Source organism: Enterococcus sp. DIV2371, from assembly GCF_050498525.1.
In the GTDB taxonomy this organism is placed as follows: Bacteria; Bacillota; Bacilli; order Lactobacillales; family Enterococcaceae; genus Enterococcus_B; species Enterococcus_B mangumiae.
In genome coordinates, this window is sequence record NZ_JBIPAJ010000001.1 from 1629043 (window position 1) to 1744385 (window position 115343).

Genomic DNA, 115343 nt, shown 5'->3' on the forward strand with positions numbered 1-115343 from the left:
AATCATGTAATCGAAGAAACGGAGGAATCGCTTGTGAATTACCCATCTGGAAGTTTATTAACCGCTGTTGAAGGAAATGATCGAAAGAAAGTGGAAGAGATTTTACAAACCGAATATTCAATCGATGAACAAAATGAAAAAGGAGAAACTCCGTTGTTGATTGCTACACATCATAATTTTGTCGACATTGCAAAGCTATTGATCGCTCATGGTGCTTCGATCGATATTCAAGACGAGATCCAAGATAGCCCTTACCTCTATGCTGGTGCACAAGGCAAAACAGAGATTCTCGCCTACATGTTGGAACACCGTGAACCAAATCAAGAGATCGTCAATCGTTTTGGTGGCAATGCTTTGATTCCAGCAGCCGAAAAAGGTCATTTGGAGAATGTAAAACTTCTCTTGACCGATGCTCGCGTGGATATCGATCATCAAAACAATTATGGCTATACTGCGTTGATCGAAGCAGTCGCTTTACGCGATGGTTCTGAGATCTACCAACAAATCGTTCAAGAATTGTTGAATCATGGTGCAGATAAAACATTACGTGACAATCAAGGGAAAACCGCCGAAGATTACGCACGCGAATTGGGCTACACTCAACTACTCTCACAGTTAACGAAGTAGGTTTAAATATGTAGGTTAAGAGAACATCTTTCTAAGTGTAATAGACACTTCAGCAAGATGTTCCCTTTCATTTATTACATCTAGTTATCGATCAGAATAAACCAGGATGTAGTTGGTACAAACGCCAAGTTTACATAATTAATTTATAAACTACTTATATTTAAGATGATGATTTTAAACTGATAATATTAAAAAGTATCCTCAAGCCTATGTATAAAATAAATCAACCTCAAAGAGTTAGTTGATAAACTACTCTTTGAGGTTGATTTACGGTATTTGTTTATTTCTCACTTAAAGATGTTACTCTGAACGCACTTAGCTTACAGCTTACGAGCAAAGAATGAAACGATCAATACTAAAATGATTGCTCCGATAAGTGATGGTACGATCGCCATACCACCGATCACTGGACCCCATGTACCTAATAGTGCTTGACCAATAGCTGATCCAACTAGACCTGCAATCACGTTTGCAATGATTCCCATTGAAGAACCTTTATTAGTAATTGCTCCTGCAATTGCTCCGATAATACCACCAACGATTAATGACCAAATAAATCCCATATTAATTACCTCCTAAAAATTCTAAAAAATTAAGTTTATTGTACGCGTGGTTCATTGTTTTCTTTTACTTTTTGCGCACCTTTACCAACAGCTGATTTTGCTTTATCTGTTTGTTTTGAAGCAAATTGACCAGTTGATTTTGCAGCATCTGTTACTTTATCTTGAACTGTTTCTTGATCTTTTTCGTATTCTGCTTGTGTTTTGATATCAACAACATTTACGTTTACTTCAATCACATCAAGATGAGTCATTTCGTTCACTTCTGTGCTGATCAATTCTTTGATTTGGTCATAGATATTTTCGATATCTTTACCGTATTCAACAACAACATCTAAATCAACTGCGACTTGTTTTTTACCTACTTCAGCGTTGATTCCTGCTGTTACGTTATCTGTATTCACAAGTTTTTCAGCGATATTTGAGAAGAATCCACCATCAAGAGTCAATAAACCATCGACATCTTTCAATGCATAACCAATGATTTTTTGAATCACTTTGTCTTCATAAGTCAATTCACCTTTAGCTGAAGTATCAGCAACCGGGTTTGTACCTGTAGTAGTGTTTACGTTTTTGAAATCTTTGTTTTCCATGATAAATTCCTCCTATGATTTAAAATATTCATCTAACAATCTTGTTTCTTTTAAGTAAAAACCAATCCCTACCCCAATGGCAGTCATGATCAGTATTAAAAGAGTTTTGAAAAATCCAACTGTCAACCATAAAACGGCTAACAGTAACCCAAGACCCCCAAAGATAATAGGGAGCTTATAGAGTGAAAAGAATTCTTTCATTTGTTTGCCCTCCTATTCTACACGTGAGTGCTGGTTGTCCTCTTGATCTTTTTCTTCTTGATAACTACTGTAATTGACAGCTACTTTGATCTCTTGTTCTGAACCAAGGACATTGGCAACTTGATCTCTGACTTCTTGCATCAACATTTCTGTTTTACCAATCAGAGAAGAAGTACGTTTTAAATCGCCTTTAACATGAATATTGATTTTCTGTTTTGTTGATCGTACTTTGACTTTAGGAGATTGAATGAACTCTTCTTCGTGTAAATACGAGCGAGTGAGTCCTTCAATTGCTTTTTTATCTAAGGTCAATTTCCCATCTTTGTGCTTTAATACGAAAGTTCCTTTCGATTTTGGATAGAAAAGAACGAATAATAAGATGAGAACGACAACAATTGCAAATACGACAGCAGCCCAGAAAATATATTGTTGCATATAATAATTCGTTATCGTAAAAAAGCGAAAACGTTCCAATTGTTCAGGTAAGACATATGGTGCATTAACTAGAGCGATGATCAAAAGTACTGAAAGTAACACTATGCTTACAATTACACCGATGATCTTTACCCCCTTATTCATTTTCCACCTCCTAATTATCTTATTTTTCTGTTTTAAACACCTGACCAACAAGAAATTCCCTTGAGGAAACTAGAAAGACAACCGAAATAAGAAAGCGCTACCAAAACGAACAGCCTCAAAATAACATCGATTCCTAATTCCCTACTAAATTCTTAAATAACAGAAACAATTATTATATAACTTCCATTGTTTCTTGCTGGCTATACTACAAGAATAGTATTCAAGATTAAAAATTGCAAAGATAATGCTCATTTATTATTACAAAACAAAAAGGATAAATGACAAAACAGATCTGACAGTTAAAAAGATTGTCTATTCTACTGATTCTATTAATCTTTTGATAGAAAGGATGATACCCTTTTCAAAAAGCATGGAAATATTTTATAATAAGAGAAGGAAATGTTAGAGTAAAAGTGATCCAAACCAAAGAAACTTTTACTCTTAGAAAGAGGTGTCAGCATGTTAAAGAAATCCCTTTATGCATTTATAATAACGATTATATATCTGATTGTTTCCAATGCTGGAAATCTATTTTTTGGAGTGTCGAAAGAATTTAGTTGGACGACTACGTTATGGGAATCCCTATTTTTCTTTTTATTTATACTTCTGCTACAAAATTATCGAAAAAAATAAATGGACAATTGCTTCTTTCGTAAAAATAAAAAAGCGATTTAGAAAAAATCTAAATCGCTTTTTTGTTTTTATTTATTCATTTCATTTTTTAAAGCTTCAGGCATTTTTGGCTCATAGATAACGAATGTACAATCTGCTCCGATCGTTCCCATTGCGTATGTTGCGATAGCAATCGCCATAGTTGAGATGACGTGCATCATTTGTAATTTTTTTGTTTTTAGATTTGTTAACATATTTAATCTACCCCTTTATTTTTTATAAACATCAACAATGTAGCAATCGCTAAACCTAATAAGAGATATGTACGGATACTGTCACTAGGCAAAAGCAAACCGATCGTTGTGATGAACATAATAATAAGAACTGTTTTTTTCAATTGGAATGGTCCGTTTGTTTTGTTGATCGTTCGCTCTTTCACGAATACTCCCAGACCAACTAATAGAATACCGAGACTAAACAAAGGACGGGTCAGTTCAAACCCAATGGAAGCGGTGATCCATGGCAACACAACCAAGAAAAGCACACTAAGTATCGTACAAACTGCACTATTACTTGCATGAACCCCTTTTGTTGTAAAGCGAACTGAGATGAAAACAAGGTGTGTGATGAATACTGCGCCCACGATGTGTAGTAGAAATGCAATCGCATACATCACCATCATTTTGAATAGATCCACAAATAGAATCGATAACCCATACTCCACCTTTGCTTGTTCAATCGGTGAAAGACCTAATTGTGCAGCAAAATGTCCGCTTATTTTCTTCGATAATTTTTCCTCTATAGAAATATACTCTTCAGTCATTTCTCACGCTCCTTCGCAGTTTATTATACCTATTTTATAATTTGATGGATTATTTTTTCAAAAGTGTAAAGAATCTTAGCAAAAGTGCAAAAAACCATGCGCTTATGCACTCGTAGAAAGATCATTTTCGAATCGTGTGACTAGTTTTTTTAAATATCTGGTGGAAACTAAGCATTCTTCCCCATTGGTCATGATCACTTTGCGTTCTTTTTTATTGATTTCTGATATATTAGCTAAATTGACGACAAAAGATTGATGACACCGACATAAAGAATCACTTAGTTTTTCGATTTCTTTGATTTTCCCAGCATATTCGATCATCCGATTGTCTAAATGAACGATCAATTTATGCGGAGTCGGGCTTGAGCTAAAGAATAGGATCTCATCTACGTAAAGTTTGACATCGACTGCGCCACTTTTCAGCCAAATTTGTTCTCTTGTAGACAATGCAGTATTCATATATCGTTCAATCGCAATATCAATACAGCTGATGATTTTCTGTTGCAATTGTTCTTCGTTATCTTTGATTATATAATCTAATGCCTCTACCTTATAAAGAAAAGTAAGATAAACAAAATCCGTATATGTTGTGACAAAAATGATTTTAGCTGTTGGATCATATTGACGTATTTGTTTACCAAGTTCCACACCATTGATATCTGAATTTAGATCGATATCTAAAAAATAGATACCTTCTGTTTTATTCTTCGATAGATAGGACAAAATATCATATGGATTTTCTGTCGCTAATTGAAATTCAACATCATAATCCATCATCATGACGTAATTTTTAACAATGCTGGCGATTCGATTACGATGGATCTCTTGATCATCACAAATAAAAATTTTTAACATAATTATCCCTCTACTCCACATATAGTTATGATTTGTATAAATTTATCCGATTGGATTTTCGTATCTAAAAAGACATTGGTATTCAATTTGACTAAATCATCTAAATTGGCTAACCCGATACCAGAATTCCCTGGTTTTGTCGTAAAATTTGGTTTTTTTAAATCATGTAGTTTAGGTAAGTTACTTTTACATTTATTGATCAACATGAAAGTACAATCTTTGTGATCAGCTACGATCGCTATTTCGATCTCCGGCTGTTCGATCTCTCTCGAAGCTTCAATGGCATTATCCAAAATGATTCCCAACATTCTTACTAGGACCATCGTGGGCATTTCGATCTTCTCCACCACTTTTGGTACAGATATGTTTACGTGGATTCCTTCTTGGTGAGCCATGTACAACTTACTCAAAATGACACTTTTGATTTCTCTTATTTTTATATTTGAAATCGAAGACATCTTGAAAATTTCTTGATCAAAAATCGTTCCAGTAGCTTTGATACTATTTCGAAAATAATCTTTTAGACCTGACAAATCTTCTGATTCAATATATTCTTCCAAAGAAATCAGAATATTTTTGTAGTCATGTTTGAATTTCAGGATCTCTAGATAATTTTTTTCTGCTTGCTCACTATATTCGATCAAATAATTCATTTGTCGTTTTTGTTCTTTATTTTCATATTCCGTCCTTTTTATGAAAATGAAAGAAAAACAAAGGACCGTTGATAACAGGCCATAGAGGATCACAAATAGCTCATGCGCATCCATCAAGTAGGCTCGTAAATTAGAAAACCTTTCCATGACTAACAGGCTAAAATAGACCAAGATCGTTGCTGTAGCAATGACCCCACTGATTTTTATCGTTAATAAATCCTTGTAGCATTTTTCTAATAACCAAGTTTTGAATATATAGGCAAAGAGGAAAAAAAGACTAGTTCCTAAAATGACGGTTAATCTTATACTTAGATCTAAGTGTAGAATAGAATAGCTGAAATTGATGAGATAATCAGAAAAAATATATAAGCAGAAAGTGACAGAAGGGATAAATAAGGCTGTATAAATATTTCTCCTAAAATAAAAAGTGATCATACAAAGCCCTATCCATAGAACAATCGTAGCAAAAACATTGATCACAAAATAAAGTGCCATATAGCAAACTATTCCAATGATCGACATAATGACATAATACCAACTTTTCAAATACGTATCCAAAAAGCTAGTAACAAAAAAGATACAAGCCGTTTGAACGATGACAATCAACAAGCTTTCCAGCGTGTTCAAATTCACAAAATGTCCCCCTATTTTGAGTAAATCCTCTTGTGTACAATGACAAATAAACAGTAAAGTATTGCTTTACGTGAAAAACTTTTTATTGGATGAAGCGTAACGAAATTATTTTATGTATTTTTAACCAAAAATTTTCCACCTTATCACCAAAAAAGATTGTAGCATATTTCACTAGTTATTTGGATTATATGTTGATTAATATACTGAGTAGAACTTATCATTTTTTCGGTATAGCCAATGTTTTTTTATGAAAGTTACCATTTCGTTTACATTTGTAACTATGTATGTTATAATTATTTTTATTACGAATCATATGTTATGCGACATCTTAATTTGTTTTTATGAAATTTAATCCCACTGGCGTAACTAAAGGGTTACAAGGATGTATTAGTGGTTAGGGAATACATTGTTTAAATGAGAAAGAGTTAATATAGAGTAATCGCCTCTCAAGTAAGAGGTTTTAAGTAACACCAATGCTTCGTTAGATTGCCTTTTCTTCGGAAAAGGCAATCGTTCAGTTCCATATTTATCGATAAACGATAAAAAATATTTGTTTTTCAATATATCCACATAGGAGGAAATCATATGAAAAGTCATTCACTATTTTTAAAAACAACTACTATTGGCGTATGTGCTGTATTCGTTCTATTCGGCCTTTTGTTTGCTACACAACTGTTAACAAGTGAAACAACTAAACCATTCGATTGGCAAACCGCTCTCTTCATCGCAGTCATCTACATTACGCTATTTTCCGGTATCCTAATCGGTGGCATTATTTTCAAATTATTGACCAACATCTCTACTGACCAAACATTTTCTGATGGTTCTCACCACTTAGTTAGTTATATCCGGAAAGTGATGATTTTCTTATCTATCAGTTCTTTTGGCATTTTACCAAAATTTTATCTATTAGCTGATGCAGATGATGCACCCGGATTGATGCTTTTAGGCTTAGCACTTGTCTTCTTACCATTTGCTGGTCTTGTCTTGATGAATGTCTTGCTCAAAATATTAGAAGAAGCGATTCGTCTTAAGAAAAATGACGAATTGACTGTGTGAGGTGCGAGATGGCGATCATTGTAAATCTAGATGTGATGTTAGCAAAACGAAAAATGTCAGTGACTGAACTAAGTGATAAAGTTGGGATAACTATGGCGAATCTTTCCATTTTAAAAACCGGAAAAGCAAAAGCGATCCGCTTTACCACATTAGATAAAATCTGCGAAGTATTAAATTGTCAGCCCGGTGATCTTCTTAGTTTTGAGAAAGATATAGAAAACTGAATGTTTTTACATGATAAAGACGACAAGGCATAGAATGTTGAACATTTTATGCCTTGTCGTCTTTATCAGTTTTCTTATTTATGCGAGCAACTCTTGATAAAAGTGGATCAGATTATTGATTTCTCTAGCTTTTGGGAAAACGGATATACCAAATACAGGGATATTATAGTTTTTATCTATTGAAATGTTTGAAATAATGCAATCATAATTCTCATAGTTGATCAGCGCTTGAGAGATTGTCTTGTTTTTTCTGAGAATAAATTCAAAGCGATTACCTAGTTGATGCTCTAAATTACTAAGTAAATAGTCATCATATTTTAGCGTAGCATTAGTTACCACTAATGCGCGAACCTGTTTATTTTCTTCGAACATTTTTAACAAAACTGGCCAGTATAATAATATTTCCGTGAATACCATTGTAGTAAATCCTTCGAAATCATGTAGTAAAATCGAATGATTATGCATGACATGTTTCATCTTATTCCAAAACCTAAGCTGGATTTCTTTCATTTCTGAGTGATTATTTTTAAAAAAAAGCGAATTTTTTTTATAATAAACAGTAAATGGAACTGTATTTTGTTGTAATAAAATGCTCACTTTCCGGAAAATTCTTTGCTTATCTTCACAAATGATTCCGTACTTTTCTTCTACCTCTTTTATAAAATTGTTCAATGCAAGAATAATTGGATTTTTCATACTTGCAGACTCAATATCGAATAACTGATGGACAAATGGCTTGTCAAATATGTAAGTTGCTAACTGTTCATTGATCAAGTCGTTCGTTTTCGGCAGGCGCAAACGCTTCACAGATAGTTGTTCATACCTAAATTTCTTTTGTTTTTTACTTATCGAACTTATGCTTTCCTCATTTTGAAGTAACAAAATACGGCTAGCGACCCAAAAATAAAATAGTTTTTCCTCTTGCGGTTCTAAATGAGTGAATTGTGGTTCCAGCCCATTTTCTTCAATAAATGCTTGAATGAGTTGAAGAATAAGTGAACGAAAATTTTCAGGAAATGCGTCCTCGAAATAATGATATTTCTCCATTAAAAACTGGACCGTCATTTCAGTGATGATTTGGTCGTTTCCAGTAAGCTTGATCAACGCTTGTACTTTCATCCCATATCTATGCAACATCGGGTTGATTTTATCGACAATTCGTCGCAAAGTACTTTCAGAAATAAATAAATAGTCGGCTAACTCCAGATAATTTTTGAACTTATGTAATAAAATCGCTTCTAAATAGCGATACTCCATGGATTCTTGCTTGATCACATGATAAATATAATCTTCTGTTACATGAGGTAAGATCGTTGCCTTTACTCCCTCTCCTCGGGTCATTTTGATCTTGATATCACTAGCGTAAGAATGAATATCAAGTAAGTCGTTGCGCAAAGTTTTTGCTGAACAGCCAAGTAAATTTTCTAAATCATTAAAACGATAGCAATCGCCTTCAAATAAGTATTCCAGTAATCTTAATTGTCTTTTTAACTTTTTCGACAAAATCTTCAACATTTTTTATTCACCTCACAAACAAATGCAAAAAACACTCAAATTCGGGTCTCCCCTCCTTTGAGTGTTTCCCTTATTCTATTTTAGTGGTCTTTGTTCTTCTCTAAAAACTATTTTTTCTGTTACTTATAAAAAGTGGATAAGAACTCACTTTATTTTTTCGATTCTTCCTCTACTTCTTCAATCGATCGTTTCTTCCAGAAGAAGATACCGCCGACTAGAGCAAGTAGCATGGTTCCTAATACAGAAAGGAGTGTGTTTCTAGTCGCATTGGTTTGTGGCAAGTTGCCCATATCTTCTCCAAGAGCGCCCTCTTCATTCAGTTCATTTTCACCACTATTTTCTCCAGGGTTTTCACCGGAATTTTCGTCACCAGTACCAGGTGTATCTTCTTGGCCTTGTTCGACAACTGAGTATCTTCCTTCCGTACTGGTTGTAAATCCACCATGCGCTTGATCCACTTGAACATCTAAAGCGACTACATTATTACTTCCAAGTTGAGAAGTATCGATCTGTGAATCTTCTTGTAATTGAACGGTGAAAGAATTATTGGAGATCTCACGGCCATTCACTCGGACTGTATCGATCAATGATTTCGGATCAACTCTTTCTGTGCCAATTGCAATCGCTGCTTCTCGTGTTCGGACATCTAATTCACCTGTCGGTTCAAAGCCATACTCAGTCACATTATAAACGGCAAATTGTCCGCCATAAGTAAAGTTTCTTTCCTGTTCTTCGTGCATCAAGATATTGTTGTTTGCATCTTGATGATACACTTTCACCACATCGCCCTCTACTACTGGGAAGGCATTGCCACTATTAAAACGTGAGATTGCCTGTTGGATCGTTTGTGTTCCTCGAACATCGTATTGGTATTTCGCACGACCATCTTGACCAATGATCTCGATGCCATAGTAGACATTATTATCATCTACTTGTGTCACACGATTATTTAAAATCGTACGATCTGAACCTTGGATCGACTGGATTTCGATTTGACGGCCACTTTTCACTAAGCCGAATGAACCAACTGTTTCATTTTGGCGATTCTTCAGATGGATTGTGCTTCCCCATTTCACTTCATAAGGCACTTCGATATCAGTTGCTGTGACACCATCTGCGGTCGATACTCGAACTGTCACCGATTTATGCCCAGCAGTTTGTGTATCAAATTCATCGATTTGTTCTACATTGTATAACGAACTAGACAACTGGTGTCCGTTGAAACGAACTTCATTGATCAGTTTTGTCGCATCCAATTCACTAGCATCCTCACCTAAAACAAGACTTTGATTTTGTTTTTCCGCATGGATCATCGTGATTGGCTCAAATTCACCATTTTGGATACGGTAATGTGCATAATTAGACCCGGCCGTAAAGTTTCTGACTAAGTTATCTCGCATCAGTAAGTTACGATTTTCCGTTTCTGCATGATACACTTTGAAGATATCTCCTTCGTTCACTTCTAATGGTTGCCCATTGTTGAAGCCTTGGATTGCTTGCCTAATTGTCATATGTCCTGTTACTTCATAGCTGTATTTGACATTATTAGGGAACAAGTGGCTTTCAGGTTGTTCAGGATCAGCTAAAATCTCGATTCGATAATACGTATCTCGTCCAAAAACATTATTGACCGCATTATTCAAAATCGTGCCTTGTTCCCCTTGAGTCGCATGGATTTTTGATACGCCATCTTGTTCTACGATACTAAAAGCACCAACTGTCGCATTTTCAAGACCTTTCAACAAGAATGTACTTCCCCATTTCACTTCGTAAGGAATCTCTAATTCCACAGAAGCTAATCCATCTTTCATTTCCATTCTCAAACGAACTTCTCTTTCACCGACCGTCGAAGTATCGAAATCAGATAAACGTTCGATCGTATACGTATCTTCAGCGACAGATTCACCGTTGATCGTGACTCTATCTAGTAACTCTTCCAACTCAAAGTTAGTGGTATCTTGTGCTAAAACTAGCTCTTTATTAGCTGTATAAGCATCCATCACTGCCATTGGCTCAAAACCGTATGCAGTCACTTCATAGTAAGCATAAGATGAATTATGTGTGAAGTCTTGTTCTTCTTCATTAACCATCAGCACTGAACTTCCTTCTGAACGTTGCGGATGATAGATTTTGATCACGTCACCAAATTGAACGGTTACCGCACGATTCGTTCCAAAATTATCCAAGACTTGTTGTAGCGTTGCTCGGCCTGGCATTTCTTGTGAATAGACTGTTCGATCGCCACGAATGATTTCCATTGAATAGTACAAGGAAGAGTTAGGACTTAGTTGCTCATTTAATGGCGAATCGATCCCAGGGAACATGGTTAACTGACGTACCGAATTATTACTACCTGGTCTTAAAGAAAATGCGCCTGCTGCTCCGCCATTCGCCGAACGCATAACGATTGTATTCCCCCATTTGACTTCATAAGGAACGGTGATTTCCTTAGAAACTAAACCATCTGTCGTTTCAAACTGAATGCGCAAGTCTTTCTTGCCCGCAGTTGACGTATCAAATTCTTCTAATTGTGTCACTCTATATAGATTTGGTGCTAATTCGATACCATTGACCGTGATATGATCGATCAGATTTGCTCCATTGATTCCTGCCGTGCTATCCCCTAAAGTAAACTCTTGCGGTGATGAATCTGCAGCTACGGAAATAATCGGTTCTAACCCATTATCTGTGATTTCGTAATAGGCGTAGTTTGAACCGATCGTGTAATCACGAACCAATTCATCTTGCATTAGAAGGTTACGTCCTTGTGAGGGACCACGTGGATCTGCATGATATACTTTGATCACGTTACCTTTTTCAACTGGAAGAGGCTGTCCATTATTAAAACCGTTGATGGCATCCCTGATCGTAGAATTACCCGCTACTTCGTATGTATAATTCGTACTAGATCCGCCCATAACTTCGATCGAATAATACGTATCTCGACCGAAATGGTTGTTGACTGGGTTGGCGAGATTCGTGCCGCTTACTCCTTGTGAAGCATGGAGTGCAAATTGACCGTTTTCTTTATGCAAACTAAATGCCCCGACTGTGGCTTCATTTAATCCTCTTAAGACAAAGGTATCTCCCCACTTCACATCATACTCTACTTCGATTTCATTTGAGGCAAGTCCATCTTTCATGTTGATTCTTAAACGCATCTTACGTGTACCGATCGTACTTGTGTCAAAGTCGATCAATGATTCTACTGTATATTGACTACTATCGATTCTACGTCCATTAATCGTCACATTATCAAGTAATGAGCCTGGATCAATGGTTGAAGTATTCTCTCCCAAAACAAAGCTTTTTTGTGAAGCTTCTGCCTCCATGACTGGTACTGGTTTGAATCCAGAAGAAGTGACTTCGTAATACGCATATTCTGTACCATAGGTAAAATCATGCTCTTGCTCAGCCATCATCAATACTGAACTATTTGCTGTTCGACCAGGATGATGGATTCTAATCACATCACCAAATTGTACATTAAAAATATTCTCAGTATTTCCAAACTGATTGATTACTTGTTGCAAGGTTGACCTGTTCAAGACATCTTGACTATAGATCACATTATTATTTCGTGAAATTTCAATTGAGTAATATCTTGAAAAAGGAGAAGTCTGTACTCCTACTGGTGCATCCATATCCGTTGCCAAACCACTACTGATCCTTAAGGGGATATTATTGGAATTTGAGTTGCTCAATAATAATGAAAATGCACCAGCTGATTGTCCTGTTGCTGACTTCATCAATATAGTATCTTCCCAACGCACATTAACTGTTCCTTCAACCGTACCTCTTGTAGTTGCATTAACATCGGGACGTCTTCCTTCAATCGTCAATCTGAATTCTTGTTCACCTGCTATACTGAAATTCGGTAAGACTGAATCTCCCATTATTAGTTGTAAACTATTTCTTTCCACAGGCATATCTCTAAAAGTAATATCCTTAATCAGATCTCTAAATGAATTGGCTGTAAATTGGATGTTAGTAGTGCCGAGTCTTTGCTCTTCAATTGGATGTAATTCTATTTGTAATCCTTCATCTTGCTGAATCGAAACATTTACACTCTCAGTAGTTTCTCTACCATCTGGCATTCTTACTCTAGCATTCCAAACAAAATTACCAATATTTTCTGTACTTATATTATTCACCCAGGTTAAAGTTCCTCCAAATGGAGTATCAAATAATTCTTGTACCGTTGGATTGCGATCATTCTGCCTAAAAGTCACATTTTTATTTTTAGCTACAATTATTGGTTGGACATCAACCTCAAATGATACATTTACGGGTGGTCGTCCTGTCTCATCAGACATTCGAAGTTCAACATTTTGCTTACCCAGCTGTTGTGTATTAATTCGCCTTACCCATTCATATGAGATATTTCCACGAGTATTATTCGTAGTAACAAACATCTCTGGATTTACATTTTGCAGATGTTGCAACACAAAATGTGAGTCTTTGGCCCTCATTGTCATAGGACCAATCATTGACTCAGCGCTTTCTCTAGCAAAGAAATTAAAAGTGAATGTTGGGGCGATTGCTTCCGTATTTTGAGTATGGCCTCCCCATCTTAATTCATTATATGAAAATGGAAATCTCTCTACATCAAAAATCTCTGTTTGAAGCGGAGCAACTTTTAGACGTGTGAATATAACATCGAGTTCCCCATTGTTACCAGATTGCGCTGCCAAAGGAGTTGGAGCCATTCTCATCTGCCAATTACCACTTCTCGAATTAGAAAGTATAAAAAATATTCTTTGGGGCACAGCATCAGAATTAAACCTTAGGGGACTACCATTAGTAAAAACACTTGGATTAGTATGGAATTCAGGGATGAGGTGATTAATGGAGGGATAAAACATACGAGAAATATTTCTTACAACAATTGTATCTCCAACATTCATATTTTCGAGGTTAACCACCTTATCATGTATTCCATTTGTTATTTCCCTAATCAGAAAATCTGCAAACCAACCAGCTTCTTGCGTCCTTAGAAAAGGTATATTATCTGGAACTGCTATTGCGTTTCTTGGATTTAACATTCTTTGAATCATTTGTTCATACTCTTTTTTTTCGGAGTCTGTCATAACTTTTCTTTCCGAACTGTCATTTTTCTTTTTTTCTTCTTCCTCTTTTTTATCTCCTGCTTTTTCATTTTCTTTCTTTTCTTCTGAATCACTAGTTTTTGTCTCTCTAGTTGTCCTTGCCTGCCTACTTTGAATCGGGCCTAGTGCATTGAAGGCGGTCACTGCCTGTACAACTGTGCCATTGAGATTTCCTAAGGTCAAACCCAGGATCAAGGCGCTGTTCAACAGTTTTCTTCTTGTTCTCAAATCATTTCCTCCTCTTTATCAATCAACAAGAGAAAAAACGTTTATTCTTGAATCATTTTTTTGTCATTTTTTCTCTCCATATGATAATCGTTACTCTTTTACTTAAAGGATGTTCGCAGTATCATGAATGATCCTTGTATAAAACGTTATGTATTTTCCGTTTCTTAATCGTCTTTTTACTATTCACTCCTTTTTTAAATCATTTAGAAAAGCAATGAAAAGCTTTACTGATTCAAGTTTATCGGTCATAGAAAAGACTTAAAACGTCAATTTTTCCCAATCAACTTGGAGAAATTGACAGAAAAAAATCTGTAAGAAAATGAATTATATTCATCAAACTTAACAAAAGGCGAGATAACAGCAAAAACAAAGGATCTTCTCAACATTGAACGTGTCAATTTGAGAAGATCCCTTGTTTAAATTACTTAAGTTTAGACGTCACCGATTATTTCAAAGTAGAAGAATTTTTGTATTTATTACAAATTTTCCTTCCTATTATTACAATTTACGAGCAAAGAACGACACGATCAATACTAAAATGATCGCTCCGATCAATGAAGGTACGATTGCCATACCACCAATAACTGGTCCCCAAGTTCCTAATAACGCTTGTCCGATTGCTGAACCAACAAGTCCTGCAATGACGTTTGCGATGATGCCCATTGAAGAGCCTTTATTTGTGATTGCTCCTGCAATTGCTCCGATAACTCCACCAACGATTAATGACCAAATAAATCCCATCTGTATTTCCTCCTATAGTGTCTAGCCGATTTTCTAATGCGACAAGTAGTTTTATTTTAAAAGTTTAGACTCACCAAGTTTTCTTATTGTACTCTTGGCTCGTTGTCTTCTTTTACTTTTTTTGTTTCTTTGTTTACTGCATGTTTTGCTTTATCTGTTTGTTCTGAAGCAAACTCTCCAGTTGCTTTTGCAGCATCAGTCACTTTGTCTTGCACAGTCACTTGATCTTGTTCAAATTCTTCTTTTGATTTGATGTCTGTGACATTGACGTTTACTTCAATGACATCTAAATGTGTCATATTTGCTACTTCTTCACTGATGATCTCTTTCATTTGTTTAAAAATATCTTCAATGTCTTTGCCATATTCAACGACGATCGACATATCAACAGCCACTTGTTTTTTCCCTACTTCTGTTTCGATTCCTGCTGTTTCATTGTCCGTATTGACTAACTTGCCAGCTACATTAGAGAAAAATCCTCCGTCAACTGTTAATAGTCCGTCAATACGCTCTAATGCGATCGCAATAATTTTTTGAATGACTTTATCATCATAAGTTACTTCACCGTTCATTGTTTCTTCACTGCCCTTCACTTCATTTGCCTGTTTATTTCCTTCGTTCGGTGTTACGTGTCCATCATGAGGTTTTGGGTCATGATGTGGATGATCATGATGTTCTTTTTGATCATGAGCAACCTTTTCTTCTGCATGTGGTACGACTGGATCTGGATGTGCAGATACTGGCGCTGTTTTATTTTTTTCGTCTTTGATTCCTTGCGCTTGGTTTGGTGTTGTTGGATCTGGATGCGCAGATTTTGGTGTATTTCCGTTAGTATTTGTATGATTGTTTTCCATGGTAATGCCTCCTAGGATTTAAAGTAATGTTCTAAAATTCCGGTTCTTTGCAAATACATACCGATGGCTACGCCAATCGCAGCCATGATCACGATCAGCAATGTTTTGAAAAAACCGACAGCTATCAGTAAAATAGCTAGTATCAATCCAAGCACGCCACAAATAATTGGGAGCTTGTATGTCGAAAAGATCTCGTTCATTTTCTCTCCCCCTTACTGTACTCGTGATTGTTCGACTCTTTTTGATTGTGGTGAGTCAAAGCCTGTATAATTGACCAATACGTTCACTGGTTCGTCTGTACCGATGATTTGTTTTACTTCACGCTCAATGTCTGACATTAATGTTCCTGTTTTACCGATTAATGATGACGTGCGTTTTAATTCACCTTTTACTTTTACATCGATTTTATTTTTAGTCGCTTTGATCGTTACTTTCGGGGAAGAAACAAAATCTTCTTTCGTCAAACGTGAACGAACCATTCCTTCAATCGCCTTTTTGTCTAAAGTCAATTCACCGTCACCTTTTTTAAGTAAAAATGAACGGTATGTTTTGGGATAGAACAGTAAGACTAGAATGAGTATCAGTGTCAATACAGCAAAAGCCGCAGTGACCCAAAATACATATTGCTGAACATAAAAATTAGTTAATGACAAAAAGCGGAATTCTTCCAAATTAAACGGCAATGGATATACTGCAGTCAGCAACATAGCAAATACTAATACCGATAGTAAAATGATCAATAAGATTGCCCCTAGCGTTTTCGCTCCTTTGTTCATTGTTTCGCCCTCCTCACATGTTGTCACAGATTATAGATTGATGGCTTCTCCACCTGTAATACCGTAAATTTGTGCAGTGACGTAGCTTGCTTTGTTTGATGCAAGAAAGACATAGACAGGTGCTAATTCAGCTGGTTGACCCGCACGTTCCAACAATGCTTGTTGACCGAATTCAGGTAGATCTTCTTTTGGTTGACCTGCATCTAATTGTAATGGTGTCCAGATTGGTCCTGGCGCTACACCGTTTACGCGAATTCCTTTTGGTGCTAATTGTTTCGCTAAACCGATTGTAAAGTTGGCAATCGATGCTTTTGTTGCTGCATAGTCCAATAAATGTTCACTTGGGTTGAATGCTTGGACAGAAGTTGTTGTAACGATTGCTCCTCCAGCAGGAATATGCGGGATTGCTTCTTTTACTAAAGCAAACATCGCAAGAATATTTACAGTAAACGTATCTTTCACTTGTTCCAATGGAATTTCAGCAATGGATGGAGAAGAGATTTGTTGTGCAGCGTTAAGAACTAAAGTATCTAATCCGCCAAATGCTGCTACAGTTTTTTCAATGATTTCTTTTGGTGCTGCTTCATCACGCAAGTCATAAGGTAATAGTAAAGCTTTACGACCAGCTTCTTCGATATAATGAGCCACTTGCTCAGCATCTTCTTCTTCACCTGGGAAAAATTGAATAGCAACGTCTGCCCCTTCTCTTGCAAAAGCAATGGCAGCTGCCCGCCCAATCCCAGAGTCTGCTCCTGTAATCAAGACACGACGGTTTTCTAATTGCTCTGTCCCTTTGTAGCTTTCTTCGCCACAATCAGGTACTGGTTTCATGTCCTTTTGTAAAGCAGGTGTTTCTTGGTCTTGTTTTGGAAATTCTTCCGTATGATAAAGTTTTCTTGGGTCGATTAAATTTGGTTCTGTCATGATGATCCTCCTATTTTTTAGTCATAACTATCGTTATAAATCTGGGTAAAAAAACCCATACTATTTACTTTGTATAATCTTTTCTAAATAAATGATAACCTAAAGCCGCAGCCGCTAAGATCGATCCGCCTAATACTAAAAGAAAGCCAGTCGCTGAGTCTTCTCCTGGGAGACCACCGGTATTCATCCCCCAGATACCAGCAATCATTGCAGGAACAGAGATGATCAAGGCCGTAGAATCCAGATATTTCATGAGATGGTTCAGATTATTGTCCATCATCCCATTGAAAAGATCGCCAATACTTTCTAAGAGATCACGATAGATCAATATCATCTTCTCCGTTTGACGTTGCCTCAGATGGACATCATAAAGTAACTGTTCGTCATTCACGCGTTCTCTAAATTCAGTTGTTTCCCATAATAGATCCATCGTCTCTTTCTGATCTCGCAAAGTATGATCAATATAGACAATATCTCTTTCTAAATCGGCTTGCTTATAGAGTTCTTCATTTTCTGTCGTTTTCCGAGCTTCTTGATCCAACGAATCGATACGCGTTTTCATTTCTCGAAGCTCTTTGACAAAATGTGTATAAATGTCTAATGCCGCATAAACAATCACCTTTTCGAAAGAATCGATTTTATCTCCATGATGGTCAATCAAATGATCGATAAAATTGGTTTTCTTATCCCGACAAGTAATCAATAAGTCATTTGATAAGACGAAAGACAATGGCGTCAGACGATGTTCGATTTTTTCTTTTTTACTTGAAAGGTTGAGCAGTACTAAGGAAATCGGGTTGTTCAAACTCGTTCCTGAAAGATGTTCTAAACGAGAGACCTCTTCTGGATAAGTCATCCCGACAAATATATCCTCCGGAAGCTGATACGTTCGAGTAACCTTTTCGATTTCCTCAGTATCGCTCGTATCAATCACAAGCCAATTAAAATGTTTTTCATCTGCGGCTATTACTTTCTTGTTTTTATCAATCAAGTAATATTCCAGCATGGTGAATCGTCCTTTCTAGTATGCTCTCAACTAAAGAAGCAATTGTTCAATTTGATGTTATGATCCAACACAGCAATTTCGTTTTCTAGTGAGAAACTATTCAATCGCTGGTCATAATCCATAATCAAAGACTTTCCTAAATAGCATTGCTCGTTTTGAGACGTATAGATATCAAGCGAAGGATGTTCGATCCTTGTTACGTATTGGCCAAATTCTGTAAGAAAAGGAATGATTTGAAAAAAGCTTCCTTTCGCACAGGCGCCCTTATCTCTAAGAAAAGGATCTTTACTATCGATCAATGCAAGAGCTAATTTTGAATGCGTCCCTGCTTTTTCTTTCAAGATATCCATCGCATTTCTAGTCAATGTAATTTCCATATCGCTCATCTCCTCTATATAATAGTAAGTTTTTTCTATTATCGATCAACGACTCAATTCTGTGTTACGTTGAACACGGGCATATAATGGATATTTCGGAAAGTTTTTCACACATCGAAAAGCTGTCATATTTGCATACTTTTCATAGTATTTTTTGCTTTCTCCCTTAAACTCCTCGCTCCATGGTTTGACATGGCCAGAGTAATGGATGATATAAGGATCGCGACGTGCTTCCTCGTACTCTTTTTCTCCTTGAGCAGTTGGATGTTGTTTTGCTTTCGCCATGATGTAGCCTTGTGCATTCCATTTAGGATGTAACGCGATCCATTGATCATGTAAGATCGCATTTAAAGCATCTTGGTCATGGAAGCGAAGTTTTTCTGGATTGTCTTCGATGAATTTAAGCACTTTTTTAGTAATGTTATGCTCTAACCATTTTTCAACATTGATCAGCATCAACCCTGAGTTAAAGTAACGCATAGAGTCTGCTTCAATTTCCATTTTTTCAAGACGTTGGTGGAAACCAGCATCTTCAACTGCCGCCATGATTGCACCGTTAAACTCAAGATCCCATAATTTGCTGATATCGTTCAACGTGATCATGTCACAATCCATGTAAAGGATACGTTCCACATTTTTCCCTCTAAATAATTCTGGGATCGCAATACGATAGTATGCTGTTTCAGGGATACGATCACTTGTTACTAAGTTTTTGAAGAATTTTTTATTGATTTTCAAAAATTCGACATCTGTATTCATTCGTGAATTCTTTACTGAAAAACGTAAAAGATTTTTGCTTTCCGTATCAATGTCATCATCAATTACGTAAAAACGTACAAACACTTTCGGGTCACTATTTTCTAAAATCGACACAAATAGTGCTGCTAGATGAGGCACAAATTTTGTATTGCAACTTGAAACGACTGCTACTTCTTTTCTTCTATTCATTTACCTCGCCTACTTTCATTAACACGCTATGCGCTAGATTTTTTAGATAGATCTGTGTATAAGGATGATCCTTCAATGTATTCCAAGGCTTATCATGCCCTGTGAAATGAACGATTGAAGGAGCTTTATTCCCACTTTTGTATAGCTCTTCATATTTTTCATCTGGAGCTGGGTGGCGTTCAAAAATCAATGAACATTGCATATTCCATTTTGGATGAAGCTGTTCCCAATCTCCGTACAATACGCCGTTCAATGCGTCTTGGTCATGGTAGATGATCTGATCGCCATTTTCTTTTAAGAATTGGATCGTTTTATCTGTAATATTTTTTTCATTCCATTGATCGATATCGATCACCATGACTCCTGAGTTAAAATAATATTCATCTGAATCGATTCCTAAGCGTCTCAATGCTTTTGTTTGTCCTGGATCGATTACTGCCCCAATTGTTTTACCATTTAATGATTCGTCATATAATGCAACGATGTCATCCAACACTAAAACGTCCGCGTCTAGATACAACACTTTTTTATAATTGTATTTTGCTAAGATTTTAGGTAGAGAAATTCTTAAATACGCAGTTGTTGTAATATGGTCACTGACTAAGAAATCTTCATAGACATCTTTCTCAACAGTCAAGAATTGAATACTTGCATGCTCCGAATGCTGTGCAACTGTCTGGCGCAATCCTTCTTTGCTATATTCTGATATTCCATCGTCGATTACGTAGAAATATATATGTCTCATCTTATTCGCATTTTCCAGTGCCGTTGCAATCATTACGCTTAGATAAGGAGCATAATTTTCATCTGAAGCAGTCACAACCGGTACAGTTCCATACTTAATCTCCATCAAAATCACTCCTTTTTTTAATCTTTTTCTAACCTGTTCTACATCTACAATATGCCTACTTTTTCCTGAAAGCAAAAGATATGCTTTGTTTTTTATGAATATTACCCAAAAATTGACCTTTTTTATGAAAATGAAAACGAAAACATTTGAATTGTTATGCTTTTTTATTCAGCGGTCTTGACCATTTTCTTACCTATATACTTTGCTCATTTCATGAAAAATCTTTTTTGAAAAAATTCAAAGCGCCAAAGCATTTTATTTTTATTTTAGAAGTTTCTCATTTAATCTAAGGATGAAAGAAAAAAGACTAAGGGAGCGTAAAAAGATGAAATTAGCAGCAATCGATCTAGACGGGACCTTGCTTGATTCACAAGGATTAGTCCCACAAGAAAATATCAGAGCATTGAAATCATTCGCATCTAATGGAGGAATCGTTACGATCGCCACAGGAAGAAATAGTATCTCCGCAAAGGATGTCTTTGCACAGCTAGGTATTAGCGGATATTTGATTTCTTCAAACGGTGCATTGATCTCTGAAATGAAAGATGGAAAAATCGATCATGTATTAAGACGATCAAAAATAGAAGTTCCTATACTGAAAAAGGCCTTTTATTTAGCAAAAGAAGCAAAAATATCGATTATTGCAAGTCGAGAAACGCAAGATGATCAAATCACTTTTGACGAATCCGCTTTAGTAAAAGATGATCCTTATTATCAACATTTTAATTTACAAAACCATTCCTTCGAAGAGATTACAGCTCAGCTGGACGATCCTTCATTGAGCTATTTGAAATTAGCGTTAACGGATAAAAATGAGGAAAAACTGCAACTTATCCAAGCTGAATTGAAGAAAGAATCCATTGATTCCGTCTTTTCAGATCCACATTTCTTGGAAATCACGCCTAAAGATATTACTAAAGCTCATTCTTTATTATTTTTAACGGAATACTTAGGTTTGACTGCAGAAGATGTGATGGCATTTGGGGATCAAGAAAATGATCTAGCCATGTTGGAATTCAGTGGATTGAGTATTGCTATGGGAAATGCCCAAGAATATGTCAAATCGTTAGCCGATGAAGTGACTACCACCAATGACGAAGCTGGTGTAGCCGACTTTTTGAACAAACATTCTATCTAAGGAGAAATGTCTGATGTTAGTCATAATCGATATGCAAAACCATATTTTAGATCCGAACAGTGAATTTTATATAGAGGATGCAGAAACTTTAGTTGAACGAATCAGTACGCGTTTGAAGCAAGCTCGCTCAGCAAATGAATATGTCCTATTTACCCGTGATATTCCTGTCGATCGAAAAGACGAATCAGAGAGCAAAGATCTCAAAATCATTTCTGAACTCTCCCCTCTGCCGAATGAGCGAGAGATAAAAAAATATTACTTCACCTTGCCGCCAGAAACACTGACAGAAATCAAAGATTCCTTATTCGAAAGTAAAGATGAGCAAAAAACAATCGAAGTCGTGGGGATCGAAACCAATCTATGCGTCTTATCAAACACTATTGCTTTGCAAAGCGCCTTTCCAGAAGCTGACTTTATTATTGATTCATCGATGGTAAGTAGCCGAGATCACGAGCCTCTCGCTTTGCAGCTTTTGAAAGATTTCAATGTTTATGTAAAAGAATAAGCTTTTCAAGCTATACTCAAAAAAAAGGTGGAATGAAAATTCCATCTTTTTTTGAGTATTTATTTCCGTTGATAAAAGGTCAAATTTTTAATAACGTTTTTTATCAAAATATTTGTTCAGAATCGCATAACATGCTATCTTTTATTTAGTGAATATAAATCCAGTATATTCTCAAATTTAATAACTCAAAACATCATCAATGCACCAATAAAATATAGCTATGGGAGTTTATTTATTATGTTAGAATTGAGTCGACTTGCCTTTATTTTTCCTGTGTTTATATTTGCACCGATTGTTTTTTCGTTTATCAAATGGACAAAGGAACGTAAAAAAATTGCTTTGGCTAGTTTGCCTGCAATCTATTTTATGTACAAAATATTAAATTACCAGTTTTTTGAACCAACACAGCATTTTTATTTTAATTTAGTCGGATTTATTCTCTCCATAATTTTTATCATCGCATATTTATTTTATTTAAATCGAATAAATAAACACTAAGATTTTAGACGATTATTCAGAGAAAGGTGATGGAAAATGACGATTGAAGAAGCAATTTTATTAGACACGTTGCATTGCCGTTTAAACTTTCTAAAAGAAAAACAACAATTGACTACTCCGCAAGTTGCCGAAAAAGTAAACTTACCGATTGAACGATATAAAAAATACGAAGAAGGAAGTCACATTCCCAGCGTCATCGAGTTAGTATTTATAGCAGACTTTTATGACACGACTGTCGACTACCTGATTGGTCGAACAGAAGCCTCATAACAGTTCAAACATGTCTAGAAGGAAGGAACAATTTTATGCGATTATGGCACCAAAGCTTACTAAGCTCTCTGCCACGCCAACAATTACTAGGACAACATCGCGAGTGTTGTGCATTACGAGGTAATGGTTGGGGCCGAAAACACGCTACTGTAGATTATGTTTTCACCCATTCTCCTTATAAATTATTTCAATACCATTTGTTAGTCATGGAAGAAATGAAGAAGCAAAATTATAAACCGGGTGAAGAATGGTTCGATCCTTTGTATCGCGGGAAAATTTGTGAACCTTATACATCTTTATCACCTGTAGAATGGACCTCTCCACTCTACCCCGAGCATGATCAAATCTATTTAGCAGAATGCGTGGCGAATCTTGAACAAAAAGGAATCATCTTGTAAAAAAGCGTTATCGATCAAACTATAGCAAAAAGCTCTCGATCCTTAGATCGAGAGCTTTTTTAATCAATTCTCTATTACGTACTCCATCATTGTCCCATCATCAGATTTTACAAATCCGGTTTTTTTATAAAATTCAGCTGCTTGTTTTCCTCCAGTAATCAGAAATAGATTATTTATTCCTTCTTCTTCCAAAATATTCGCAGTGAATTTCATTAATTTTTTACCAACACCTTGCTTTTGGAGCTGTGGGGCAACATTGAATTCATCAATACAAAATTGTTTCCAATTATCGTAATAATAATCAATTCTACCTAAACACATTGCGATGATCTGTTCATCTTTTTCGACTATGTACCCTCTCGCATTGATGCCACTCATCGTCGCCCGGATCCTAAGCAAGGCTTCTTCCTTTGTCCATTGATTGAACCAAGGGGCTCCGCCATACGCAGCAACTAAAATTTCGGAACAAGTAGAATAATCTTCTGAATCGATACTTCTAAAATTCAAATTCAAGCTCATCACTCCTTTAAAAATGATTATAAAAAAACTGTTCTTTCAATGAAAGAACAGTTAAACATCAATGTTTGATTATGCTTTAACGATGTTGATTGCTTGAGGGCCACGTTGTCCATCTTCAACATCAAAAGTCACAGCTTGACCTTCGTCTAATGTTTTGAAACCTTCACCTTGGATAGCTGAAAAATGAGCGAATACGTCATTTCCATCTTCACCAGTGATAAATCCAAAACCTTTGTCTGCGTTAAACCATTTTACTGTACCGTTATTCATATATATTTCCTCCTGATACGTATCAACGTACGTTTATAGTGCAATAAATATTTGATAGGCAAAAGGAGTCTTATAATGATTAAGTTATAGCTCAAATTACGTTTCAAAATAGATTACTTACTTACTATAGCATGGTGATTCAGAAAACACAACTATAAACCCTCGCAACATTTACATCTACCAATCTAATGTAACTTTTTGATTTTTTCATTGAACAAAGGAATGTCTTTTTTCTGATAGATGATTCCCTGATTTTTCATTAGGAATCGCTCACTGATATTCATTAACATTTGTTTGATTCCATCAATGGCTTCTTCTGGAGCAGCCCCTTGTACAAACCAAAAAATAGGTTTCTGATATAACGGTGCTTCTGCGGTATCCAAGCCAGTTTGAAACAAATCCGTCCAACGATCGATAAATGTTTTTAATAAACCCGTCACATCCCACCAATAAATTGGTGTCCCAATGATCAAGACATCCGCTTTCGCTACTACATCCATCACTAATTGAAATTCGTCTATTCCTGTTACTTGTCCTAATTGGTTGATTCGGTAATCAGCTAAATGCAAGACCGAATAATTGATATCAGCTAAGATTTTTTCTCCCCATTTAGCAGTCATGCCGTTTTTATTAGGACTTGCATTGATAAATAAAATATTCATTTTCATTTCTCCCATCTTCTTTCTCTCACCGCAACAACCCTTGTTAACTTAAAAATGAGATATTTTCTATATTAGAACGATTATGATATCAAAACAATACTTTTCTTATTTAAATATAACATTTTTTACATTAATAAAACAAATATTAAAATGGATGATACCAGAAAATCTGTCTATTATTTTTGTTTTTGTAATGATAAAATAATTATTGTTTGTTATCTTTAGTTTATATAATTATAACATTACGCACACTACTTCTTTTCGTCTTTCTTCTATTGAAATGTCACTCTCTAACTGGGTTTGTCGGTTCGAATCCGACATAGAGAATACGGTCAGTTACCGTAAATCGACCATTCACTTTTATTTGGGGGAGCTTTGTATGAAAGTGATCGGTTTAGAAATAGGAGGAAAAAATGGATTTATTGATGTTATTGTTAGGGTTTATGAGTTTGATGATTGGTGTACTATTACCTAGTCTATCAAACAAAAAGAGCAAAAAGAATTGGCAGCGTCATTTGATTTTACTGAGTGCCTTATTCGGTTTTGTATTGATCAGCAGTGCTTGTGGATCTGGAACCGAACAGACTTCCAAAGCGGACACTGCTACAACTGAAACAACTTCGCAATCGAGCGATGAAAAAGAAGAAGCTGCTGAACAGAAAAAAGCAGAGGAAAAAAAGAAAGAAGAAGAAAAACTAGCCGCCGAGAAAAAAGCGCAAGAAGAAAAAGCAAAACAAGAAGCTGAAAAGAAAGCACAAGAAGAACAGGCAAGACAAGAAGCTGAAAAGAAAGCGCAAGAAGAACAGGCAAAACAAGAAGCTGAACGAAAAGCACAAGAAGAACAAGCACGATTAGAAGCAGAAAGAATTGCACAAGAAGCTGAGCAAGCACGGATTGCTGAAGAAGCACGTGTAGTTGCTGAACAAGCCGAAGTACAACGGGTGGCGCAAGAACAAGCTGCTGCCGCTGAAGCACAACGAGTGGCACAAGAACAAGCAGCAGCTGCTGAGGCACAACAAGCCCAAGCGAATGAAGCACAAGTATTGGTCACAAGGACTGGCGCAAAATACCACACCCATAAATGTGGTAACGGCACTTATTATCCAGCAACAATGAGTGAAGCGTTGGCACGTGGATTGACTCCTTGCGAAAAATGTTTTTAAAAAACTTAGTTTATACCGTATAAAAAATGGGGTTCTCCCTATTTTTTATACGGCTTTTTATATACTTTTTTTAGAATAGAAAACAGCATGCAAGTCTATCCCCCACCCCATATAATAATAATTATTATTTAATAAAGATACAGTTGCTTCTTTCCGTCCATCTGTGCTATAATAACTATGGAATTTCGTTATCAACGTATCGTTGCCTTTCATAAGAACAACAGAAAGGAGAATGACTATGACATTCTATAACAAAGAACTACAATATCGTGTCACTCTTAACACCGATTTAAATCTTTTCGTCGTTTTTGACAAAGAGGATAGCAATCGCGTAGCTACTGGTGTAACGATCGAACAAGCAGTGCAAGAACTTAAAAAATCCGCATAGGAGTGAAACCCCGAATGGACGATTGCAACTCTAGTTCACAATAAAGACACCTACTTGAAGATCAAAGTAGGTGTCTTTAATTATATGTATCCCCTCTTCGACTCTTATCTTATAAGTCCTCACACGGCGCTCAACATACATGATCCTTTCAATGATGATCTAAGACTAGCAGTATTGAAGCAAGTTATGCTAAAATTTATTTTTATAGAAACATTGTTACTAAGTATGAAATTTAGCGCAAGGAGGTTTAGTGTAGAAAGCAAAATGGATCATCAATGATTTTCTTACTTGTTTTCTCCCTTTTATGGAAAAAAATTTAACCGTTTGGACGCTATTATTATGTTTGATCGTCGGATTAGTCTTGTTAGTTTTCAATTTGATCAGCTGGACAACTTATTTTGTTGTTCTGATCATCGTTGGTGGATTGACTATACTCGAAAAAAAACGTCGATCAAATCAAGAAAAATAAAAGCTTCGATCATTAAAAAAGAGCCGGATCTACTGGCTCTTTTTTCAATATTCATTATGTTTTTCTACCCACCTTTACTTATTTTCTTCATTGACTTTAAATTCTATATGAGTCAGTCCTCAGTCAATAAAAACTCTGGCTTCATAGATGATTTCTTCTAATGTTCCCGTTGCCGCTTCTGCTTCGATCGCAAGAACCTTTCCTTTTTTACTAAATATTTCGGGAAACAATTCTGGAAGATTTTCACCATAGTTTTTAGGTGTAAAACGGCAGGCATACTGCCCACTTGGTAAAACTTTGATATTTTCACAGATATTTGTTGTAGGCATGATCTCTAAAAACATATATTGTTGAATATTTTCGTCTGTAAACTCATAGAGAAAACCAAAATCATATAAAGGTTCATAGCCACCTTCAAGCGAACGCTCAAATAATTTTGCCGCTTCTGTATAAAGCGTCTTTTTATTATCAGTGGGCTGATAAGGAAAAACATACAGATATTTCTCATTCATCTTCCGGATATGTTGATTTTTTGAATGTCGATATTTTTTAAGGAGTTCGACCTCCTCTTTCAACGCTTGCATGCCTTTTAAGTTTTGCTGAAGCGCATCGATTTTTTGCTTCATTAGTTCTTCACTATAGGTCAAAAAAGAAAGATAGTCGATTGAACTTTTGGAATCGCCAAATCGGTGCAGCTCTTTTAACGGTATACCGATCTCTACACATGCTTGAATCAGTTCAACTGCACTCACTTGAGCTAATGAATAGTAGCGGTAACCCGAGCTTGGATTGACATACACGGGCAACAGGACCCCAATCTGCTCATAATATCTTAATGACTTAATGTTGACACCGGTGATTTTCGCCAATTCTCCGATAGACAACAGTTCACTTTTTATGTCAGTTTCTCTCATTTCCATTCTCCTACATGTCAGATACGGCTTAGTATCAAGTATTTAGATATTGATTATACCATAAAAAAACGAAACACTTTACATATTTTTGTTATTTTTTAACAAACAAATAAAACAAGAATTGCAATTATTCACATCTGCCCTTCTCCTTTCCTCTTTGTTATAAATGGTGTTTCGAACTATTTCCAATCGGTTCTTTCGTTCTATCTTAAAAAAACAAATATATTCGAACATAGTCTTGTATTATTCATTATACAAAGATATAATATTAATGTGTTTTCGATGATAAACCAAAGAAGATATAATAAAAAATATTTCCAGAAATGAATAGGCTTTCACATCATATTAGTGATTCATCCTTTAGTAACTACTACATACTTACATAGTAGTAAAAATAAATTTTTGGGGGAAGAAAATGAAAAAAATCGTTAGTCGTTCCATTATGTTATTCGTTCTGCTGTTTCTAACTGCCTGTGGAAGGCAAATCAGTGTTGATGATTTAAAAGAAAATGATTGGTTGATCGAGGATATGGAGGAAGTAAACGTGATTGCTTCTTTTTCAAATCATGTTATCTCGTTTCGTATCGATCCTTCTTCCTATCAATCGACAGCTACGAATGAATGGGAAGCATTTGGCGAAGAATTAGCAAAATCCATGATCGAAGAATTTGAATTTAAGATCGAATACAGTTTAGAAGGCAATACCATGACTTGGGAAAATGACGAAGGTACTGCCAAATATACAGTATCTAAAGAAGATAAAAATATTATTCTAACACCCGTCGAAGGTAGTGAAACAGATGAAAAACTCGTTTTGAAACCATACGATAAAAGCAAAACAGCAACCTCTTCTACTCGCTCAGACAGCACAGAAACACAAACATCCGAAACAGATGATTCATCACTTGTTGATATCACAGATAACTCGACCGAATTAAGCGACTCGGATAATCTATCAGGCGACTCCGCTTTTGGAAAACGTTCAAATCCTGTGCCACTAGACACGCCGATTACTTTCGACACAGTTTATTATGATGATGATTATGAAGACATTGAAGCTAATCTAACAATAACGGTTAGTAACGTGATTCGTGGCGAAGAGGCGTTTAATCATATGGTCAGCCTCAACGAATTCAATGAACCAGCCCCAGAAGGAAAAGAATGGGTGATGTTCGATGTGGAAATGACCGTCAATAAAGGGAGTCAAGATTATCCATACCGTGGGCTTTCCTTATTTGTACCAATTAGTTCTTCCGGTGAAGAGGTCAATCAAGACGAGTATAGTTACTTAGGTAACGAAGAATTTGGCAGTAAAGATCTATACGAAGGTGGATCAGATAAAGGAAAAGTTGCATTACTCGTTCCAATCGGAGATGACACACTGATCGAATTCAATGATTTTACCAATCGACTCTTTTTCAAATTACAATAATCTTTGAAATCAAGCATCGATTGATAGATCTATAAATTAATTACACTCATGCTTATGTGGCTACTTCAATATAGTCGCCTCGCTCTAAGGAATAAACCGTTCCAGCTGAAATCGTCTACTCTATTTTCAGTTGGTATGGTTTATTTTAATGTCCCCTCTTTTCACTCCAATAAAAAAGAACCAACCTAAGCTTTTACACTTCGATTGATTCTACATCATACATCTTCTTTTGATCACAAAAAAACTTTTAACAGTTATAGATATAATGGATGAAATCAGACAACTGATGATCGTTTTGAAAAAAATTCAAAATAACTTTTTAAAGTCTCTCAGAATGAGATTCCAGCTTTTTCATAAGGAGGTTGATTATTTGCTGTCTTAATTCGCAATCAGTTGATTTGTCTCACGTACGATCATTCGCTCTTCATTCGTTGGTACGACCATGACAGCAACCTGTCCGTCTTCTTGACTGATCATTGATTGTCTTGAATTGTTTCTTTGTTCATCAACTGTTACGCCAAAGAATGACAAGCCTTCGCAAGCTAGTTGGCGAATAATCGGTGAGTTTTCTCCGATACCTGCAGTGAAGATCAACACATCAAGTCCACCCAACTCAGCAGCATACGAACCGATCGTTTGTTTTACTCGACCACAAAACATGTTCATCGCTAAAATCGCTTTTGGATTTCCTTGTTCAAATGCTTCCTCAATATCACGAGCATCACTGCTGATACCAGAAACCCCTTTGAAACCAGAGTCTTGGTTCATTATTTGCTCGATTTCTGCAAAACTCATCTGTTTTTCTCTACCTAGATACGTCACGATCGAAGGGTCGATATCGCCACAGCGAGTGCCCATCATGATCCCTGCTAAAGGAGTAAATCCCATACTCGTGATGACGGATCGTCCATTTTTGATTGCACAAATGCTCCCACCATTTCCTAAGTGACAAGAAATGATTTTTAAGTCCTCCACATTTTTCCCTAAAGCCTTGGCAGCTTCGGCCGCCACATATTGATGACTTGTGCCATGGAAACCAAAACGGCGAATCCCTTCTTCTTCATACAAATGATAAGGAATTGGATACAGAAAGTTTTCTTCTGACATCGTCTGGTGGAATGACGTATCAAACACCGCCACTTGCGGACAAGCTGGCAGATTATTTTTGAAAGCTTCGATTCCCATGATGTTGATTGGATTATGCAACGGAGCTAAATGAGCGAGCGATTTGATTTTTTCTAACGCTTCGTCATCCACTAAGCATGACCCTTTGAAGAATTCTCCACCATGAGCGACACGATGGCCAACACCAGTGATTTCTGATAGATCAGCAACGATTTTTTGTTCCAATAGAAAATCTAATAAGAACTTGACCGCATCTTCATGCGTTTCACCTTCAACAGAGCGTCTATTTTTAGCTTCGTCTAACGAATATGTCAAATCCATTGATGTTGCCAGTCCGATTCGTTCAAACAATCCTTTGGCGATCATTTTTTCTTCAGGAAATTCATACACCTGGAATTTCAAGGAAGAACTTCCTGAATTGATCGCAATAATTAATTCTTTCAATGCTTTACCCCTCAATCTAATCTTTTACAGAATGTTTACTAAAAGCACAGCAATCGTTGCGCCAACGATTGGACCTACTAATGGCACCCATGCGTACTTCCAGTTGTAGTCAGTGTTTTTATTTGGCAAAGGCATCAATGTATACATCAAGCGCGGACCAAGGTCACGAGCTGGGTTGATAGCATACCCTGTTGTTGATCCAAATGAGAATGAGATACCGACTAACAAGAATAATGCGACAACCGGTTGGAATCCTCCTGGGAAGTCTCCTGCTGGAAGTAACAATAAGGTGAAGATAAATGCAAATGTTGCAATGATCTCACTGATCACATTCGCAATTGGTGCATCGATGGCTGGACCTGTGGCAAAGATACCTACCGAGTTCCCTTCATCAGCACCAGTTTCTTTGAAATGCGCCATAAACGAAATAGCGGCAATCAACGCACCTAAGAATGCGCCTGCAAACTGTGCTAAGACAAATGGCACGACCATATTCCACTCAAAAAGCCCGCCAATTGCAAAAGCAATCGAAACCGCAGGATTCAAATGCCCTGGCGAACCAAAATAACCAGCCGAATAGATCCCTAACATTACGGCAACGCCCCAACCAAATGCAACTAATACCCAGTTAGCTCCAACTGCTTTTGCTAAGGTTTTCTTTAGGTTGATACTACAACCAACACCACAACCGAAAAGTGTTAAGACTAACGTTCCAATAAATTCACCCAATACTGTATTATCCATTTTATGCTCCCCTTTTAAACGATTTTTTGATAGATTTCTTTTAATTGTGTATGATTGAAAGCAATCGGATTCGATTGGAAAGTAAAATCATTGGCAGCATTGGCAGCGACTTGATCGGCTACTCGATGAGCACTTGACTCTTCAACTTTCCATTCAGCTAAAGTTGTTGGGACTCCAGATTCTTTACTCAATCGTTTGATTGCATCCACTAATTTGATCACGGCCACTTCGTCTGAGAGACCGTTCGTACACAATTTAAGTTTTCGTGACACGTCTGCGTATAAAGCTTTTGCTGTCCAATCTTTGGCATTCGCTAAAATGACATGCGGCAACAACATCGCATTTGCCAAACCATGCGGAACTTTGAAAAGCGCGCCAACTTGATGAGCTAAAGCATGGCAAACACCTAAGCCAGCATTGTCAAAAGCGACACCAGCTAGAGTAGCTGCTTCATGCATTTGCACGCGAGCTTCTTCGTTTTGTCCATTTTTTACACACTCGACTAGATTCGAAAAGACAAGACCGATTGCTTTTTCTGCAAGCGCAGAAGAATAATTGGTTCGCCCTTTCGCTACCAAAGCTTCTAATGCATGTGTCAGAACGTCCAATCCACTATAAGCAGTGATCGAAGGCGGACTTGTCAGCACAAAGTCAATTGACAAGATGGCTTCATCAGGAACCAGCTGCTCATCAAATATCGGATATTTGATTTTATTTGCTGTATCGGTGATCACAGCTGCACTAGTCACCTCAGAGCCAGTCCCACTAGTTGTTGGGATCGCCACAAAATAACTGATTGCTTGCTTTGCTACCTTCTGATAGAAATAAATGATTCCTTTAGCAGTATCTAATGCAGACCCACCACCGATCGCAATCACGACAGTCGGTTCAGCCTGCATAGCAATTTGCATCCCTTTCACTACTTTTTCAATTGGTGGATCAGGTACGATCTCGGTAAATGTGATCACCCGATTTTTTTGTTCTAAATAAGCAATCATTTCAAGGACTTTTTGATTACTTTTCAAAAAAGGATCAAAAACGAATAGAACGGTTTCATTTGCAAAATGTTCGAACCTTTCTACGATGTTCGTTGTTACAGCAACTTTTGTTTTCATTGACCAATTATTCAAACTGTTTCCTCCTAACGAATCGAAAATCCGTCCGTTAACACACAACGACGTTTTCTAGCAAAATTTCTAGCAGTCGTCGTACATTCGCCGGTTGGTGTTGCAATCGTGAATGTGGTTGGACCTTCTCCACCAAAACCTAATCCTGCAAAAGAAGAACCATTTTTTACAAAGATCGATGTTTGGAATTTCTTCGCTGCAAGGTTCAATCGTTGAATATTTTGCGAATGCATCGTTGCAGTGTGATGACACTTGTTTTCGATTCCTAAAGCCGTCGGTAATGCTTCATCAAAATCTTTCACTGTCACAATCGGCAAGATCGGCATCAACATTTCTTTGACAACAAACGGATGATTTTTATCTGTTTTCATAATGATCACGCGAATGTCCGCTGATACATCGACACCGACAGCCGCTAAAAGCTCACTCGCATTTTTCCCAACAAACTGTCGATTAGGCGCGCCATTTTCTGCAATCATCTTATCGATCAATCGTTGGATGATTTGTTCATCCCCTACGTAATAAGCCCCTTGTTTTTCCATTTGTAAAATCAAGTAATCAACCACTTGTTCGACAGCAACAACACTTTTCTCTGCTGTACACAAGATGTTGTTATCAAAAGATGCGCCCAAAACAATATCCGCCGCTGCTTTATCAAGGTCTGCGGTTTCATCGACAAGTGAAGGCGGATTGCCTTCCCCCGCTGCAATCGTCTTCTTACCACTCTTCATTGCTTGGCGCACAACACCAGGTCCACCAGTGATCACTAACAATGAGATGTCTGGATGACTCATCATCTCTTGCGCTGCTTCGATCGAAGGTTTTTCAATCGTTACCACCAAGTTATGGATGCCACAACTTTGATAGATCAATTCATTCAACTTTGAAACGACCCAACCAGAAATCCGCTTCGCCCCTGGATGGACGCTGAAATAAATCGCATTTCCTGCTGCAATCATCCCGATTGCATTACAGATCAATGTTTCAGCTGGATTGGTACTTGGCGTCACCGCACCAATCACCCCATATGGAGATAACTCATAAAGTGTCATTCCGTTATCACCAGTGACCGCTTCAGTTACAAGATCTTCCACGCCAGGTGTCTTATTGATCGCAAGCGTTAATTTTTGGATCTTATCTTCATATCTTCCCATTTTGGTTTCTTCAACCGTTTCACGAGCAATTGTTTCGATATGAGGCGTCATCCCTGTACGAATCGCAGCAATAATTGATTTTCGTTGTTCCAATGACAAGTCATCCAAACGTTCTTGTGCTGTTTTTGCAGCTGCAACCGCTGTGTCAACTGTTGGAAAGATCCCTACAGAAGAAGTCGAAGCAGTTGCGGTAATTGGTTCTTCTAAAAGGATTCCTTGAATCACTTTCATGATTTGTTCTTTTAATTGTTCTTCGCCCATCATGCTCGCTCCTTAAACTTTTTGATTCCTTTTGATGCAATCGCCATATCTTGATCTGGACGACCACCGCTCACGCCGATACCCCCAATGATGTTCCCTTGTCCATCTTTAAGAAGGAAGCCTCCTCCGAATGTCACAAGTTTTCCATCACTTAAGGTTTCTAGTTGAAAAAGCGGCTGGCTTGGTTGTACCAACTCTGTTAGTTCATGCGTATCAGCTTTCATCGAAACAGCTGTATAGGCTTTTTTGATCGCCATGCTTTCACTAACGATCAGTGCATCGTCCATTCGATAGAATTGTTTCAAAGCCCCGTTTTTATCAACGATTGCAATAGAAACAGGTACGCTCAAACAATTCGCATGATCGATACAAGCGTGAACGATCTCTTCAAAGTCAGGTTTGACTTTTGGCTGTTGCACACGTTCTTGATAGCGATGAATGATTTTAGTGATCAGCACTTCTTGTTCCTGTTCATGATCTGCCTCACGGGCAAAAGAATACAAGCAATCCGACAAACGATTAGCAAACTTGCTAAGCTCTGCACGGACTTCTTCGTTTTCCATGAAACGATCAAGTACACGTTCGCCTCGACGGCAAACGGTTCGAGCCACATGAAGTTGCGCCCCAGCTAAACTCTTCCCCGGTAAGATAAATTCATGGATCGGTGGTAACTTCGCCGTTTTTTCATCGATCCAAATTTCCAATTGTCGGATATCCTCCATAGAGATCAGATCGCTTTTGTTGGATAATTTATCTGTTTTTGTTGCTGTTGCTAATTCTGCATTCATCTGAAAAAGTTTATTTTGGATCCAGTCTAGCGCTAGTTGGCTTTCCTGGTTTTTCAACATTTTTTGTGCCAAACTGATCTGTGCACAGCATTCATCAAAAGTTCCATAAACTTCTACTCTTAAACTCGCTTTTTTGACTCGTGTCCCATCAAAAAGACTGGTCATTCCTTTATCACCAGTTTTTGTATAGATCGGCATTCTTTTCACTCCCTTACATGTCAAATGTATCGATGATCCCAACAATCGCACAATCGACCGCTTCTGATGGTTCCGAGAATAAATGTCTCGCTGAACTGCCGCTATTCAACAGAACATAATCACCAATGCCAGCACCTACAGTATCAGCTGCTACTTGTTGAAAACGTACTGCCTCTTTTTGCGCATTGATCGGTTGAACGATCATTAGTTTTTTGCCTACAAGAGAGGAATCTTTTTGAGTAGACACAACGCTACCGATTATTTTTCCCATTAACATTGAGATCCGCTCCTTTTACAAACAGTTATCTGTTTTTCCTGAATGATTTCTTGTGCCAATAATGTAAAGTTTTGTTTCATTGAAAGAATCAACACTGCATGATTCGGCAGAACAGCCACTTGCTTATAAGTGATATACCGATTCGAAAAGGCATAACATGGTTTTTCAGTAGCTGTATAAACTTCGACATTATAGTGGAAGATTTCTTCAGGTATCAAAGTCAGATCCGAAAAAGAGCATTGAAATCTAAGCTCGCAACCGTAGTCCAAGCTACGAAATAGCCATCGTACAAATGGATCACTCTCATTTTTTCTTGCGAAATTCGTTAAAAAGAAACAGTCGCAATTTTTGACATAGACAAATTTATTCGACAGAAAAGGTTTGATCGAATCGGTATCGACCGCATCAGCTGATACGATCACTGTACTTTTTTCTCTTTTGATGAGCCAATCAACCACTTTTTGAATAATTTCTTCCATACGAAACTCCTATTCCACGATGACTTCAGAAGCCATCGCTATGCCGATCGGTGTAACGAATTGCGGATGAATGGGTTTCAATACTTCCTTGCCAATGACACTACTCATTTCTTCTTCGAACTGTGTAAAATAAGCAGCCCCGCCGACAACAAAAATCGGTTCGATTGGATGTGCATCCAACATATTTTTTGCGATCGTCGCCATTTTTTGAATCACTGGACGACAAATCGTAAAATTCTCCGCTTCATTTTTGGGATTTCTCTTGATTTTCTCCGCTTCATCAGTGTCCACTCCATGATACCCTGCAATCACTAGCGTCATATGCGTTCCGCCAGTCGGTTCATCATCAACGAATGCGACTTCGCCATTCTTTAAGATGCTGATGCCCGTCGTTCCGCCCCCGATATCAATGACTGCACCGTCTGAAATATCAAGTGTCAAGGCAGCCGCTGACGGCTCATCCACTAACTGATCGATTTCCATCCCCGCACTTTCAATGACGTTTGCTACTACTTTTTTGTTGTTGCCGATCGTTCCTGGGGGGATAGCCCCGGAAGCTGCTTTCAGTTCAAACCCTAAAGCAGCCTCCGCTTCTTCCCTCAAAGCTTCGACGATTTTCACCGCTTTTTGATAATCAACCACCAAACCGTCTCGAATCACCTTCGCTTCTTTGAAAGCACCGAATAACGGTTGATTGTTGGCATCTAAAACAACTAATACGATTGAAGCCGTTCCCAGATCGACGCCTACTTTATAGCCATCAGCCGCCGTATGATCAGTTGGTACAAAAGAATGGACGATTTTTTCGAAAGATTCTAGTAACTGATTCGCTTTCTCAATTCCTTGCATCTCTTGCTCCTTCTGATCAACGAATGATCCTTGCTCTAGTTTCAGTAGTCACATTGGCTGCGTTCGCTTCATCTGTGTCGATGTGCATTTCCATAATAAATTTTTCATGTGGACGTAAGGCAACTTCATGATAGACAGTTGCTCGTTCACCAGATAAAATTTCGACTGATACCAACTCATCTTTAGCCAGATCCAAACGTTTCATATCCTCAAGATTCAAATGGATATGACGTTGTGCAATGATGGCAGCTGGAATCGTGATTGTAGCAGCTTCAGTCATCAAAGTGATTTCAACTGCTTCGTCAAGATCACCAGAAAGCTTGATCGGTGGATTGATCCCTAACAGACGCGCATCGGTTTTTGAAACTTCCACTTGTGAACGATTGCGAAACGGACCAAGGATTCTTACTCGTTCGATCTTTCCCTTTGGACCGATCAACGTCACCGTTTGCTTTGCTGCAAACTCCCCAGGTTGTTTCAACTCACGTAATCGCTCAATGTTTTGTCCAGGAAAAAGCTGTTCAAAGTGAGCTGGTGTCAGATGGATATGACGATTTGAGATCCCGATCGGAAAGGTTTGATCAAGATCTGCGATCACTTTCCGGACGATTTCTTTCAACTCAGCTTTTGAAAAATCAAGCATTGTCTTGACCAGCTAATAGTTTATTCACATCATGATGTGGGCGTGGGATCACGTGTACAGAAACCACTTCACCTACACGTTCAGCCGCAGCAGAACCAGCATCTGTCGCTGCTTTGACTGCGCCAACATCTCCGCGCACCATGATCGTTACTAAACCAGAACCGATTTTTTCTGTTCCAATCAATTGTACGTTTGCTGCTTTGACCATTGCGTCAGCTGCTTCAACAGCTCCTACTAAACCTTTTGTTTCGATCATTCCTAATGCATCATTCATTTACGTGTTCCTCCTAGTTTTTTTTATTTTTCTTTGCCCCAGTTTTGTTTCCTTTTTTTGGTGGATCTTTTGGGGTTTTAGCTTTGTCAGACACTGTATCGACAGGACTTGTAGGAAGTGTCGTTTTATCTTCTTTGATAACTGGCACTTCTTCACTCTTCGTCTCTACAGCTTTTTCAGTTGAGGATTCTTGCTTCGTTGCTGTTTCCTCAACCTTAGCGATAGGCGCTTCTTCTTGCTTTGGTTCAGCTTTTTCTTCTTTTGAAGAGAAGACATGAAGAATATTGTCTCCTGGTCTTGGAATAACCAGAGAAGAGACGTAGGCATCCATCGAGATCGCGGCGGATTTTGCGGCATCGATTGCTGCTTTTACAGCACCAACATCGCCTTGGACCATAACGGTCATCCAGCCAAATCCTTTAGTCTTTTCTATACTCAAAAGTTCAATATTTGCGGATTTCACCATGATATCAGAAAGGTTGATAGCACTGGCTAATCCTGTTGATTCGATCAATCCAATTGCTTGGTTCATTGATTCACCTCCAATAATTCCAGTGATTTTAACGGAATGCTTTTGACGATCCGTGCAGCATTGCTTCCTAAGTTTCTCAAAATCGTGGAAGGGACGATTGAAACATGTTGCAATACTTGATAGGGTGCTTCTCTTTTCAAGCTTTTATGGTGTAAGCAAAGTGTATCCTTGCTTCCGCCGATCCCTACTTGTAATGGAGAAGCTAAAGCCGCTTCGTATGCCGCTTGGGCTGCATTATTGAACGCTTTTGCTTCTAACTTATACGGAATGCTCTCTTCTTCTATCCCATAGAGTAATGAGGTCAAGATTGCTTCGTCGATTCCATCTACGTAGATGATGATCGAAGGTCTATCCATGTTCATTCCCCCTCAGATGTGAAAGGATCAAGCCAGTAGCGACGGCATTTCTAGGACCTTCACATGCACGCACATTCCCTTGCCCAGCAACTAACCCATAGTGAGATAACGCATCTGTCACGATTTGAGGAATCTCAAAATCAAGCGCCGAACCTCCGACGATCACAACAAATGGAATGTCACGGATATTGCCAGTCGGGCTGACACGTTTCAATGCTCGGATCGTGTTTGTGACAAACACTCTCTTTTTCGCTGTCTGTCTAACTAATTTGATTTTTTCGATTGAAATATCTAGCGGAATCGGAATGAGGCCTTCTGGTTTGACAACGACAACTTTTGCAAATAAGTGAGGATCTAAAGGTTCCTCAAAGAATTGCACACTGCCATCTTCATGACGGATATAGAAAATATTCTCTACTTTTGCCAAAGGATATTTTTTGACATCTTCGGCTAAATAAATATCATCAATCCCTAACTCCGACTTGATCAATAATGTCACCATATCTCCCGCACCAGCTAAATGAGTAGCAGAAACGGTTTGATCCCCAATGATCGACGCATCGGTAGAACCAGCACCTAAATCTAAAATCGCTAAAGGTGTGCTTGTACCCGGCGTCGTCAAAGCCCCTAGAATCGCCGCCTCTGCTTCCGCACCGCCAATCTCAACCGGTGTTTTCAAATCTTCTTCAATCGACTGTGCGATTTTCGACATTTGCAAATGATCCGATTTGACCATTGAAGCGATACCAACTGCCTGTTCCATTGAGAATTCACCGGCAACACCGCCTTTGACTTCGATTGGAACAAAAGTATCAACTGCAAGTAAGTCTTGGATGAAAATCTCTGCGAGCGGACGTTCCGTTAGATTCGCCATCGTTAACCGAACTTTCTCCAACATCCCACCGACGTTTGTACCTGATTCACCAGTCACATTGTCGATCTCGGCAAAAGAACTCATCGCCGTCATGATATCTTCTGCACCAGCAGAGATTTCCACGATCTTGCGACGATTCCCTCCCTTGACCTCGATGCTGCCTGCTGGAATCACACGTGCTTGCACATCGCCTTGCGGTGTCTTGATCACGACGGCAGAACGGTTGCCAATCAACGCACGAGCCATAGGAACGATACTTTTTGTCGCTTCTGAATCAAGTTCAAATACAGTCGCAATACCATATGGATTCGATAATTGAGCAACCCCTTGACCAGCTGGCGCTACTTCAACCGCAGCTAACATACCCAATGGGATTTTTTCAATATACGCCACTTCGTCAATGATCGGGATTTTATGGGTCAAGCGATTATTGACTAACACCCCATCATCGCTTTGAAGGATCGCACCTGTGACCCGAATATTGTTTTCAACGATCTGGTTGATCCATTTCGCCGCTTGGTCAAATTCGATTTCCTTTTCAACGACGACGACATAGTCGTCATCGCTGAATGTTTTTTTGACTAATTCTGATAATTTGATCGTTTTCCCTACACCTAAACCATGCCCACCAGGCGTTTTAGGATTGTGACCGATCATCGTTGATTCGGTGATGATCGTTTCAGTGATCATTTCCATCGCCACGTCACCGATGACAGGCGTTGCTTCGTTGATACGGATCAAATCGATATCGGAGATGGTCAGATCATTTTTTGCGCAAGCTTCATTGATTGCTTTATAGATCCCAAAGAGATTCTTCTTCGTTCCTTTGATCCCCGTTGTTTCAGTAATAGCCGATTGTAGAAAATGAATTTGATCATTCTTATCGATCTCTGCAAGTGCGATCTCCGTTGAGGAATTTCCAATATCAATACCTATAATACGTTTCATGCATATTCCTCCCGATAACTGAAGATCTCTTAATTATCCCCTTTAAGCTTCTTACGTGTTTCGTAATGCTCACTTGCTTCACGGAAATAAGCAGCAGAGATTTTCGCATTGTATTTTGTTTCCAACTCATCCGCAATGTCCAGCAATTCTTGCTTGCTTGAGCGATACGGGCGTAACGCATTGTACATCGCTAAAACACGCTCATCAGGAACCGCTGTCAATTCTGCGGCACGATCAAAGTTAGAAGAAATCGTTTTACGTCCGGCACTGTGCGCAATCTCACCTTGTGCTTTTAAGATCGATGGTGTGATCTTCAAGTCTTCGGGTGTCAACGAGCCATTCAATACATTAGCCAATGTGATATCTTCTAATGTTTTGCCTGTTTTTGTTTTTACCCATTCTGGATGTTTGACAGCAATTGGATAGTCAGCAGTCGTCGCTTGGGTGCCACTTGCAACTTCAGTTGTTCCAGTCGGTTTATTGTTCATATCTTGTAAGATATTTCTTACCAAGCTTTCTAATGTCTGTTCGTTCATCTGTTTCACCTCGTTATAATGTTACAGCAATTTCTTCTGCTGGTTTCCCAATGACAACATGCTTTGTTTCTTTGATGTGAAGTAAAGCAGATTGTGCTTGGTATTTTGGACGTGCCATTTGGTCGTTCATCATCGGAACTGGATTTGGTGATTCCCCTTTTGCATATTTCGCTGCATTTTTACCGATCGCACGATACGTTTCAAGTGTGATCAGTGGCGCTTGTGGGAATAATTCAAGATTTGACAATGGTTTTAAATCTTTTTGGTGAATGATCGCTGTTCCTTTTGATTGGATCGACACGCAAATACCTGAACCAGAAAGCTTGTCTCCTTCAACGGCAACAAATGCCACGTCTGAAGAACGGAATACTTTGACTACACGAGCTTTTAAGCCTTCCTCTTCGATTCCTGCAATGATTTGCTTCAAGATATCTTTATGACTCAAGCCAATGATACTCGTTGTTTGAGATGCCGCAAATGCAGGTCCAACTGCGATAACCACTTCATCTGGTGCATTGCCGGGTTGAGCAACACCGATGGAACGGAACCAAGATTCAGAGTTGTTATCTGCCGCTGCAACAGTAGACGGTGTGCTTTTGAATGCTACTGTTTGGTCAGTTTTATTTGTATCCATTTCAGTCAAGACTTCTTGAATGATCGATCTTAATAAATTTTCGTTGATTTCTGCCATTTCATACTCCTCCTATATATCCTGCGGGTTGATTGCGTTAGGAATTGCTTTCACTTTTTCCCACTCTGAGCCATCTAGACGATGCCCAGTTCCTGGTCCTGCATAGTCATTTTTATCATTGACAGCAGAGATGACATTCCAATCTTTATCAAAGATAGAAGAAGTTTGTAAGAAGTCTCCGGCAACACGCTGTTTCAATAGATTCAACACACTGACAGCGACATCTTCAAAACCTGTTTTAGATAAAGCTTTCACTAGATCTAACCCAGTAGCCCCACTCGCTAACAACTCTTCTGCTCCTTTGATATCTTGAACCATGTCACGAGCAGGCATGTCATCAGAACCACGAGCGTAAGTTGCTGCCTCTACTTCTTCGTCTGTGATCGTTGGTAACCCTAATTCTGCAAATAACGCTTGCATCGCTTTTGCTGCTTTATTACGAACTTTGATCACTTCTGCTTCTTCTACAGGACGTAATCCACCGTCAACACGCAGGTCACGCTGTAAGATGTTGTAGTCATCAAAATCATCCGCATCAAAGTTTGAACCCGCAAACATATTGTCATAGTTTGGCGTAGCAGAGTATCCTGAAGAAATATAATCAGTTCCTGGTAAGAATTGCATCAATAAACGAGCCGTTCTACGGATATCTGAATGAGAGAATGTCTGGTCATTTCCAGAAGCCACTTCAAGGTCAAGCAACATCGCAATCAAGTTTTCTGCTAAGACCGCACGGATTCCTGAAGGCACCGCACCTGGGATACCGATACAACTGATCGAACCATTTTGCAATCCTTGCACACCCGCTGCTTTTGTTAGATAGATACATCTAGTTTCTAAATACAACATCGATTTGCCTTCTGCATAACCCATTTGTACTTCTGAACCTGTCCCAGAAGTGAAACGCATTTTCAAGCCACGAGACGCATAACATGAAGCAAGGAACCCTTTCGACCAAGGTGTATCATCGCCATCAGTAAATACTTTCTCTGTACCATAAACAGAAATCGTTTCAGCATACGCAGTGAACCCTCTCATACCAAGGTCAAGCTCAGTTGCTTCTTCCAATGAACACTGTGTCAATACGCCTGGGCGTCCAACTTGTGAACCAATCATGATCGAGATTGCATTAAACGGTGCATAACGTGCAACCGCGACTGTTGTTTCCTGCTCATCAAATCCACGTAGAGCGCCTTCAGCGGCATCCGCAGCAATCTGAACAGGGTTATCACGTAAGTTCGTTACGTGAGATTGTGTTGTTGGACGACGACGTGCGCGCATTTTTTGAACCGCCATCATCATTTCAACCACATTCATGTAGCCAACAACTTCATTGATTTTTGCTGGTGTTGCTGAAGTCGTCAATTGAATGATTTCTTCACGGCAAATGTTTGGATCAACGATTTTATTCGCTAATTCTTTGGATGACATCTGCATTACTTCTTCTGCACGTGTGATGTCAATGCCATACTGCGCGATATACGCATCGATCAAATCAAAATCTTCTTTTGCTTTTCCATCTAATTCAACGACCTCACCAGCAACGATCTTGATGCTTGGCTTTGGATCATTGGGACTTTGCATGGCGATCAGACCTTCGTCTATCCACTCATCAACAAATCCATCTTGGTTTACAGGTCTTTTTGATAATTCTTCAAATCGTTTCGATTTCATCTATTAACTCACTCTCCAATTTAAATATATGATGGCTGATCATTCGTTGGTTCGCTGCCCAATGTACCTAATAATTTGATACCGATTTCACGCGCAGAGATCACCGCTTGACGTACAGCTCCTGAATCGCCACTAAATGTCATCGTTACCTCATTTGAAAAGTTTTGGCCATTTTGTGGTGTTGCATAACTAACAACTTCGATATTCGCTGCCTTCATTGCTGTATCTGCCATTACTACACCGATCGCCGCTGGTGCGCCAACGATCAAACCAAATGATTTACCCACTGGAGTACCAAATACTTTGTTACACGCATAACTCGCTCGAGCAGTATATTGACATTCGATATGGCCCGCTTCATTTGCGTAAACATCACCAAACGTACGAGTATCTACTTCTTTTAATGTCACTTCAACCGCACGCTTCACATCTGAAACATCATCGCCACCGAAAATGATGATCGATCCATGACCAGCGCCACCTTTTGTATCTCTAGGCATTTCGATTGAGATCACTTCTGTATTTGTTGCTTTAACTGCTTCGTCAGCCGCCAAGATATGTGGCCCAGCACCTGTACGAGCGCCCACAATACCGATTGAACGATATTTTTTCTCTAATTTCATCGTATCCAATAAAGATGAATCAACATTTGCAATCACCAAACCAATCGTATCGCCAAATTCTGATGCACCGACAAATTCTGTTAAGCCACAATGTTTTTCAATCATTTTGTTTGTTCCCCCCGAAGTATTTTCCTTTGTTTCATTTGATTCGATTTTATTCAAAACCTTTTTTAAGATTTCTTCTACTGCTGCATTATTATCAACCATTCAGATCACCTCAGTCAGTTAAATTTGGGAGTACTCTCTCAACTTCAGAATGAGGACGAGGAATCACGTAGTTTGAAACGACTTCCCCAACAGACCCTGCTGCTGTAACGCCAGCGTCAACTGCGGCTTTGACCGCACCTACATCTCCTCTGACCATTACAGTGACTAGACCTGAACCGATTTTTTCAGTGCCGATCAACGTTACATTCGCTGCCTTCACCATTGCATCTGCTGCTTCGATTGAACCGATCAATCCTCGAGTTTCAATCATGCCTAAAGCTTCTTGACCCATTGTCATACCTCCTAATTTTAGTAGCGCTTACAATATCATCATATAAAAAAAAGATGGAAAATAATTGTTCCATCTTTTTTTTATGAATTTAGAAAATAATAATAATTTGCTGTGAATAAAAAAAGAAAACACGACAAATAAGCTTAAATTTTAATAATTTAAGCGAAACAATCTATTAAAATCTTGTCATTTGATAGTCAAAATCGTACTATTTGTGATGTTTTGTACAATAACTAGTGTTTTTCTGTTAGAATTAGTGCGATGAAAGGGGGCTGTTGCATGATTCAAGGTCATCCAAAAGGAATTTATTTAGATAGACTTACCAAGATAATGGAAGAATTTGCATTAGCAGTCGATTATGGCGCTGTATTAGTTGATATCCACGGTAAAGAAACGTCAAATTTGTTTAATTTTTCTCCTTTTTGCCAAACCATACGCGCAAATCCACAATTGAAACATCTGTGCCAAAAATGTGATGCTTATGGCGGTTTAGAAGCATCAAAAACCGGAAAACCACATATCTATCAATGCCATGCTGGCTTGACTGATATCTCCTTACCTTTGATATACGATCGACAACTACATGGCTTTGCACTTTTTGGTCAAGTACAAGTAGCTGATATCAAGGAAAATCAAATCGATCGCATCCACCCATCGATCACGAATTGGAAGGACTATGCTGAACTGAGGCATGCACGTAATAAAGTACGTGTCGTGAATAAGAAACAAATCACGGCTGCCGCTTCACTTTTTGAAACGATCGCTGAACATTACGGAAAAGAAGAAGACCATCCTAGAGATCGAATCAAATTCAATCTCAGTACATCGAAAGAAAAAACAGGTAAAACTAAGAATAAAGAAGCTAACTCCGATCATGGAGAAATCAATAAAGCAATCAAATATATCAACAAGAATCTCTCGCGCAACATCACACTAGATGAAGTAGCAAACCATGTTTATTTGAGTCACTATTATTTTAGCCGACTTTTCAAAAAAGAATTAGGGATCAGTTTCGTTAACTACCTTAATAAACAACGGATCGAACAAGCAAAAGAACTACTGCTTCAAACGAATTTGAGCGTGCAAAAAATCGCCTACCGTATTGGCTACACTCAGCCAAGTTATTTCTGTAAACTATTCAAAAAAGAGACCGGAACAACTCCCGCTTCATTTAGAAGAAAGAGCTGATCCACTGAAAGACAGTTGGCCGACTGTCTTTTTTTTCAATAAAAAAAATGAAGTGTTTTCGAAAAAACACTTCACCAAACAAGCCGTCTATTGATCGGTTTGAATCGCAAAATGATTTTCCCAATAAAATCACTTTCACATCATGTAAGGTATCCTGACTTTGCTTCATCCTACTACCTCGCCTTCCCGTAAGTGGCTAAATGAGGGGTCGTCTGCATATACAGTAAAAAGGGTCTGTCAAGGATTCGCACCTTGTTCCCTTAACATCATGTGTTTATATTTTTATTATTTCCAATTATACATTACTTCACAATCATGGTCAATAGATAACAGAAGCACTTTATTTTAAACCGTATTTCTGCCACCTATCCATTCGTAGACAAGTGTTTCTCTAATTCGTCTAAACCAAAACCTGTTATGGTAGAAACCTCAAAAATCTTAGATGCACCAGCTAATTGCAACAATTCACGGGCTTTTGCTCGTGTCTGTTCATCTGCTAAGTCAACTTTTGAGATCACACCGATTACTTCTTTGTTGAATCTTGATGAAAAATAAGGAGGAAAATAATTTTGAGCGCTTGTAATATCTTGAACGAATGCAACCACCTCTGCCTCGATCGAAGCGCTGACTAACGCATTATAGTAAAACTGATTCTCCATGAACTCGCCAGGTGTATCGATTGAATCATCAAGATAATACACTTGCTGAGTCTTATGATAAGAAATGTCTTTCTTTTGTAGCCACTGTGACAAGGTGGTTTTACCACTACCTGTTTGTCCAATAAAAATCACTCGACGCATTTTTTCACCTGCCGTTTCTCGCGAATCAACAATCAGTGATTGCGGATATCCTATGTTTTTGTGATCTCAGGGATATCAAACCCTAGAACCGTATTCATTGTTTGGATGACTTGTTGCAGTGCATATTCAACAGAAGAAACCTCACCAGTAAAAACAACTGATCCACTAAATCGATCCATGAAACCGATCGACACATCTCCTGACTTTTTAGCGATATCTGCACCGATGATCGACGCTTCACTTGGAGTGATCGTTAAAATACCGATTGCATTACTCGCCTCGCTCAATCCAAGCTTTACAAATACTTCACGATCAGCATTTGGGATGATATGTGCGAGTGTGACCTGTTTTCCTGGAACGTATTCTTGGATCGTTCGTTCGATTTGTCTTTCGTTTGCTACCATTTGCCTCCCCCTACTATCTAATAATAACTACATTCTAGCATAGAAAAATAGAAGTATTTTGTCTTTGATTTGAGGAAGTAACAAATATTTGCGACTTATGAAAGCTTTTTCATAAAATCAAAAAACTACTATTCCCAACTTTATCCAAGCTGACAATAGTAGTTTTTCTTTACTTAATAGATATGATCATCCGACTGCCCCTCTTGTTCGATAGTTATCGTTAGTCGATGAGGTAAACAGATAATGCTTTATTTTGGTTCTTGCCTTATCTATTATTTTTTTCTTGGATGGAGGATATCATCGGCTTTATTTGCAATCGATTCTGTTAGCAAGACAGAAAAATTTATACCAGCACGTTTCCCTAAGGTATCCGCCCATCTTGGGATCGTTAATGTTTTCTTGATCAATTCTGTGTCTTTTAAATATTTAGCAACATCTACACGTATCAACGTCGTAAAGGAATCTGTTTCTATAGAAATCTGATTGATCGGGGTTGGCTCTGGTAGTGAATCTCCATGCTCGATATAATCCGCCAAAACCATGCCTAAAACCTCTTCTGCCATTGCGATTCCATAAGAGATATCATTTTCATTGATCCCTGTGTAAGCCCCCTGGATATCAGGAAATTCAATGAAGTAACCACCATCTTCTTCTGGTTTAAAAATAGCAGGATATGTTTTCGCTAAAGGCTCGCTTAACATTTCAGTTCCCCCTTTCTGCTAGCCAAATGCGAGATTATTTCAATCCCGCATCTTTCAAAATCTTTTGCTCAAGTCCTCGACCGAGATCTTGATTGGCATGAACAGGAACAGTAATTCTAACACCATCTTTATAAAGGTGGTGGTGAGAGCCTTCCTGCCTTCGCTCAATCCAACCATTTTTCTTCAATAACCTAAGCATTTCTTTTCCTGTAAGCGGCATTTGCACTATACCTCCTTACAAAAATATCATAACACGTACTAACACGTGTGTAAAGAAAATACTAAATTTTTATTAGTATATCCTACTTGTATTACGAAACTTCAATGCTTTGATACATTAAAACTAGCCCAACTCTTTCTTTTACAGATCAAATACTTCATATCTTCCAAATTATTTTTCAGCAACATCTCACATCACTTGGAGTGAAACCGCAAAAAACTACTACCCCCAACTTTATCCAAGCTGACAATAGTAGTTTTTCTTTACTTAATAGATATGATAATCCGACTGCCCCTCTTGTTCGATAGTTATCACTAGTCGATGAGGTAAACAAATACTGGTTTGTCCTGGTTCTGAGATCCAACCGGTTCTTACAGCGATTTGATCAGGGCTATTATCTTCTTTCACTCTGATTTTACCTTCATTGATTTCAACAATGTTATATTGTGTATCAGATGGGTGATAGGTCACCTTCTTACTGCTGATATCGTCTAAATCAAAACGGTCAACTTCATTGCCATCGATTTTGACTACCGCATACTTGACACTATTTTCGCTTTCTTCTTTATCAAATGACAAAGCAAATACGATTGTCGGTACTAAAGAAGCCACGATCAACACAAAAATAATGATGATATCCCAAGGTTTTATACCTGTTTTACGAAAGTTGTTCATTTAGATTGTCCTTTGTTGGATTTTCTTTTCTCTTAATGCTCAGCGATCTTCCAAGTAGATGTTGATTTGCTGTGCGTCATCATACTCTAGTTGATCTGTTTCAAGCATTTCGATCAATTCTGCTTTCAAGTCTACAGGAATCTCCCAGAAGCCGTCAATACATTTGAACAAACCAGAGTCATATTCTTGGAAAAATGGATAGATCGATAGAAATTCATCAAAAGACAGGTCCTGTTTTTCGTAATAGTCTTTGATAAACCCTTGATCAATCGCATGTTGTGTTGGAAGTCCAGTTTCTGTGATCAATTTCTTATCGACCATTGCTCGGTAGAATTCACCTTTGTCTACAGTAGGCTCGTTTTCTGTTTCCAAATAATACTTGATTCCTTGCTCGACTAATGGCGGATAAATAATTTCCATCTCTTGAGACCTCCTTGAATGACTAATCGTTTATTCGATAACTTTTCGCCCTTTATAATAGCCCTTTAACGAAACATGATGACTTCGGCGATAATCACCGGACAACTCATCAAAAGAAATCTCTGGTTTGGTTAGACGTTGATGTGTTCGACGTAAACGTTTTTTTGCTTTGGATGTTTTTCTTGCTGGTACTGCCATGACTGTTTTCCTCCTATTTTACCAACTTGCTTTTTTAACTCCTGGGATCAATCCTTGATGAGCCAGTTCTCTAAACGTGATTCGAGACATCCCGAACTTTCTCATATAGCCACGAGGACGGCCATCCGTCAGATCTCTTAATTTCAAACGATTAGGATTAGACTCTTTTGGTAACTTAGCTAACCCTTCATAATCTTTTGCTGCTTTTAACTCTTGACGTTGTTCGCTATATTTATTGATCAAAGCTACTTGCTTATTCATTTTTGCAATTTTTGATTTTTTTGCCACTAATATTCTGCTCCTTTATTTCACTTTATATTATACAAATCGTAATAATTACGTTTTGAGTAGAACTACTTTACCACGTCTAGTTTGGTTTGTCAAAAAAGAAATACTAATCGGTCGAAATGAAGCAAGACCTTAAACTGACATCTTTTTAAATATAAAAAAAGCCCCCTGACATGTATGAAATAAATACATCTTAGTGAGCTTTCATCCTATTAGTTTGTAATTAATGTCAAATCAAATTTATCGACCGAAACATTACGAGTTGAGTTTTTCCAATGCCTTCGCTGGCACTTCATTTTCTGGTATTTCACTCCAACCTTTTCCTTGAAGACCTTTTGCATCGATTTTTAAGTATTTATTTTGTTGTAACTCGCGATCAACCATTTTTTTCACTGTTTGCTGATTACCGGCTTCATCGTATCCATCAAAAGTATAAAGATAATCATTTCCTTTTTTATCGCCAGTACTAGTTTTAACATAATACTCTTTTACTTCTTTATCAGATAAAAAATTATCCGTTAATGCTTGAAATCCTTCTGTTTTTGATTCGATAAAAAATGCCCCTATTCCTAAAACAAGTGCAACTACCAATAATCCTTTGACTAGTTTACCCATCACCATTCCCACTTTCTCATTCTTTTTTCTTTCTAAATCATACTAAATATGATGATGAGGCGAAATCTATTCTTCCTATGATTAACTTACATTAACGTAATGAGCTTTTTAAACGAGCCACTGCCAAAGCTTTTGCTAAAATTAGGTACTAAAAATAACCTGTAAAAACCAAAATAAGCAAAGTTATTTTTGAATTTTACAGGTTATGAAAAAAGCGTTCTTTATGGACCCTATTTCCTTCGTTTTTAAGTTTTACTGATTCTATCTAACGACTACCGCATATTTACGTGCATTGTAAATATTCTCAAATGTCGTTCGATTCATCCAATAAGAACCACTGATAGGATCTGAAACGTGGACTTGATTACTTCCTTTGTTGTACCCATCAAGAGTTACCGCATGGTTATTATTTGCTGCAACACCAAAATTCCAATTCCCCCAACGAATCGGTTGGAAATTGATCGTGACCCAAGCAACAACAGGATTTCCATTTTTGACTTCATTTAACAACGTATTCATGGAGCTGCCCGAAATATTTTGGACATTTCCATACTTTTTGCCCCATGTCGTCAAAGGTGCAGGGTAAATTGCAGAGTACGTCCATGAATTTTCGACAAAAGGACTACCGACAAAGCCGCTGTTCGGATTACCATTTGGTGATTTAGGAATCGTATTCAAGAATTGAGTCAAACTCCAATTAGTGATTTTTCCTTTGTATTGAAGAGCTTGTAATAAAGAAGCCCCTTCACAGCCACTTGGTGCACCTAAAGCATACTGGTTGTAATTTTTCACACCTAATAATTTATAGTCATCTTGACTTTGTTGCCCATTTCCAACCGCATACCAACCAACGCCTTCATAGACCCAGCCTTGTTTTGTGATGACTTTTTTCTCGTTTTCATCTAATGTGTAATGATGCCAGTTCACCCGTTTACTATATAAACGACTGACCGGGATAGCATTCGCGCCTTTATATGAGTACCAACCGATTCCTTCATATTTCCATCCTTGTTTCGTGATACTATCGCGTTCTTTTGCATTCAATGTATAAAAATGTTCGCCATTATAACGATTGTACAAACGATACACTGGATCTCCATTTGTCGGAGCTTGCCACCCAACACCTTCGTAATTCCAACCAATCCTTCTCAGATTATCCCGCTCGCCAGTATCTCTCGTATAAAAATGTTCACCACTGTGTGGATTGAACAACCGATACATTGGGATCGTTTGCACTGCCGCACGAAAAAGTCTAGGTGAACCTTCGATCAACTCCTCTTTTGGCGCTTGCGTAACATCAGCTTCATTTTTACCAGCTTTTTCCGGAGCTTCCAAAATCACCTCTAACCCATCGACGATTGCGGTTTGTGGTTGCTCTGGTTGCACTTCTGTTACTTCACTCGATTGTACTTGTTGTGTCTGTTGGGACTCTTGTGTCGGTATTACTGTTTCAGTCGTTCCTGTTTCCTGACTAACTTCATTTGCTTCTGTATTTTGGACTTGTGCGACTCCTGATGTTTGAGTTGATTCTGTGGTGGTATCCACTGTAGACGACTCTTCCGCAAACACTTGACTCATGCCAAACGAACTCGATAGAATAGCAACTATCATGCCCCCACATATACCTTTAGTGATAGATCCCCGTTTCATCTTTTTCCTCCTTATAAATGAACAAAAAATAGCAATAGATTTTTACATATGATGTTATCCGAAAATATTATAACAATAGTAATATAAATCTTTGATTAAATTATACATGAATCTATTTTTTTGTCCGAGTAAAAGGATTTGTATTGATAATACATAAAAAAAAAGCGATTGAGAATCTGCTTGATTTTCAATCGCTTCAATACTTTTTTGTATAAAGATGTTGGCTATTTCTTCGGTTCATCCTCATCCATCTTAAGAACGGCCATGAAGGCTTCTTGTGGGACTTCGACGTTACCGATTTGTTTCATTCGTTTCTTACCTTCTTTTTGTTTTTCAAGAAGTTTACGTTTACGGGAAACGTCACCACCGTAACATTTTGCCAATACGTTTTTACGTAAGGCTTTAATATCTGAACGGGCAACGATTTTTTGTCCGATTGCTGCTTGGATCGGTACTTCGAATTGTTGACGAGGGATCAATTTTTTCAGTTTTTCAACGATTGCTTTTCCACGTTCATACGCAAAATCACGGTGAACGATGAAGCTTAATGCATCGACTTTTTCAGCATTTAGCAAGATATCCATTTTGACTAGCTTGCTCTTTTGATACCCTGACATTTCGTAATCAAGTGAGGCGTAGCCTTTCGTACTTGATTTTAGTTTGTCGAAGAAATCAAAGACGATCTCTGACAATGGCAAGTTATAAACGACGTTGACACGGTAATCATCTAAATAGTCCATCGTGATAAAATCGCCACGTTTGCGTTGGGAAAGTTCCATGACTGCACCAACGTACTCATTAGGAACCATGATCTGTGCTTTGACAAAAGGTTCTTCAACATCTTGGATCGTTACTGGTTCTGGGAAATCAGCAGGGTTATCGACGACGACCATTGAACCGTCTGTTTTATTGACATGATAGATTACTGATGGTGCTGTCGTGATCAATTCAAGATTGAATTCACGTTCCAGACGTTCTTGGACAACATCCATGTGAAGCAATCCTAAGAAACCACAACGGAAACCAAAACCAAGTGCTTGTGATGTTTCTGGTTCAAACTGCAACGCAGCATCGTTCAGTTGAAGTTTTTCCAAGGCTTCACGTAAATCATTGTAACGTGATGTGTCGATCGGGTACAACCCGCAATAGACCATTGGATTCATTTTACGATAGCCAGGCAATGCTTCCGCAGCTGGGTTGTCCGCCAGTGTCACTGTGTCCCCCACACTTGTATCTTGGACTGTTTTAATGCTGGCAGTGATATAACCAACATCACCGACCATCAAGAAGTCACGAGCAATCGTTTTTGGTGAGAACACGCCGACTTCAGTTACATCGAATGTTTTACCATTACTCATCAACTTGATTTTGTCACCTGGTTTGACCATACCGTCAGTAATACGGACGTTCAATACGACCCCACGGTAACTGTCATAGACAGAATCAAAAATCAATGCTTTCAAAGGTGCTTCGATATCGCCAGAAGGTGCTGGTACATATTCAACGACTTGTTCCAGTATTTCTTCAATACCGATCCCAGCTTTTGCACTTGCTAACACTGCTTCACTGGCATCAATACCGATCACTTCTTCGATTTCATTACGTACACGCTCTGGATCTGCGGCTGGTAGATCGATTTTATTGATGACTGGTAAAATTTCTAGGTCATTGTCTAATGCCAAATAAACATTGGCTAATGTTTGTGCTTCAATTCCTTGTGCGGCATCCACGACTAAGACGGCGCCTTCACAGGCAGCCAAGCTTCGTGATACTTCATAGGTAAAATCGACGTGCCCTGGGGTGTCGATCAAATGGAAGATATACGTTTCGCCATTTTTTGCAGTATAGTTCAATTCTACGGCATTTAGTTTGATCGTGATCCCACGTTCGCGTTCTAAATCCATGGAGTCTAATAACTGATCTTGCATTTCACGAGACGTCACAGTGTTCGTCTTTTCCAAAATCCGATCGGCCAATGTTGATTTCCCATGGTCGATATGAGCAATGATCGAAAAATTTCGAATTTGCTCTTGGCGTTGTTTCATTTTCTTTATATCCATAGCGTCTCCTCTTTTCATATAATCAGCACTTTTCATTATACCAACGAAAAGGAGGAATTTAAAGACTTTTTCCTTCTAAGGACTTTAGAAGTTTTTTTTAGAAACTTTTGTTATACTGTGAACAAGCAAATAAATTGGAGTTGAAAAAATGGACCAAACAGATTTTAGAGAAAATTTTGAGTTGAAGCCTGTCACGGAGGAACATGTTGACCAGTTTAATGAGTTACTCTCCTATGTTTTTCAAGTCACTGACTCAGATATTGAAGAAAGTGGTTTTGAAAACAAATGGGAATTCGTGCGTTCAAAGCGACCGATCCTGGAGTTATCCAATGTATTCGGTTGGTTTCATAAAGAAAAACTGATTTCTCAAATCGCGATCTATCCTTGTGAAGTCAATATCCACGGGACACATTACCAAATGGGTGGTGTAACTGGTGTCGGCACCTATCCTGAATACGCTAATCATGGATTGATGCAAGACTTGATCATCGTGGCTTTAGACAACATGCGTAAAAATAAACAGTGGATTTCTTATCTCTATCCTTACAATATTCCCTACTACAGGCGTAAAGGTTGGGAAATTATGTCAGATAAGTTATCCTTTAAAATACGTGATACGCAGCTACCTAAACAAGTGCCTGTTTCTGGTATTGTTGAACGAGTACCTGTCGATCACGAAGATGTTTTTCGAGTGTATCAACAATTTGCCAGTAAAAATCACGGAGCATTGTTCCGTAGTGCGTTTCACTGGGAAGAATATTGGCGTTTCGAAAATGAAGAAGAACGAACTGCGGCGATCTATTATAATAGCAACAATGAACCAGCTGGTGTACTGTTTTATTGGGTCGCAGAAGAAGTATTCCACGTGAAAGAGATGTTTTATCTGAATCAGGAAGCACGTAACGGATTGTGGAATTTCATCTCTGCCCACTTCTCCATGGTTTATTGGGTACATGGTGATATCTATAAAAATGAACCACTTGCTTTCTTATTAGAAGATAGCCAGATCAAAGAACAGATCGAGCCTTATTTTATGGCAAGGATCGTTGACGTGAAAGAATTTATCCAGCGATTTCCTTTTTCTGGTACAGCAGAAGATTTCCATTTTGTCGTGGAAGATGCCGTTGCACCTTGGAATAATGGTGTGTTCGGCTTGAGTTGGCAAAATGGTGATCTATCGATCGTTGATGAACCGATCGGGCGAGAAGTTCGCTTAGATATCCAAACTTTGACGTGCCTAATGATGAATTATCGTCGTGCTTCTTATCTTGCTCGAATCGAGCGTTTAACAACTGACGAGGAGATGGTCAAGATACTTGAACAGATCATCCCGAACATGGAAGCTTACTTCAGTGACTATTTCTAATATTAAGGAGACTGAAACAAATGAATATTTATTTTGCAGCGCCACTCTTTGCAAAAGGAGATTTACTTTATAATGAATCTCTTGCAAAAAAAATCAGAGGAATATCATCTGATTTGACGATCTACCTTCCACAAGAAAACGAAGCAATCAATGACAAAACTGCTTATGCAGACAGCAAAATGATTGCCTTGGCAGATACAGAAAAAGTTCTGGAAAGCGATTTGATGATTGCCCTCTTAGACGGACTAACGATCGATGCCGGTGTTGCTTCTGAAATCGGGGTAGCTTATGCAAAGGGTATTCCAGTTATTGGCCTATATACCGATTCTCGCCAACAAGGAGCGACTCATCCAAAAAAGGTAGATGCATTACAACACATCGGTGAAAATCAGTTCCATTATTTGAACCTTTATACGGTTGGTTTGATCAAATTGAACGGTACGATTGTTTCTTCTGAAGAAGCGTTGATCGAAGCGTTGGAATCTTATCTAGCAGGGGGAAACATCCATGAGTAAGACAGTGAAGAAAGTGCAATTCGCCTTAACGATTTTTGGGTTCTTCGTTGTTGGTTACAATATTTTCGAATTTGTGACGAACAAATATTCAACGACTCAAGGAATTACGTTTATCGTTGAGTCATTAGCAGGAATCCTATTGATTTATTTACCACAAATCGTCCGCCGATTATTCAAGATCCATGTGCCTGATGCGATTGTTTTATTTTATTGGTTTTTCTTGTTCATCTCTGTCTTTTTAGGAACAGGATTACATTTGATCAGCATCATTTCATTTTGGGATAAAATCCTACACGCAGTTAGCCCAATGGTTCTGACTGCATTAGGTTATGGTTTGATTGGTTTCTTGTTGAAAGATGCGGCGATCGAAAAGACTAGTCCGTGGTTGTTTCTATTATTTGGTTTTGCTTTTGCAGGACTTTGTGGTGTTTTCTGGGAATTTTGGGAATTCTTATGCGATCAGTTCTTAGGCATGAACCTGCAACGTTTTGCTGCTTCTGACGGTACGCTTTTTGTCGGACGTGAAGCCTTGATGGATACGATGGGTGACTTATTGACGAATACGATCGGCGCATTCATCATGGGCATCTATGCGTGGGTCCAAGTAAAAAGAGACCCGATGCATTTTGAGAGTTACCGATTGCAAAAATTGGATCACTGATCGACAACATTATTCGAGACAAATAAATAATTAAAGTGACAAGGGATCAAACAACATCCCTTGTCACTTTTTTTGATTCTTTACTTTAAAAGGCTCATCCCAATGACACCGACTACGTATACCAGTGTCCCAAAATAAACCGATCGTTTTTCTCCTGCGGTTTTCTTTTCTCTTAAAAGAATGATACTTCCATAGGTTGCCACAAGTAGGCTCATTTGCGAGAACGAATAAGTGACACCGACACCTAAAGAAGAAGATATTGCAAATAATGTCGTGTTAGCAATTACCCAAGAACTTCCGGTAACGATATTTCGAGTAATGGCTTTGAGTTTCAATTGAGTGATCTTTTTCATTGAGATGATGATTCCCCCAACGAACATGCCAATGGATTGTGGCAAGAAAACTTGTGCTCCATGGATACCAAAATAACTTGTGATCGTTACATAGAGCATCAAAAAAGCAGAAGAAATACATAAAAAGAGAATGACTTGTTTTGCCACTGCGCCCTTCCCTTTGCTTGTTTTTGTCACCAACAATACGCCAACTAAAATGACCGCTAGTGCTAAAATCGACAGGAGTGCGACAAAGACACTCGTCCACTCTAATAGAAAAATACCAGAAACGAGTGTGACAAACGCGAGTTGTGTCCCCACAGAGATCGGCATCGCTTTTGATACTTCTGCTTTTTCTAACGCACGGAACTGAAAGTATTGTCCGACAGCCCAAAATGCGCCGGATAAAAAACAAATGATAAATGCAGATAATTGATAAGTTACCTGTTGAGTCAAACTAAAGATCAAGCCAAACAATAATGCAGCAATCGTTGTACCAATCAACTGTTCCTCAGACTTGCCGCCCATGATTTTAGATAGTATCGGCATCATTCCCCATCCGAGTGCTGGAATCAACGCTAAAAATAAAAGGTGTATCGACATAATTTCTCCTCTTTCAACTTCACAACTAAATAAAGACACAAGTAGCCAGTTCGTCACTTCTAAAACCCGATGGACGGCCTGCATACAACCGCCGATAAACGGTGTTCCAGAAGCAACTCACGTTCCTCTACTTGTGCCTCAACATATTTTTTATTTTGTTAACAAATAACTAGCTAAGCCATAGTCGCTGATCATTTTTGTATCCTCTACTTCTTCTTCCAAGGCATTGATGCGTGTGTAGCCATATCCTGCAAAAAGCTTTTCTGGATCAAGTGAACGCGCTTCTTTCGTTGCATTGACGAAGCGGATCACTGTTCCTTCTGAGTAATACGCATGATGGATGGCACTAACGCTCAAGCCCTCTTCTAAAGTCAAAGAGAATTGGGTATACGTTTGTTCACTTAAAGCAAGCGGCTGGATTCTACTTTGGATTTTATTGTCGATTCGATAAATAAAGTAATTCAAATCTTGTAGCTGATAAGAAATCGACGGTTGTTCTTTTTCTGTTTTCCAGGTAACTAATGTGTTTTCAGAGATGTCTTTTGATTCCAGGCGAACGGAGAAAGTAAAATCGATCAGTTGATTTTCCATTTGCGCAAGCGGCGTGTCCATCATGATATGACCTTTTTTCGTTGTATCGCCGGACGCACGGCCTGGTCGATACATCAAATCGGGTTTACCTAATGAATCAGTCGTAGCTAATACTGTGACATATAACGAATCATCGATATATTCGTATTCTTTACTTTGTTCTGTATAAAACACAAGTGCTTCTTTTGGACTATATGCAATCACTTGCTTTTCAAATGGTTCGATATTCACTGGCATCTCAGAGTATTTTTGCTCCCAATCGGTCATTGAGCGATTCGTTTTTTCTAAGTAACCAAATTGGATTGCTGAAACGACTTTCTCGATTGGTTGACTCAGCTTGGTTTTGATTCGGACACGGTGATTTAAAACAGTATTTTCAAAAGAGAGTGCGCCTAATACTTCTCCTTGTTCCGTTAAACGTAGAGTAAGTTGGTAAGCGAAGTTTGTTGTCGATTGACCTTTGATCCGTTCTTCTAACGTATAAGGAAGCTCTAGTTTACCTTCTAAGACCAAAGTATCCTCTGTCCCTTTACATGAATCAAACGTCAAAGCGAATGGGTGATCGTTTGGTATCGGGGAATAATCGTACGTGTCCCCTGCGTTGCTATCCTCTATGACTGTCAAGAAATTTTGAATCGTTTGTTTGCCATCTGAAAAGACCAGCTGCCCCTTTTCAAAACTCAAGGAATATTTCCCTTTTGTGAGTGTTGTCCGTGGATTCATCTCAGGCAGATCGACGGATGTCTGTTCAACGAAATCAAACACTTGATAGCCTAATCCATCAAATGAGCAAGCAACTTCTACTTGTAAAATATAGTATCCTGGTTCTTCGATAAAACGATTGCCCGCAGGCGTTTCTTCCATGATATTTTGGCGACTAGGCACATAGTCCATTGAAATGACAGAAGACTCATGGCCTAATACTTCGATCTGATTGCCTTTTGAAATGAGCTTCACTACTTTTTTCCCTTTGAATGGCGTAGCTGAAGTATTTAAAATCAGAAATTGCTGATCGGTCAACTGTAATCCTTCAGAGATTCTTTTCAATACCAAATTCTCGATACTATCACAAATTTCTGATACTTCTTTTAACCGATGTGCGATATCTTGTGAAACACTATCTGATACACAGCCAGCTAGACTATCATGCGCTTGACATTCGAACAATTTTTTCCATGCTTTCATCACTAAACGATTACTTAAAACGATACCTAATTCCTTAGCAATCACTAACATCGGCTCGATTTCTAATGTCAGCTTGTTCTCTAATCTGAAAATCTCACGTTTCAAATCCATCCGAACAGAACCGATCGTTTTATGCACACGAGCAAAAACAGGCGCACGAAATTCCCCTTGATATTCCTCTAAATCTTTTTGACGAACTAATCTCATAAACTCTTGATAGGTGCTTGTTTGATAGTTATATTTCCCGATTTCATTGATTTTCTCGATTTTTTCTTCTAGAGACGAAATGATCCCTAATTGATCATTTCCTGTTGGAATCAGGATATCTGTTTCATCTGCGTAGCTTTTGATAAAATCGATGCCTTTATCCAAACGTCCTTCCACATAGCTTTTTGTCGGTTCTAATTGTTGTTGTGCACCATACCCTTGCGGAAAGTTCACGGCATACAATTCATTCTCCCCACTTAAACTTTTCCATTTGAAATAAGGCGATTGTACATGTTCACCTAAGTCGATGCCCCGCCAAAAAATGATATTGTCAAAACCTGCTTCGTTTAAGATCGTTGGCATTTGTGCATTGAAACCAAAGGTATCTGGCAGATAACCGATTGGTAGATGCTCACCGTACTTCTTACTTTCAAAGACACCGACCATTGCATTTCTTAAAATCGACTCTCCTGATGCAAAAAAGGCATCGGTTTGTGTGTACCAAGGGCCAATAAATAATTGACCCTTCGCAACTAATTCTTTGATCTCTGGTAATTTCTCTGGATAAAGCTCCAAGTAATCATCTAAGATCGAAAGTTGTCCGTCTAATACAAACGTAGCATTAGGTTGTCTTTTCAACTCTTCCAAGACATCTGTAAACAACTGATCACTTAAAACGATGCAATCCATTGAAGTAAAGTACCATTCTCTATCCCAATGTGTGTGATTTACAATGTGTATGTTTGTCATGGTTAAGCTTCCCACTGTTCTTCCCAAGCAGCTTCATCGAATTCTTCAACTGCTGATTCTACTTCTTGTCCAGCATCTTTTGAACGTAGTAAGCTAGTTAAGATCGCAATGAACAACGCACCTGTCGCAATCGAAATCACATAGATTGGCCATTTCTCAACGGTGAACCAGCCATAGAACCCTGAGATCGGTGCGGTATTCACTGCACCTAAACCAACGGCCATCGCAGAACCTAAAGCAGAACCAATCATGTTGATCGGAATCACTTTCAATGGATTTTCTACTGCAAATGGGATCGCTCCTTCAGAAATACCTACAAGCCCCATGATCACAGCTGATTTTCCAGCTTCTTTTAATTCATTGTTATATTTGTTTTTAGCAAAAATCGTTGCTAGTCCTAACCCGATTGGAGGAATGATGATTGCGACTTGTGCCGCTGTATTTGGGGCATAGACATTGCTTGTCAATAGTGCCATTGCTGTTGTCACTGCTGCTTTGTTGACTGGTCCGCCTAAGTCAAAGCCAACCATTGCACCAACTACTGCTGCCATAACGATCGCATTACCGCCACTTAATCCGTTCAACCATGATTCTAAACCAACATTCAATGCTGCAAATGGTGTCCCAATCACGTAATTGACTAAAAGAACGGTGATCAACGTGCCTAATACTGGGACAAGAAATACTGGAACTACTGAAGCCATTGATTTTGGTAATTTGATTTTATTTTTGATCAACAAGCACGCATAACCAGCGATCAGACCAGACACGATCGCACCTAAAAAGCCTGCATTGATATCTTTGACTAACATCCCTCCGACTAAACCAGGAGCAATTCCTAATTTATCTGAAATCGAATAGGCAATAAACGCAGAGATCACTGGGAACATCAAACCAAGTGCTGTTCCGCCGAAACCATCTAAACTGTGTAATAAACGAATGATTGCATTGGCACTTTCACCATGTGAACCGTCCCAAATATCGACAATACCGAAAAATGAACCGCCCACACGAGAAATGGCCATGATGACCGCTCCAGCGATCACTAACGGTATCATATAAGAAATTCCTGTTAAAACATGATTTTTGATTTCACTTGCAATTTTTTTCATTACTTTCTCTCCCCCACGAATAATTGATTAGTCGACCATTTTTAGCGCATCTTCGATGACTTTTTCTGCATTCTTGATTGGTGCTGCAACTGGTACTTTTAAAATCTGTTTTCCTTTGAAACGGTCTTCGTTTCTAACTTTTGTATCTACTGCAAAAATAACGACTTCGCCAATGTTGCAATCTTTTTCAGTTAGTTCATTTTCGATACCTGTCGCTCCTTGTGTTTCCACTTTGATCAAATCGCCACGTTTTGCTGCTGCTTTCTTTAATGCTTGGGCTGCCATGTACGTATGTGCGACACCTGTAGCACAAGCTGTCACTGCAATAATTTTTCTTTTCATCTTATTTTCCTCTTTTCGTTTGTTTATTCGCTCAATAGTTTTGCGATTTGTTCCTTATTTGTTTCAGTTTTTAGCTGTGCAGTAATCTCATCGTCCATCAATTTCATCGCAATTTCAGATAAGATTCTTAAATGTGTGTCGCCTTTTTGTGACTCTGGAATCGCCAATAAGATCACCACTGAAACTGGTTCTTCATCTAATGATTGCCAATCGATTGGCTGTTTCAGTCTAGCAAATACGATTGATGGTTCGATCACTGCCTCACTTTTCCCATGTGGGATAGCAATGTTATTGCCGATCCCTGTTGTTGAGTGTTGTTCTCGTTCTAACACAGACTGGATATAAGCTTCTTTGTTGCTGACTAGTCCGTTATTCGTTAACACTTCCCCTAATTGGTGGATCGTGTCTTCTTTATTGGTACTTTCCATATCTAGAAAAATATGATTAGAAGGTAATAAAGTTGCAATGCTCATATTAAAATTCCTCTTTCAAATAGTTTTTGATCTCTGTTTTTGTTCCTTTTAATAAATATTTTTTTTCACCAGATTCGATGATTTCCAGCATCGTATCGTAGACTTCTTCAAGCTCTTGCGCTGTTTCATCTTTGATACAGATGAAAAATAAATATTTGACTTTCGTTTCTCCCCACATCAATTCATTGGCCAAGCGTAAAAAAACGATTGCCGATTTTTTGACATATTTAGGGGCCCCGTGTGGTGTTGCAAATTTGCCAAAAGAGGTGAAAGAAAGTTGTTCTCTTTCTAAAGAGGAAGAAATGATTTCTTCTTCTGCATATCCTTTTTCGATCAACTGTTTCCCAATAAATTGGATCACTTCTTGATAATCCGCAAATGAATGATCCAAAAAGATCAAGTCTTCTTTGATCAAGTTCGCAAAGTGATTCATTGATTTTTCAGGTTTCTTTTGTGCATTCTCTAGAAACAACTCAATTTTTTGACGTTCTAATTTGTTCAGCACAGGCGAAACATTGATCGTTGGGATCGTATCCAGATTCAAGTTGACTGTCGATATCACTAGATCTTCATAGATCGATGTCTGCATCAGCTCTTGGATCGAAAGGATCCGCGAAATCTCGATTTTTTCATAATTTCTACGAATGCGAGCAGCTAAAAGTTGCGATGTTCCTTTCCCACTGCTACAAACAAGTAAGACACTGATTTTCTTTTGCTGTTTTTCTTCGGTTTGTTCCTTCATTGCTTGAATGTGTACAGCTATAAAAGCGACTTCATCTTCTGGTACGTTGATCGCGAAAGTTTGGCTCAATGCATTCGCGAGTTGGATTGCTTCCGTAAAGGATGCTGGAAAGTTTTTCTTCACATCCTGTAAAAATGGATTATGGATCAACAGTCCTTTTTGGATGCGTAGGACAGCTTCTTTGATGTGCATGACTAACCCTAAAAGGATGTTTTCACTGTAAAGGGTTACATTTTCATGGATCAGTAGCCGAATCCGTTTGTCCGTCACTTCTTTCATTTGTGTCGTTTGTTCAAGTAATGTATCGCCTTCCAAATGTAATTGGATATAGTGGACTTCAGATGAAGGTAACGTCAATGAAAAAGCTTTTTCCAGTTTAAGAATAAATAAATCGAATGGTTTATTTTCTCTTATTTTTCCATACACTTCTTCCGTTTCTAAATAGTTGTCCTCTCTGACTCGATCGATCATGATCAACAGATGGAGTAGCAGTGAATGATAGGTCGTATCATTCAACTTTGTTTGTGCGTCTTTTAGATATTCTTGCAACAACGTATCGACCAATGTGATGTTGTTCATGTCTATAAAGTCATTGACAAATGGAGGAATCCCTTGGATCGAGTGTAGATATAGCTGTTTCTTTTTGGTGATTTTCCAGTTACTCCCCCAAAAATAGTAAATCAAATCAAATGCTAAGCGCCTCTTTTCTTGCTCCGATAAGTTCAAAAAGGAACCTTTACCGGGTAAACGATCGATGCTGACATTGAAATGACGGAAAATCTCGTGGACTTGATTCATATCACCTTCTAATGTAGATTTACTTACGAATAATGTATCTTGTAGTTCTTGGCGAGTGAAATAGGTCTTTTTTTTCAAGAGTTCAAAACAAAGGAATTGAATCCGCTCTTTTTTAGAAGCTGGAACTGTTGCCACAGTCGTTGTATCAAGCTCACGTAAAATCTCTGTTGGATCACCGATGATCGAAACACCGATTCGTGGTTTTCTGATTAGTTCGATCGTTGTATCACGAAAGAGTTCATCGATCAATTTTAGTGATTGTGAAACTGTTTTATTTGACAAATTCATGTGTTTCGCTATTTTTGTGATCGTCGTATGTTGGTTCATCAAAATATATTGAATGATTGCTTTTTCCCGTTCATTGATCATCACTCTATCACCTCATCTACATTTACTATCTTAGCTTCTCTTACATTTTATGAAAACACTTACTTTTACCGTTTTGAATACAGTAATTCATAGGATTAGTGTTTGGTTTTCTCTCCGTCTTAATCTAAATTCCTCGGAGCATACGAATATTTAAGCAATTGTTTATTAAGTATAGACGAAAAAAAAAACCTGTCAAAGCAGAGACTATTTGAATAGTCCTCTGCTTTGACAGGTTCTGGGTTCAACTACATCAACCAACAGAATTAGATAAACAGTTGCTGTTATTCCTCTTCGGGTAAACTTTCTGTTGCGAATGCTAAATGATTATCAAACAAAGTGATCGTTACTTTTGATTTTGGCATGATTTTTCCAGCTACGATTTCTTTTGCCAATGGCGTTTCGACTTCTTTTGTAATGAATCGTTTCAATGGACGAGCTCCATAAGCAGGTTCATACGCATTTTCGGCAATCCACGTTTTCGCTTCATCACTGATTTCCAAGAGAATATCTTGGCTTTCTAAACGGTTAGCCAAATGAGCGACCATTTTTTCAACGATTCCTTTGACGTTGTTTAGACTTAGTGGCGTAAAGAGAATCGTGTCATCGATACGATTCAAGAATTCTGGTTTAAAATGCCCACGTAAAATCGTTCGCACTTGTTCTTCGACTTCTTCTGGAATCGTTCCTTCTGCTGTGACACCTTCTAGTAGCAATTGCGAACCAATGTTACTTGTCATGATCATCACCGTGTTTTTAAAGTCAACGACACGACCTTTTGAATCAGTTAAACGGCCATCGTCCAGTACTTGTAATAAAATATTAAAGACATCTGGATGAGCTTTTTCGATTTCATCCAGCAAGACGATCGTATATGGATTTCGTCGCACCGCTTCTGTAAGCTGTCCGCCTTCTTCATAGCCGATATAGCCTGGAGGCGCTCCGACTAAACGAGAGACGGCATGTTTTTCCATATATTCACTCATATCGATCCGCACCATATGGTCTTCGGAATCAAATAAGTTTTCTGCTAATGCTTTGGCTAATTCCGTTTTCCCTACACCTGTAGGTCCTAAGAAAAGGAAGGAACCTAATGGGCGGTTAGGATCTTGTAACCCAGCGCGCGAGCGGATCACCGCATCACTGACTGCATCTACGGCCTCATCTTGGCCAATGACACGTTTGTGGAGTGTTTCGTTCAACTTGATCAGTTTTTCTCTTTCACCTTCCACTAGTTTCGTCACTGGAATCCCTGTTAAACGACCAACGACTTGGGCAATTTCATTTTCAGTAACAGATTCTTGCACCATCTTGATGTCGCTGTCTTTCGTTTTTGCTTCTAATTCTTGTAGTTCTTTTTCTAATTGTGGAATCGTTCCATGGCGTAAAACAGCGGCACGTTCAAGATCATAATTGTTTTCTGCATCTTCTAACTCATGTTTTGCTTTGTCGATTTCTGCACGTTTTGACGAAACAGTGTTTACTTCTTCTTTTTCTGTTTCCCACTGCATCTTCATCGCATTGGCTTCTTCTCGAAGATCTGCCAACTCTTCTTGGAGATTTTTCAGACGTTTCTTACTTGCACCATCAGATTCTTTTTTCAAAGCGGCTTCCTCGATCTCCAACTGCATAAGCCGACGAGTAACTTGGTCCAATTCAGTTGGCATGGAATTCATTTCCACGCGGATCGTAGCACTTGCTTCATCGATCAAATCAATGGCTTTATCAGGTAAAAAGCGATCGGTGATATAACGGTCGGATAGTGTAGCTGCCGCCACTAAAGCATTATCATGGATATTGACGCTATGGTGAATCTCAAAGCGCTCTTTCAATCCTCGAAGAATGCTGATCGTATCTTCAACAGTTGGCTCTTTGACCAATACTTTTTGGAATCGGCGTTCTAACGCTTTATCCTTTTCCATATATTGACGGTATTCATCTAACGTAGTCGCGCCGATCAAATGAAGTTCTCCGCGCGCTAACATCGGTTTTAGTAAGTTACCGGCATCCATACTGCCTTCTGTTTTACCTGCCCCCACGATGTTATGGATCTCATCGATAAATAAGATGATCCGCCCATCACTTTTCTTGACTTCTTTCAAGACTGCTTTTAACCGCTCTTCAAATTCTCCACGGAATTTTGCTCCAGCGATCAAGGCGCCCATGTCTAAAGAAAAAATCGTTTTGTCTTTTAAGTTTTCAGGTACATCTTTACGTACGATTCGTTGGGCTAATCCTTCAACGATTGCTGTTTTACCAACACCAGGTTCTCCGATCAACACTGGATTATTTTTGGTTTTACGTGATAAAATACGGATCACATCACGTATCTCTTCATCTCGACCAATGATCGGGTCCATTTTTCCGCTGCGGACTTGTTGCACTAGATCGACACCATATTTTTCTAACGCTTTATATTGTTCTTCTTGGTTTTTAGAGGTCACACGCTCTCCTCCTCTCATGTCTTCGATATTTTTACGTAATTCTTTTTCATTCAGTCCTTGTTTTGTCAAATAAACAGTCAAGGGGTAATTTTTTAATTTCATCAAAGCTAAAAGCACGATCTCAGTCGATAAGAATTCATCCCCAAAGCTTTCTCTCAACTGATCGGCTTCGTTCAATAAATGAAAAAGATTTTGGCTAAGGTTTTGACCATATTGGACATTGCTACCTGAAACCGTTGGATATTCATCTAACACTCGATCGATTTCTTGTTCAAATGCGTCTGCATCGATCCCTGCATCCGTATAAAGATTACGTCCAAAATGATTTGGCTGTAAAAAAATCTTCCATAAATGGACGATATCGATTTCTTGGTGTTTTCTTGTCATTGCTACTTGTTGTGCTTCTGCAATCGCTTCTTGGAGCGTAGTTGTCATTTTTTCGCTATTCATATATTTTCCTCCTATGGTAGAAGTTGTTTAGTCAAAGTCAACTATAGCGTTGTCTTTAGTCCGAATCAATCCGTCTAAAGTCTCGTTTTCTTTGACCTTTACATGCTTATTATACTCATTTGGTCAGCTTTGGTCAAAGATTATACTCACTAAAAACAAATAGAATCCGGAAGATTTTTTCTTCCGGATTCTAAGTATATGAGTATCAAAAGCAAATCAGATTTTTCCTTTTGCACGCTTTTTTTCTGCCTTTACTTCGTTGATTTCTTGACGTAAGATGTTCCGTCTTTCTGCAATCACATAGAAAAAACCATAGATGAAAGGTAAAATAAACGAACCAAATCGGTAAAGCAATAAGGAAGAAACCGCATCAACTGTTCCAACCACTGGACGAAACAGTAAAAGATAAACAAACTCAAACGAACCAATGCCTGCGGGTGTTGGCAACACTCCTGACAAGACGACTGCAAAGCTAATAAATGAAAATGTCAAAAGAAAATCAAGTGTTGGATGATTTTCTACTAGAAAAAGGTAGGGCATGACATACCAACATAGTAGTTTCAATAGGTTCCAACAATAGATCCTGAGCAGCGCAGTGCGGTCTTTAATGATCGTTTGTACAGTTTCTCTTAAAGAATAAATTTGCGTGTTGCACGTATCGACCCAGCCTCGCAGGCGGTCACTTTTGAATAACCGATTGGAGACTTTGACGAAAAAGACTTGCAGATTCAAACTCACAGATATTGTTACTAGAAATAAGATGATCAAAGCCGTTAAAATGATCCCTGCAATGATGAACCAAATCATATTTGGTGCTTTTTCGTAGAACAAGGAGAATTGAACGATCAAGCCAATGACCGCATAAGTGATCACTGCTAGTTTGTACATGATCATATGCAGCGCAGTGACTCCCGCTCCTTGAGAAAATTTCATTCCTTTTTTATTGTAAAAATAAATTTCTGAAATTAGTGTACCAGTCCCAAAAGAGACGATTCGGTAAAAGGCAATATAACAAGAAGTCCAGAAGCCATCGCTTGTGCTGAACGAGTCAGAAAAAGGTTTTGCGATCTCTTTGATCGAACGCCCTTCAACGACTTGGTAAAGTGTGCCGAAAAAAAACATTGCCAGAAGTACTTGGACACTTGTTGAAAGCAACTCTTTAAAAATATCTGCAAAAGATTGATTGATCAAATAATAAATAATAGCAAGAATAGTAGTTACTAATAATAGATTAATGATAATTTTGATTTTTGTTCCTTTAGTAGACATGTATGACTCCTTAATGGAAAAAATAGATCAAGATGAGATCGATCATAATTCCTAGTATGAAAACGACCGTGAACTTTACTTTTTTGGTTTTGTGGCGAAATACACGCTGAGCGATCAGACCACCTAAACCCCCGCCTAACAAACTGACAAACAACAAATTACTTTCAGGAACACGCCATGCGCCTTTTTTTGCCTGACGTTTATCATACCCCATCAAGCCAAAAAGATACACATTGACAATGAACAAGTAAAACCACAAGGGATTATACATCAATACTTCCATCGCTTTCCTCCAACGATTGATTTTCTTCTTTTGGTACGTAGATCGCAATACCTTCTGGAATGACTTTTAATTCGATTGGCAAGTCGTCTGTCGTATCGCCATCTGTTCGAGTCGTTACTTTCTTTTCTCGTGCTTGGATATTGATTTGACTTGCAGTCATGTACTTGATACCAGGAACAGAATAGATTTTTCCTTTGATCATTCGAGGTAAATAAAAAGCAAAACGGAAAAAATCTAATGAAGGCACGATGGTGATGTGGAACTTGCCATCATCTGGTGCTGCGGAATCATCGAAACGAGTGAATCCTCCGACTGAGTTGGACATCGTGATCGTTAGTAATTGTGTCTTTCCTTGCCAATGCTCTTCTTCTGTTTTGATATCTAAATGATATTTTTTCTTTTTCAATAATAATTTCACGAAACGTTTGATAAAAATCCATGAACCATACTTTTGCTTTTCTTTTTGACTGATCCAAACGGCTGTGTCGGCTAATATACCGATCGTCAAAGTAGAAATCACTACTTTATCATTTACTTTTCCAAAATCGATTTTGCGGATCGATTCTTCTAACATCGCCGCTGCGGCTTCTTCTTTTTCAAAAGGAATGCCCAACACTTTCGCCAAGTTATTGATCGTTCCACCTGGCAATAAACCAACTTGATACTGGTCTAACTCATCTTGGAACGCTTGAATGATATGGTGGATGGTGCCATCACCACCGATGATGACCAATGTATCTACTGCATGTTCTTTCGCTTTTTGTCTCAATGTTTCATCTTTGATCGACGGTCCAGTTTCAGTTAAGTAGACCTCAAGTTCTGGACGATGTTCAGCAACATAGTCTTTGAACCAGTTTGCTAAGTCTTCCCCTTCGTCACTTCCTGAACTTTTGTTATAAAACACGAGTAATTTTTTCATGCGACTTATTCCTCCTACTTCCTGCAAAAAACAAGGGGGATGGATGCAAAAAACACTCACCCTCCCCCAATGAACAGTGTTACGAGTGCTGACCGAAGTCCCCTCGTTTCAATCATATGCCAACTTAGTCTGGCAATCAACCAACAATCCCAAATGTTTGTTTGAATTTTACTCTTTTTTATTTGTTGAAAACAGAGCGATTACGCTTGTGTATTCAATTCTGCAATTTTAACGATCACATCAGTCGCTTTTTCCATCACTTGTAGTGAGACAAATTCAAAACGCCCATGCATGTTTTCGCCACCGGCAAATAAATTCGGTGTTGGAATCCCTAAATAAGAGATTTTTGAACCATCTGTTCCACCGCGTACTGGTTCGATCACTGGTTTGATTTCCAATTCGATCATCGCTTTTTCAGCTAAATCAACGATACTCATATCTTTTTCAATGATTTCACGCATATTGTAATATTGATCATACATGTCTACTTGGATACGTTCTTGATCAAATCGTTGATTCATTTTTTCTTGGATGCTTGTGATCATTGCTTTTCGTGCTTCGAATGACTCACGTTTGTGGTCACGGATGATATAGCTCATCTTCGCTTCTTCAGGGCTACCTGTCAATGCCATCAAATGGAAGAATCCTTCGTACCCTTCAGTTTTTTCAGGTACTTCATCTGCTGGTAATTCATTATGGAAATCGATTGCCAATTGCAAGGCATTGATCATTGTGTTTTTCGCTGTACCAGGATGGACATTTTTCCCTTGGATCGTGATATTCGCTTGTGCAGCACTAAATGTTTCATACTGTAATTCTCCTAATGGCCCGCCATCGATCGTGTAAGCAAAGTCCACGTTGAATTGCTCGACGTCAAACTTATCTGCACCCACACCGATTTCTTCATCTGGACCAAAGGCAACTTTGATCTCACCGTGAGGGATCGAAGGATTTTTAAGCAAGATCTCCATCGCTGTCATGATTTCTGCAATCCCGGCTTTGTCATCTGCACCTAATAAAGTCGTGCCATCAGTTGTGATCAATGTATGCCCATCATAATTTGTTAAATTAGGAAAGTCTTTGGTATTCAATGTGAAACGACCTTCTTTATCTAACACGATCGTTGACTCACCGTCATAGTTTTCAATGATTTGCGGATTGACACCTACCGCATTGAAATCAGCTGTGTCCATGTGTGCAATAAAACCGATCGAACGCACGTCATGATCGACATTACTTGGCAATGTAGCAATCACAAAGCCGTTGTCAGCATTGTAAGTCACATCAGATAAGCCTAGATCTTCTAATTCTTTTTTCAATACTTGCGCAAACTCTACTTGTGTTTGAGTAGATGGCGTAGTGTTGCTTGTTGGATCGGATTGTGTTTCCGTTTTGACGTATCTTAAAAAACGTGGTAATAGATTTTCGTACATAGATGACTCTCCTTTTATCTAAATTCAAATGGATTGGTTGATGTTTCTGAAACAAAAAAGTCAACCTGCCAATTCTCTTCTTTTTTCCAACTCTCAAACTTTTCAACAAATTTTTCTTTGCATAATGATTCGATATAATGACCAGGATCGATTGCCGCCAATCCGGCACTTTGCATGTCTTGTGCGGTATGGAAATAAATATCCCCCGTAATATAGACATCTGCGCCTTGTGCTAGCGCTGCGGGATAAAATTTCTCCCCACTACCGCCACAGATTGCCACGCGTTTGATCATTTTTTGCGGATTTGTTGTTGGTCGAACCACACGTAAACCGTCTAGTTGAAAGACTTCTTTCACCTGTTCAGCAAAATCATCCAATGATTGTTCCATCGGTAATTCACCAATACGACCAAGTCCCCATGTTTTGACTGGGGCATCGATCGAGAACAGATCAAAGGCTGGTTCCTCGTAAGGATGCGCTGCAAACATCGCTTCTAAAACATTTTTTTCAATTGATTCTGGAAAAATCACTTCAACTTTTGCTTCTTGGACTTGTTCGGGACGGCCCACTTCACCAATTGTCGGGTTTGCCCCTGCTATTGGTCGGAAACGACCTTGTCCGACAGAAGTAAAACTTGTACTGTCGTATGCGCCTTGTTCACCTGCACCTGCTTTGGCTAAAGCAGCCCTTAAACTTGGGGCATCGTCGACTGGCAGATAGCTGATCAATTTTTTATATCCTTGTTCATGCGTTTTGACAAGATAGCCGGTTACATCAAGTCCTAGTTTTTCGCAAAACCAATCATTTAAGCCATCTTCGATAATATCCATATTTGTATGTGCCGCATAAACAGCAATATCATGCTTTAACAAATCAGCATACATTTTCTCTTGCGGAGAATCAGTGATCAAGCGTTTGACTGGTCGAAAGATTGGCGGATGCTTGGCAATCAAAAGATCGATTTTTTTCTCAATGGCTTCAGCAACAACTTCTGGACGGACATCTAATGTCATCATGATACGTTCGATTGGTTTATCCAAAGTACCGATATGCAACCCCACAGGATCGCCTTCTTCTGCTAACCATTGTGGACAATAACTTTCAAATTTTTTGATGAAGTCTTGCGCTTTGATAGCCATACTATAAAACCTCCTTGATCCAATCCACTTCTTGCTGGATCGTCTCCCGTCTGTTTTGTTCACTCGCATTTTTTAACTGCTCTAAGATCACTTCACGTTGTTTCAACTCACGTTGCCACTTTGCTAAAAATATTTCGTTTTTCTCTGCGAGTAAATGTGGACCAAACATCAAGTCTTTTTCAGAATAATCGATCGTTTGCTCTTTCTTTTCTGCTACGATGATCTCATAGATTTTTTTATTTTCTTCGAGGATCTCTTCTGCAATAATTTGGTAGTTGTTTTCCTTTAGCCATGTTCGCAAGGTTTTCTCCCCAATGTTAGGCTGTAAGATCAAACGTTCCTCACCAGATATTCGCTGATTTTGTCGCCCAGCTTCCAAGATGTCACGAATCAGAGAACCACCCATTCCTGCAATCGTGATCGCATTGATTTGATCTTTCTTTTCGATTGCATCTAATCCATTGGCTAAGCGTACCTCGATCCGATCTGCCAATCCATTTTTCATCACTTGTCGTTTCGCTGATTCAAAAGGTCCTTTAACGACTTCTCCGGCTACCGCATAGTCGATTTTACCTTTTAGCATTAATGCAACAGGCAAATAAGCATGATCTGAACCGATATCTGCTAGACGAGCAGCATCTGGTACGAAACGTCCGACAGTTTCAAGACGTTTCGATAAATCTGTGTGATTCATTTTTCCACTCCTTAACTACTGAATGCTTGGCTATGAACAATTTTTATGCCTTTAGCCAAAACATGTCTATAAGCATAAACTTACTAGTTGTTATCTTATTTTATTCGACAACTTTTTTCTAACACCTATCATAACACTTGTTTACGTTTAATAGAAAAAAGAACTGGGCATTTGTCCCAGTCTTTTTCATTCATCAATCAAAAAAACGTTGTTCGATTTCTTTACTTGATTATTGAACAGTGATCTCGATGATCGAATTCCCAGGAACTTGTGGCGGGATCGACATTGTCATAACTGCCATTTCGACTAATTTGAATTCGACTTTTTCTCCTTCTTTCAAGGAATCGACACCACCAGTGATTTGATCCACTGAGGCATTCAAGATCACGCCATCATTGCTGAATGAAGAACCAATATTCGCTGGATCTTCTATTTCTTTTACATCTTTGATAGTGATTTGATAAACATCACCTTCAGCTTCACCGAAGCTTTCGATCGTACCAGTAAATACACTTTGTTTTTGTTCGGTAGAACTATCTGTTTCCACTGTCGATTCTGCATTGATCGAATCGATTGAACCTGTACTTCCTTCTTCGTTACCACAGCCTGTCAATGTAAATAAGAGACCGGCAGCAACTAGACCAGTTAAAATAGCTTTCATCATATATCCTCCGTGTAATTTCTTGCGTTACTCGTTTTTGATGATTCCATCCGGTTATTTCTTCAAGTCCATGGATTCGTTTCATCTTAACTTTGTTCATTTTATGAAAATTTTATTTGAAAAGGTGAAAATCAGTGACAGTAGAGTAGATACTCCAACCTGTAATTTGTCGATGATCGATTGAGACATTAGCCATTTCGGCGATTTCGTCCTGTCATTTCGATCTCTTTTGTTAAATAGCGGATCCGTTCCATGATCCGTTTTGCTTTCAATGGTTCTTCATCGCCACGTTGTGTCACAGTCAAATGCTGTTCTAATTCGTTCATCGTGAAGTTTGATGAAAAGAAAGTTGGTAATTGTTCTTGCATGCGATATTGTAGGATCACGCCAAAAACTTCATCACGAATCCAACTGCTCATTGCATCTGCTCCGATATCATCGATCATCAGAATCGGTGATTTCTTCACAGCATCCAATTTTTCCGCCACTTGGTCTTTGCCGATCGCTTGCTTCATTTCAACTGCAAACGTTGGAAAATGAACCAATGTGGTCGTAAATCCTTTGATCGCCAATTCTTTTGCTGTTGCGCCTAAAAGATAAGTTTTCCCAATACCAAAACTACCTACCAAATATAACCCCTTATGGAAGCTTTTAGGATCAGCTGAGTATTGTTCAACAAAGTCTAATGCTTCTAAGCTGGCATATCCACGTCCATCGGTTCGTTCAAAGTTTTCAAAGGAAGCAGACTGAATGTCTTTTGGCATATCCATTGCTTTGACACGACTCTTGATCTCTTCTTGTTTTTGACGAGCTAAAAGTGCTTCTGTCGGTACATACGTCACATCGACGTAATGGAAATTCAAAGTCAATTTAGGTTCATATCCTGGAGCGATCATGGTTGGGTCATTTGTTTGATATTTCCTTTTTTCCTGTACGTATTCATAAAGTTTGGCATAACTTTTTTCGATATCTGCTTGAGTCAATCGGTCTTGATGGGCTGACAGAAAGGCTTGAACATCCGCATCATTCAAAACTTCAGCAATCATCTCGGAATATTTTTCTTGGTAGTTGCGTTTACTGATGATTTTCTTCAGTTCTTTTCCCACATCTTCCATTAGCTCTCACCTTCCTTTTTAGCCAGATACTCTTTAAAGCGACGATCGATCTCGGCTTTTTTCTCTGTACTGATTTGTGTTTCGTCTTTCGGTTGATTGACCCAATCTGGTAATTTTTCTCTTCGGACATTGCGTCGATAATTTGAGGAATTGTTTTGTTTGGTCGTTTTCGGTTGTTTCGCCTTTGTCTTCAAGGTATGAAGATGTTCGATGGCTTCTTCAGGGGTGTTGATTTTTTTCTGAGCCCACTCATTCGCAATCGTATTGACAAAGCTCGCATTTAAGCTTGCATGATTCTTGATGACTAATACGTAGTTGATCAAAATATTGATGACACCGCTAGATAAACCGGATTGTGAAACTAGATCTTGCAACAGCCAATTTTCTTGTTTAGAGACGTACCCGCCTTTTTCTTTTTTTATCGCTTCGAGATAACGCATCGGTGGGGTTTGTCGTGCCACTTGGATCAATTGTTGTGCCGCACTAGGTAAAGCTTGATTGACTGCCGTACTTATTTCAGCCGGTTCCTCAGTCTCTAAGGTGTTGTCTGTACGTTGTTGTTGCTGGCGTACTAAGACGATTCTTTGGAGTTCTTTTAAAGACACTTCTTCTGTTGTAAAATCAAAGGACTGTAAAATCAGTTCTCCTAAAGTCAGCTCATCAAAACCATAGAGCTGCTGATACATTTTGGCTTGTTGGAGGACTTCTTCTTTCAATTGGTTTATATGTTGTTTCTTCAACCAATCAGTCAAAAACGGCCAGTCAAACGAGCTAGACTCTTCGATCAGTGATTTTCTTTCACTTGGTGTGAATCTTTGTTGGATCGATTCCACTTGTTCTTGGTTTGCTGCATAGACTGTTTCATTGAACCGATACACGTCTAAAAACTTTTTAGTGACTTTTTGATACCCTTCATGCGAAAGATTTTTTGGTTCGAATAACTTGGTCAATTGGCTAAAACGACGTTCACCGACTTTTTCTAGAAGTAAAAAAGAAAGTAACGTATCGTTGAAAAAGGCGGTCACACCCATCGGTTCTAACAGCTCATAAAGAAAACAACTGCCTAAGCTTTCATCGTTTTTGAAATAAACTTCTAAAAGACCGATTCCTTCTAATTTCTTTCGTGCTTCATAAAATTGTGGTAAGCCACAACTCAAACTGCTCAATAGATCAGCATGTAAGCTTTCTGGACCTGTCCCAGTTTCTAACGAGATCTCAGAGTATAACGTCAAGTACAGACTCAACGCTTCTCCGCCGATCAAAGGTTGGTAAAGGGATAACAAGGCAGACTTTCCTTCTTCTTTCAAAGGACTGCTTTTTCTTCCTTGGTAAATATTTTTCGGTTGTAATTCTTTCCACGCATTTTCCAAGGAATACACCCTCCTTTATTAATTACGCGTCATTTTCGTTATTGCTTGTATCTTTTGCTTTATCGACAATGTCTTGCAGTTCTTTTAAAAAGACAGACATATCTTTGAACTGACGATACACACTTGCAAAACGAATATAGGCGATTTCATCTAAGTTTACTAAATCTTCCATGACATATTCGCCGATCAGATTCGTTGAAACTTCATTTTCGCCAAGACTTCTTACTCGATTTTCTACATGGTTGACGATTTGTTCCATTTGTTCCATCGCAACAGGCCGTTTTTCAGCCGAACGGATCAGGCCTCGTAAAATCTTATCACGATTAAATTCTTCACGTTCACCATTTTTCTTGATGACCAATAGTGGTGCCGCTTCGATTCGTTCAAAGGTAGTAAAGCGGAAGGAACATTTTTCGCACTCGCGGCGTCTTCTTATTGCTCGACCATCGTCCGCTTGGCGACTATCGATCACTCTTGAATTGTTGTGTTGACATCTTGGACATCTCATCGTAATTTTCACCTCTCTTGGTGTAATTTGATCGCTTATTTGTTTGAATCAGATGAAGTTGGTACATCAGTCAACTCGTCACACCAGAAAGAATCTATGGTGTTCAAAACGCTGAGTTGCAACACTAAGCTTAAAAATTATAAAATATGAAAAGAATTTTTTCAATTTTTAACTTACTGCTCAGGTCAACGTACTTTTCACAACCTCATTGCTGAGTATCTGTTGATTTTTTCATCCACGGAGTCTCTAAGAAAAGATCAAGTGGATCGTAATAAACGTTTTCTTATTACTGCTTTTAGTATAACATGAAACAATTCCACAATGCGACTGTCCTAGTCAAAAAAACGCATGATGTGAAAGATTTGCTGTGTTTTCTTGTAGACAAACGAAAACAGACTGGTCATGGTCTGACCAGTCTGTTTCTTTTCTTCTTGATTTTCTGTGTCATTTTGACTTCTAAAAAGCTTTACAGCTTTTCTTCAATGCCGGTGTATCGTTTCATACGCTCTTCTTCGATCTTTTGTTCTGTTGAGCGATGATCCATTTGGGGGTCTTGATTTTCTTTACGAATTTCTTCAGGATCTTGACGTTCTTTAGTCAAATCTTGTCGTTTTGACTCTTTTTCAGCATGTTGATCTTCTAATTCAGCAATTCTAGCACGGTACTCATCTTCACGGATCTTCCCTTCTTCCGCTTGGATCTGTCCTTTTTCCAGCAAGTCTTCTTTATGGAAAATCTCGCCAATTTTTTCTTTCGCAGAACCTACTACCTTGTCTTTTTGGTTTTTGAATGTACCCATCGTATCATCTCCCCCTCTTTCTTTTATATAAATAGCATAGCAAAATGTTGCAATTTACTCAAAGAAAGCGATTAAACGACAACCATTTTTTGATTTCGTCCGATAAATCTTCTTTTGTTTGACGATTATCGAATACAATATCTGCGCGACGTTTCTTTTCCTCAATGGATAGTTGGCTCTTGACCCGTTGTTCTGCTTCTTGCTTCGTTAGTTGATTCCGTGCCATCAATCGGTCGATTTGTTGGGATTCTGGAATATAAACGACTGCAACAGCATCCATTTGAGCATCATAATGTCCCTCAAATAATAATGGAATATCAACTACCACCAACGGATGTGTTGCTTTGTTTTTCACGATTTCTTCAGTGATTTTCCCGCGGATAAATGGATCCAATACTTGATTCAATTGCTCACGAGCGGTCACAGAACCAAAAATCAATTGGCCAAGTTTTTGCCGATCTAATTGACCATCCTTTTGCAGTATTTCTTTCCCAAAAGCTTGAACCAGCGCCTGGAGTCCGGGTGTTTCTGGTTCAACGACTTCTCTTGCCACTTGGTCTGCATCGATCACCGGAAAACCATATTGCTGAAATACAGCCGCCGCAGTACTTTTACCCGTTGCGATCCCACCGGTCAAACCTAACACAAATCCTACTTGGGTATTCTTAGTTTCTGACATGTTGGACAATAGTGTGTCCCCCTTTGCGCAACTTTCGTTTTCACGATTGGTGTTTGACAACGCACACACAACTCGCCTGTTTGACCATAAACATGTAACGCTACTTGAAAACTACCGGATTCTCCTAACGCATTGAGATAACTTCGGATCGTTGTGCCACCAGCTTCAACTGCTCGAGATAACACATCGATGATTGCTTGACGAAGCAGCTTGATTTCTTTAGGACGTAAAGAATCTGCGGGTTGTTCTGGGTGGATCTTCGCTTCCCACAACGCTTCATCTACATAGATATTTCCAAGACCAGTAACAAGTTTTTGATCAAGTAATAATGGTTTAATGGCTTTATGTGATTTTTGTAGACCTAAAGTGAAATCTTTCAATAAAAATAAATCTGGTAAAGGTTCTGGACCTAATTTCAAGATTCCTTTATACGTATTGCTCGCACCTTTTTCCACAATCGTCATACGACCAAATTTCCGGACATCGTGGTAACGCAATTGGCTGCCATCTTCAAAAGAAAAAATCACATGTGTATGTTTATCGATTGGTTCATCGTTTTCAACGTATTGATACTTTCCTTCCATACGTAAATGAGAGATCATGTCATAATGACTTAAATGAAAAATCAAAAATTTCCCTCTACGACCGATTGCTTCGATGGTTTCCCCAACCAAGGTTGCTTCAAAAATCGGCACCTCTGGTTGTTCAATGATTCTCGGCCACAACACTTGGACGTTTTTGATTTTTTTGTTTTTCACTAATTTCTCTAATCCTTTGCGGACCGTTTCAACTTCTGGTAATTCGGGCATGCTTTTTCTCACCTGCAATTTTTACTTATTTGATTGAACTCCCACGTTCTTTTTTATCGAAAAAAGAAGCTCTTGAATCGAACGAAACCGACCCAAGAGCTTCCCTCGATGTTTGTTTATCGGTGTAACAGTATAGAATTATTTGGCTTCATACCATGTTTTGCCCCAGCTGCTGTCTGTAATCAATGGGACATGTAAGGCGACCGCCTGTTCCATTACTTCACTCACTAATTTATCTAACATTTCCAATTCACTCTCTGGCACTTCAAATACTAGTTCATCGTGTACTTGAAGTAACATCGTCGCTTGGAGGTTCGATTCTTTCAAACGTTTGTCCAATTCGATCATGGCGATTTTCAAGATATCCGCCGCACTTCCTTGAATCGGCGTGTTGATCGCTGTACGTTCCGCAAATGAACGAATGTTATAGTTTCTTGAATTGATATCCGGCAAATAACGACGGCGATGATATAAAGTTTCCACGAAACCTTGATCTTTCGCTTCACGAACGATTCGTTCCATATATTCTTTCACACCAGGATACTTTTCAAAATAAGTATCGATGTATTGTTGTGCTGCTTTACGAGTGATTCCTAGATTCTGCGATAAACCATAATCAGAGATCCCATAAACGATACCAAAGTTGACTGCTTTTGCCTGACGTCGCATATTTGGTGTCACATCTTCTGCCTTTTCAATCCCAAATACACGCATGGCAGTACTTGAGTGGATATCTTGCCCTTCTAAAAAGGCAGCTTTTAGATGCTCATCATCTGAGATATGCGCCAACACACGTAATTCGATCTGTGAATAGTCAGAAGAATAGATCAACCAATCTTTATCTCGCGGAACAAAGGCTTGACGGATCTTACGCCCTTCATCCAAACGGATCGGAATATTTTGCAAGTTAGGATCGACCGAACTCAAACGACCTGTCTGTGTCAATGTCTGAACGTAACGAGTATGGACTTTGCCGTCCGATTGGATCACTTTCAACAAGCCTTCGACATAGGTCGATTGGATTTTAGCGATTTGACGATAGATCAAAATATCATCCACGATTGGTGCTTGCTCACGTAATTGTTCTAAAACATCGACAGCTGTTGAATAGCCAGTTTTCGTTTTCTTGATCACTGGTAGACCCATTTTTTCAAACAGGATCACACCTAATTGTTTTGGCGAGTTCAGATTGAACTCTTCGCCAGCTTCTTCATAGATTTTTTGCTCGATCTCTCGCAAACGATCTGAAAATTCGATTTTCATTTCTTGTAGACGTGTGGCATCCACTTTGATTCCGCTGATCTCCATTTCAGCTAAAATGATCGACAAAGGCAATTCCATTTTACGGAAAAGATCCTCTTGATTTTTTTCTGCAAGTTCTTGGCTTAGTTTAGGAGTCAACCCATTGATTGCTGAAACTTTCCGTGCTAAGTGAGCAAAGAAAACTTCTTCATCTTCTGGCAATCCTTTCTTCGCGCCTTTTCCGTAGATCGCTTCATCCGATTGGATATCATGATAGCCATAATGCGTAGCAACACCTTCAATGTCGTCACTTTTCTCATTGGTATCCAATAAGTAAGCACCTAATAAGACATCGAAATCGATTCCTTGTAGTTTGGTCGCATAGCGGTTCAATGCTACATACGTGCGTTTCGCATCATAGACATTTTTCAAACGCGTCTTATCCCCGACCCATGAAAGAAATGCTTCATTTTCAAAAATCGCTAAGTCATTTGTGACATAGATTTTTTCTGATGTTCCCCAAGCAACACCAACGATGTCTTCCGTGTGGTAGTTATCCCCCATCATTTCAACATATAAAGCCATATTCGTCTGGAACATGCTTTCATCATATTCATGGACGACTTCAAACAAAATATCCTTCATCTCTGCTTGTTCTTCGACAACATCTAATTTAGCAAGGAATTGTTTGAAATCCATTTCTTTGAAGAAAGGCACTAACTTTTCCAAATCTTTCCCTTGGTATGCAAGAGAATCAATATCGACTTCCACTGGTGCATCGGTATCGATCGTTGCTAATTTTTTTGATAAGAAAGCCTGCTCTTTATCATTGATCAGATTTTCTTTCATCTTGCTTTGTTTCATTTCATCGATATGCTCATAGATTCCTTCAACTGAGCCATATTGGTTCAACAGCTTGATTGCTGTTTTTTCGCCGATTTTAGTTACACCAGGGATATTATCTGAAGCATCACCTGCTAACCCTTTCATATCGATGATTTGATTTGGTGTAAGTCCATTATATTTTTCTGCTACGTGTTCTGGCGTATAGCTTTCAATGTCACTTACACCTTTCACTGTGATATCGACTTTGATTTCTTTTGATGCCAGCTGTGTCAAATCTCGGTCACCTGACAAGACAACCACATCAAATTTTTCTTTATCTACTTTTTCTGCTAAGGTCCCGATGATATCATCCGCCTCATAGTTTGGCAGCTCGTAATATTTCACGCCTAGTCCAGTTAAAAGTTCACGGATATAAGGCATTTGTTCTTTGAATTCTCCCGGTGTTTTTGAACGTCCACCTTTGTATTCAGCATACATCTCTGTTCGAAATGTCGTTTTCCCTGCATCAAAAGCAACCAAAACATGCGTCGGCTGTTCTTTTTGCATGACGTTCTCAAACATATTATGAAAGGCATAAATAGCGTTTGTGTGTAACCCATTACGATTTTTAAAACGTTCCAACGAATTGTGCAGCGCAAAGAATGCACGAAATGCCACACTATTTCCGTCAACGAGTAATAATTTATTTTTTGTCATCCGCTTAACTCCTTACTATAAAGTTCTTTCTCATTCTAACAAAGAATGCCTAAGAATGCGAAAAGAAAAAACGGATAAGGGAAAGGTTGTGAGAAAAGCGGTCAGCACTAAGGCGGAAGACAGAAAATTGAGAATGGTTTCTAAACCATTAATCGAACAAAAAAAGAACCCACTAGAATTTGATCATCAAACTCTGTGGATTCTCTCGTTATTCACTATTTTTATCTCTTACACCATGTTTCTTGATTGCTTAGTTATTGCGTCCAAAGATTCGTAAGAACGCTAAGAACAAGTTGATGAAATCAAGATATAGTTGAAGTGCTAAGAATACGGCAACGCCACTATTTGCTTGTCCATTTGATTGGACAAAAACATTACCGATCTTTTGATTGTCGTAAGCTGTGATTCCTGCAAAAATCACTACAAGTAGTAATGAGATAAACAGTTCAACTGCACTACTTCTCAAGATAAAGACATTCAAGACCATCGCGATGATCACACCGATCAATGCTGCCATTCCCGCACGACCAACACCTGTCAAATCTTTTTTCGTAAACATCCCGATCGCTGACATCCCAATAAACATCCCTGTTGCTGAGATAAAAGCAGTCGTGATCGTTCCAATATCATAGAAAGCTAACGTGACAGCTAAAACGAGACCGTTCAGCAAGGAATATGCGACGAATCCGCCAATGGCTAAGCTTGGATTTTTTTGAGCTTTCGTGCCTAAAACTAACACCAAAATGATTTGGACGATCCATAATCCCATAAAACCTAATGGGAAGTTGTTGATAAAGCTTGCTACTTGATATGGAAAGACTTGGATCGCTAGATAAGAAGTAAGCGCACTTAACGCTAGACCGATTCCTAAAAATCCGTAGACTTTCGCATAAAAGCGGTTGATACTATTTGAAATAATTTGATTGTTCATATTATTCACCTTCACTTTCAAGAGTTGGTTCTTGCTCTAATTCTGGTGGTTGGACCATGACTACGGCATCTAACACACGGTTGTCTTGTGTATTTGCTGCCTCCACTGAAATAGTCACGACATTTTTCATTTTATCCACTCGAATGACTTCAAACTGAAACGTCAATGTTTCATAATGAAAAACCGGCTCGACAAAATTAGCTGAAAAATTCACCACATGAGAACCTGGACCAGGCAGGTGTTTAGACACTGCACTTGTAATGATTCCCATTAACATCACAGATGGAACGATTGGTTGATGATATTCCGTTTTCTGTGCAAAATCATGTTGGATATATAAAGGGTTGGCATCATTTGTTAATCCTAAATACAATAATAACTGGTTATCTTCGATTGATTCTGTTAAAGATAACGAGTCACCTTCCTCGATCTCATTGATTGTTTTTCCTAATTTACGCGGTTTACTTATGTTCAAGTTTAAACCCTCCAGTTTATTTATTCATTCGTACCAATTGTACCAAATCACACAAAAAACGCAAGTTACAGAACATGCTTATGTCTTTCACTTATGTAAGTCAGCGCATGAATTGCCATACGTTATTTATCGAGAACTATACCACAATTGAACAAAAACCGGTCGTATTTTGTCTGGATATTTTAAGATTTTTTAACTACGCCGGATAGATTCAATAACTAAAAAAGAAACAGACGAGCTTTGAGAAAAAATCATCCGCAACTAAACGCAAAAAGAGGCCGTCACAAGACAACCTCTTTGACACTAAATTCTTTTTCCGTTAAATGATCAAAGAACGTTCTTCGTCGTACTGCTCAACAATTTTTCGTAAGCTTGTTCAAATTTTTGAACATCGCCAGCACCCATAAAAATAATGACTGCTTCATGATAGTCTAGCAATGGCGAAACATTGTCTTCTTTGATTACTTGACCGCCTTTATTGATTTTTGCGCCTAAGTCTTCGATCTTAACGTCCCCTTGTTCTTCACGGGCAGAACCAAAGATATCACATAGATATACTTCATCCGCTAAATCTAACGCTTCCGCAAACTCATCCATCAAGGCAATCGTACGAGTAAATGTATGTGGTTGGAAGACCGCAATGATTTGTTTATCTGGATATTTTTGACGCGCGCCATCGATCGTTGCTTTGATTTCAGCTGGATGGTGAGCATAATCATCAACGACTGTCATGTCAGCCACGAGTTTTTCACTAAAACGGCGTTTCACACCAGGAAATGTCAACATTTCATCCGCCACTTCTTTGACATCTAATTTTTCAAAGTAAGCAACAGCAATGACACCAAGAGCATTTAAGATATTGTGTTTTCCAAATGCTGGAACTGTAAAGTGGCCAACAAATTCATCCCCATGGAACACATCAAATGCTGAACCAGTGGTCGTACGTTCAATATTTCTTGCTTGGATATCGTCATCTTCATTCATACCATAATAATAAATTGGCACATCTGCTTCTAATTTTCGTAAATAGTCGTCATCTCCGTAAGCAAAGATCGCTTTCTTCACTTGTTTTGCCATCGTTTGGAAAGCAGAGAAAACATCATCGATACTTGTGTAATAGTCAGGATGATCAAAATCGATATTCGTCATGATCACATAGTCAGGTGAGTAAGCCAAAAAGTGACGACGATATTCACATGCTTCAAAAGCAAAGAATTCTGCCTCTGGATCACCATGGCCAGTACCGTCACCAATCAAATAACTTGTGGGACGAATACCTGTCAATACATGAGATAATAAACCTGTCGTACTTGTTTTCCCGTGGGAACCAGTGACAGCGATACTCGTATAATTTTGGATAAAATCGGCAATAAAATCATGGTAACGGATCACTTCTAACCCAAGCTCTTTTGCTCGTTGGATCTCTTCATGCGAATCTGGAAATGCATTGCCCGCGATTACGATCATTCCTGGTTTCACGTTTTCTGCATTAAACGGCAAGATCGGAATATTGGCTTTTTCTAAATCTCTTTGAGTAAAGAAATATTTTTCAATATCTGATCCTTGAACATCTAACCCTTTTTCATGTAATACAAGTGCCAACGAGCCCATTCCTGAGCCTTTAATACCAACAAAGTGGTACAAGTTTTCTTGATTTTTCATTTGAATCCTCTTCTCTTAACTATCATCCATTATTTTATTCATACATTCAACACGAAACCCATTATCTTATAAACGATAAAAAATTTCAACCAAATTTATTCGGATGATCCTCTATTACTTAACTATCAGCTTTCCTATCACCTTTTGAGCGATGCTTTTTCATTGATCGCAATCAAACGTAAATAAGCAGACCACACTTCATCTGGGATATCGACATGACCGATAAACCCTTTCCCATTGGGACCATATCCTTGGGCATCATCTTTCAAACGAACCATTTCTCCTAACACCAATGCTTGAAAATAATCAGCAGGCCATAAGTCATTTAGTCTTTGATCAGAGAAACTGAATCCCTTGGTACTTTCTGTCACTTGAGGAAGAATCGGCACATAATTATAAAAATCTACCGATGTCTTGCCCCATTCTTTCTCAAAAGTTGCCTTTGTTCGTCGTTGCAAAGTAGGATCATTCATCAACAAGATTCGCTCAGGTAACGAGCCAAGTTTGCTTAACAACTCATAGGAAAACAAAGCATTTTCACCACTATTTGTCGATTTCGTTTCTAATAGCATGGCTTCTTCAGGTAACTGATATTTTTCAATAAGATACTTGGCACAAAGTTCACTTTCACTTAATCCTGGTTCAAAATCATACCCTTGTTTCTCGAAATTTCGATAGAGATACTTCGTCGCATGTCCGATCCCACCGACTAAAACGATTTGGTCAATTTGCTGGTTCAAATAAGCCTTTGCCGCTTCATCTGCTAATACAGGTAAACAGTTCCCAGCTAAAATCAGCATTGGGGCTTTTAATTCCGAATAGTTCTGTGGATCAGCTTCTGCTAAAAAAGCCAATAAACGATTCCAGTCAGCGTTTCTTGCTTGTTCATCTGTCATTTCTCTCACTCCTCATGCATTACTCAACATTCGAATACGTGGTTTCTTTCCATACCAAACGTCCTCTGCAACGTCCACATAAATAGCGATCTGTATTGATTTTTCTTTTACGATAGATCCAATTGGCACAACGTTGACATTGATAGCTTTCAATTTTTTGTCTTCGGTTTGAAGGGGTTGCTGGTGCATAGCGCAACCCACCGGTCATTGCCAATAACTGTTTGAAATCCGCATCACGATGACGGTAGCCTTTTCCGGTCAAGTGGAGATGGTAATGGCACAGCTCGTGTTTGATGATCCCGATAATCGTTTCTTGATTGGTTGCCGCAAACATTGTCGGATTAAAATCCAAGTGATGATCGCTCAAATGATACCTGCCGCCGGTTGTTTTCAACCGCTGATTGAACTTTGCTTCATGACTGAACGGACGATTGAAGCTGGTCAACGAAACCTCTTCGACCAATTCCTGTAATTCTTCTTGTGTCACGCTTTTTCCTCGTAAGGCGAAAGCATCGTCAAGCTGATGCGCCCTTTGTTCGTGTCCACTTGTTCGATCCACACAGTCACTACATCACCGACCGAAACGACATCAGTTGGATGTTTGACAAACTTATTGCTTAATTTGGAGATATGGACTAAACCATCTTGTTTCACACCGATATCAACAAATGCGCCAAAATCGATCACATTCCGAACCGTTCCTTTTAATTCCATACCCGGCTTCAAATCTTCCATACTCAATACATCTGAACGCAATAGCGGTGCAGGCATTTCATCCCGCATATCTCTTCCTGGTTGAGTCAAGCCTTCTAAAATATCTTTCAAAGTTTCTTCACCAACCGGTACTTGTTTCGCTAAGTGTTGCGGTGAAAGCTGACTTAATTTTTCGATGGCTTCTTTACTTCCTAAATCTTTTTCAGATAGTTGATTCGCCTTTAAGATTTCTTTTGCTACTGGATAGCTTTCTGGATGGATCGCGGTATTATCAAGCACGTTTTTGCCACCAGGTACACGCAAGAAACCAATGGCTTGTTCATATGCTTTTGGTCCTAAACGTGGGACCTTCTTCAATTGCACCCGAGAAGCAAAAGCCCCTTGCTCTTCACGATAAGTTACGATATTTTGTGCAGTCGTCTTATTAAGTCCAGAAATATGTTGCAATAACTGAGGGCTAGCCGTATTGACATCCACCCCTACTTGGTTGACAGCTGTTTCAACAACAAAGTCCAACTGTTCGGCTAATCTTTTTTGAGAAACATCATGTTGATATTGTCCGACTCCGACTGCTTTAGGATCGATTTTCACTAATTCTGCCAATGGATCTTGTAGTCTTCTTGCAATCGATACAGCACTACGCTCTTCTACTTGTAACTCTGGAAATTCTTTCCGAGCAATATCACTCGCAGAATAGACAGAAGCGCCTGCTTCATTGACGATCGCATAAAAAGCTTGATGTTTGGCTAACTTCAATTGTTCCGCAACAAACAACTCCGATTCACGACTAGCAGTACCATTACCGATCGCAACCATATCCACTTGATACTGATCGATCAATTTTACAAATGCAGGCCCTGCTTCGGCTCTTTTTGCTTGATTAGCTGGTTTATGCGGATAGATCACTTCGATCGCCAACACTTTACCTGTCGCGTCAACGACTGCTAATTTGCAACCTGTACGATAAGCCGGGTCAAAGCCTAAGACAACTTTTCCTTTCAAAGGAGGTTGTAACAACAAGTTACGTAAATTTTCACCAAATATAGCGATTGCTTGTTCATCGGCTTTTTCGGTCAACTCATTACGAACTTCTCTTTCAATCGCTGGCTGGATGAATCGCTTATAACTATCTTGGATCGCTAAACGAACATAGCTAGCAGAAGGGGAAGTTGTATCATGAATCAATTGTTTTTCCAAGTAAGTCAAAATTGCAGCTTCATCAACCGTTAAACTGACTTTCAATACTTCTTCTTTTTCCCCGCGATTAGTAGCTAAGATCCGATGCGAAACGATTTTATGGATAGGTTCAGAAAACTCGTAATACATTTCGTATACGCCTTTTTCGTCATTTTCTTTGTTTTTGACCGTACTTTCGTAAAGACCCTTGTTGTACGTATATGAACGGACCCATGTTCTGAATTTTGCATTGTCACTGACTTGCTCCGCAATGATTTCGTGTGCGCCCTGCAATGCTTCTTCCGGCGTAGGGACTTCCTCAGTGACGTATTTCGCTGCTTCAGCCAAAACCTCCGCCGACGTAAGCGTCAATAACCAAGTGGCTAACGGTTCTAAGCCTTTTTCTTTGGCGATCGTTGCTTTCGTTCTTCGTTTTTGTTTGTAAGGACGATACAAGTCTTCTACTTGCTGCATCTTCACTGATTGCGTAATACTTTGTTGTAATTCTGGTGTCAATTTCCCTTGTTCATCGATCAGACGCAAAACTTCTGTTTTACGTTTCTCAAGATTTTCCAAATAAGCATAGCGCTCTTCGATTTCACGAATTTGTACTTCGTCTAAACTTCCGGTCATCTCTTTGCGGTAACGAGCAATAAATGGCACCGTGTTGCCTTCTGCTAATAAATTTAAAACAGTCGATAACTGCTTTGCTTGATAATCTGCCAATTCTTTTTTTACAAGATCTAGAATCGTTGGATTTATTTTGTCTGTCATTACATAGCCTCTTTTCTAAGTCAAAATCGATAATTGCTGCCGGTTATACTTATAAATAGCAAGAATCGAAAAAAGTCATTCTGGTCTATTTTATCATAGATTCTCGTATTTCTAAATGTAACTAAAAAGGCCTGGATAAGAATGCTCTCCAGCCCTTTTCTGTCAATAACGAGGTTGCCATGGACCTTGATTGTTTTGATACTCGATATCTTGGATAATTCCAGTTTGATCAAAAACAACACCGTGCATCGAGCCACCAAAAACAGCTCCACCATCGATTCCTATTTTCTGATCTCGTATCCATAAATCGGTCGTCTGCATATCCCCATGGAGCAATGGAGTGATCGTATGACCAAATACGATCGTCTTACCAGTCAAATTCTTTCGCTCATGAAAAGGTTCCCTGATCCATAAAAAATCACTAGGACTTGTCTTTTGCCAATCTTTTTTTGTTAAATCAACACCTGCATGAACAAAAAGATAATCTTTCCATTCGTAATATAAAGGTAAATTGCATAAAAAATCAACTAGTTCTGAATATCTTGAACGGATCATCATCGCGATCTCCGTCGGTGAATACTCTTCTGCTGCACCTGGATGTAAGAGACTCTCCATTGTTTCTCTTCCACCGTTTCGTAAATAAGATGGATACCAATCTTCAGGGTCCTGGAGAAATTGTAAGAAATATTCTTCATGGTTTCCTCGCAAATAGACCGCACCCGTCTCTTTTGCTAACTTCATGCCTAACAACAAGCAATCTTTTGTTTTTGGCCCGCGATCATTTAGATCACCAATCAACACTAATTGATGGATACGTAAATCGTAGTACGTCAGTAATTTTTGAAAAAGATCATAACTTCCATGGACATCACCGATTGCATAAACAAATGGTTGATTCATGATAACACCACCTTTTCATTTGATTATAGCTCAATTTCTCCCTCAAAGGTAGCAACATTTTTCGCTTTGCTAAAGGAACAACCGCTTGATTTCAGGCTAAAATGAGAGCCACGAAAATTTGCAAAACAAATTTCATGACTCTCATTTTATTTTATGGTCGCTAACCTTCTATTTTAAGTTTTAAAAAAACGAATTAAGCAAACGCTGCTAATTGTGCATCGATTTCTTCTGTAGAAAGATTTCTTTCTTTGACATAGCGATTATGTGGATGTTTTGCACATGCTACGGAACATGAGCCTAAATGTTTTTCTTCGTTTTCAACGGATGCTAACATTTGACGGTTACATTCTGGATTTGCACAGTTGATGTAACGTTCACATGGCGTACCATCAAACCAATCCTTACCAACAATCTGCTTATCAACATGGTTGATGTCGACCGCGATACGCTCATCAAAAACGTACATTTTGCCATCCCATAGCTCCCCTTGGACCTCTGGATCTTTACCATATGTCGCAATACCACCATGTAACTGACCTACGTCCTTGAATCCTTCTCTCACTAACCAACCAGAGAATTTTTCACAGCGAATCCCACCTGTACAGTAAGTCACGACACGTTTTTCCATGAATTCTTCTTTATGATCGCGAATCCATTGTGGCAGTTCTCTAAAACTACGAATATCCGGACGAACCGCTCCTCTAAAATGACCAAGATCATATTCATAATCATTCCGTGCATCGATGACAACAGTATCTTCATCCAGAATCGCTTCTTTAAATTCTTTCGGTGACAAATAAGCCCCTGTCATTTCTTTTGGATCAATATCTTCTTCTAGTTTTAACGAAACCAGTTCAGGACGCGCACGAACGAACATTTTTTTGAACGCATGCCCCTCGCTAGGATCGATTTTGAAGAATGTATCCGCAAAACGTTCATCTGCTAACATCGCTTCCATGTATGCCTCAGTCTCTGCAATTGTTCCAGAAACCGTGCCGTTGATTCCTTCTTCTGCGACAAGAATACGACCTTTCAAATTCAAAGATTTACAAAAAGCAAGATGCTCCTTCGCAAAAAGTTCAGGATCAGTGATCGTTGTATATTTATAATATAATAGTACTTGGTAATCCATTTAGTTACTTCCTTCCTACAATTCATTCCATAATAGTATAAAGAAGTCTAAATGAAATGACGATTTTTCTGCTTGTGTAATTATGCGCAAGATGCAGTTTACATAAAATAATTATTGTAATTATATTTCTAAGGTCACAAAAAATCCGACTGAAATTTCCAGCCGGAGTCCTCACTTCATTCTTACTAATTTATTTTCCAGTCACAGCAAAGTAATTGCCATCAGGGTCTGCAAAATTAAAGACATATTCTTCCCCTAGTTGAACCAGATCACCTAATGTCACTTCTAATTGTTGCATCTTTTTGTATAGATCAAAAATCCCTTCACTATAGAACATCAATGAAGGTGCGCCACTAGCAGTTCCTGGTGAATGCTGTTCAATGAATTCACGATCATATAAGACAAACGCTGTATCAGCATCTTTCGATTGTGCAATCTCAATAATCAACGTACCATCCATCTCTTGACGATCCAGCTCCACAAAACCAATCTGTTGCCAGAACGTAGCATTTTTTTCAACGTCATCGACATATAACATTATTTTCATTTCATTCGTAAACATTCATTCATTCCTCCACTTTTTTCGTCTTTGCTAGTTTAGCATAGCTTATAACGAAAATCTATGTTAGAGACATACGGATGAGAAGGGGGATTTATGTCGTTCATTTTATAGGTGAACTCATCTTTTACTGTTCAAGCTTCTTCTATATGAGAGCAATCAGTCAAAATGTTTAAATATAGCATTATTCGAAAGCTACATGAATAATAGTATTCACTTGAATAAGATCTTTTCGAGTATATTTGTAACTTAACTTTTTTTGTTTACTAAAGGACTCACTTGCAGAAATTTTATTGATATAGTACACATCCCCTTTTTCGTTTGCAACTTCTGATAAAACTGTTCTACCAATTGAAACATCATTTATATACTGAAATTTTTCACCATTACCATCTTGTTCACCAAAAAGAAAAATTTTACAATCATATACATCATTTATTTTCATAAAATCAAAATTTTTAAAACTAGTAACCGCAGAATCATCAAAACATAACTCAATTGTAGCTGTATCTAAATTTTCCAACTCTAAATTCCGTGTAGCTACTGATTCTTCTACGGAAAGTAGTCTATACATGTGCATCCTCCTAGTTTAAATAGTTACGTGGATTGCTCTTGTTGGTAAATCGGTTGATTCGTTACTGCTCGATCCTCTAACTTTCGTTAGAAACCAGAGGATTTATTTCAAATTGATCTTTCTTGCCAAAAGAATCGATTTTCTTCCATATTTAATTTTTTCACCTGAATATCTTTACAAACGATATTCATAGTCATAATCGATAGATCAAGGAAACATTCCACGAAGTTCTGATTTCCTTCATATTTTTTCAAAGAGATATCTTGTCCATCATAGCCAAGTTGTCCCCCTCGCATCTCTTTTACGTTATCTATCTTTCGCCAATTTGAGTCGGTCTCATAACTAACTTTATAACAAGATAAAAAACAAATTTTCCAACAAGTTTCTTCATCATTTTCTATAAAAATGTATACTTCGTCATTAAAATACTGAGTTTGAATATCCAATATTGACATATCCCAGTACTTCGTATCATCAATTTTCTTTTGTAATAATTCAATATTCAACATTTACCTCCAAAATTATTACTCATAGTTGATATAGATTGTACTCAAATAATTATTTTCTAAAAATAAAACAATTGCTTGTACTACTTCTTCTAATATCTCTTTTATTGAAGTTTGATTGATCTTGCTGATATCGAAACACCTTAATTGATCAATAGTAAGCGACTTATCCTTGATCAACCATGGTGAATCATCATACCATCCCTCATGATGAAAATATTCTTTCACCATCCCCTTTTTTTCGACATTACAATCTAATAAATGATCTAAAATAGTTTCAAAATAGCCGTTCCAAATGATAAGTTTATTATCAGTAGCTACAAAAGAAAGCTCCGCTTCTCCTTCAAAACCTTCATAAAACCTATTGTCAATCATAGAATCCATTCCTTCCATTGACCTTTATTTAATTGTTCTGTAGTGATATTCCCTGCTTTTTTCAGTTATTGTATCGTACTGTTCTTCACCTGTTTTAAGCCTCTAGTCAGTAATACTTGATGCGATGCGTAATAGGGAATATTTAGTTTCATTGATCCATATATCGCCGGATTGCACGGTAAAGACATTTATTTCGTACGAAGAATGTTTTCTGTTAATTAACGATTGATTTTGGCTCAAAGTATCTTTTTACTCTTTCTAAAGTTTACAAGTTAGAAATTATTTTTTTTTAATTGTTCATATTTCTCCATAAATTCGTCTCTTTCAAAAGCAAAATCCCACAGATGATTATCTATATTTTGATCTATGTGTGAAGGCAATTCTTTTAGTTCTTTTTTATATTTTTTCAATTTCTCAATCGACACATTTGCTAACTGTTCTAAAAAGTGTCCGTCCCATAATTCACCAGCCAATGGATCGTTTATAATAAATTCTAACGCTTTTTTTATTGCTAACTCCTCAACCTCATGCTGAGAAAACATTGTGTAAACATCATTTTCATCTATATCATCTTCTGTTTTATTCAATAATTTATTTAACCAAATATCATACTTCTTGCTTACAATAGGAAAATCGTCATTTATATGATAAATACCTTTTATTTTTTTTGCCATTGATCTATCCATCCATATTCATAAATAAGTTATCTATATTTCTGAGATTCTCGTCTTAATGGCTCTAAGTAAACCTATAAATTATATTTCTAAACTCTTTTTAACTCTTTTCAATAATCCGATTAACTCACTACCATCTGATTTTTTTGTTTCTTTTCTTACGTTTTTATCCAAATAGTTGTAAAAAGTGTCAAAATCTAAATACACTATCTGATTTACTTCTACAGCTGGAGAAGCCAACTCAATCAATACATGTTTATCATCTAGCGGCTTAGGCAATTGTGCCATATCGTAGTCATCTAAATCATTTTCAAAAAATAAAAAAATAACCTCTTCTCCCCATCCTTCCTTATTAGATAATAAATTTAATAACTTGTTTAGATTAGCTCAATCTTCTATGATGCTATATTGTATTTCTAATGGGAATTTTTTGTTTGTTGCCGTTCTTCGACTTTTATTTAAAATATGGTTTAATCCATAACGATTTTAGACACTGATCATTATCGACCACGGCAAGCACATTCTCAAGAAACTCTACACATCTATCATTGTTATCATGCATGAAGTCTCCAAAGCATAACCAGTTTTGTTTTAAATCATAATAGGTAAGCCACACTTCTTTTTTATCTAGCCTCCATGAACCTGATTCTAAATTCTCTTCTAGTTCAACTTTCCCTTTCTGTATATGTAAAGGTAAAAGCAAATCTTTTTTAATCCAACTTTCTTTCGGCGTGTATCCCCAAACTTGATTAGCAGACTTTTGAACAGAGTCAAAACCTATATTTATATAACTGATAAGTAATAAAATATCTGCATTTGATCTAGGATTAAAATCTAAGTTTCCATCCTTTTCATCATACGTTACTTGTCCGTTAATTCTTTCATTCTCAGATTTTAGATTTAGTTTTATCATTTTTCACCCCATTTATTTACAAAATTATAATGAACAATTTTATTTGTCGATATATCAATAACTGGTTCTCATGTATCTTTGAATCCTCTAATTACTCCTTCAAACTCTCAGCGAAGTGTATTTTTAAAATACTATCTTTAATCAGTATTGCTACATTAATTATTTTATCTAAAAGTAAAGTCATTTATACTTACTACGACGTGCCAATGTAATCTAAAACCCTATGACTTTACAAAAAATCATTCACTAGTCTTCATACTTACCTCTACTTAACCTTGTATTTTCCTTATCCAAAGATAGATCAGCAAATGAAACAATATATTCCTTACTATCAATGGTTATTAAACTGTCTAGTCCCCATTTTTTTAAAATTCAATCGGTGAAATAAAAGTCATGTTGAATTATAAACTTTACATACACTTGGTAGTATTTTCATAACATTCTAAATTACTTTTACACCGAGAAATGTTACGAAATTCCTTGATTAGTTTTCTATCTAAAATATTTTTATCATCTTATGATTTCTCCTCATAAACTATGGATCAGGTGTTGAATATGTATGTAAAACCATCAGTAGGATTCATTCATGTGATGATTTTTTTAACTTGAAATACCATGCTTACTATTTTTCTAAGGTTTATAATTTCAATTTCTCTACTAATTTTTTAAAATTGCGAATGTTTTTATTTTGCAAAGAATTTAGTTTAATTATTTCTGATAAATAATACTCTGATTTCTCTAATACTTCTGTTCTGAAGTCAGAGAATAGCATTTTTTTATCTTTCCAGAATTGATAATCCGGATTTGAAAGTTTCTCTGTGCGAATCCATCCTCCTTGACCCACTTTAGCACCTGAAACTTTACTAATAGATAGAATTTCTTTCTCCCTATAAATTTCTATCCACGTATTAAAAGATTCAATATCATTAATCAAAACATAGCTCTCTGTGTTTAAAATCTCTAAAGCTCTTAAAAAACTGTCAAACCAATCGTATAGAGATACAGTAAAATCTTCTACTTCTTCTTCAAGGATAATCCCATAGTGTTCATTATCAATTGTGATACTAAAATAGCCATATTCTCCGATAAAATTTTCTATATAAATATCTTTAACTATTTTAAATTTCATCTCAAAAATTTTTTCCACCCTATTTCTCAAGCTTTTCAAATCGTCTTAATAAATATTGATACTTAATATAATTCATATGCATAGCTTAATAACCTCAAATTTTTTCTGCATTTGGATTCGTTGATTAGTTGTATCCATAATTAGGTGGAGAACTAATCATTCGTGGGTTCACAGACCAAGCCTATTAAGTATGATGAGTGATTCTATGGGTTGTTTTTTACAACAATAACCGTTCATCAAGTGATTCACTGATTTGTTAGACTGGAATGCTAGCATTTGTATAAATTATTTGCTGTAGTTATAAATTATATGACTCACCAGTAAATGAGCGCAAAAAATCAGTTAGCTCATCGGTCTCATTTTAAAAAATATATAATATATCTTGTTCTGAAATGAAAGAACTAGGGATAACTTTTTCTAAATGTTCTATTCTAGCGATCATGTATTCTTGATTTTCTCCTTGAAGATTTGTTATCGCCCAGCTCTTCAGTAAATCTAATTCTTCCATAACAACTCCTAATTTAGTATGATCAAATTCCGCACCATCTTTTATATATTTGATACCTAATTCTTTTATAGCTTTTTCCCAATACCTTTCATAAAATGGTTCTGAGGAGATATTTTCACTTAATATAACTTCAGAGTTTTCCTCATAGATATCTCCATCATACTTAAATAATCCTACTGACATTAGTCCTCACTTCCACATATTTCATCAAATTCGCCAATAATATATCATTTTTATTTATTATGTTTTATTCGATAATCTAGTTCTGACAATGCTTCTTCAACGTCTTCTTTTAATCTCGAGTTTCCTTTATACGATTCAATAATTTGTCTATATTTTACATTCCCTGAATTTCCCAGCAAGGTTAAGATATAACTCAAACATTCATCATTGAAGTCAGTTAAGTGATGAATAATTGGATTTAAGTCAATTGACTTTTCAAGATCTGGATCTTTCGACCCTTCTAATATTGCATCTAATATTAATTCCTTTATATCATCATCATCCTGTAACGTAGCTTGGACAGCCAGAATATCGATAAATTTCTTAGCATTATTCTTTGAAATATCACCATACTCTAAAATGTCCCTTATATAGCCCACCGTCTCTAATTTGTCAATCTTATTTTTCTGTTGATTTTTTAGAGTATTTAACCAATCCATTAAGATACCTCTTTCTATTTTTATGGTGTCTCAATCGGAATATGGGTACTATTTATAAGATTTTCATCATAAAATCCACTATGTTTATTAAGTTTTTTAATTTTTACAATTTATATCTTCATTGGTTCAGTAGATTTCTTAGTAAATATCAATTCTTGCAATATCAGCTTCTAAATATTCATGTTGTTTTATATCCTTTGGAATATCCCCATCTGACAAATCAATTTTAAATTCTCCTATTTGAAGAATTTTGTTTTTCAAATCTATAAGCTCTCCCTGAACATGATAGTAATCAGTTTTTTTATGTACTGTATATACTTCATTTAAACTTTTAACAATGTGTTTGATGTTAAATCCATAAATTATATCTGTGAACATATCACCTTCTGATACATCACAATCACTACAAAAACATTCAATGGAATATAAGCCATCTGAAAGTAAAATATCAGATTCTCCTGAGTCTTCATCTATCCAGTTTACTTTTCTTATATTAATCATTTTGTAACATCTCCTATTATTCCAAACCTAAACTAGGTGCTTTTTTAACGAGTTCTTTTACAGACTTTAAGTGCAAGGTTGTTATGTTCCCAATTATTCTGTCTAATCCTACAAATGCATACTTTGCACTTCCTTCTCCACCAACCAGTTTGAAATATCCGTTCATTTCAGGGACAAATTGTCCCTCTTTAATCACATGATTTGCCTCTCTTAAATACTCAACTATTGAATAGTGATTTTTATTTAAAACTTGTTGCATTTCTGAACCATGTTTTGAAAAGTGAACTTCTAATTTAGTTTTACTATTAAATTCAATCGTCTCTCCTTGAAAAGATCTCGACTTAACTGAGTGTCTAGTGTAGAAAAAACTTGGGCGATTGTCTGTAACTGATTGGCTACACTTGAAATGGCTGAGGCGATTTGACTGGCAGAGTTTTTGGCGGATGTGAGGCTAATTTGAATGTCTTGATTGCCAATAAGCGTGGTACGTGTGTCATTTTGAAGCGATGTTGATTGTTGTAAAGGTGTGGTTGCACTGTTGATTTTAGAAGTGGACTGCTGGGCTTGTTGAGAATTGCTGCCGAATGTGGTCATCAATTTCCTCCTCTATTTTATAGACTGGATGTAACGCTTACATATTACATTATATCAATATATAATCTTCTAGTGGATAAAAATTCAATTAGATAGATCTTGTTACTTTATTGATCTGTGGTTTTTATAGTGGGTTTTTCGTCTATTCACTTTTCGGAATATATTTGTAATATAAAAAAAGTGAGAGCATTTCGCTCTCACTTTTCGTTTTAACGATTAAGCATTCACGTCAACGACTTTTGCTTCGTCTTTGATAACGTCGCGATCAAGATCATGGATACGTGCGCTAGTAACAATACCTGCTACCATACTACCACTTACATTGACTGCCGTACGAGCCATATCGATCAATGGTTCAACCGAGATAACTAAACCAACGATCGCTACTGGTAAGTTCATTGAACCTAAAACGATCAATGAGGCAAATGTTGCTCCACCACCGACACCAGCTACCCCAAATGAACTGATTGTCACGATGGCTACAAGTAGCAAGATAAATTCTAAGCTGAAGACATTCATTCCAGCTGCTGGTGCGACGATTGTCGCTAACATGGCTGGATAAACACCCGCACATCCATTTTGACCAATCGATAAACCAAAGCTAGCAGCGAAGTTTGCTGTTGCTTCATCCACACCAAGTGCTTTTGTTTGTGTTTCAATGTTCAATGGCAAAGCACCTGCACTTGAACGGGAAGTAAACGCAAAACTTAGTACTGGAAATGATTTTTTCAAATAGTCGATTGGGCTGACCTTCACACCCATCAAGATCAAGAAGTGAACGATCATGACTGCAAACAATGCCAGATAAGATGCTAATACAAATTTCCCTAAGTTAAGAATTGCATCAAAGTCACTTGTTGCCATCACGTTAGTCATCAATGCGAACACGCCATAAGGTGTCAAACGTAAGACTAACGTCACGATACGCATGACAATGCGGTACAAGCTATCGATCATATCAGCAAAGAATGTTGCTTCTTTCGGTGCTTTTCTTTTGATCCCTAAGTAAGCAACCCCAACAAATGCAGCGAAGATAACTACCGCAATCGTACTTGTTGCACGAGTTCCGGCAAGATCTGCAAAGATATTTCTAGGAATAAATGACAAGATTTGTTGTGGGATACTTAACCCTTCCACTGTTTCTTGTCGTGCCGCCAATTCAGAGATACGGGCAGTTTCAGCTGCGCCTTGAGTGAATTCTGCGCCTTGAAGACCAAAGGCGATCGTCAAGCCGATACCGATCAATGCTGAAATAGCAGTTGTCGCTAATAGAGTTGTCAGTACAGTTGCACTGATTTTACCCAGTTTTTCAGATACTTTCATTTTTGTAAAAGCTGCAACGATCGAAACGAAGACTAAAGGCATGATCAACATTTGTAAGAAACTAACGTAGCCGTTCCCAACAATACTGATCCAATCCATCGATTGTGTGATGACCTCATTTTCTACTCCGAAAATCAGTTGCAACGCGCCCCCGAATACGATACCGGCAGCTAGCGCTGTGTAAACCCGTGTTGAAAATTTTGCATGGCGCTTTTGCATACGATAAAACACATATAATAATGCCGCAAAAACTAGAACCACTAAAACTGTGATGAGTGTTGTCATTTTCATCCTCCTCTTAATTTGTAATGACAAGTCCATCTAAGGAAGTAAAGGTTCCCGAGAAGAACTCTTCAGCTCTTCTCCTGAAAATATTTTTTTCAGTGACTAATTCATTCTAGACTATTTTCCGAAATTTTTCCTTACTTTTGCTTACAATTAGTAATAGAAAAAAACACCAGTGATAGCTAATAACTATCACTGGTATTTTTTGTTTAATTTTCTGCCTTTTCTGTTTCTGCTTTTTCTGATTGGAAGTTCAATTTCACACCTGGTGCATCTAAAGCAATCTCTGTTACTTCGTATGCAAGACGTTTGACCATTTCAAAAAGTGGTGCAACTAATTCATCAACCTCTTCTTGTGTCACATCGTTTTGATCTTGTACCTTACGATTCAAGATATGGTTGATTTGGCTAACGCTTCCAGATAACACATATGTATCAAATACTAAACGAAATTCTAAACGTGCACCCACGATGCTATGTTCTTTCGGATAGTTTTCAATTGTCTCTTTTAGTGGTGAGAAACCTACTTTTAAGTCTGTTTGTACCTCTTGATCAGGCTTTAAAAAATCATAATGAAAGGCTTCTACTACTTCTTTTTGTCTTCTAATTTCCATTTTATCACTCCTCTGATTAAATTATAGCATAACTAAAGTTGAAAGGGGATACTTATTCTGTATTCTTTTCGATCATTAAAATATCCGCTAGATTGGCAACGGTGTGATCTGCAGGTATCTCTCCTAAAAAATGATCGATATCATATAAACAAGTGGAGACGTTCGCATTGATCCCTGCCTCGATGTCTAGTTTGCGATCCCCTACCATCATCGTTTTCTCTGGCTTCATCTTGTATGTGTCGATCAGATGAAGGATAGCATCAGGTGCTGGTTTTCTTGCAAACCCTTGATCGATGCCAATCACCACTTCAACCAAATCAGCTAAATCAAATTTTTTTAAAAGTTCCCAAGTAGAAGCCGTGACACGATGCGTCAAAATATAATGTTTTGCGCCATTTTCTTTCAAGTGACGTAAAACCATCTCCGTCTCTTTGAATGGTGCTGACATGCCTTGATATTGCCGTTCATACTCGTGAAATAATCGATTAAAAGTCGCTTCTTCTAACTGATAGCTTTCCCGCAGTTTTCTCATTGATTCTTGCTTCATCACACGATAAATCTCATTTTTTGGTCGTTTGATACCAAAATCATTTAATGCGTGGAACGCACCCTCGACCATTGCTGGATACGTATCAAATAGTGTGCCATCAAAATCCCAAATGTAATTCTCGATCATTCTTTTACTCCTCTTATCTAACTAGTTATCGGTCCGTTAAACTTCTTATACTTTTGTTGTGAATTGCGTAGCGCATTTCTTACAAGTCACTCGAATCTCACCTTTCCCTTTTGGCGCCCGTTGTTTGAGTTGACAAGTTGGGCATGAAAAGATCGTATAGGTAGTAGAAGTTGGTTGCTTGGACTGACGTGTCATTTTATTTCTCATTTTTGACAACCAATTCTTGAAAGTGACTGTCTTTTTTAAATATGCTTGATTTTCGTTCGTACGGACATAGATTTTCTTTGAGCTAAATCGTCCAATGACTAGGAAAACAAAAACAAGAAAAAGTAGATAGCCTAAATTAAAAGGCAGCCAATATCTAACCACAAAGAAAAGTAATCCTAGAATCAAAAAGAAACGATTCAATTGGTCAAGACATGCGTACCTTCCTTTCATCACTTGTTGGTATTTTTGTTGAGCTTTCATCACTCGCTGTAACCAGATAGGTCCCATTGTATTTCTCCATTCTTTTTTTCAAAAAGAAAAAGCCTCAGTTGGCCTTTTCCATCGCCATTTGTTGCAACACTTGACGATTGCGCATAAAATCGATCACGATCAATTTTTTTTCATCTTCGCGTTTTACTACCCGAAAGGTATCTTGTAAAGGCAATGTGAGCTTTTTGGATTGGATCTCCTTCAAGCGAACAAAGCGACGGATCAATGAAAGTAATTGTGGAAACTGGATCGATGTTTGTAATAACTCTGGATATTTTTTTAATAACTGAGTTGTTTTAAACAAATTCCGTTTTCGGCTGATTTGTTTTAAAAAACTTTTTAAAATCTTTTGTTGCCGCTGAAAAATCGAAAGAGATCCCTCTTCATCGATTCGATAACGCATCTGACTTTGCAGATCTTTTACGGTTAAATGTACTTCCGCTTTATCTGTCTCTACATTGATTCCTTGAGGAAAAAGTTCTGCGACTGCTTTATCCCACTCAGCTAATGATACTTCAAGATAGTCATTCAGTGGGAGTTGGAGTTCTTGAGCAAAAAATTGCTTCGCAGCTTCTATACCACCTTTTTCGTAGATTTCCCCGATCGTCAACCCTTCTAAATGGAACTCCGGCGAAAAATGCAATACTGTTTTTTGTTCATCGATTTGTGTATAGATGAATGTCGAACGCTTGAGGCTCGCATCTTTTAAAACAACTAAAAAATTCATTCTTCTCCCCCTTTTTCTACTACAAAATAGCATATTTTCAACGGTTTGTGTGGGAATATGCAGGAGATTTCATAAAATCTTATTTTTTGGTTAATCTTGATTGGTATTACGAATGAGTAAAATAAAAGCTTAACGAGAACAAACGGCACTTTCTCTTCGTCTTTCACGAAAAAGTTCGTCTCTCATCAAGCTTTAAGCTCAATTATCTTCTAATAATTCTTTCATTTCAATGACTTCACGATACTGGTGGATTTTCGTGATACCGATCACTTTATCAATATCGATGCTAAAGCAAATACCATTTCCTGGAATATCGATCTTGATTCCTTTTCCGATGGCATCCATCACTTCGTTCGTCAAGCTATCTGGCACTAATGTCAACACAACATCCTTTTCTGGTGAGATATCCAATCCTAAAAATTTACCTGTGTCATGGACACCTGAGCCTCGTCCATGTAAGATCGTTCCACCTGATGCGCCAGCTTTTTTTGAATAATCAATTACATCTTCTCCAATACCGCCGTCAACGATCGTAACGATCATTTCAAGATTCAGCGCGACCAAATCGTTCATTGTTGTTCCTCCAATTTCTGTAATTTTTCTTTGTTTTTTTGATCTTTTTTATCTTTTTGCTTATAGATGAAGCCTAAAACTAAGGTTGATAATATCGGAGTCAAAGCAATCATTGCGACAACGCCGAAGCCATCAATGATTGGATCTCGCCCGTCGATTTGTGTCGCGATCGCCACACTCATGGACAAAATGAAGGTCGAACACATCGGCCCTGTGGCGACTCCTCCGTTATCAAAAGCCATGGAGAGGAAAATTTTATCCACTTTTGCGCCTAAGACAAAAGCTAAGCCATAACCAGGAACCAAGAAATAGTAGAGAGAAAAACCAGCTAATAGGCGCCACATAGATAAGCCAACTGCCAGACCGATCCCTATTGAGATCACTGCTAACATCACTTTTGCATGAATCCTACCTTCACTCAATTCCTCCACTTGCTTTACCATGACATGGATCGCCGGCTCTGCAAAGCCAACTAAAAAGCCCATCACAAAACCTAAAGGAATGAGGATCTGATTATTCGTTAACGCAGCAATTGCTCCGCCAAGATGCTGCCCTACAGGAACATATGCAACATTTACCCCATGTAAAAATAAAATCAATCCTATCGTTGTGATCAAAAAACCTTTCATGATATCTAAAAAGCGTTTCTTTCTCATTTTGAACGAAAGAAAATTCATCAGCACAAAGAGCAGGACGATCGGTGCCACAGCGAGAATGACCTCATATCCGACTTGACCGATACCATCAAAAAAAGTAATCAAAAAGCTCACTGGAAGATCACCCCCAGGATCATGACAGCTAAAATCGGACCGAGTGACGTAATACCGACCATCCCGAAGCTATCGTTTTCATTTTTTCCTTGGCGGATCATACTCGTCATTCCACCAGCTAATGCTAAAATAAAAGGAACTGTCACAGGTCCTGTCGTAACTCCACCTGCATCAAAAGCGATCGGCATAAATTCATTACTCGTGAAAAAGGAAGCGATAAGTACGGCTAAGTAACCGATCACCATCAATTTATAGTAAGAAAGCTTGAATATGACACGTAAAAGCGCAAAGGCTAGGAATACCCCAGTTCCCACACTAACGATGCCGATCAATAAAACACGACCGATCTCTCCATCAGAAATATCGAAGACTTGCTGACCTAATACTTGCACAGACGGTTCGGCGATGGTGATCACGATCCCAATCAGAAACCCCAGACTAATGATTATCGGTAGACTTTTCTTTTTGATCATATACTTGCCGACCAAGTCACCGACTTCCATCATCGAATAATCAGCACCAAATAAAAAGAGACTCATGCCAACCATCATCATGATTGCTCCAAGAACAAATCTTCCCATGGTTTCAGCATCTAAAGGTGCAAACACAAAGGTCAGGATAACGATCAATATTGTCATAGGCATGATCGCAATGATTACTTCTTTAAAATTTTTCTTCATGTATCCTCCTCCTTTACTTCTAGTTTACCTGATTAAAAGTAAGTTTACGAGAAAAAAAGGAAGCGATATCAAATTTATGTAAAGATTTCTAAAAAGAATAATAAAAAACATCGATCAACTAACTAAAATAATGTGAACCATACAATGAACGAGGCTTATTTCATTTCAGAAAAGGCTTAAATGCAATAAAAAGCGATAAAAACCAAAAACATATGAACTATTTCTGGTTTTTATCACTTATATTGAAGATGTTTTTAAATAACAAAAGTTATAAACATGTTTAAAATTTTGTGATTGCTACTATTATTTATTGATAGGAAATTTTATAGGATTCAGATGATCTTTTATGAAAAAGATATTTCAGCCCTATTTTACTGAGCCGATCATCCCTTGGACAAATTGTTTTTGCAAAATGAAAAAGACAAGGGCGGTTGGTAAGGTCGCAATCACAAGACCACTCATGATCATCCCGTAATCTGGTGTATAAGAAGCGCCCATGGCAGACAATACTAAAGGAACTGTTCTTCTGTCTGGAGATTGCAAAGCGACCAATGGCCAAAGGTAATTGTTCCAACTGCTCATAAATGTGATGATCGCTGCTGCGGCATACGTATTTTTGGCTGTTGGTAAATAAACCCGAAAGAAGATACTTAATTCCTTGAGTCCATCTAATCGTGCCGCCTCCACTAGATCTTTAGGAAATGATTTTGCATTTTGTCTGAAAAAGAAAATCAAAAAAGCGGTGCTCACTGAAGGTAAGATGACAACTAAAAAGCTATTGATTCCTAGTATCGTTCCATTCAATTGTGAAAACATCCGATAGAGTGGAATCATCAATGCTGCAAAAGGAACCATCATCGAAAGTAGTAAAATATTGAACACATACTCTTTTCTTTTACTCTTATAGATCTCAAAGCCATAGCCCGCCATGGAAGAGATCAATAAGGCGAAAACAGTTGTCACGACAGCAATCAAGGCAGAATTCAGTAATGAACGAGAAAAATTCAAATCATTTGAAAAGAGATTTTGAAAGTTGATGACTAGATTTTCACCAATCATCAGTTTTCCTGAACTGATGTCGACCGCTGTATTCGTCATGCCTAAAATCATCCAGACAAAGGGGAAAATTGAAATAAATGACACAATGATCAAGGATGTATACTTAAAAATACTTAATAATAAGCGTGAGATACTTACTTGCTTTTTTTCGACCGAACGTGGTTGCGTACTTGTCAATTCTCTCATTGTTTCTCACTCCCTACTTTCGTTTGAATAATGGATAATAAGACGATAAATACGACGATGACGAAAGAAACCGCTGCGGCATAACCGAAATTCGGCGTAAACTTGTAACTCAAATTATAGATATATTGAGATAATGTCGTTGTTGCATTTGCCGGGCCACCGCCTGTGATATTTTGAACCTCATCAAATAATTGTAAAGTACCGATCGTTGAAGTGATCGATGTAAACAAAATGATCGGTTTTAAGTTCGGGATCGTGATTTTTATGAACTGTTGCCATCTTGAGGCACCATCAATGTCTGCGGCTTCATAAATCTCTGGGTCGATATTTTGCATACCAGATAAAAAGAAAATCATATTATAGCCTGTCCAACGCCATGTGATTGAAATGATGATCAGCACTTTTGCCCAAAATGGGTGTGTCAACCAACCAATCGGATTATCGATCAAGCCAATCCCAACCAACAGATTATTCACTAGACCTGATTGAGAAAATAAGCTTTTCATGATCAATGAATAACTGACCATTGATGTGATACATGGTAAGAAAATTGCTGTTCTAAACAATCCTTTGAACTTCAATTTTTTATCATTCAACAGATTAGAAATGAACAATGCCAAAAACAACATGACAGGAACCTGTACTAATAAGTATAAAAAGGTATTGAAAAATGCTTTACGAAAAGTCGAATCGCCCAACATCCGTTGATAATTTCCTAAACCGTTGAAGGTCATATTTACAGGAGGACCACTTTGAAAAGAAGTGATCAACGCCAATCCCATTGGGACAAAAACCATAATCGAAATCATGATCACTGGAAGTACTAAAAACGCATTGCCATTTCTAAATAGATCCTTTTGTTTCATTTTATTCCCCACTTTCATTGCACATACATAGAAGAAATATCACGTTTCACAAAATTCAGACAATGTAGACACTCTCTCATCCGAAATTTTGGCAGGCTTTCTTCAGCAGCTGGTTCAGTCACCCATACATTTTGAAAAACTGCATCGACCTAAGCAGTAAGATAGAAAATTGAAAAATAGTTTTCGGATTTTGCAATTTTCTATCTCAGTGTTGAAGGTTATGTTGTACACCATTTATTCAGTCATAAAGGACAAGAGTTATTGCTACTCACTATCCGCTTCATCGATTAGTAATACACTATATCTTTAAACAACGAACGAGCTGTTTGAAGATATAGCGAATGAATTTTCGTTATAGTTTATATTGTTAATTTGCTAACTGCGCTTCCACTTGTTTCTGCGTATCTGCTAACACTTTATCTGCTGATTCTCCGTTGATGATTCTGCTTAGTGATTCAGCAACGACAGATTCGATCGCATACGTTTCATGTCCATAGTTGACTTCTGGGATCTCTGCTGTCCATTTTGAAAAGTCGTCGAAGACTTTTTGATCACTGTAGAACTCTGACGGTTGTTGGTATGCTTCTTGGTCATTTGCGCTTAACATCGTCGATACTAAACCGATCTCTTCTGCTAGTTTACCCATCAATTCCTCATTCGTTGCGAATGTCTGTTGCAAGAAATCTTTTGCGTTTTCTTCACCAGCAACGCCTTTGATGACATACCAGCCTGCGCCACCTAAGTTGGAAGCTTGGGCTTTTTGCATGTTAGCAGGCAATGCTGGGATCGGTGCGATCTTCCATTTGCCGGATTGATCTTCTGCACCTTGGATCGTGGATGAGTACCATGCGCCCGTAGGTGTCGAAGCAACTGCGCCTGATTGGACTGCTGTAACTCCTGCATTCCAGTCAGATGTTTGTTCGACTAGATCTTCTTTCAGCAAGGCCGCAAATAACTCTAAGCCATATTTTAATGACTCATTGTTTTCGATCGTTACAGTTTCACCATCTTCTGATGTATACCATTCACCAGCTTGTTGCATGATCATCCGAACACGTCCTAAATCAGAAGGATTGACTTCGGAGATTTTTTTCCCTGTTTTCTCTTTGACATCTCTTGCGACTTGTAAATAATCATCCCATGTCAAGTTCTGCATATCTTCTTCTGAATACCCTGCTTCTTCCAAGATATCTGTTCGGTAGAAGTTAGCTGTGACACCTGAGTCGAAAGGCACGCCATAAATTTTGTCGTCTACTTTGTTGACAGCAAATTTATATGCAGCAAAATTGTCTTCATCCACAATATCTGTCAAATCAGCAAAGGCATCTGGATAAGAAGTCAAATAGCCTTGGATGCGATAATCTTCGATCAACACGACATTCGGCAAGCCATCCGTATTGCCACTGGCTAAGGCTGTGTTCAATTTTTGCACGATATCATCTTGGGACATCGTTACTACTTCCACGTCAACATCCTCATTTTCATAAAACTCTTTTGCTTCGTTGACGGCTTTGATGTTGAATGCCTCATCCCATGCCCAGACCGTTACTTTATCTTCACTTCCGGAAGCATCACTGGAAGAATTGCCGCAACCGGCAAAAAGTGTGACTGCTGCTGTTAAGGCGAATGCACTAGCGAATAATTTTTTTAGTTTCATTTTTTTACCCCACCCTTTTAGTGTTTGTTTTTCTTACACGCCTATCATAACAGACTTGCAAGCGTTTTCTTTGTTAATAATCGTTCTTAAGAAAAATATCCTAAAATAAGAAAAAAGTACAATTTTGATCTCTGATTCCTTTTTGATTGGAATTTTAGACTTGCATTTGTAAACGTTTCCCAGTATTTTTAATTTACGCAAATATGGAGTTAGGGGGGTAAAACATTGAAAAATATCGTATTGATCGATGATGAACAGACCATTCTCCATGGTCTAAGTACCCTGATCGATTGGCCAACACACGGCTTTCAGTTAAAAGGTGCGTTTTCAAAACCGTTAGAAGCACTTGAATTTATCAAAAAAGAGCCACTTGATATCATCGTGACTGATTTGATGATGCCAGACTTAAATGGGATTGAACTTTCTCGCTTGATCAAGGAAGAACAGCCCGAAGCAAAAATCTTAGTGCTATCCAGCTATGATGACTTTCAATTGGTCAAAGATTCATTTAAAGAGGGCGTTTCGGATTATTTATTAAAACCAAAATTGAATCCCAGTGAATTTCTAGCTTCTCTGAAAAGTCTTGTAGAGCAATCCGCAGAAGTAAAGAAACCTCGTTTGTCAGAACTTGAAAAAACGAGTCAAGCAATCAGCAATTATTTAGCAGGTTCTTCCCTTGATACGGGGATTACACGTAAACCATTCAAACACGACGCTTTTTTCTTAGTGTATTGCGAAGAAAAACCAGCAGAAAAACATCGTCGTAGCCAGGAATTAAGTGCTGAAGCACCACGATATACGAATCAGGATGTATCCGTCTTCCCTTATTTTACGACCGCCAATGATGTTGGTTATCTGATCAACGCTCATTCAAGGGAAGCCTTTGAACAGTTTGTCAACCGCTTTCAGGAAGATCATCAGACGGACGCTTGTCTTTATGTGTTATCTGGAGAACTTACCTTCGAAAATATTTATCCTGCTTTTCTTTCGTTGAAACAAAAAAGCAACGGGCAATGCTTTTATCTCAATGAGCAATCTTTGATCTCTGAAGAACAATTATTACCGCTTCTATCCTCTTATGAACAACAAACAAAAAGCTATTTGACAAAGATCATGAATAAAGATTTTTTATCTGCGATCGAAGAATTGGAAAGCTATATGAAAAATGTACTCGAGCAACGGTTACAGCCAAGTTATTTAAAACATGAGATCATCAATCGACTCTATGCCTTGATCAATGCGATCGCCGAGGAACATGAAAAAAGAAAAGAAATCATGACTTTAAAAATCACGATTCCAGCTCAGATCACCCAATCAGACAATTGGGAGGAATTGGTAGTGATCGTCAATAATACGACAAAACTATTGCGTGAAGTGACTACTACCTTCAGAAAAGACAATTCGGATGTTTTGACGTTGATCTATGACTATGTGCAAGATCATTATCATCAAGATCTGAGTCTACAGACCTTGTCCGAAAAGTATCATTTTTCTTATAGTTACTTATCGACGATCTTTACAGAAAAATATGGGATCAACTTTACCAAGTACTTGAAAAAAGTCCGCATCAATCAAGCGAAAATGTTATTGAAAGAGTCCAATCTCTCATTGAGTGATATTTGTCAACAAACCGGTTTTACAGAGATTGGTTATTTCTCGCGGGTATTCAAAGAAGAAACTGGCTTGACTCCTTCGCAATACCGTAAAGGGATGTTGACGGTATGATAAAAAAATTAAGAGAACATGAGCTGTTGACCAAGCTTTTGCTTATTCTTTTTATTGCCTTGTTTGCGCAAGCCGCTACTATTTCTTTGTTCATTTACCACCGTTCAAGGGAAGCTTATATTGAACAATTCGATCAATCCAATCGCATGACCTTACAAAAGATCCAACATGATTTTGAAACACTGAATGATAATATAGAGAATACGTTGACCTTATTGGCTGAGAGTTCTGCGGTAGAAGGTTATTTTAAAGAAGGCCAACAAACCACTTTGGAAAAAATCAATCAACTACGAACGGTACAAAAAATGAATGATTCCTTAGCACCGATTTTTCCAAACATCAAAGATGATATATTTCTTTTTGGTGAAAATGGTCGGATGTTTATCAGTAATGACATGGTGAGTGATCTCACTGCCGATGATTTTTTTCAGTTAGAGTTGATTCAGAAAGTTAATGAGAATCCAACGGCAACACAAATGGTCTTTACCCAGTTTGGACTAACGAAACGTGACAAACATTCACCGAGTGTCTTGTTCATCAAAAAGCTTAGATCCACATTGAATCAAACTTATGGCTATGCGGTCGTTGCGATCACCTCTGATGAACTAGCAAAAATATTCAGTCAGTCCGTCGATCCGCAAATCACTCAGATCGATTTTGTGACAGATGACAAAAAAATCTTTGCTTCTAATCTGGCGCATCGAATCGGGACGACGTTTGATTCCTTTGATCAGCTGAACGAAAACGAAACGTTGACAAAAGCGAACCAACGGATCACACGTTTGCCACTTTATCGGCAAAACTCTGCCTTAGTCAGTGAGGTCAATGTCCATTCGATTGCTGATCAGATGGGCGTGATCCTGCCAATCATTCTCTATAATATCGCGATCCTATTTTTAGGCGGAATCGTCGTCTATATTTATTTGAATCGCAACACCAAGTCGATCTATCAACTGGTGGATTCGTTGAAGCAGATCAAAGAACCGGTTGCTACTTCTGTTCCAGTCCAAGGTACGTATGAGATCCGAACATTGTCCACTACGATCAACCAACTATTGACGACGATCAGTGATAACCATACACAATCATTACAAAATGAACAGAAAAAAAGAGCATTAGAGATCCAAGCCATGCAAGCTCAGATCCAACCTCATTTTATTTATAATACGCTGACTAGTCTTAAATTTTTAGTTTGGCAGCAAGAAAATGAAAAAGCTGTTTCCGGCATCGACAGTTTTATCGATCTTTTACGAAGTACGATCGGTAATAAAAATGAGATCATCCCTGTAGAAGAAGAATTAAAAAGTGTGAAAAGCTATATTGCGATTTTGACTCTACGTTATGGTGAGGCGATCTCAACAAAAATCATGGTTCCTGAAGAACTTTATTCCTTGTATATGCCTAACATGATCATCCAACCGATCATTGAAAATGCTTATTTACACGCATTTCAGCTAAAGAAAAGTGGCTTCATCACTTTATATGCCATGATCAGAGAAGATACCTTGACATTTGAAGTCGTAGACACAGGTGATGGCTATGATACAGAACAGTCACCAAAAAATAGGGATTACTTTTCAGGTATTGGAAGCAAAAATGTGCACGAACGAATCCAATTACTTTATGGTGAAGACTATGGATTGCACATTGATTCTGTCCTTGGTGTTGGCACTTCTGTTACGATCACGTTACCGATCATAAAAACTCCCTCTAAACATCCTTAATCAGATGTTTAGAGGGAGTTTATTCTTCTTTCAACTAACGCTCTTACTTGATGATAAAACTGAATTCGTGATCTTCTTCGCCACTGATATGATACGGTTCTTCTACATCCGCTCCCCAAGAATCAATACCACCGACTCCTCGGACTTTCGCTAACATCGTAACAACCGTTCGACGTTCAGGGGGCAGCTCTTCCATGTGTGTTGCCTGTTCCAACTCCTCTGCTTTGAACGGTAACGCCGCAAAAGCAAAAGGTTGATCAGCTTGTTCAAAACGTAATGAAAATTCATCCTGGCTTTTATCGGCATTGTTCAACGTAGTATTTCGAGTGATCTCTACCCACTTAGTATCCATATGAACACCACAGTCTTGCGGAACCAAGTAAGGCGGGATCGGTAATCCCTCGACATGATACACACCCGGTACGCCACCGGCTTTCCGGTCAGGATAAGTTTCGCCTGACAGCCCTTCATATTCGAAATGAGTGGCTTTTGTTGGCATGATCATTCGAAATCCTAGTACTGGTAGCTCAGGTAGTCCTTTTTTGCCATGATAAATCATCTTGACTTGAAGATCTCCTCCTTCATCCACACGATAAATCATATCGACTGTCGTCTGAGGAGTGGTGTTGACAGCTAAGGTGAATGTGATCTCGACTGAATCGGCATATTCTTGATTACTATAGCGATTGTTGACAGGGGCGATCGGCAACTCGATCGCTTGCTCATCGATCTTGACGTTGATCGCTGCTACTTTTAGATAAAGCCCAGCCCCAAGCCACATACTTGAACGATAACCAAAACCGTTACCACGATCATTATCCGTCAAGGCACGCCAAAATGTCGGTTGCGTCTCGCGATAAAGCCATTCTTTCTCATGCTTTTTGAGGGATTCCAAACCGCCTCGTGTATAAGAGAAAATATAGTGCTTAGCTTCTGTTTTGATCCCTAACGTACAGTCGCCGTAGATCACCCTTAATTTAGGAGCTGTATTTGCCATAATAGTATCTTACCTCCTGTAATGCTGGTTTTTCTAGTCCATTTGCAAAAACAATACCATTTCCTGAAAACTCATAATCACTTGGCCGATCATCAAAATCGCCGCCATAGCGCATGACTTTGCGGTTCGTGATTGGATCAAGTACTTCAATGGCTTGGTCTTTAAAGTCCCAAATATAGCCACCCTGATACATCTCATACTTGTCTAATAGTGCCATATAAGAACCTAAGCCACCTAACGAATTTCCCATATCGTGCATGTACTCGCATAAGATATAAGGTTTATCCGCTTGATTTTCCAAATAATCAGCCACTGCCGCAGGTGACGCATACATACTGCTTTTCATATCGGAAACCGATGCTTCAAATGCGGGATCGACATAATTCCCCTCATAATGTACTAAGCGATCTGGATCAACCGTTTTGAAGTATTCATTCATCAAGCGGATGTTCTCACCTACATACGACTCGTTGCCTAACGACCAGAACAAGATACTCGTATGATTTTTGAACGTCTCAAAGTTGGTTTTCGCTCGATCCAAAACCACTTCGCGCCATTGTGGTATCCCTCTTGGTACGTTATATGAAGGTTCAAATGCCCCCATTTTTTGCCATGAACCGTGTGATTCCAAATTGGTTTCTGCCATCACATGGATTCCCGCTTGATCGCAGAGAAAATACCAAGGAATTTGATTTGGATAATGAGACGTCCGCACTCCATTGATATTGGCATTTTTGATAATAGTTAGATCTTTTTCCATATCAGCCAAGGTGATCGCACGCCCTGTCTTTTCACTCCATTCATGGCGATTGACGCCATTGATGATCAAGCGTTTCCCGTTAAGATACATCACTTTATCTTTTAATTCGATTGTTCGAAAACCGAATGGATACTCGACGTATTCAGTTACGCCATCATGATCACTTGTTTCAATTTCAAACGTATAAAGATTGGGTGAAAAATGATCCCACAAGGTCACATCACCGATATCCATGGTAAGCTCCATCTTTTCAGTGAGCAAATGTTCTTCTTCGTAAATGGTTTGCTGTTTTAAATCAAGCACCCTGATCCGTAAATGACTCTCATCTGTGATATTTTCAAAAGATAAGGATACGTCTAATTTTCCTTTTTGATACGTATCGTCTAATTTTGGACGCAACCATAAGTCCTCCAAATGATTCTTTCCCCGCGCAATCAAGACGACATCTCGGAAGATCCCAAAGAAACGGAAGAAATCTTGATCTTCTAAGAACGCTGCCGTACTGCGTTTATGGACTTCAACAGCCAGACGATTCTCCTTTTCCAGATAAGGCGACAAATCAAATTCGGACGGGGTAAATGAATCCTCCGCATAGCCGACGAAATGACCGTTCAACCATACATACATCGCTTGTTCGACCCCTTCAAAACGGATCGTCACATCTTTACCTTGCAAACCTTCGGCTAATTGGAACGTTGTGACATAAGAACCCACTGGATTCTCTTCCGCTTGGGAGAACATCCCTGCCATTTCCTGTTCTGAAGCAGTGGTATACGCAGGCCGACGAAATTCATGCCCCTCCCAAGGATACATCGTGTTGATATAATGGATCTTATCAAAATCACTTAGTTCAATATGACCAGGCACTTGGATCTGACCGAAGGAACGATCATCAAAATCCTTTTCAAAAAAATGTTTTGGTCGTTTTTCCGCATTTTCGGAAAAGCAGAACCGCCACTCGCCATTCAATGACTGTATGCGGGAACTTTGACTCCTCGTTTCTTCTTTTGAACCATAGACCGTATGATCGCTATGTGCGTCTCGTTGATTCACTCGAAACACTTGCGGATTATCTAACCAATCAATCAATGCTTGCATGTTCTTCTTCCTTTCCTGTAGCTATTTTTTCAAAGTGCAACATTTCTGTCTGAAAATCTCCATAAAAATCTGGGAGATACAGCCCCATCGTCATCAACTCCGAACTTGAATAAATCAGTGAGCTTTTTTTCTCACGATACATCCCTTCCGCTAAACCGACTAAGCGAATTTCTTGAAAAGGCGGTTGTCCAGAGGTCAATCTGCGAGCCATAAACACAACGACCTCTTTATTATCAGGAGAAATAAACTGCCATGCCGCAATATTTTGTTCGAAAGGATTCACTAAGCGGTCAAATCTCCCTTGTTGAACCGTCTGGCGTATTTCTTTATACAGGGTGATCTGTTTCTTGATGATTGCCTTTTCTTGTGGTGTTAGCACAGTCAAGTCGAGTTCGTAGCCAAAGACACCACTCATTGCCACATCTCCTCTTGTCTTTAAGTCTGTGACACGGCCGCTTTGATGGTTAGGTGACGCTGAAACATGTGCGCCCATTGAGGAGATCGGGTAACCAAGACTCGTTCCATATTGGATGTCGATACGTTCCACTGCATCAGTATTATCACTCGTCCATGATTGCGGCATATAGTAAAGGATTCCTGCATCAAAACGTCCCCCACCACCTGAGCAGCCTTCCCAAAGAATATCAGGATAAGCGGTGGTCAACTCTTCTAATAGATCATATAAACCTAGAACGTAGCGGTGATAGACTTCTCCTTGATTCTCAACGTATGCAGAATAAACATCTGATAACGAGCGATTCATATCCCATTTGATATAATCGATCGGTACCTTATCGAAAATCTTTCGTAATTGTTGACTGATCGAATCTCGGACCTCTTTTCGTGTGAAATCCAAGACAAATTGTGATCGTGAGGCTGCAGGTGCGCGATTTGGTTCTTGCATCAAATATTCTGGTGTCTGTCGGTACAGATCCGAATCCAACGAGATCATTTCAGGTTCAACCCATAAGCCGAATTTAAGTCCTTTCTCATGCGCATAATCCGCCACTCCCTTCAACCCATTCGCCAGTTTGCCTTCATATTCGAACCAGTCACCTAAAGAAGAAGTGTCTGCATCCCTTTTGCCAAACCAGCCATCATCTAATACGAACATTTCCATGCCTAAATCGGCTGCTTCATCGATCAGTGCTTCGATCTTTTTGCTAGTAAAGTCAAAATAAGTGGCTTCCCAGTTGTTGACTAAAATCGGACGTGGTTCATATTGATACTTCCCACGAGCCACTCGTTCGCGCAATAACGCATGGTGTACGTGGCTCATTCCATTTAGTCCTTCATCAGAATAAGAAAGGATCATTTCAGGAGTTTGGAACTCGTCTTCGTCTAAAAGCTGCCATTGGAACTGATAGGCATTGATGCCGCCAACGATTCTTAATTGATCGATTTGATCTTTCTCAATCTCAAACGCATGATTACCAGAATAGATAAACTGCAGACCAATCGCCTCTCCAAGAGTTTCTGTTGTATGCGAATGTGTCAAAGCGATAAAATTATTCATTTGATGACTACTGCTCCCTCGCCGACTTTCAAATGTTTTCACTCCGTCGGTGATCTGTTGCCGTGAAATCAAACGTTCTCTTGCATGTGCTCCAGGTAAAGCAATCACTTCAGAAAATCTTCCTGAATTCGTCAAGTCCAATTGAAAAGAGGCTGCTTTATCCAGCCAGATCGTTTGACCAGTTTGGTTACGGTACTTGGCAGAACGAATGATTGCCCCTCGTTGTTCATAAATGGTATAAAAAAGGTCCACGTAAATCGGTAACTCTCGATCTTTCAACGTGATACACAACGTTTGTGCTTCCTGCTCATCCACCACATACGTTTGCGGTAACCCTGCAAGCTTTGGTTTGCCTTGAAGGATTTGATATGTTTCATATCTTAAATCAAGCAAGCTTGACCCATTCTCACGCATAATGATCGTCGCCGGTATCCGATAATCCATACTTCCATGTCCAGAAAATTCTTGTGGCAACGTATCTTTTGAAAAGGCGCGTTCTTCGTGCAAAGGAACATTCCCGGAAAATCCGCGATCTCTTCTCGGATACTTTTTATTGCCAGAATAGTTACTCACTTTCTTCCCAAAATGAACGTGGCTCAACACGTTAGATTCTTCAATCTTCATCACATAAGAAATCAATGTGTTCGACAAATGGAAGACATTTGTTTCTGGATCAAATTCAATCAATGATCGTCTCTTCATTTTTTCACCTCACAAATTTTTAGAAACCGTTTACTTTTCAGCTAACTCCTGTATACTGTTTACTAAACAAATTTGTCAATAACTTTTTTAGATTTTTTTAGGGAGTGATTATTTATGGTTGGGATTCGTGACGTCGCAAGAAAAGCGAATGTCTCTCCAGCGACTGTTTCACGCGTATTGAATCAAG

General features: G+C 38.3%; 127 protein-coding genes and 1 riboswitch (2 of these 128 only partly in view). Of the genes, 19 read left to right on the forward strand and 108 right to left on the reverse strand.

Annotated elements, in window-relative coordinates; translation table 11 throughout:
* A protein-coding gene (locus IGL24_RS07595) for an ankyrin repeat domain-containing protein (protein WP_207700093.1) crosses the window boundary here: on the forward strand, nt 1-627 show its 3' portion. 159 nt of this gene lie to the left of the window's left edge; the window shows 627 of its 786 coding nt (coding positions 160-786); its start codon lies off the left edge, out of view; it ends in the stop codon at nt 625-627.
* Nucleotides 628-947: 320 nt separating this feature from the next.
* Here the strand turns inward: IGL24_RS07595 and IGL24_RS07600 are convergent, their stop codons facing one another.
* The 8 genes from IGL24_RS07600 to IGL24_RS07635 all read right to left on the reverse strand — a co-directional run bounded on the left by IGL24_RS07600 (nt 948) and on the right by IGL24_RS07635 (nt 6136).
* Complete coding sequence (locus tag IGL24_RS07600) at nt 948-1190, reverse strand: GlsB/YeaQ/YmgE family stress response membrane protein (protein ID WP_010735387.1); 243 nt, start codon at nt 1188-1190, stop codon at nt 948-950.
* 35 nt (nt 1191-1225) lie between these two features.
* The gene (locus tag IGL24_RS07605; RefSeq protein WP_206855201.1) at nt 1226-1780 is read right to left on the reverse strand and encodes an Asp23/Gls24 family envelope stress response protein; all 555 of its coding nucleotides are present in this window, start codon (nt 1778-1780) and stop codon (nt 1226-1228) included.
* A 12-nt stretch (nt 1781-1792) separates the two neighbouring features.
* Complete coding sequence (locus IGL24_RS07610) at nt 1793-1981, reverse strand: DUF2273 domain-containing protein (protein ID WP_065096371.1); 189 nt, start codon at nt 1979-1981, stop codon at nt 1793-1795.
* A gap of 12 nt (nt 1982-1993) precedes the next feature.
* On the reverse strand, nt 1994-2560 hold the full coding sequence (gene amaP, locus IGL24_RS07615) for an alkaline shock response membrane anchor protein AmaP (RefSeq protein ID WP_206855199.1): 567 nt from the start codon (nt 2558-2560) through the stop codon (nt 1994-1996).
* 701 nt (nt 2561-3261) lie between these two features.
* Complete coding sequence (locus IGL24_RS07620) at nt 3262-3426, reverse strand: cyclic lactone autoinducer peptide (protein ID WP_206855197.1); 165 nt, start codon at nt 3424-3426, stop codon at nt 3262-3264.
* Nucleotides 3427-3428: 2 nt separating this feature from the next.
* The gene (locus IGL24_RS07625; protein ID WP_207700464.1) at nt 3429-3995 is read right to left on the reverse strand and encodes an accessory gene regulator B family protein; all 567 of its coding nucleotides are present in this window, start codon (nt 3993-3995) and stop codon (nt 3429-3431) included.
* 102 nt (nt 3996-4097) lie between these two features.
* A complete protein-coding gene (locus tag IGL24_RS07630) occupies nt 4098-4850 on the reverse strand; it encodes a LytR/AlgR family response regulator transcription factor (RefSeq protein WP_206855193.1) in 753 nt (250 codons plus the stop codon).
* A 2-nt stretch (nt 4851-4852) separates the two neighbouring features.
* Nucleotides 4853-6136 carry a GHKL domain-containing protein gene (locus IGL24_RS07635; protein ID WP_206855191.1) on the reverse strand — a complete coding sequence of 428 codons (1284 nt, stop codon included), beginning with the start codon at nt 6134-6136 and terminating at the stop codon, nt 4853-4855.
* A 585-nt stretch (nt 6137-6721) separates the two neighbouring features.
* Here IGL24_RS07635 and IGL24_RS07640 point away from each other — a divergent pair.
* Nucleotides 6722-7195 (forward strand): DUF2975 domain-containing protein, encoded by a 474-nt coding sequence (locus IGL24_RS07640; protein WP_207700463.1) that lies wholly within the window; start codon nt 6722-6724, stop codon nt 7193-7195.
* A gap of 8 nt (nt 7196-7203) precedes the next feature.
* Nucleotides 7204-7419, forward strand: coding sequence for a helix-turn-helix domain-containing protein (locus IGL24_RS07645; RefSeq protein ID WP_206855186.1), 216 nt, complete (start codon nt 7204-7206; stop codon nt 7417-7419).
* A gap of 78 nt (nt 7420-7497) precedes the next feature.
* On the opposite strand, the gene IGL24_RS07650 is transcribed toward IGL24_RS07645, so the two are convergent.
* The 11 genes from IGL24_RS07650 to IGL24_RS07700 form a co-directional block, all read right to left on the reverse strand.
* A complete protein-coding gene (locus IGL24_RS07650; protein WP_429966309.1) occupies nt 7498-8934 on the reverse strand; it encodes a helix-turn-helix domain-containing protein in 1437 nt (478 codons plus the stop codon).
* Between the two features lie 149 nt (nt 8935-9083).
* Entirely contained in the window at nt 9084-14270 is a 5187-nt protein-coding gene (locus IGL24_RS07655; protein ID WP_207700080.1) for a putative mucin/carbohydrate-binding domain-containing protein, read from the reverse strand.
* 498 nt (nt 14271-14768) lie between these two features.
* On the reverse strand, nt 14769-15011 hold the full coding sequence (locus IGL24_RS07660) for a GlsB/YeaQ/YmgE family stress response membrane protein (protein ID WP_153829806.1): 243 nt from the start codon (nt 15009-15011) through the stop codon (nt 14769-14771).
* Between the two features lie 83 nt (nt 15012-15094).
* Entirely contained in the window at nt 15095-15865 is a 771-nt protein-coding gene (locus IGL24_RS07665) for an Asp23/Gls24 family envelope stress response protein (protein WP_207700079.1), read from the reverse strand.
* Between the two features lie 11 nt (nt 15866-15876).
* Nucleotides 15877-16065: a DUF2273 domain-containing protein gene (locus IGL24_RS07670; RefSeq protein ID WP_207116119.1), complete on the reverse strand. Its 189-nt coding sequence runs from the start codon at nt 16063-16065 to the stop codon at nt 15877-15879.
* A 12-nt stretch (nt 16066-16077) separates the two neighbouring features.
* Nucleotides 16078-16641 carry an alkaline shock response membrane anchor protein AmaP gene (gene amaP, locus IGL24_RS07675; protein WP_207116118.1) on the reverse strand — a complete coding sequence of 188 codons (564 nt, stop codon included), beginning with the start codon at nt 16639-16641 and terminating at the stop codon, nt 16078-16080.
* Nucleotides 16642-16671: 30 nt separating this feature from the next.
* The gene (locus tag IGL24_RS07680) at nt 16672-17565 is read right to left on the reverse strand and encodes an SDR family oxidoreductase (RefSeq protein ID WP_206858963.1); all 894 of its coding nucleotides are present in this window, start codon (nt 17563-17565) and stop codon (nt 16672-16674) included.
* A gap of 64 nt (nt 17566-17629) precedes the next feature.
* Nucleotides 17630-18571, reverse strand: coding sequence for a magnesium transporter CorA family protein (locus tag IGL24_RS07685; RefSeq protein ID WP_207700078.1), 942 nt, complete (start codon nt 18569-18571; stop codon nt 17630-17632).
* 26 nt (nt 18572-18597) lie between these two features.
* Complete coding sequence (locus IGL24_RS07690; protein ID WP_206858960.1) at nt 18598-18948, reverse strand: iron-sulfur cluster biosynthesis family protein; 351 nt, start codon at nt 18946-18948, stop codon at nt 18598-18600.
* Between the two features lie 45 nt (nt 18949-18993).
* A complete protein-coding gene (locus IGL24_RS07695) occupies nt 18994-19896 on the reverse strand; it encodes a glycosyltransferase family 8 protein (protein ID WP_206858959.1) in 903 nt (300 codons plus the stop codon).
* A complete protein-coding gene (locus tag IGL24_RS07700) occupies nt 19889-20746 on the reverse strand; it encodes a glycosyltransferase family 8 protein (protein WP_206858958.1) in 858 nt (285 codons plus the stop codon). The genes IGL24_RS07695 and IGL24_RS07700 overlap by 8 nt, the downstream gene beginning before the upstream one ends.
* Before the next feature lie 325 nt (nt 20747-21071).
* On the opposite strand from IGL24_RS07700, the gene IGL24_RS07705 reads away from it, so the two are divergent.
* From IGL24_RS07705 to IGL24_RS07725, 5 genes are all read left to right on the forward strand, one after another.
* Nucleotides 21072-21884, forward strand: coding sequence for a Cof-type HAD-IIB family hydrolase (locus IGL24_RS07705; protein ID WP_207700442.1), 813 nt, complete (start codon nt 21072-21074; stop codon nt 21882-21884).
* A 13-nt stretch (nt 21885-21897) separates the two neighbouring features.
* On the forward strand, nt 21898-22389 hold the full coding sequence (locus tag IGL24_RS07710) for an isochorismatase family cysteine hydrolase (protein WP_207700443.1): 492 nt from the start codon (nt 21898-21900) through the stop codon (nt 22387-22389).
* Between the two features lie 237 nt (nt 22390-22626).
* Nucleotides 22627-22887, forward strand: coding sequence for a hypothetical protein (locus IGL24_RS07715; protein WP_206858955.1), 261 nt, complete (start codon nt 22627-22629; stop codon nt 22885-22887).
* 36 nt (nt 22888-22923) lie between these two features.
* Nucleotides 22924-23157, forward strand: coding sequence for a helix-turn-helix domain-containing protein (locus tag IGL24_RS07720; protein WP_206858954.1), 234 nt, complete (start codon nt 22924-22926; stop codon nt 23155-23157).
* Nucleotides 23158-23192: 35 nt separating this feature from the next.
* Complete coding sequence (locus tag IGL24_RS07725; RefSeq protein WP_207116139.1) at nt 23193-23555, forward strand: TIGR02328 family protein; 363 nt, start codon at nt 23193-23195, stop codon at nt 23553-23555.
* Between the two features lie 63 nt (nt 23556-23618).
* Here the strand turns inward: IGL24_RS07725 and IGL24_RS07730 are convergent, their stop codons facing one another.
* From IGL24_RS07730 to IGL24_RS07740, 3 genes are all read right to left on the reverse strand, one after another.
* Complete coding sequence (locus IGL24_RS07730) at nt 23619-24068, reverse strand: GNAT family N-acetyltransferase (RefSeq protein ID WP_207699580.1); 450 nt, start codon at nt 24066-24068, stop codon at nt 23619-23621.
* 75 nt (nt 24069-24143) lie between these two features.
* Nucleotides 24144-24344 carry a cold-shock protein gene (locus IGL24_RS07735; RefSeq protein ID WP_206858950.1) on the reverse strand — a complete coding sequence of 67 codons (201 nt, stop codon included), beginning with the start codon at nt 24342-24344 and terminating at the stop codon, nt 24144-24146.
* A gap of 185 nt (nt 24345-24529) precedes the next feature.
* Nucleotides 24530-25006, reverse strand: coding sequence for a flavodoxin family protein (locus IGL24_RS07740; protein WP_207116137.1), 477 nt, complete (start codon nt 25004-25006; stop codon nt 24530-24532).
* Between the two features lie 413 nt (nt 25007-25419).
* On the opposite strand from IGL24_RS07740, the gene IGL24_RS07745 reads away from it, so the two are divergent.
* The 3 genes from IGL24_RS07745 to IGL24_RS07755 all read left to right on the forward strand — a co-directional run bounded on the left by IGL24_RS07745 (nt 25420) and on the right by IGL24_RS07755 (nt 27026).
* A complete protein-coding gene (locus IGL24_RS07745; RefSeq protein ID WP_207699579.1) occupies nt 25420-26169 on the forward strand; it encodes a hypothetical protein in 750 nt (249 codons plus the stop codon).
* A 238-nt stretch (nt 26170-26407) separates the two neighbouring features.
* Nucleotides 26408-26557 carry a hypothetical protein gene (locus IGL24_RS07750; protein WP_010735353.1) on the forward strand — a complete coding sequence of 50 codons (150 nt, stop codon included), beginning with the start codon at nt 26408-26410 and terminating at the stop codon, nt 26555-26557.
* A 304-nt stretch (nt 26558-26861) separates the two neighbouring features.
* A complete protein-coding gene (locus tag IGL24_RS07755; protein ID WP_206858946.1) occupies nt 26862-27026 on the forward strand; it encodes a hypothetical protein in 165 nt (54 codons plus the stop codon).
* A gap of 119 nt (nt 27027-27145) precedes the next feature.
* Here the strand turns inward: IGL24_RS07755 and IGL24_RS07760 are convergent, their stop codons facing one another.
* A complete protein-coding gene (locus tag IGL24_RS07760) occupies nt 27146-27940 on the reverse strand; it encodes a MerR family transcriptional regulator (RefSeq protein ID WP_206858944.1) in 795 nt (264 codons plus the stop codon).
* Nucleotides 27941-28355: 415 nt separating this feature from the next.
* Here IGL24_RS07760 and IGL24_RS07765 point away from each other — a divergent pair, with 415 nt between their 5' ends.
* Nucleotides 28356-29372 (forward strand): hypothetical protein, encoded by a 1017-nt coding sequence (locus IGL24_RS07765; RefSeq protein ID WP_242699712.1) that lies wholly within the window; start codon nt 28356-28358, stop codon nt 29370-29372.
* 378 nt (nt 29373-29750) lie between these two features.
* Here the strand turns inward: IGL24_RS07765 and IGL24_RS07770 are convergent, their stop codons facing one another.
* From IGL24_RS07770 to IGL24_RS07855, 18 genes are read right to left on the reverse strand one after another with little or no spacing between them, the layout of a single operon-like run.
* Nucleotides 29751-30941 (reverse strand): acetate/propionate family kinase, encoded by a 1191-nt coding sequence (locus IGL24_RS07770; RefSeq protein WP_207699578.1) that lies wholly within the window; start codon nt 30939-30941, stop codon nt 29751-29753.
* Nucleotides 30942-30965: 24 nt separating this feature from the next.
* A complete protein-coding gene (locus IGL24_RS07775; RefSeq protein ID WP_086334715.1) occupies nt 30966-31685 on the reverse strand; it encodes an MIP/aquaporin family protein in 720 nt (239 codons plus the stop codon).
* Between the two features lie 14 nt (nt 31686-31699).
* Complete coding sequence (locus tag IGL24_RS07780) at nt 31700-32815, reverse strand: 1-propanol dehydrogenase PduQ (protein ID WP_242699711.1); 1116 nt, start codon at nt 32813-32815, stop codon at nt 31700-31702.
* 11 nt (nt 32816-32826) lie between these two features.
* Nucleotides 32827-34227, reverse strand: a complete 1401-nt coding sequence (locus tag IGL24_RS07785) for an aldehyde dehydrogenase family protein (RefSeq protein WP_207699577.1) — start codon at nt 34225-34227, stop codon at nt 32827-32829.
* The gene (locus IGL24_RS07790) at nt 34227-35213 is read right to left on the reverse strand and encodes a cob(I)yrinic acid a,c-diamide adenosyltransferase (RefSeq protein ID WP_207699576.1); all 987 of its coding nucleotides are present in this window, start codon (nt 35211-35213) and stop codon (nt 34227-34229) included. Before IGL24_RS07790 ends, IGL24_RS07785 begins: the two co-directional genes overlap by 1 nt.
* A 13-nt stretch (nt 35214-35226) precedes the next feature.
* Nucleotides 35227-35490 (reverse strand): EutN/CcmL family microcompartment protein, encoded by a 264-nt coding sequence (locus IGL24_RS07795; RefSeq protein WP_071867455.1) that lies wholly within the window; start codon nt 35488-35490, stop codon nt 35227-35229.
* Nucleotides 35484-35969 carry a PduM family microcompartment protein gene (pduM, locus tag IGL24_RS07800; protein WP_206858938.1) on the reverse strand — a complete coding sequence of 162 codons (486 nt, stop codon included), beginning with the start codon at nt 35967-35969 and terminating at the stop codon, nt 35484-35486. Before pduM ends, IGL24_RS07795 begins: the two co-directional genes overlap by 7 nt.
* 9 nt (nt 35970-35978) lie before the next feature.
* Nucleotides 35979-36818 carry an ethanolamine utilization protein EutJ gene (eutJ, locus tag IGL24_RS07805; protein WP_206858937.1) on the reverse strand — a complete coding sequence of 280 codons (840 nt, stop codon included), beginning with the start codon at nt 36816-36818 and terminating at the stop codon, nt 35979-35981.
* A gap of 16 nt (nt 36819-36834) precedes the next feature.
* Nucleotides 36835-37461, reverse strand: coding sequence for a phosphate propanoyltransferase (gene pduL, locus IGL24_RS07810; protein ID WP_207115612.1), 627 nt, complete (start codon nt 37459-37461; stop codon nt 36835-36837).
* Entirely contained in the window at nt 37454-37735 is a 282-nt protein-coding gene (locus tag IGL24_RS07815; protein ID WP_206858931.1) for a BMC domain-containing protein, read from the reverse strand. The genes pduL and IGL24_RS07815 overlap by 8 nt, the downstream gene beginning before the upstream one ends.
* A gap of 13 nt (nt 37736-37748) precedes the next feature.
* Nucleotides 37749-38267 (reverse strand): BMC domain-containing protein, encoded by a 519-nt coding sequence (locus IGL24_RS07820; RefSeq protein WP_207699575.1) that lies wholly within the window; start codon nt 38265-38267, stop codon nt 37749-37751.
* Entirely contained in the window at nt 38264-38623 is a 360-nt protein-coding gene (locus IGL24_RS07825; RefSeq protein ID WP_206858921.1) for a glycerol dehydratase reactivase beta/small subunit family protein, read from the reverse strand. Before IGL24_RS07825 ends, IGL24_RS07820 begins: the two co-directional genes overlap by 4 nt.
* The gene (locus tag IGL24_RS07830) at nt 38616-40445 is read right to left on the reverse strand and encodes a diol dehydratase reactivase subunit alpha (RefSeq protein WP_429968422.1); all 1830 of its coding nucleotides are present in this window, start codon (nt 40443-40445) and stop codon (nt 38616-38618) included. Before IGL24_RS07830 ends, IGL24_RS07825 begins: the two co-directional genes overlap by 8 nt.
* 29 nt (nt 40446-40474) lie before the next feature.
* A complete protein-coding gene (locus tag IGL24_RS07835) occupies nt 40475-40981 on the reverse strand; it encodes a diol dehydratase small subunit (protein WP_206858918.1) in 507 nt (168 codons plus the stop codon).
* Nucleotides 40982-40994: 13 nt separating this feature from the next.
* Nucleotides 40995-41672, reverse strand: a complete 678-nt coding sequence (locus IGL24_RS07840; RefSeq protein ID WP_429968423.1) for a propanediol/glycerol family dehydratase medium subunit — start codon at nt 41670-41672, stop codon at nt 40995-40997.
* Nucleotides 41673-41684: 12 nt separating this feature from the next.
* Nucleotides 41685-43346 (reverse strand): propanediol/glycerol family dehydratase large subunit, encoded by a 1662-nt coding sequence (locus IGL24_RS07845; protein ID WP_206858916.1) that lies wholly within the window; start codon nt 43344-43346, stop codon nt 41685-41687.
* Between the two features lie 20 nt (nt 43347-43366).
* The gene (pduB, locus tag IGL24_RS07850; RefSeq protein WP_206858914.1) at nt 43367-44176 is read right to left on the reverse strand and encodes a propanediol utilization microcompartment protein PduB; all 810 of its coding nucleotides are present in this window, start codon (nt 44174-44176) and stop codon (nt 43367-43369) included.
* A gap of 10 nt (nt 44177-44186) precedes the next feature.
* Nucleotides 44187-44468, reverse strand: a complete 282-nt coding sequence (locus IGL24_RS07855) for a BMC domain-containing protein (protein ID WP_207699573.1) — start codon at nt 44466-44468, stop codon at nt 44187-44189.
* Nucleotides 44469-44747: 279 nt separating this feature from the next.
* Between IGL24_RS07855 and IGL24_RS07860 the strand changes: the two genes are divergently transcribed.
* Nucleotides 44748-45656 (forward strand): PocR ligand-binding domain-containing protein, encoded by a 909-nt coding sequence (locus IGL24_RS07860; protein ID WP_207699572.1) that lies wholly within the window; start codon nt 44748-44750, stop codon nt 45654-45656.
* A 127-nt stretch (nt 45657-45783) separates the two neighbouring features.
* A riboswitch (cobalamin riboswitch) is annotated at nt 45784-45975 on the reverse strand.
* Between the two features lie 46 nt (nt 45976-46021).
* Here the strand turns inward: IGL24_RS07860 and IGL24_RS07865 are convergent.
* The 11 genes from IGL24_RS07865 to lepA form a co-directional block, all read right to left on the reverse strand.
* On the reverse strand, nt 46022-46456 hold the full coding sequence (locus tag IGL24_RS07865; RefSeq protein WP_207699571.1) for a EutP/PduV family microcompartment system protein: 435 nt from the start codon (nt 46454-46456) through the stop codon (nt 46022-46024).
* A gap of 50 nt (nt 46457-46506) precedes the next feature.
* Nucleotides 46507-46860 carry a BMC domain-containing protein gene (locus tag IGL24_RS07870; RefSeq protein WP_206858906.1) on the reverse strand — a complete coding sequence of 118 codons (354 nt, stop codon included), beginning with the start codon at nt 46858-46860 and terminating at the stop codon, nt 46507-46509.
* A 272-nt stretch (nt 46861-47132) separates the two neighbouring features.
* Nucleotides 47133-47561, reverse strand: coding sequence for a type II toxin-antitoxin system HicB family antitoxin (locus IGL24_RS07875; protein WP_207115608.1), 429 nt, complete (start codon nt 47559-47561; stop codon nt 47133-47135).
* Between the two features lie 34 nt (nt 47562-47595).
* Complete coding sequence (locus tag IGL24_RS07880) at nt 47596-47781, reverse strand: type II toxin-antitoxin system HicA family toxin (protein WP_207699570.1); 186 nt, start codon at nt 47779-47781, stop codon at nt 47596-47598.
* A gap of 267 nt (nt 47782-48048) precedes the next feature.
* On the reverse strand, nt 48049-48456 hold the full coding sequence (locus IGL24_RS07885; RefSeq protein ID WP_206858902.1) for a NusG domain II-containing protein: 408 nt from the start codon (nt 48454-48456) through the stop codon (nt 48049-48051).
* Nucleotides 48457-48495: 39 nt separating this feature from the next.
* A complete protein-coding gene (locus tag IGL24_RS07890) occupies nt 48496-48876 on the reverse strand; it encodes a hypothetical protein (protein ID WP_206858901.1) in 381 nt (126 codons plus the stop codon).
* A gap of 30 nt (nt 48877-48906) precedes the next feature.
* On the reverse strand, nt 48907-49074 hold the full coding sequence (gene rpmF / locus IGL24_RS07895) for a 50S ribosomal protein L32 (protein WP_207699569.1): 168 nt from the start codon (nt 49072-49074) through the stop codon (nt 48907-48909).
* Between the two features lie 18 nt (nt 49075-49092).
* Nucleotides 49093-49362, reverse strand: a complete 270-nt coding sequence (gene rpsN / locus IGL24_RS07900; protein ID WP_206858896.1) for a 30S ribosomal protein S14 — start codon at nt 49360-49362, stop codon at nt 49093-49095.
* A 255-nt stretch (nt 49363-49617) separates the two neighbouring features.
* A complete protein-coding gene (locus IGL24_RS07905) occupies nt 49618-49977 on the reverse strand; it encodes a YxeA family protein (protein WP_207115605.1) in 360 nt (119 codons plus the stop codon).
* Nucleotides 49978-50238: 261 nt separating this feature from the next.
* Nucleotides 50239-51627: a C39 family peptidase gene (locus tag IGL24_RS07910; RefSeq protein ID WP_207699568.1), complete on the reverse strand. Its 1389-nt coding sequence runs from the start codon at nt 51625-51627 to the stop codon at nt 50239-50241.
* A 224-nt stretch (nt 51628-51851) separates the two neighbouring features.
* Entirely contained in the window at nt 51852-53687 is a 1836-nt protein-coding gene (gene lepA / locus IGL24_RS07915) for a translation elongation factor 4 (RefSeq protein ID WP_207115601.1), read from the reverse strand.
* A 148-nt stretch (nt 53688-53835) separates the two neighbouring features.
* Here lepA and IGL24_RS07920 point away from each other — a divergent pair, with 148 nt between their 5' ends.
* From IGL24_RS07920 to IGL24_RS07930, 3 genes are read left to right on the forward strand one after another with little or no spacing between them, the layout of a single operon-like run.
* Entirely contained in the window at nt 53836-55053 is a 1218-nt protein-coding gene (locus IGL24_RS07920) for a GNAT family N-acetyltransferase (protein ID WP_207699567.1), read from the forward strand.
* Between the two features lie 20 nt (nt 55054-55073).
* The gene (locus tag IGL24_RS07925; RefSeq protein ID WP_206858883.1) at nt 55074-55568 is read left to right on the forward strand and encodes a nucleoside 2-deoxyribosyltransferase; all 495 of its coding nucleotides are present in this window, start codon (nt 55074-55076) and stop codon (nt 55566-55568) included.
* Nucleotides 55561-56229: a hypothetical protein gene (locus IGL24_RS07930; protein WP_207699566.1), complete on the forward strand. Its 669-nt coding sequence runs from the start codon at nt 55561-55563 to the stop codon at nt 56227-56229. The genes IGL24_RS07925 and IGL24_RS07930 overlap by 8 nt, the downstream gene beginning before the upstream one ends.
* Nucleotides 56230-56309: 80 nt before the next feature.
* Here the strand turns inward: IGL24_RS07930 and IGL24_RS07935 are convergent, their stop codons facing one another.
* The 53 genes from IGL24_RS07935 to IGL24_RS08195 all read right to left on the reverse strand — a co-directional run bounded on the left by IGL24_RS07935 (nt 56310) and on the right by IGL24_RS08195 (nt 106634).
* Nucleotides 56310-57164 (reverse strand): GRP family sugar transporter, encoded by an 855-nt coding sequence (locus tag IGL24_RS07935; protein WP_207699565.1) that lies wholly within the window; start codon nt 57162-57164, stop codon nt 56310-56312.
* A 150-nt stretch (nt 57165-57314) separates the two neighbouring features.
* Entirely contained in the window at nt 57315-59897 is a 2583-nt protein-coding gene (locus IGL24_RS07940) for a glycoside hydrolase family 38 C-terminal domain-containing protein (RefSeq protein ID WP_207699564.1), read from the reverse strand.
* A gap of 2 nt (nt 59898-59899) precedes the next feature.
* Entirely contained in the window at nt 59900-61009 is a 1110-nt protein-coding gene (locus tag IGL24_RS07945; protein WP_206858878.1) for a PTS fructose transporter subunit IIC, read from the reverse strand.
* 27 nt (nt 61010-61036) lie between these two features.
* Nucleotides 61037-61351, reverse strand: coding sequence for a PTS fructose transporter subunit IIB (locus IGL24_RS07950; protein WP_207699563.1), 315 nt, complete (start codon nt 61349-61351; stop codon nt 61037-61039).
* Nucleotides 61352-61374: 23 nt separating this feature from the next.
* Nucleotides 61375-61824 (reverse strand): PTS sugar transporter subunit IIA, encoded by a 450-nt coding sequence (locus IGL24_RS07955; protein ID WP_206858874.1) that lies wholly within the window; start codon nt 61822-61824, stop codon nt 61375-61377.
* A gap of 1 nt (nt 61825) precedes the next feature.
* The gene (locus tag IGL24_RS07960) at nt 61826-63733 is read right to left on the reverse strand and encodes a BglG family transcription antiterminator (protein WP_207699562.1); all 1908 of its coding nucleotides are present in this window, start codon (nt 63731-63733) and stop codon (nt 61826-61828) included.
* A 281-nt stretch (nt 63734-64014) separates the two neighbouring features.
* Nucleotides 64015-66624, reverse strand: coding sequence for an ATP-dependent chaperone ClpB (clpB, locus tag IGL24_RS07965; RefSeq protein WP_207699561.1), 2610 nt, complete (start codon nt 66622-66624; stop codon nt 64015-64017).
* A 216-nt stretch (nt 66625-66840) separates the two neighbouring features.
* Nucleotides 66841-67893, reverse strand: coding sequence for a lysylphosphatidylglycerol synthase transmembrane domain-containing protein (locus tag IGL24_RS07970; RefSeq protein WP_207115595.1), 1053 nt, complete (start codon nt 67891-67893; stop codon nt 66841-66843).
* A gap of 10 nt (nt 67894-67903) precedes the next feature.
* Nucleotides 67904-68176: a DUF1294 domain-containing protein gene (locus tag IGL24_RS07975; protein ID WP_206857271.1), complete on the reverse strand. Its 273-nt coding sequence runs from the start codon at nt 68174-68176 to the stop codon at nt 67904-67906.
* Complete coding sequence (locus tag IGL24_RS07980; protein WP_207699560.1) at nt 68157-69095, reverse strand: diacylglycerol/lipid kinase family protein; 939 nt, start codon at nt 69093-69095, stop codon at nt 68157-68159. Before IGL24_RS07980 ends, IGL24_RS07975 begins: the two co-directional genes overlap by 20 nt.
* 200 nt (nt 69096-69295) lie before the next feature.
* Nucleotides 69296-70528 carry a peptidase T gene (gene pepT / locus IGL24_RS07985; protein WP_206857260.1) on the reverse strand — a complete coding sequence of 411 codons (1233 nt, stop codon included), beginning with the start codon at nt 70526-70528 and terminating at the stop codon, nt 69296-69298.
* A 14-nt stretch (nt 70529-70542) separates the two neighbouring features.
* Nucleotides 70543-71667: a Nif3-like dinuclear metal center hexameric protein gene (locus IGL24_RS07990; RefSeq protein WP_429968424.1), complete on the reverse strand. Its 1125-nt coding sequence runs from the start codon at nt 71665-71667 to the stop codon at nt 70543-70545.
* A 1-nt stretch (nt 71668) separates the two neighbouring features.
* Nucleotides 71669-72361 carry a tRNA (adenine(22)-N(1))-methyltransferase gene (locus tag IGL24_RS07995; RefSeq protein ID WP_207699558.1) on the reverse strand — a complete coding sequence of 231 codons (693 nt, stop codon included), beginning with the start codon at nt 72359-72361 and terminating at the stop codon, nt 71669-71671.
* 229 nt (nt 72362-72590) lie between these two features.
* Complete coding sequence (locus tag IGL24_RS08000) at nt 72591-73022, reverse strand: LptM family lipoprotein (RefSeq protein WP_206857252.1); 432 nt, start codon at nt 73020-73022, stop codon at nt 72591-72593.
* A gap of 188 nt (nt 73023-73210) precedes the next feature.
* Nucleotides 73211-74137: a primosomal protein DnaI gene (dnaI, locus tag IGL24_RS08005; protein WP_010735315.1), complete on the reverse strand. Its 927-nt coding sequence runs from the start codon at nt 74135-74137 to the stop codon at nt 73211-73213.
* Nucleotides 74137-75507 carry a replication initiation and membrane attachment family protein gene (locus tag IGL24_RS08010; RefSeq protein ID WP_207699557.1) on the reverse strand — a complete coding sequence of 457 codons (1371 nt, stop codon included), beginning with the start codon at nt 75505-75507 and terminating at the stop codon, nt 74137-74139. The genes dnaI and IGL24_RS08010 overlap by 1 nt, the downstream gene beginning before the upstream one ends.
* A 22-nt stretch (nt 75508-75529) precedes the next feature.
* On the reverse strand, nt 75530-76015 hold the full coding sequence (gene nrdR, locus IGL24_RS08015; protein WP_206857248.1) for a transcriptional regulator NrdR: 486 nt from the start codon (nt 76013-76015) through the stop codon (nt 75530-75532).
* A 466-nt stretch (nt 76016-76481) separates the two neighbouring features.
* Nucleotides 76482-76814 (reverse strand): CsbD family protein, encoded by a 333-nt coding sequence (locus IGL24_RS08020; protein WP_207115588.1) that lies wholly within the window; start codon nt 76812-76814, stop codon nt 76482-76484.
* A 58-nt stretch (nt 76815-76872) separates the two neighbouring features.
* Complete coding sequence (gene coaE, locus IGL24_RS08025; RefSeq protein WP_207699581.1) at nt 76873-77493, reverse strand: dephospho-CoA kinase; 621 nt, start codon at nt 77491-77493, stop codon at nt 76873-76875.
* Nucleotides 77466-78302 (reverse strand): DNA-formamidopyrimidine glycosylase, encoded by an 837-nt coding sequence (gene mutM, locus IGL24_RS08030; RefSeq protein ID WP_206857245.1) that lies wholly within the window; start codon nt 78300-78302, stop codon nt 77466-77468. Before mutM ends, coaE begins: the two co-directional genes overlap by 28 nt.
* A 138-nt stretch (nt 78303-78440) precedes the next feature.
* Nucleotides 78441-81086, reverse strand: coding sequence for a DNA polymerase I (gene polA, locus IGL24_RS08035; protein WP_207699556.1), 2646 nt, complete (start codon nt 81084-81086; stop codon nt 78441-78443).
* Between the two features lie 250 nt (nt 81087-81336).
* The gene (locus IGL24_RS08040) at nt 81337-82017 is read right to left on the reverse strand and encodes a Bax inhibitor-1/YccA family protein (RefSeq protein WP_207699555.1); all 681 of its coding nucleotides are present in this window, start codon (nt 82015-82017) and stop codon (nt 81337-81339) included.
* Between the two features lies 1 nt (nt 82018).
* Nucleotides 82019-82492, reverse strand: coding sequence for a MaoC/PaaZ C-terminal domain-containing protein (locus IGL24_RS08045; RefSeq protein WP_206857232.1), 474 nt, complete (start codon nt 82490-82492; stop codon nt 82019-82021).
* Nucleotides 82493-82819: 327 nt separating this feature from the next.
* Nucleotides 82820-84154 carry a UDP-N-acetylmuramate--L-alanine ligase gene (gene murC, locus IGL24_RS08050; RefSeq protein WP_207699554.1) on the reverse strand — a complete coding sequence of 445 codons (1335 nt, stop codon included), beginning with the start codon at nt 84152-84154 and terminating at the stop codon, nt 82820-82822.
* A 137-nt stretch (nt 84155-84291) separates the two neighbouring features.
* The gene (locus IGL24_RS08055; protein ID WP_207699553.1) at nt 84292-85050 is read right to left on the reverse strand and encodes a YdcF family protein; all 759 of its coding nucleotides are present in this window, start codon (nt 85048-85050) and stop codon (nt 84292-84294) included.
* Between the two features lie 19 nt (nt 85051-85069).
* Nucleotides 85070-85537, reverse strand: a complete 468-nt coding sequence (locus IGL24_RS08060; RefSeq protein WP_207699552.1) for a SprT family protein — start codon at nt 85535-85537, stop codon at nt 85070-85072.
* The gene (locus IGL24_RS08065; RefSeq protein ID WP_429968425.1) at nt 85534-87714 is read right to left on the reverse strand and encodes a Tex family protein; all 2181 of its coding nucleotides are present in this window, start codon (nt 87712-87714) and stop codon (nt 85534-85536) included. Before IGL24_RS08065 ends, IGL24_RS08060 begins: the two co-directional genes overlap by 4 nt.
* Before the next feature lie 162 nt (nt 87715-87876).
* Nucleotides 87877-88614: a metallophosphoesterase family protein gene (locus IGL24_RS08070; RefSeq protein ID WP_207699550.1), complete on the reverse strand. Its 738-nt coding sequence runs from the start codon at nt 88612-88614 to the stop codon at nt 87877-87879.
* Nucleotides 88615-88807: 193 nt separating this feature from the next.
* Entirely contained in the window at nt 88808-89746 is a 939-nt protein-coding gene (locus IGL24_RS08075) for a rhodanese-related sulfurtransferase (protein WP_207699549.1), read from the reverse strand.
* A 190-nt stretch (nt 89747-89936) separates the two neighbouring features.
* Nucleotides 89937-90308: a VOC family protein gene (locus tag IGL24_RS08080; protein WP_207700474.1), complete on the reverse strand. Its 372-nt coding sequence runs from the start codon at nt 90306-90308 to the stop codon at nt 89937-89939.
* Between the two features lie 181 nt (nt 90309-90489).
* Nucleotides 90490-90879: a hypothetical protein gene (locus IGL24_RS08085; RefSeq protein ID WP_207700475.1), complete on the reverse strand. Its 390-nt coding sequence runs from the start codon at nt 90877-90879 to the stop codon at nt 90490-90492.
* 107 nt (nt 90880-90986) lie between these two features.
* Complete coding sequence (locus tag IGL24_RS08090; protein ID WP_242699824.1) at nt 90987-91388, reverse strand: hypothetical protein; 402 nt, start codon at nt 91386-91388, stop codon at nt 90987-90989.
* Nucleotides 91389-91403: 15 nt separating this feature from the next.
* A complete protein-coding gene (locus IGL24_RS08095) occupies nt 91404-91778 on the reverse strand; it encodes a hypothetical protein (RefSeq protein ID WP_429968426.1) in 375 nt (124 codons plus the stop codon).
* Between the two features lie 254 nt (nt 91779-92032).
* Complete coding sequence (locus tag IGL24_RS08100) at nt 92033-92446, reverse strand: contact-dependent growth inhibition system immunity protein (RefSeq protein ID WP_429968427.1); 414 nt, start codon at nt 92444-92446, stop codon at nt 92033-92035.
* Nucleotides 92447-92515: 69 nt separating this feature from the next.
* A complete protein-coding gene (locus IGL24_RS08105) occupies nt 92516-92722 on the reverse strand; it encodes a hypothetical protein (RefSeq protein WP_429966313.1) in 207 nt (68 codons plus the stop codon).
* A 166-nt stretch (nt 92723-92888) separates the two neighbouring features.
* On the reverse strand, nt 92889-93347 hold the full coding sequence (locus IGL24_RS08110) for a hypothetical protein (RefSeq protein ID WP_429966314.1): 459 nt from the start codon (nt 93345-93347) through the stop codon (nt 92889-92891).
* Between the two features lie 637 nt (nt 93348-93984).
* Complete coding sequence (locus IGL24_RS08115; protein ID WP_429966315.1) at nt 93985-94494, reverse strand: hypothetical protein; 510 nt, start codon at nt 94492-94494, stop codon at nt 93985-93987.
* A 343-nt stretch (nt 94495-94837) separates the two neighbouring features.
* Entirely contained in the window at nt 94838-95167 is a 330-nt protein-coding gene (locus tag IGL24_RS08120; protein WP_207700196.1) for a hypothetical protein, read from the reverse strand.
* Nucleotides 95168-95217: 50 nt separating this feature from the next.
* On the reverse strand, nt 95218-95646 hold the full coding sequence (locus IGL24_RS08125) for a hypothetical protein (protein WP_207700195.1): 429 nt from the start codon (nt 95644-95646) through the stop codon (nt 95218-95220).
* A gap of 138 nt (nt 95647-95784) precedes the next feature.
* Nucleotides 95785-96147, reverse strand: coding sequence for a hypothetical protein (locus tag IGL24_RS08130; protein ID WP_207700194.1), 363 nt, complete (start codon nt 96145-96147; stop codon nt 95785-95787).
* Nucleotides 96148-96163: 16 nt separating this feature from the next.
* The gene (locus tag IGL24_RS08135; protein WP_429968428.1) at nt 96164-96406 is read right to left on the reverse strand and encodes a hypothetical protein; all 243 of its coding nucleotides are present in this window, start codon (nt 96404-96406) and stop codon (nt 96164-96166) included.
* A gap of 29 nt (nt 96407-96435) precedes the next feature.
* Nucleotides 96436-96741, reverse strand: coding sequence for a TIGR04197 family type VII secretion effector (locus IGL24_RS08140; RefSeq protein WP_207700193.1), 306 nt, complete (start codon nt 96739-96741; stop codon nt 96436-96438).
* A gap of 216 nt (nt 96742-96957) precedes the next feature.
* Nucleotides 96958-98349: an L-cystine transporter gene (locus IGL24_RS08145; protein WP_206856151.1), complete on the reverse strand. Its 1392-nt coding sequence runs from the start codon at nt 98347-98349 to the stop codon at nt 96958-96960.
* Between the two features lie 209 nt (nt 98350-98558).
* Nucleotides 98559-98963, reverse strand: coding sequence for a DUF1149 family protein (locus IGL24_RS08150; protein ID WP_206856149.1), 405 nt, complete (start codon nt 98961-98963; stop codon nt 98559-98561).
* Nucleotides 98964-99015: 52 nt separating this feature from the next.
* Nucleotides 99016-99636 carry an HAD-IA family hydrolase gene (locus IGL24_RS08155; RefSeq protein ID WP_207700198.1) on the reverse strand — a complete coding sequence of 207 codons (621 nt, stop codon included), beginning with the start codon at nt 99634-99636 and terminating at the stop codon, nt 99016-99018.
* 48 nt (nt 99637-99684) lie between these two features.
* Nucleotides 99685-100134 (reverse strand): hypothetical protein, encoded by a 450-nt coding sequence (locus tag IGL24_RS08160; protein WP_207700192.1) that lies wholly within the window; start codon nt 100132-100134, stop codon nt 99685-99687.
* A gap of 37 nt (nt 100135-100171) precedes the next feature.
* Complete coding sequence (locus IGL24_RS08165; protein ID WP_206856142.1) at nt 100172-100843, reverse strand: hypothetical protein; 672 nt, start codon at nt 100841-100843, stop codon at nt 100172-100174.
* 198 nt (nt 100844-101041) lie between these two features.
* Nucleotides 101042-101416 (reverse strand): P-II family nitrogen regulator, encoded by a 375-nt coding sequence (locus IGL24_RS08170; protein ID WP_207115337.1) that lies wholly within the window; start codon nt 101414-101416, stop codon nt 101042-101044.
* Entirely contained in the window at nt 101413-102186 is a 774-nt protein-coding gene (locus IGL24_RS08175) for a DUF1538 family protein (protein WP_206856136.1), read from the reverse strand. The genes IGL24_RS08170 and IGL24_RS08175 overlap by 4 nt, the downstream gene beginning before the upstream one ends.
* Nucleotides 102183-102866: a DUF1538 domain-containing protein gene (locus IGL24_RS08180; RefSeq protein WP_207700191.1), complete on the reverse strand. Its 684-nt coding sequence runs from the start codon at nt 102864-102866 to the stop codon at nt 102183-102185. Before IGL24_RS08180 ends, IGL24_RS08175 begins: the two co-directional genes overlap by 4 nt.
* Before the next feature lie 366 nt (nt 102867-103232).
* On the reverse strand, nt 103233-104111 hold the full coding sequence (locus IGL24_RS08185) for a carbohydrate ABC transporter permease (protein ID WP_206856131.1): 879 nt from the start codon (nt 104109-104111) through the stop codon (nt 103233-103235).
* A complete protein-coding gene (locus IGL24_RS08190; RefSeq protein WP_206856129.1) occupies nt 104108-104977 on the reverse strand; it encodes a carbohydrate ABC transporter permease in 870 nt (289 codons plus the stop codon). Before IGL24_RS08190 ends, IGL24_RS08185 begins: the two co-directional genes overlap by 4 nt.
* 367 nt (nt 104978-105344) lie before the next feature.
* The gene (locus IGL24_RS08195) at nt 105345-106634 is read right to left on the reverse strand and encodes an ABC transporter substrate-binding protein (protein ID WP_207115335.1); all 1290 of its coding nucleotides are present in this window, start codon (nt 106632-106634) and stop codon (nt 105345-105347) included.
* Between the two features lie 225 nt (nt 106635-106859).
* Between IGL24_RS08195 and IGL24_RS08200 the strand changes: the two genes are divergently transcribed.
* Both IGL24_RS08200 and IGL24_RS08205 read left to right on the forward strand, forming a co-directional pair.
* A complete protein-coding gene (locus IGL24_RS08200) occupies nt 106860-108359 on the forward strand; it encodes a response regulator transcription factor (RefSeq protein ID WP_207700190.1) in 1500 nt (499 codons plus the stop codon).
* A complete protein-coding gene (locus tag IGL24_RS08205) occupies nt 108356-110083 on the forward strand; it encodes a cache domain-containing sensor histidine kinase (RefSeq protein WP_207700189.1) in 1728 nt (575 codons plus the stop codon). Before IGL24_RS08200 ends, IGL24_RS08205 begins: the two co-directional genes overlap by 4 nt.
* A 43-nt stretch (nt 110084-110126) precedes the next feature.
* Here the strand turns inward: IGL24_RS08205 and IGL24_RS08210 are convergent, their stop codons facing one another.
* The 3 genes from IGL24_RS08210 to IGL24_RS08220 are packed head-to-tail and all read right to left on the reverse strand — an operon-like array spanning nt 110127 to nt 115156.
* Entirely contained in the window at nt 110127-111080 is a 954-nt protein-coding gene (locus IGL24_RS08210) for a beta-galactosidase small subunit (protein WP_207700188.1), read from the reverse strand.
* Nucleotides 111061-112938, reverse strand: a complete 1878-nt coding sequence (locus tag IGL24_RS08215) for a glycoside hydrolase family 2 TIM barrel-domain containing protein (protein WP_207700187.1) — start codon at nt 112936-112938, stop codon at nt 111061-111063. Before IGL24_RS08215 ends, IGL24_RS08210 begins: the two co-directional genes overlap by 20 nt.
* Entirely contained in the window at nt 112922-115156 is a 2235-nt protein-coding gene (locus IGL24_RS08220) for an alpha-galactosidase (RefSeq protein WP_207700186.1), read from the reverse strand. The genes IGL24_RS08215 and IGL24_RS08220 overlap by 17 nt, the downstream gene beginning before the upstream one ends.
* Before the next feature lie 114 nt (nt 115157-115270).
* Between IGL24_RS08220 and IGL24_RS08225 the strand changes: the two genes are divergently transcribed.
* A protein-coding gene (locus IGL24_RS08225) for a LacI family DNA-binding transcriptional regulator (protein ID WP_207700185.1) crosses the window boundary here: on the forward strand, nt 115271-115343 show its start. It continues 956 nt past the right edge of the window; 73 of the gene's 1029 nt are visible here — the first part of the coding sequence; its start codon is at nt 115271-115273; its stop codon lies beyond the right edge, outside the window.

Bases quoted from the DNA above. Each gene is read 5' to 3' on its own strand.
- IGL24_RS08110 (WP_429966314.1), bottom strand. From the start codon at position 93,347: ATGATAAAACTAAATCTAAAATCTGAGAATGAAAGAATTAACGGACAA.
- IGL24_RS07610 (WP_065096371.1), bottom strand. From the start codon at position 1,981: ATGAAAGAATTCTTTTCACTCTATAAGCTCCCTATTATCTTTGGGGGT.
- IGL24_RS07660 (WP_153829806.1), bottom strand. From the start codon at position 15,011: ATGGGATTTATTTGGTCATTAATCGTTGGTGGAGTTATCGGAGCAATT.
- pduL (WP_207115612.1), bottom strand. From the start codon at position 37,461: ATGCTTGATTTTTCAAAAGCTGAGTTGAAAGAAATCGTCCGGAAAGTG.
- IGL24_RS07855 (WP_207699573.1), bottom strand. From the start codon at position 44,468: ATGGGTCAAGAAGCTTTAGGCATGATTGAAACTCGAGGATTGATCGGT.
- IGL24_RS08130 (WP_207700194.1), bottom strand. From the start codon at position 96,147: ATGATTAATATAAGAAAAGTAAACTGGATAGATGAAGACTCAGGAGAA.
- IGL24_RS07625 (WP_207700464.1), bottom strand. From the start codon at position 3,995: ATGACTGAAGAGTATATTTCTATAGAGGAAAAATTATCGAAGAAAATA.
- pepT (WP_206857260.1), bottom strand. From the start codon at position 70,528: ATGTACGAAAATCTATTACCACGTTTTTTAAGATACGTCAAAACGGAA.
- IGL24_RS07600 (WP_010735387.1), bottom strand. From the start codon at position 1,190: ATGGGATTTATTTGGTCATTAATCGTTGGTGGTATTATCGGAGCAATT.
- IGL24_RS07725 (WP_207116139.1), top strand. From the start codon at position 23,193: ATGCGATTATGGCACCAAAGCTTACTAAGCTCTCTGCCACGCCAACAA.
- IGL24_RS07715 (WP_206858955.1), top strand. From the start codon at position 22,627: ATGTTAGAATTGAGTCGACTTGCCTTTATTTTTCCTGTGTTTATATTT.
- IGL24_RS08075 (WP_207699549.1), bottom strand. From the start codon at position 89,746: ATGGATTACCAAGTACTATTATATTATAAATATACAACGATCACTGAT.
- IGL24_RS07680 (WP_206858963.1), bottom strand. From the start codon at position 17,565: ATGACAGAACCAAATTTAATCGACCCAAGAAAACTTTATCATACGGAA.
- IGL24_RS08105 (WP_429966313.1), bottom strand. From the start codon at position 92,722: ATGGCACAATTGCCTAAGCCGCTAGATGATAAACATGTATTGATTGAG.
- mutM (WP_206857245.1), bottom strand. From the start codon at position 78,302: ATGCCCGAATTACCAGAAGTTGAAACGGTCCGCAAAGGATTAGAGAAA.
- IGL24_RS08135 (WP_429968428.1), bottom strand. From the start codon at position 96,406: ATGCAACAAGTTTTAAATAAAAATCACTATTCAATAGTTGAGTATTTA.
- IGL24_RS07940 (WP_207699564.1), bottom strand. From the start codon at position 59,897: ATGACAAACATACACATTGTAAATCACACACATTGGGATAGAGAATGG.
- IGL24_RS07670 (WP_207116119.1), bottom strand. From the start codon at position 16,065: ATGAACGAGATCTTTTCGACATACAAGCTCCCAATTATTTGTGGCGTG.
- IGL24_RS07720 (WP_206858954.1), top strand. From the start codon at position 22,924: ATGACGATTGAAGAAGCAATTTTATTAGACACGTTGCATTGCCGTTTA.
- IGL24_RS08020 (WP_207115588.1), bottom strand. From the start codon at position 76,814: ATGGGTACATTCAAAAACCAAAAAGACAAGGTAGTAGGTTCTGCGAAA.
- IGL24_RS07815 (WP_206858931.1), bottom strand. From the start codon at position 37,735: ATGAATGATGCATTAGGAATGATCGAAACAAAAGGTTTAGTAGGAGCT.
- murC (WP_207699554.1), bottom strand. From the start codon at position 84,154: ATGAAAAATCAAGAAAACTTGTACCACTTTGTTGGTATTAAAGGCTCA.
- IGL24_RS08160 (WP_207700192.1), bottom strand. From the start codon at position 100,134: ATGGGACCTATCTGGTTACAGCGAGTGATGAAAGCTCAACAAAAATAC.
- nrdR (WP_206857248.1), bottom strand. From the start codon at position 76,015: ATGAGATGTCCAAGATGTCAACACAACAATTCAAGAGTGATCGATAGT.
- IGL24_RS07735 (WP_206858950.1), bottom strand. From the start codon at position 24,344: ATGAATAACGGTACAGTAAAATGGTTTAACGCAGACAAAGGTTTTGGA.
- amaP (WP_207116118.1), bottom strand. From the start codon at position 16,641: ATGAACAAAGGAGCGAAAACGCTAGGGGCAATCTTATTGATCATTTTA.
- IGL24_RS08165 (WP_206856142.1), bottom strand. From the start codon at position 100,843: ATGAATTTTTTAGTTGTTTTAAAAGATGCGAGCCTCAAGCGTTCGACA.
- IGL24_RS07970 (WP_207115595.1), bottom strand. From the start codon at position 67,893: ATGTCTACTAAAGGAACAAAAATCAAAATTATCATTAATCTATTATTA.
- IGL24_RS07640 (WP_207700463.1), top strand. From the start codon at position 6,722: ATGAAAAGTCATTCACTATTTTTAAAAACAACTACTATTGGCGTATGT.
- IGL24_RS07820 (WP_207699575.1), bottom strand. From the start codon at position 38,267: ATGAACCAAGCAATTGGATTGATCGAATCAACAGGATTAGCCAGTGCT.
- IGL24_RS08040 (WP_207699555.1), bottom strand. From the start codon at position 82,017: ATGAACAATCAAATTATTTCAAATAGTATCAACCGCTTTTATGCGAAA.
- IGL24_RS07785 (WP_207699577.1), bottom strand. From the start codon at position 34,227: ATGGGCGAAGAACAATTAAAAGAACAAATCATGAAAGTGATTCAAGGA.
- IGL24_RS07665 (WP_207700079.1), bottom strand. From the start codon at position 15,865: ATGGAAAACAATCATACAAATACTAACGGAAATACACCAAAATCTGCG.
- IGL24_RS07710 (WP_207700443.1), top strand. From the start codon at position 21,898: ATGTTAGTCATAATCGATATGCAAAACCATATTTTAGATCCGAACAGT.
- IGL24_RS07705 (WP_207700442.1), top strand. From the start codon at position 21,072: ATGAAATTAGCAGCAATCGATCTAGACGGGACCTTGCTTGATTCACAA.
- IGL24_RS07860 (WP_207699572.1), top strand. From the start codon at position 44,748: ATGATTCAAGGTCATCCAAAAGGAATTTATTTAGATAGACTTACCAAG.
- IGL24_RS08145 (WP_206856151.1), bottom strand. From the start codon at position 98,349: ATGACAACACTCATCACAGTTTTAGTGGTTCTAGTTTTTGCGGCATTA.
- IGL24_RS07905 (WP_207115605.1), bottom strand. From the start codon at position 49,977: ATGGGTAAACTAGTCAAAGGATTATTGGTAGTTGCACTTGTTTTAGGA.
- IGL24_RS07645 (WP_206855186.1), top strand. From the start codon at position 7,204: ATGGCGATCATTGTAAATCTAGATGTGATGTTAGCAAAACGAAAAATG.
- IGL24_RS07870 (WP_206858906.1), bottom strand. From the start codon at position 46,860: ATGGTAGCAAACGAAAGACAAATCGAACGAACGATCCAAGAATACGTT.
- IGL24_RS08095 (WP_429968426.1), bottom strand. From the start codon at position 91,778: ATGGAAGGAATGGATTCTATGATTGACAATAGGTTTTATGAAGGTTTT.
- IGL24_RS07885 (WP_206858902.1), bottom strand. From the start codon at position 48,456: ATGAACAACTTTCGTAAAACAGGTATAAAACCTTGGGATATCATCATT.
- IGL24_RS07605 (WP_206855201.1), bottom strand. From the start codon at position 1,780: ATGGAAAACAAAGATTTCAAAAACGTAAACACTACTACAGGTACAAAC.
- IGL24_RS07925 (WP_206858883.1), top strand. From the start codon at position 55,074: ATGAATATTTATTTTGCAGCGCCACTCTTTGCAAAAGGAGATTTACTT.
- IGL24_RS07845 (WP_206858916.1), bottom strand. From the start codon at position 43,346: ATGAAATCGAAACGATTTGAAGAATTATCAAAAAGACCTGTAAACCAA.
- IGL24_RS07695 (WP_206858959.1), bottom strand. From the start codon at position 19,896: ATGAATAGAAGAAAAGAAGTAGCAGTCGTTTCAAGTTGCAATACAAAA.
- amaP (WP_206855199.1), bottom strand. From the start codon at position 2,560: ATGAATAAGGGGGTAAAGATCATCGGTGTAATTGTAAGCATAGTGTTA.
- IGL24_RS08100 (WP_429968427.1), bottom strand. From the start codon at position 92,446: ATGGATAGATCAATGGCAAAAAAAATAAAAGGTATTTATCATATAAAT.
- IGL24_RS08055 (WP_207699553.1), bottom strand. From the start codon at position 85,050: ATGACAGATGAACAAGCAAGAAACGCTGACTGGAATCGTTTATTGGCT.
- rpmF (WP_207699569.1), bottom strand. From the start codon at position 49,074: ATGGCAGTACCAGCAAGAAAAACATCCAAAGCAAAAAAACGTTTACGT.
- IGL24_RS07755 (WP_206858946.1), top strand. From the start codon at position 26,862: ATGGAAAAAAATTTAACCGTTTGGACGCTATTATTATGTTTGATCGTC.
- IGL24_RS07690 (WP_206858960.1), bottom strand. From the start codon at position 18,948: ATGGAAATTACATTGACTAGAAATGCGATGGATATCTTGAAAGAAAAA.
- IGL24_RS07990 (WP_429968424.1), bottom strand. From the start codon at position 71,667: ATGGCTATCAAAGCGCAAGACTTCATCAAAAAATTTGAAAGTTATTGT.
- IGL24_RS07910 (WP_207699568.1), bottom strand. From the start codon at position 51,627: ATGAAACGGGGATCTATCACTAAAGGTATATGTGGGGGCATGATAGTT.
- IGL24_RS07765 (WP_242699712.1), top strand. From the start codon at position 28,356: ATGAAAAAAATCGTTAGTCGTTCCATTATGTTATTCGTTCTGCTGTTT.
- IGL24_RS07630 (WP_206855193.1), bottom strand. From the start codon at position 4,850: ATGTTAAAAATTTTTATTTGTGATGATCAAGAGATCCATCGTAATCGA.
- IGL24_RS07650 (WP_429966309.1), bottom strand. From the start codon at position 8,934: ATGTTGAAGATTTTGTCGAAAAAGTTAAAAAGACAATTAAGATTACTG.
- IGL24_RS08090 (WP_242699824.1), bottom strand. From the start codon at position 91,388: ATGTTGAATATTGAATTATTACAAAAGAAAATTGATGATACGAAGTAC.
- IGL24_RS07950 (WP_207699563.1), bottom strand. From the start codon at position 61,351: ATGAAAAGAAAAATTATTGCAGTGACAGCTTGTGCTACAGGTGTCGCA.
- IGL24_RS07945 (WP_206858878.1), bottom strand. From the start codon at position 61,009: ATGAAAAAAATTGCAAGTGAAATCAAAAATCATGTTTTAACAGGAATT.
- lepA (WP_207115601.1), bottom strand. From the start codon at position 53,687: ATGGATATAAAGAAAATGAAACAACGCCAAGAGCAAATTCGAAATTTT.
- IGL24_RS07835 (WP_206858918.1), bottom strand. From the start codon at position 40,981: ATGAACGAACAGACATTAGAAAGCTTGGTAAGAAATATCTTACAAGAT.
- IGL24_RS07975 (WP_206857271.1), bottom strand. From the start codon at position 68,176: ATGGAAGTATTGATGTATAATCCCTTGTGGTTTTACTTGTTCATTGTC.
- IGL24_RS08000 (WP_206857252.1), bottom strand. From the start codon at position 73,022: ATGAAAGCTATTTTAACTGGTCTAGTTGCTGCCGGTCTCTTATTTACA.
- IGL24_RS08185 (WP_206856131.1), bottom strand. From the start codon at position 104,111: ATGAGAGAATTGACAAGTACGCAACCACGTTCGGTCGAAAAAAAGCAA.
- dnaI (WP_010735315.1), bottom strand. From the start codon at position 74,137: ATGGAAGATGTGGGAAAAGAACTGAAGAAAATCATCAGTAAACGCAAC.
- IGL24_RS07740 (WP_207116137.1), bottom strand. From the start codon at position 25,006: ATGAATATTTTATTTATCAATGCAAGTCCTAATAAAAACGGCATGACT.
- IGL24_RS07760 (WP_206858944.1), bottom strand. From the start codon at position 27,940: ATGAGAGAAACTGACATAAAAAGTGAACTGTTGTCTATCGGAGAATTG.
- IGL24_RS07700 (WP_206858958.1), bottom strand. From the start codon at position 20,746: ATGGAGATTAAGTATGGAACTGTACCGGTTGTGACTGCTTCAGATGAA.
- IGL24_RS07830 (WP_429968422.1), bottom strand. From the start codon at position 40,445: ATGAAACGTATTATAGGTATTGATATTGGAAATTCCTCAACGGAGATC.
- IGL24_RS07790 (WP_207699576.1), bottom strand. From the start codon at position 35,213: ATGCCGATCTATACAAAAACTGGTGATAAAGGAATGACCAGTCTTTTT.
- IGL24_RS07750 (WP_010735353.1), top strand. From the start codon at position 26,408: ATGACATTCTATAACAAAGAACTACAATATCGTGTCACTCTTAACACC.
- eutJ (WP_206858937.1), bottom strand. From the start codon at position 36,818: ATGCAAGGAATTGAGAAAGCGAATCAGTTACTAGAATCTTTCGAAAAA.
- IGL24_RS07920 (WP_207699567.1), top strand. From the start codon at position 53,836: ATGGACCAAACAGATTTTAGAGAAAATTTTGAGTTGAAGCCTGTCACG.
- IGL24_RS08220 (WP_207700186.1), bottom strand. From the start codon at position 115,156: ATGAAGAGACGATCATTGATTGAATTTGATCCAGAAACAAATGTCTTC.
- IGL24_RS07880 (WP_207699570.1), bottom strand. From the start codon at position 47,781: ATGCCGCTTACAGGAAAAGAAATGCTTAGGTTATTGAAGAAAAATGGT.
- IGL24_RS07955 (WP_206858874.1), bottom strand. From the start codon at position 61,824: ATGAGCATTGCAACTTTATTACCTTCTAATCATATTTTTCTAGATATG.
- IGL24_RS07825 (WP_206858921.1), bottom strand. From the start codon at position 38,623: ATGGATAGACCTTCGATCATCATCTACGTAGATGGAATCGACGAAGCA.
- IGL24_RS07685 (WP_207700078.1), bottom strand. From the start codon at position 18,571: ATGCTGGAATATTACTTGATTGATAAAAACAAGAAAGTAATAGCCGCA.
- IGL24_RS08205 (WP_207700189.1), top strand. From the start codon at position 108,356: ATGATAAAAAAATTAAGAGAACATGAGCTGTTGACCAAGCTTTTGCTT.
- IGL24_RS08210 (WP_207700188.1), bottom strand. From the start codon at position 111,080: ATGGCAAATACAGCTCCTAAATTAAGGGTGATCTACGGCGACTGTACG.
- IGL24_RS08180 (WP_207700191.1), bottom strand. From the start codon at position 102,866: ATGAAGAAAAATTTTAAAGAAGTAATCATTGCGATCATGCCTATGACA.
- polA (WP_207699556.1), bottom strand. From the start codon at position 81,086: ATGACAAAAAATAAATTATTACTCGTTGACGGAAATAGTGTGGCATTT.
- IGL24_RS08085 (WP_207700475.1), bottom strand. From the start codon at position 90,879: ATGTATAGACTACTTTCCGTAGAAGAATCAGTAGCTACACGGAATTTA.
- IGL24_RS07930 (WP_207699566.1), top strand. From the start codon at position 55,561: ATGAGTAAGACAGTGAAGAAAGTGCAATTCGCCTTAACGATTTTTGGG.
- IGL24_RS08125 (WP_207700195.1), bottom strand. From the start codon at position 95,646: ATGGATTGGTTAAATACTCTAAAAAATCAACAGAAAAATAAGATTGAC.
- coaE (WP_207699581.1), bottom strand. From the start codon at position 77,493: ATGTCAGAAACTAAGAATACCCAAGTAGGATTTGTGTTAGGTTTGACC.
- IGL24_RS08070 (WP_207699550.1), bottom strand. From the start codon at position 88,614: ATGAATCAACCATTTGTTTATGCAATCGGTGATGTCCATGGAAGTTAT.
- IGL24_RS07745 (WP_207699579.1), top strand. From the start codon at position 25,420: ATGGATTTATTGATGTTATTGTTAGGGTTTATGAGTTTGATGATTGGT.
- IGL24_RS07875 (WP_207115608.1), bottom strand. From the start codon at position 47,561: ATGTTAAGCGAGCCTTTAGCGAAAACATATCCTGCTATTTTTAAACCA.
- IGL24_RS07935 (WP_207699565.1), bottom strand. From the start codon at position 57,164: ATGTCGATACACCTTTTATTTTTAGCGTTGATTCCAGCACTCGGATGG.
- IGL24_RS08150 (WP_206856149.1), bottom strand. From the start codon at position 98,963: ATGGAAATTAGAAGACAAAAAGAAGTAGTAGAAGCCTTTCATTATGAT.
- IGL24_RS08140 (WP_207700193.1), bottom strand. From the start codon at position 96,741: ATGACCACATTCGGCAGCAATTCTCAACAAGCCCAGCAGTCCACTTCT.
- IGL24_RS08065 (WP_429968425.1), bottom strand. From the start codon at position 87,714: ATGACAGACAAAATAAATCCAACGATTCTAGATCTTGTAAAAAAAGAA.
- IGL24_RS07840 (WP_429968423.1), bottom strand. From the start codon at position 41,672: ATGGCAGAAATCAACGAAAATTTATTAAGATCGATCATTCAAGAAGTC.
- IGL24_RS08120 (WP_207700196.1), bottom strand. From the start codon at position 95,167: ATGTCAGTAGGATTATTTAAGTATGATGGAGATATCTATGAGGAAAAC.
- IGL24_RS08170 (WP_207115337.1), bottom strand. From the start codon at position 101,416: ATGAACGATTTGGTCGCGCTGAATCTTGAAATGATCGTTACGATCGTT.
- IGL24_RS08080 (WP_207700474.1), bottom strand. From the start codon at position 90,308: ATGTTTACGAATGAAATGAAAATAATGTTATATGTCGATGACGTTGAA.
- IGL24_RS07775 (WP_086334715.1), bottom strand. From the start codon at position 31,685: ATGGATAATACAGTATTGGGTGAATTTATTGGAACGTTAGTCTTAACA.
- clpB (WP_207699561.1), bottom strand. From the start codon at position 66,624: ATGAATAGCGAAAAAATGACAACTACGCTCCAAGAAGCGATTGCAGAA.
- IGL24_RS07890 (WP_206858901.1), bottom strand. From the start codon at position 48,876: ATGGAAATTATTTATCCGCCATTAGTCGAGCAAGGAATCAAGTATTAT.
- IGL24_RS07995 (WP_207699558.1), bottom strand. From the start codon at position 72,361: ATGAATCACACAGATTTATCGAAACGTCTTGAAACTGTCGGACGTTTC.
- IGL24_RS07960 (WP_207699562.1), bottom strand. From the start codon at position 63,733: ATGATCAATGAACGGGAAAAAGCAATCATTCAATATATTTTGATGAAC.
- IGL24_RS07980 (WP_207699560.1), bottom strand. From the start codon at position 69,095: ATGAAAAAATTACTCGTGTTTTATAACAAAAGTTCAGGAAGTGACGAA.
- IGL24_RS08195 (WP_207115335.1), bottom strand. From the start codon at position 106,634: ATGAAACTAAAAAAATTATTCGCTAGTGCATTCGCCTTAACAGCAGCA.
- IGL24_RS07865 (WP_207699571.1), bottom strand. From the start codon at position 46,456: ATGCGTCGAGTGATTTTTATTGGACAAACAGGTAGTGGTAAAACCACC.
- IGL24_RS08190 (WP_206856129.1), bottom strand. From the start codon at position 104,977: ATGAAACAAAAGGATCTATTTAGAAATGGCAATGCGTTTTTAGTACTT.
- IGL24_RS07795 (WP_071867455.1), bottom strand. From the start codon at position 35,490: ATGTTAATGGGAAAAATAATCGGTAGCGTTGTGTCTACTCAAAAAGAT.
- pduB (WP_206858914.1), bottom strand. From the start codon at position 44,176: ATGGTTGATAATAATGCAGCAGTAGAAGAAATCTTAAAAAAGGTTTTG.
- pduM (WP_206858938.1), bottom strand. From the start codon at position 35,969: ATGGAAGAAATTATTCAAAAAGTGGTTGATTGGCTCATCAAAAGAGAA.
- IGL24_RS08215 (WP_207700187.1), bottom strand. From the start codon at position 112,938: ATGCAAGCATTGATTGATTGGTTAGATAATCCGCAAGTGTTTCGAGTG.
- IGL24_RS07620 (WP_206855197.1), bottom strand. From the start codon at position 3,426: ATGTTAACAAATCTAAAAACAAAAAAATTACAAATGATGCACGTCATC.